Here is a 115050-nt window from a genome sequence, read left to right as displayed (position 1 = left end):
CCAGGTCTTCCAGAAGCCGAACATTACGAGTCAGCCTTGAGAAAGGCCTTGAACCGCACCAGCTCGGTCAGGCGGTAGCCGCGATAGCGACCCATCGCCAGCATGAAGCCCACCAGGATCAGCAGGATCGCCGGGAAGGTGAACACAAAGTAGATCAGCTCCGGCACGCTCATGATGATGTGTGCCAGGGACGCGGCGAACAGCGTACCAATCGCCACCTTGAGCGCATGGCTGGCGCCGCGCTCTTCCCAGGTGATCGACAGGCGTTCGATGGTCATGGTCAAAATCACCATCGGGAACAGCGCCACCGACAGCCCGCGCTCCAGCCCCAGCTTGTGGCTGAACAGGCTGATGGCCGCGATCAGCACCACCACGAAGGTCAGCACCACCGACAACCTCGGCAGCATCTGCAACTTCAAGTGTTCCAGGTACGACCTGAGGGACAGGCCCAGCGCCGTGATAATCGTAAACAGCACAATCCCGAAGCCCAGCTGCGTCTCGCGGAACGCCAGGGCAATCAGCACCGGGGTAAAGGTGCCCAGGGTCTGCAGGCCGATCAGGTTGCGCAGGATCAGGATCACCAGCACGCCAATCGGGATCATCACCATGATCATGAAGGTCTGCTGGGTTTGCAGCGGCAGGCCGTACAGCGAGTATTCGAGGAAGTTGGCGTCGGTGTTCTCGTCGGTCAGCTTGGCCAGGCGAATGGCGTTCATTTCGCTGTTGTTCAGGCTGAAGGTGACCATGGCTTTCTTGCCGCCATCGACGGTGATCAGGTTTTCATCGCCGGTCCACCACAGCAGGCGGTCGGCGGGCAGGCCCTGTTCGCCGGTCTCGGGGTTGAAGTACAGCCAGTCGTTGCCATTGAAGCTGCGCAGCCACAGTTCCGGGCTTTGCGGCTGGTCGGCCACCAGGCGGATGGTGTGGACCTTTTCCACCGGCACGTGGGCGATGGACAGCAGCAACTCGACGATCTTGGCCTTGTGCGGCGTGGACGGATCGCCCGCCAGCAACAGCTTCACATTGTCGTCGTTGAGGTTGTTGGTGCGCTTGATGGCTTCGGTGATGAAGGTCTCGACGTCGGCCGAATGCTGGCGGATCGGCGCCAGCAGGGCTTCGGCGGCGATTTTTTCCGGGCCTTCCACGGCAATACTGTCGCGGAACGTCGGGCCCTTGATCTTGGTTTTTTCGCCGCTGTAGCGCTTGGTCAGCACCAGGCGGTAATACAGGGTCTGGTTGCCTTTGGCGCGACGTGCCGACCAGGTGACCTTGCGGTTGCCGTCGATGCGGTTGACGCTCACCCCGTAGTTGTTCGAGATAAAGCTCTCATTAAGGCTGACAAAGTCGCGGCTCAAGGGCGGCACGAACATCTGGATCTTCACCGGGTCTTTCGGGTTGGCGACGAACTCGACCTTGGCGTCGATGTTCCACAAGTCGTCGGTGGCGTCCTCGGTGACAGGAATGCCCAGCACGAAGATCTGATAGGCGGTGACCGAAATACCCAACACCACCAGGATGGCGATCAGGATTCTCAGGTGCAGGGTTAGAGAGCGCATTCGGTTTACTCGGCGGTATGAGCGTCGGCGGCGCAGGCAGGTTTGCCTGCTGCGTATTTAAGACTGGGGTCGACCAGCGCATCAAAGCGTTTCAACGCTTCGGAGCCGATCAGCAGCGGGTATTGGAAAGCGCTGCGGTCAGTCAAGTTCACTTCGATGCTGCGTAAAGCGGTGCCCATGCAGATATCCAGGGCAATCACTGGACGGGCGGTGTAGTTCTTGTCCTCATCGGGATCGTAGTCACCGGCGCGACGCTTGATCTTGCTGACGCGGGCCAGGGGCCGTTCGATGGGATGGGAATGGGCGGTGTCGATGGCCAGGTAGAAGCGCACCCAGGATTCGCCGTTGCGCTTGAAGCGCTTGATGTCGCGAGCGCTGAGAGAGGCGGTCTTGGCGCCGGTGTCGAGTTTGGCTGCGACTTCAAGGTCGATGCCGGCCAATTGTGCGTATTCGTTGAGGCCATACACGGTCTTCTCGGCGGCAACGCCAAGGCCGGGGATGAACAGTAGGCAAAACAGGGGGAAGGGCTTGAGTCTCATAGATCCTGAGGCGGTGCAGTGCGATGTTCAATTCAAGGCGACTGGCATTGCTGCGCAAACTCCCTCGTGCGCCGTTTCATCAAGCGATGTCAGGCAAATGCGGCGGCATTCTAACATGATGCTTTTTTGGCGCCAGCGCTGGCAGGCGGCCATGCCCCGAGAGAGTGCAGTGAGGGTTATTAGACGATTGTCGACAATGTTGATTTATTCTTTGACTATTACGCCTTGATTGACTAGTTTTTGCCACATTGGTTTTTAAGGTGTCGACAATATGCTGGTTCAGCCAGATGCTCCGATAATCGCGTCGGACGAATCCCAAACGATGTCCGAGAACGTTTTCCGACGTATCCAGGCCGCCATCGTCAAGGGTGAGATCGCCCCCGGCAGCAAGATCTCCGAGCCAGAGCTGGCCCGCACCTACGGCATCAGCCGCGGCCCGTTGCGTGAGGCGATCCACCGCCTTGAAGGCCAGCGCCTGCTGGTGCGCGTGCCCCATGTGGGCGCCCGGGTCGTGTCCCTGAGCCACGCTGAGCTGATCGAGCTCTATGAAATCCGCGAGTCCCTGGAAGGCATGGCCTGTCGCCTGGCCGCCGAGCGCATGACCGATGTAGAAATCGAGGAGCTGCGCCAGGTGCTGCACACCCATGAGCGCGACGAAGCGTTCCAGGCGGGCCTCGGCTACTACCAGCAGGAAGGCGACTTCGATTTTCATTACCGGATAATTCAAGGCGCCGGCAACCGCACCCTGACCCAAATGCTCTGCGGCGAGCTGTACCAGCTGGTGCGCATGTACCGCATCCAGTTCTCCGCCACCCCCAATCGTCCACGCCAGGCCTTTGCCGAGCATCACCGCATTCTTGATGCGATTGCCGATCGCGACGGTGAACTGGCCGAGTTGTTGATGCGCCGGCATATCGGTGCTTCCAAACGCAACATTGCCCGTCATTTCCCCGGCGGCGCCCCTGATAGAGGTGAGTCATGAGTTCGAACAATAAAAGCACACCCGGCCAGCGTTTCCGTGATGCGGTCGCCAGCGAACACCCCTTGCAGGTGGTCGGTGCGATCAACGCCAACCACGCGCTGTTGGCCAAGCGCGCCGGCTTCAAGGCGATCTACCTGTCGGGCGGCGGCGTGGCGGCCGGTTCCCTCGGCGTGCCGGACCTGGGCATCACCGGCCTGGACGACGTACTCACTGACGTGCGCCGCATCACCGACGTCTGCGACCTGCCGCTGCTGGTGGACGTGGACACCGGTTTCGGTTCCTCGGCGTTCAACGTCGCGCGCACGGTCAAATCAATGATCAAGTTCGGCGCCGCCGCCATCCATATCGAAGACCAGGTCGGCGCCAAGCGCTGCGGCCATCGTCCGAACAAAGAGATCGTGTCCCAGCAGGAAATGGTCGACCGCATCAAGGCCGCCGTGGACGCGCGCACCGATGACAGCTTCGTGATCATGGCGCGCACCGATGCCCTGGCCGTCGAAGGCCTGGAGTCCGCCCTGGAACGTGCCGCCGCCTGCATCGAAGCCGGCGCCGACATGGTGTTCCCGGAAGCCATTACCGAGCTTGAGATGTACAAGCTGTTCGCCGCCCGTGTGAAAGCGCCGATCCTGGCCAATATCACCGAGTTCGGCGCGACGCCGCTGTACACCACCGAACAGTTGAAATCTGCCGATGTTTCCATCGTGCTGTACCCGCTCTCGGCCTTCCGCGCCATGAACAAGGCCGCCGAGAACGTCTACACCGCGATCCGTCGCGACGGCACCCAACAGAACGTGATCGACACCATGCAAACCCGCATGGAGCTCTACGATCGCATCGACTACCACACCTTCGAGCAGAAGCTTGACGCGCTGTTCGCCGCGAAAAAGTGACGAACACGCCTCCCTGAATAACGACAAAATTGGAGAAAAACCATGGCTGAAGCAAAAGTATTGAGTGGCGCCGGCCTGCGTGGCCAGGTAGCCGGGCAGACCGCACTGTCCACCGTGGGCCAGGCCGGTGCCGGCTTGACCTACCGTGGCTACGATGTGCGCGAACTGGCCGCCGACGCGCAGTTTGAAGAGGTCGCTTATCTGCTGCTGTACGGCGAACTGCCAACCCAGGCCGAACTGGCCGCCTACAGCGCCAAGCTGAGCAAATTGCGCGACCTGCCGCAGGCGCTGAAGGAAGTGCTCGAACGCATCCCCGCCGACGCCCACCCGATGGACGTGATGCGCACCGGTTGCTCGTTCCTCGGCAATATCGAGCCGGAAAAAGACTTCAGCGTGCAACGCGACGTGACCGACCGCCTGCTCGCCGCGTTCCCTGCGATCATGTGCTACTGGTACCGCTTCAGCCACGACGGCAAGCGCATTGACTGCGTGACCGACGAGCCGAGCATCGGCGGCCACTTCCTGCACCTGCTGCACGGCAAGAAGCCGAGCGAGCTGCATGAAAAAGTCATGAACGTGTCGTTGATCCTCTACGCCGAGCACGAGTTCAACGCCTCGACGTTCACCGCGCGGGTGTGTGCCTCGACCCTGTCCGACCTGTATTCCTGCGTCACCGCCGCCATCGGCTCCCTGCGCGGCCCGCTGCACGGCGGCGCCAACGAAGCGGCGATGGAAATGATCGAGCGTTTCGGCTCGGCGGAGGAAGCCGTCGAAGGCACCCTCGGCATGCTGGCGCGCAAGGACAAGATCATGGGCTTCGGCCACGCGATCTACAAAGACAACGACCCGCGTAATGAAGTGATCAAGGGTTGGTCGAAAAAACTCGCTGACGAAGTGGGCGACACCGTGTTGTTCCCGGTCTCCGAAGCCATCGACAAGACCATGTGGGAACAGAAAAAACTGTTCCCCAACGCCGACTTCTACCATGCCTCGGCGTACCACTTCATGGGCATCCCGACCAAGCTGTTCACGCCGATCTTCGTCTGCTCGCGGCTTACCGGCTGGGCCGCGCATGTGTTCGAGCAGCGCGCCAACAACCGCATCATCCGTCCAAGCGCCGAGTACACCGGCGTCGAACAGCGCAAGTTCGTGCCAATCGAACGTCGCTGAAGACCGACGATCCCTGGACTGGAATGAGGTCAAAGTGTGGGAGGGGGCTTGCCCCCGATGGTGGTGTGTCATTCAAACCTATAGCAACTGATACACCGCCATCGGGAGCAAGTCGAATCGTCGCACCGCCCCTCCCACATTTGAATCGCATTTCAATTCTGGATCGGCCCAGGTCTTCCTTTTGCAATCACCGTGACCGAGTCCTGACGATGAACACTGAATTTCGCAAACCGCTCCCCGGCAGCCGCCTGGATTACTTCGACGCCCGCGCGGCTGTCGATGCAATCAGCCCCGGCGCCTACGCCACATTGCCCTATACCTCTCGTGTGCTCGCCGAGAACCTGGTGCGCCGCTGCGACCCGGCCACCCTCAATGCTTCCCTGAGCCAACTGATCGAACGCAAACGCGACCTTGACTTCCCGTGGTTCCCGGCCCGTGTGGTGTGCCACGACATCCTCGGCCAGACCGCGCTGGTCGACCTCGCCGGCCTGCGTGACGCCATCGCCCTGCAAGGCGGCGACCCGGCCCAGGTCAACCCAGTGGTCCCGACCCAGTTGATCGTCGACCACTCCTTGGCCGTTGAAGCCGGTGGTTTCGACCCGGACGCATTCGAGAAAAACCGCGCCATCGAAGACCGTCGCAACGAAGACCGCTTCCACTTTATCGAGTGGACCAAAAAGGCCTTCAAGAACGTCGACGTGATCCCGCCGGGCAACGGCATCATGCACCAGATCAACCTGGAGAAAATGTCCCCGGTGATCCAGGTGCGTGACGGCGTGGCCTTCCCCGATACCTGTGTCGGCACCGACAGCCACACCCCCCATGTCGATGCCCTGGGCGTGATCGCCATTGGCGTCGGTGGCCTGGAAGCCGAGAGCGTCATGCTTGGCCGCGCCTCGTGGATGCGCCTGCCGGAAAGCGTCGGCGTCGAACTGACCGGTAAGCTGCTGCCAGGCATCACCGCCACCGACATGGTGCTGGCCCTGACCGAGTTCCTGCGGCAACAGAAAGTCGTTGGTGCGTGGCTGGAGTTCTTCGGTGAGGGCGCCTCCAAACTGACCCTCGGCGACCGCGCGACCATCTCCAACATGGCCCCGGAATACGGCGCCACGGCGGCCATGTTTTATATCGACCAGCAGACCATCGCCTACCTGAAACTCACCGGCCGCGAAGACGAACAAGTCACCCTGGTCGAGCAATACGCCCGTCATACCGGCCTGTGGGCAGACGACCTTAAAGGTGCGCAATACGAGCGTGGCCTCACCTTCGACCTGTCCAGCGTCGTGCGCAACATGGCTGGCCCGAGCAACCCGCACGCCCGCGTCGCCACCCGCGACCTGGCTGCCAAGGGCATCTCCGGCCAGTGGGATGACGTGCCGGGGCAAATGCCCGACGGCGCGGTGATCATCGCCGCCATCACCAGTTGCACCAACACCAGTAACCCGCGCAACGTGATCGCCGCCGGGCTGCTGGCGCGCAACGCCAACAAGCTTGGGTTGACGCGCAAGCCGTGGGTCAAGTCGTCCCTGGCACCGGGTTCGAAAACCGTGGCCATGTACCTGGAAGAAGCCGGCCTGGGCCATGAGTTGGAAAAGCTCGGCTTTGGCGTGGTGGCGTTTGCCTGCACCACTTGCAACGGCATGTCCGGTGCCCTCGACCCGGTGATCCAGCAAGAGATCATCGACCGCGACCTGTACGCCACCGCCGTGCTCTCGGGTAACCGTAACTTCGACGGGCGTATCCACCCGTACGCCAAGCAGGCGTTCCTGGCTTCGCCGCCGCTGGTGGTGGCCTATGCGATTGCCGGCACCATCCGTTTCGACATCGAGAAGGACGTGCTCGGCCTCGACGCCGACGGCAAGGAAATCCGCCTGCAGGACATCTGGCCGAGCGACGAAGAAATCGACGCGGTGGTCAAGGCCTCGGTCAAGCCGGAGCAGTTCCGCGCGGTGTATATCCCGATGTTCGCGATCCACGAAGACACCGGCCCGAAAGTCGCGCCGTTGTACGACTGGCGCCCGCAGAGCACCTATATCCGTCGCCCACCGTACTGGGAAGGTGCGCTGGCCGGTGCGCGGCCGCTCAAGGGCATGCGCCCGCTGGCGGTGCTGCCAGACAACATCACCACCGATCACCTGTCGCCGTCCAACGCGATCATGCTCGACAGCGCCGCCGGCGAATACCTGGCGAAAATGGGCCTGCCGGAAGTCGACTTCAACTCCTACGCCACCCACCGTGGTGACCACCTGACCGCGCAGCGCGCGACGTTCGCCAACCCGAAACTGTTCAACGAAATGGTGCAGGAGAACGGCAAGGTCAAGCAGGGCTCCCTGGCGCGGATCGAGCCGGAAGGCCAGGTCACGCGGATGTGGGAAGCCATCGAAACCTACATGGAGCGCAAGCAGCCGCTGATCATCATTGCCGGCGCCGACTACGGCCAGGGCTCGTCCCGCGACTGGGCCGCCAAGGGCGTGCGCCTGGCGGGTGTGGAAGCGATTGCCGCCGAAGGTTTCGAGCGCATCCACCGCACCAACCTGGTAGGCATGGGCGTGTTGCCGCTGGAGTTCCTGCCGGGCACCGACCGTCACACCTTGCAGATTGATGGCAGCGAAACCTACGACGTGATCGGCCAACGCACCCCGCGTGCGCAGTTGACGCTGGTGATCAACCGCAAGGATGGCGAACGTGTCGAGGTGCCGGTGACGTGCCGCCTGGACACCGCCGAAGAAGTGTCGATCTACGAGGCCGGCGGCGTATTGCAACGGTTTGCCCAGGATTTCCTGGAATCGGCCACCACCGCCTGAAGGGGATGACCATGGCACACGCAGCGCAAATCAAGATCCCCGCCACCTATATGCGTGGCGGCACCAGCAAGGGCGTATTTTTCCGCCTCCAGGACCTGCCCGAGTCGGCGCAGGTGCCGGGCGCGGCGCGGGATGCCTTGCTGCTACGGGTGATCGGCAGCCCCGATCCCTACGACAAGCAAATCGACGGCATGGGCGGCGCCACGTCGAGCACCAGCAAAACCGTAATTCTCGCCAAAAGCACCCGTCCCGATCACGACGTGGACTACCTGTTTGGCCAGGTCTCCATCGACAAACCCTTTGTCGACTGGAGTGGCAACTGCGGCAACCTGTCGGCGGCGGTGGGTTCGTTCGCCATCAGCGCGGGGCTGGTCGATCCGGCCCGCGTGCCCCAAAACGGCGTGGCGGTGGTGCGGGTCTGGCAGGCGAATATCGGCAAGACCATCATCGCCCACGTGCCGATCACCGATGGGGCGGTACAGGAAACCGGCGACTTTGAACTGGATGGCGTGACCTTCCCGGCTGCCGAAGTGCAGCTGGAATTCATGGACCCGGCGGCAGAAGAAGAGGGCGGCGGCGGCTCGATGTTCCCCACCGGCAACCTGGTCGACGACCTGGAAGTGCCGGGTGTCGGCACCTTCAAGGCCACGCTGATCAACGCCGGTATCCCGACGATTTTCATCAACGCCGAAGACCTCGGTTATACCGGCACCGAACTGCAAGGCGCGATCAACAGCGACCCCAAGGCCCTGGCAATGTTCGAGACCGTACGGGCCTATGGCGCGTTGCGCATGGGGCTGATCAAACACCTCGACGAAGCCGCCCAGCGCCAGCACACGCCGAAGGTGGCGTTTGTGGCCAAGCCTGCGGATTACGTAGCGTCCAGTGGCAAGGCAATCAAGGCCGGCGATGTGGATTTGCTGGTGCGCGCCCTGTCCATGGGCAAGCTGCACCACGCGATGATGGGCACGGCGGCGGTGGCGATCGGCACGGCGGCGGCGATTTCGGGGACCTTGGTCAACCTCGCTGCGGGCGGTATTGAACGCAATGCCGTGCGCTTCGGGCATCCCTCCGGCACCTTGCGCGTGGGGGCTGAAGCCACCCAGGTGGACGGTGAGTGGGTGGTGAAGAAAGCCATCATGAGCCGCAGTGCGCGGGTGTTGATGGAAGGTTTCGTCCGCGTACCCGGCGACTCTTTCTAAAACCCTGCACAGATCCAATGTGGGAGGAGGCTTTTTGTAGGAGCGAGCAAGCTCGCTCCTACAGGAGGCGATGTGAACTGGCATTAGGGTAAGCCCCTCCCACAGAGGATCTCTATTCCAAAAGGCAGGCATCCAAGATCTGCTTCCCGTAACCGTTAGCCCGAGGATTGACCCCACCCCTTTTTGGAGATCTGCCATGAGCACCAACGTCGACCAGAACAACCGCCCCGACTACGACCAGGTCCTGCAGGACATTGCCGACTACGTCCTCAGCTACCGCATCGACTCCCAAGCCGCCCTCGACACCGCCCGCAACTGTTTGATGGACACGTTGGGTTGCGGCCTGCTGGCCCTGCGCTTCCCCGAGTGCACCAAGCACCTGGGGCCGATTGTCGAGGGCACGGTGGTGCCGTTCGGTGCGCGGGTGCCGGGCACGTCGTTTCGCCTGGACCCGGTCAAGGCGGCCTGGGACATCGGTTGCATCGTGCGCTGGCTCGACTACAACGACACCTGGCTCGCCGCCGAATGGGGGCATCCCTCGGATAACCTCGGCGGGATCCTTGCCGTGGCGGATCACCTGTCGCAAAAGCGCGTGGCCAATGGCGACGCACCGCTGACGGTGCGCGCGGTGCTGGACGCGATGATCATGGCCCACGAAATCCAGGGGGTGATTGCCCTGGAAAACTCCTTCAACCGCGTCGGCCTCGACCATGTGCTGTTGGTGAAAGTCGCCTCCACGGCGGTTACCGCCAAACTGATGGGCGCCAACCGCGAACAGTTGCTGTCGGCGTTGTCTCACGCCTTCGTCGATGGCCAGGCCTTGCGCACTTACCGGCATGCGCCGAATGCCGGCTCGCGCAAGTCATGGGCGGCGGGGGATGCGTCGAGTCGCGGCGTACGCCTGGCGGACATCGCCCTGCGCGGCGAAATGGGCATCCCCGGTGTGCTGAGCGCGCCGCAATGGGGCTTCTACGATGTGCTGTTCAGCCACACCAACAACGACCTGGCGCTCAAGCCCGAGGACAAGCGCGGGTTCAGCCTGTCCCAGCCGTACGGCACCTACGTGATGGAAAACGTGCTGTTCAAGATCAGCTTCCCCGCCGAGTTCCACGCGCAAACCGCCTGTGAAGCCGCGGTGACCTTGCATCCGTTGGTCAAGGAGCGCCTGCACGACATCGAGCGCATCGTGATCACCACCCATGAGTCGGCGATTCGCATCATCTCCAAGGTCGGGCCACTGGCCAACGCGGCCGACCGCGACCATTGCCTGCAATACATGACCGCCGTGGCCCTGGCATTCGGCAACCTGGTGGCCGAGCAGTACGAGGATGATTTTCACGCTGCTCACCCGATCATCGATGAACTGCGCGACAAGATGGTCATCGTCGAGGACCCGCGCTACAGCCGTGAATACCTGGAGGCCGACAAGCGTTCCATCGCCAACGCGGTGCAGGTGTTCTTCAAGGATGGCTCCAGCACCGGGCAAGTGGCGGTGGAATACCCCATCGGTCATCGCCGTCGTCGAGTGGAGGGTATTCCAATGCTGGAAGACAAGTTCAAGGCCAACCTGGCCACGCGTTTTACCGCGCAGCGCAGTGCCGAGATTTTTGCCTTGTGCAAGGATCAGGCGAAGCTGGAGGCGACGCCGGTCAATCGTTTCGTGGACCTGTTCGTGATCTGAGACACCTTGCAAACCCCATGTGGGAGGGGGCGCTATGGGCTACATACTGCCCTCGACATCATCCAGGCTGAACGTCTCGGTATGGTCGTCATAGGAGAAAATTTCCGCATAGCGCCCCCACGCGATCACGCTTTCCAGGGTTTTCTCGACAAAGGCTTCCGTCATCGAGTCTTCCAGTTCCTGCTCGAAACGCACCCGTGGCGCGCGGTGTCCGCTGCGCTCCAGCAACACCTGGTGAATGCGCGCGGCCAAGGGCACGTGGCGGATCAAATGCTCAGCGAACAGGGTTTTACGCTCCTGCGTGCCGTAGTCGGCGAACAGTTTGCCGGCATCGGTCAGGGTGATGTCGGCGCCCTTGAGTTCGGCAAAACCCAGATGCTCAAGCATCTCCGCCACCGGGAACAGGTCGTCCACTTCAAGCAGGCGCCGTTCGGCCACGGTCGGCAGGCCGGCGTGGCCGTTGTAGGGCTCGGCGGCCAGGGTTTCGATCAGGCCGGCCATCAGGTTGGTGGACACTTCCGGCAGCAGACTGCCTATTTTCAGCTCCGGTAACCCTCGGCTGGCATCGGCGCTGCGGCGGTCGGTCATCAGTGCGTAGATGTCGTCGACCATTTGCCGAAAGGTCGGGTCCAGTCGGTTGCGCGGGTGCGCAAACGGCACCTTGATTTCGGCCACGACCCGACCGGGATTGGACGACAGCACGAGGATGCGGTCGCACATCAGCACCGCTTCTTCGATGTTGTGGGTCACGATCAGGATCGACTTGATCGGCAACTGCTTGCCGCTCCACAAATCCAGCAAGTCAGTGCGCAAGGTTTCGGCGGTGAGGACGTCCAGCGCCGAGAAGGGTTCGTCCATCAGCAGCAAGGTCGGGTTGACCACCAGGCCACGGGCAAACCCCACGCGTTGGCGCATGCCTCCGGACAATTCGCGCGGGTAGGCGTTTTCAAAACCGTCCAGGCCAATCAGGTCGATGGCCGCCAGGGCGCGCCTGCGGGTTTCCTTGCGTTCGATTTGCAAGGCTTGCAGACCGGCTTCGACGTTTTCCAGTACGGTCAGCCAGGGGAACAGCGCAAAGGTCTGGAACACCATGGCCACGCCTTCGGCCGGGCCGTTCAGCGGCGCGCCGTGATAAAGCACTTCGCCCGACGACGGCTGGATCAGCCCGGCGATGATGCGCAACAGCGTCGACTTGCCCGAGCCGGAGCGGCCCAGCATGCCGACGATCTCGCCTTCGTGCAGGCTCAGGTCGACGCCGCTGAGGACTTGCAGTTCATCCTTGCCTTTGCCGAACACCCGGTTGACGTTTTTCAGCGAGTAGATTTCCGGGGTCTCGGTGGCGCGCTCGGTGTAGGTAGTCATCACTGCGAATCCCATCAATTCAGACGAAGTTTGTTTTCAGCCATGGCGTACATCGGCCGCCAGACGGCACGGTTGAACGCCACCACGAAGATCGACATCACCACCACGCCCAGGGCGATTTTCGGGAAGTCGCCTGCTGCGGTGGTCTGCGCGATATACGCGCCCAGCCCGTGGGCGACCACGTTGTCCTGGCCCCAGGACACATATTCGGAAACGATGCTGGCGTTCCACGCGCCCCCCGAGGCTGTGATCGCGCCGGTGACGTAGTACGGAAAAATGCCCGGCAACATGACCTTGCGCCACCACAACCAGCCGCGAATGCGGAAGTTGGCGGCGGCTTCCTTGTAGTCATTGGGAAAGGCGCTGGCGCCGGCGATGACGTTGAACAGGATGTACCACTGGGTGCCCAGCACGATCAGCGGGCTCAGCCAGATATCCGGGTTGAGGTGGTAGTGCAGGATCACAATGACAAACACCGGAAACAGCAGGTTCGCCGGGAAGGCTGCGAGGAATTGCGCCAGTGGCTGGATCTTCTCCGCCAGCCTCGGGCGCAGGCCGATCATCACACCCAGGGGCACCCAGATCAGCGAGGCAATCAGGATCAACCCCACGACGCGCAGCAGCGTGATCAGGCCCATCACCAACACATGGCCGACTTCGCCGAGGGTCACTTCGGTGCCGACATAGCGCACGATGTGGTACAGCGCATAGGCGGTCAGCACGGCTATCAGCGCGGCCCACACCCAGTCGATCAGCTTGGAGCGCGCGGCGCTGGCTGCCGGCAATGCCTTGCGCGCGCGGCGCGACAGGCTGAAGCGTTGGTTACCCAGGCGGCTGAACGTGCGGGTAATCGGGCGCAGGATGCGTTGGACCACACGGGTGCGCTGGATCAGGTTCAGTAGCCAGGATTGCGGGGCGGCGCCTTGGGAGGCGGTGGTTTCCATGCGGAACTTGTCGGCCCAGGCCACCAATGGACGGAACAGAAACTGGTCGTAGATCAGGATCACCGCGATCATCGCCAGGATCACGTAACCCACGGCGTGCAGGTCTTTCTGGGCGATGGCCAAGGCCAGATACGACCCCACGCCCGGCAGGGTGATGGTCTTGTCACCGACGGTGATCGCCTCGGAGGCCACCACGAAAAACCAGCCGCCGGACATGCTCATCATCATGTTCCAGACCATGCCGGGCATGGCGAAGGGCACGTCGAGCTTCCAGAACTTCTGCCAGCCGGAGAGCCGCAGGTTGGTGGAGACCTCCACCAAGTCATGGGGGAGCATGCGCAGCGACTGATAGAAGCTGAAGGTCATGTTCCATGCCTGGCTGGTGAAGATCGCAAAGATCGCGGCAAGCTCGGCGCCGAGCACGCGCCCAGGGAACAGCAGCAGGAAAAACGTCACCGTAAACGAGATGTACCCGAGCACCGGCACCGATTGCAGGATGTCGAGCACCGGCACCAAGAGTTTCTCGGCGCGCCGGCTTTTGGCCGCCAGGGTGCCGTAGAGCAGGGTGAAGATCAGCGCCGCGACCATCGCCGCCAGCATGCGCAAGGTCGTGCGCATGGCATATTCCGGCAGGTTGGCCGGGTCCAGGGAGATGACTTCACTTTGCAGGGTGGCGATGGGGGCCCAGGTCTCGCGGGCGGTGATCGAGAAAAACAGCAGGAAACCGATGACGAGTGGCAGGGCAACCAGGTCCCAGCGGTTGGGTAGCAAGCGCAGCGTGGACGCAGGGAGGTAGTGACGGAACACTTTGTTCATAGGCGGTCAGTCCTGCAGCGTTCAGGTTCAAATAGTGTGATGGGCGTGAGCTTAGCTGCTGCACGAATGTCCCACCGAGAAGGGCGGGCGCTACGTTCGTGAGTCAGGGGCATCTAGACGATGCTGGCGGAATTGTACGTTTCTGAATGTTACAAGCGGGTAAATTTGCTGTCAGTTTGCTGTACGAAACGCGACTGGGACACGGGCGTCCCAGCCGCCGATCCGGGGTTATTCAAAGCGCAAAATCACCCTGCGGTTGTGCTTGCTCTTCTTCTCGATTTTCTCGCAGAACACCCGGCCGATTTCCTCGGTGTTGATCACATGTGTCCCACCGCACGGCTGGATATCGATCCCGCCGATTTCAATCACCCGTACCGAGCCTTGGATCACCGGCGGCGCAACCGCCTGCGTGCGGGTGATCTGCAGCAGGGTGGTGTACTCCGAAGCCGGCATCGACAGGGTTTTGACCTGGTGGGCCTGTTCGATCAGCGCGTTGAGGTCACGGGTGATGGTGTCTTTGTCGAGGGTCATTTCCGGCAGGTCGAAATCCAGGCGACCTTTGTCGGCACTGATGCTGCAACCGGTCACCGGTGCGTCGATGAGCGAGCACAGCAGGTGCAGGCAGGTGTGCATTTTCATGTGCTGGTAGCGCCGCTCCCAATCCAGGCCGGCGTCCACCAATACCCCGGCGACCAACTGCGCGGGGCAGTGTTCCACCTGGTGCCAGATGATCGAACGCTGTACCGGGTCGCGCACCGTGCCGGTCACTTCGACCCGTGTGCCGTCCGCCAGGCTCAAGTGGCCGGTATCGCCTGGTTGGCCGCCACCCGTGGGGTAGAACAGGGTGTGTTCCAGGGCAATGCCGTGTTCGCTGACGGCAATCACCCGGGCGCTGAATGCGTTCTGGTAGGGCGCGCTGTCAAACAGCGCCAGGGTTTCCATGGTGTGCACGGACATGTTCAACCTCCGACGATCAGTGGGCTGGCTTGCAGCAGGTGGCGCACCATTGCGCTCAAGCCAGGGGGAGAGAGCAGGGTGATTTCGAATTCCGGCCCGCAGACTTTCAGGTTCAGCGGCAGGCGCGGCAGGTGGTTGCCGGATTCGAGGCGGTGCAGCCTGAATTGCAGGTGGTGACGCTCCTTTACCGTCGGCTCCAGCATCAAGCCTTGCAACGGGTGAAAGTCGGCGTCCAGCACCGTGACCTTATGGCTGGTATTGACCTCGCCGACCACGTGCAGGCGCTCATCCAGGGCGAAGGCACCGAGGTAATTACTGTGCTCCGATTCATCGTTTTTTTGCAGTTGGATCTGGTTCACCACCTTCACCTTGGTGCCGGCGGGTACGTCCTGGGTGATCACACAGGCGGGGCTGATAAACACGTTGTCGCCGATCAGCACATAGCCCAGCACGCGGGCGCCCGAGCCGACCTCGACGTTGTTGCCCAGGCGCGGATGACGTTTGCCATCGGGGTTGTTGGCAATGCCACGGGCCCCCAGGGTCACGCCGCAGAGGATGTAGCAGTCGTTGCCGATTTCGCAGGTTTCGCCGATCACCGTGCCGTAGCCGTGGTCGAGCACAAAGCGCCGGCCGATACGCGCTGCCGGGTGGATTTCGGCCCCGGAGAGGACCTTGCCCTGGTTGCTGAGCTTGAGGGCGATGCGTGAAAACACCCCGTTGGTCTGGTCGGGAAAATTCCATATCTGGTGCGCAAGCCGGTAATAAAGCACCGCCTTGAACGAGGCGTAGGACTCCAGGATCAGCTCGCCGCGTCCGCGGGACGCCGGGTCGCGATAGGCATAGGCGATCAGGTCTTCGGCCACCGCCTGGGCGGCATTCTGGATCAGCGGCGCCAGGTGCGGCTCAAGCGCCTTGATCTGCGCGGGTGTGAGGGTCTTGATGAGGTGGGTGAGCAACTCATCGTGCAACTGTCGCATGTCGATAAAGCCGCCCATGGAGGCTCCCCCGCATTCTGGATGGTTGAAAAACCGGTTATTCGAAACTGGGCAGGTAGCTGTCGGCATTGTCGTAGACCATGGTCAACACCACCGTTTCGGGCGGCAATTCGGGGGCGAGCCTGGCGATGGCCACCATGTTGGCCGCAGAGGACAGGCCCAGGCTGATGGCGTCGGTGCGCATGATGCGTTTGATCATGTCGATGCACTCCTGGCGCGAGACCTTGAGCATGCCGTCGATCACCTCCAGGTTGAGGATGCTCGGGATCAGCCCGATCGACAGGCCCTGGATATGGTGCGGCGCGTGCTGGTTTTTCAGCAGGTCGCATTCTTCCGGCTCCACGCCCATGACGCGCACGCCAGGCCAGCTGGCCTTCAGGGTTTCGCCGATGCCGGTGATATGCCCACCGGTGCCGATGCCGCAGACGAAGTAGTCCGCGCGCTTATCGCCAAAGGCGCGAAGGATTTCCGGTGCGGTGGTGTCACGGTGGGTCTGCGGGTTGGCGCCGTTGCGTTGCTGGTTGAGCATCACGTAGCTGGGTTTTTCCAGCTGCAGCTCCATGCATTTTTCGCCGTGGGAGTTGTTGCCCAGGCGGCTGTCCGAGAGCACCACCTTGGCGCCGTACAGGCGCAGCAGCTTCTGTTTTTCGGGGCTGTAGTTGTCGGGGATCACCAGCACCACCTTGTAGCCCAGCACGTTGCCGGCCATCACCAGGCCGATGCCGGTATTGCCGCCACTGGGTTCGATGATGGTTTGCCCGGAGTCGCGGATGAGTACGCCGCGCCGCTCGGCGTCGAGAATCATGCCCAGGGCGATGCGGGCCTTGTGGCTGCCGCCAGGGTTGAGGGATTCGAGCTTGGCGTAGACCTCAATGCCGAGGTCTTCGGAAAACTGCGCCAGGCGCACGATCGGTGTGTGGCCAATGGCGTCGAGGATAGAGTTATGCAACATCATTCAGTCCTCGGCTCAATACAACGGCATATCGGGTTCGACGTCGCGAACCCAGTGCTTCATGCCGCCTTGCAGGACTTTGGTGTTGGCGAAGCCAGCCGCCAACAGCGTACTGGCCGCTTGCTCGGCGCGGGTGCCGGCGTAGCAGATCAGGTAGTGAGTGTTGTCGCGGCTGAGGCGGCCGAGTTGCCCATCCAGTTCGGCCAGGGGGATATGCACCACGCCCGGTAGTTTGCACACCTCCAGTTCGCTGGCGTCGCGCACATCCAGCAGCACGTCGGCGCTGTTGGGGTGTTCGAGCACCTGCTTGAGTACACGGGGCTTGATGTAGCGCTCCTCGGCCAGGGACGGTTGGCTGGGCACGGCATCTGCGCACACGGTGGGCGCCAGGGTTTCGCTGTGGCGCAGCTCGGAGCAGCACGGGCAGTCGGCGCGGCGCTTGAAGCGTATTTCGCTGAACTTCATGGCCAGTGCATCGAAGCGCATCAGTCGGCCGGAAAGGGGCTCGCCAATGCCGATCAGCAATTTGATGGCCTCGGTGGCCTGGATCATCCCGACCACCCCAGGCAGCACGCCGATCACCCCGCCGGCGCTGCAATTGGGCGCCAGCTCTGCGGGCGGTGCGCTGGGGAACAGGCAGCGGTAGCACGGCCCGCCTTGGTAGTTGAGCACGCTGATCTGCCCGTCGAAGCGGTAGATGGCGCCGTACACCAGGGGTTTGCCCAATTGCACGCAAGCGTCGTTGACCCGGTAGCGGGTGTCGAAATTATCGGTGCCGTCGATCACCAGGTCGTAGGCGCCTACCAGTTCCAGGGCGTTATCGGCGTTCAGGGCGGTGTTGTGGGCGTTGATCTGGATATGGCGGTTGAGGTCCTGCAGGCGCTGTTTGGCCGACTCGACCTTGGGCATGCCCAGGGTGCTGTTGCCATGGACGACCTGGCGTTGCAGGTTGCTGCTTTCCACCACATCGAAATCCACCAGCCCCAGGGTGCCGACACCGGCCGCTGCCAGGTACAGGCTGATGGGCGAACCCAGGCCGCCGGTGCCGATGATCAACACCTTGGCTTTCTTGAGGTTCAGCTGGCCTTCGCGGCCAACGCCGGGCAGGGTGATATGGCGCACATAACGTTGCACTTCCTCGTTGCTGAGGCCGTCGATGTCCATACCGCCTGACGTGGCGAGCAACACTTCGATCCTGGCTTTTTCCGGCAGCCGGTCGTCGGCGCTGATCAGCTCTTCCTCGGCAGTGAACAGGAAGTGTTCCTTGAGCTGGTTGTTCTTTTCGTGAAACAGATGGGGGCGCAACTGCGGGTGGCTGCTGCAGAGGTTTTCAATGACTTCGCGCAATGTCGATCCGGCGCCCTCAAGGGTCGATTCCGGCAGCTTGGCCACGCGAACCAGAATGTCGGGGAAAGAGACAGCGTTCATGGACAACTCCGTGTGCAGGTCGTTGAAGGGGTTTAGGGCGAAATGCTTGCCATCCCAGGCAAACAGCTTGGAACCCAGGGCCTGGCCCTGGCGAACGTCGACCACCAGGTAACTGACGGGGTAGATCGGCTCGCCCATGAACAGCGCCTTGTCCTGGTCTTCATCGCTGAAATAGGCGCCGACGTCCGGGTGGGAGTGGTAGATCACCACCACCGGGTTGTCGCTGCGAAACGCCTTGTTCATCAGCAGCGTGTCGGCCACCGAGAAGGTGTAGCCATTGGCCGCGCTGCGCGGGTACATCTCGGGGTTCTTGCGGTGCAGTTCGTTCTGGATGTTGTTGCCCAGGTACACGCTGCCGTCGGCGAAGACAAAACCGCAGCATTCCTCGGGGTAGCTGCGGCTGGCGTGGGTGTAGATCTGTTCCAGGGCTTCGGGGCGGAGGACGTCCATGTTTCTCTCGCGTCGGTTGATGATCAATTTTTCTTGGCCAGGAGTTTTTCAACGGGCAACTTGGTGATCGCAAAGCCGGCCAGCAGGATGGCCGAATACAGCATCAGGTCGCGGGAAATCGCCACGCCTTCGTACCAGGCACCGATGATCACCGCGAACACCGGGAAAATGATGAATACGAACGACAGGATGATCGGGCTCAAGCGCTTGAGCAGCATGAAATACACGATGAACCCACCCACCGATGCCACCAGCCCCAGGTAGAACAGCGCGCTCCAGGAGCGCAGGGTGATGTCTTCGAAGGTCGGCGTCTCAAACCACAACCCGGCCACGAACAGCATCAGCCCGGCAATGCCGATGGGCAGTGTGTTGTAGGTGATCACGCTGATGGCGCTGCCTTTTTGCTTGGTGATGACGTAGCACAGGGCATGCATGATCGCGGCGGTCAGGATCGCCAGTACCCCGAAGAACTCGGCGTGGTCCAGGTGCAGGCCCTGGCTCCTGATGATCATGTAGAGGCTGCCGAAGCCGATACCGATGCCGACCACCTGGGAAAAGTAGATACGCTCGCGCAGGAACAGCGCGGAGAAAATCAGGATAAACACCGGCATGCAACTGAACAGCAGGGCGGTGAGGCCGGATGAGACATGCATCTCGCCGTAGTTGAGCAGGTAATAGGGCACGCTGAAGTAGGACAGGGTCACGAATACGAAGAACCAGCGGCTCTCGCGAGGAAACAGGATGGGCTCGCGGCGCACCATGGCAAAACACAGGAACAGCGGGAAGGCTATCAGGAAGCGCAGGCCGGCGGACGTCAACGGCGGCACGCTCTCGACGGCAATCTTGATCCCCAGCCAGGTGGTGCCCCAGCTCAGGCACACGATCAGGAACATCACGCTGGTGACCAGGCCGGCCAACCACTGTTTCTGGTTTTTTGTTTTGGTGGTGTTTTCGAGAACGGCTGACATTGGCATCGTTTATTGCTTCCCTGAGCCGGAATTGAACTCTATATTGAGCTGGTAATGAGTGATAAATTTCGGCGATTGAACCCGTAAAAGCACACTATTAGGGCAAAAGATGGCTGTCAAAACAAATATTGACATGGTGTCAATTATGCGTGAGGGGTTGTCCAACGGGCAGGGCGTGAAGTACAAGCGCCTGTCCGATGTCATGGAACGGGGCATCCTCGAAGGCTTGATTGAGCCGGGACGAAAACTTCCGCCTCATCGGGTGCTTTCCGACAATCTGGGGGTGACCATCGGCACCATCAGCCGGGCCTACGGTGAGCTGGAGCGTCTGGGGTTGGTGGTCGCGCGAGTGGGTGACGGCACTTTCGTACGCAAGCGAGGGATGGAGCGCCAGCGTGATGAAGGCTTTCGTAACTTCAGCGAGGAGCCGCGCCAGTACTTCGACATGAGCCGCAACATGCACATCCCGGGTCAGGAAACCACCTTCCTGGCCCAGAGCTTCCAAACCCTGTCGACCAACGCCAAGTTCCTTCAGGACATCAGCGCCTACACCCCGGATGCCGGCCTGCCGCGTTATCGCGACGCGGGCGCGCAGTGGCTGGTGCAGCGTGATTTTCATCCGATCCCCGAGCAGGTGATCTGCGTCAACGGCGGCCAGCACGGCCTGCTGTGCGCGATGATGGCTTTGCTGCGCGCTGGCGATACGGTGGTCACCGAACAACTGACTTACCCTGGGCTGATCACCGCCGCGCGTATGCTGGGTATCCGCCTGATCGGCCTGGAGATGGACGAAGAAGGCGTGCTGCCAAGCGCGCTGGATGAAGTCTGTCGTAATCACCGGGTTTCAGCGTTGTATTGCACGCCGACCATCCAGAACCCGACCACGGCGGTGTTATCCGTGGCGCGGCGCGAAGCGCTGGTGAAGGTGTGCCGGGAACATAATCTGCTGATTCTTGAGGACGAAGCCCACGGTGTATTGGTCGAAGACCGTCCGCCGCCCCTCAGCCATTTCGCCCCCGAGCGTACGATTTTGATCAGCAGCCTGAGCAAGGCCGTGTCTGCCGGGTTGCGTGTGGGCTATGTGCATGCGCCCCCGGCGCTGGTCAGCCGTATCTCGGCGGCTTTGCGCTCCACCTGCTGGATGGCCACGCCGGTGACCCTGGAACTGGCGACCCAGTGGATCGAAAACGGTACGGCGGAATACCTGCTGCGCCAGCAGATCAACGAGATCAGCCGGCGCAAAGCCCTGGTGCAGGATTTGTTGGCGGGCCTGGCCTATCGGACCCATCTGAACAGTCCGCACTTCTGGATCGAAGTGCCGGAGCCCTGGCGCGCGTCGGAAATCGAGGCGGAGCTCAAGCAGAATAATTACCTGATCGCCACCGCCGAGGCGTTTGCCGTTGGTCAGACGGCGGTGCCGCAGTTTATTCGGGCGAGTATCTGCAATACGTCGGGGGATGATCAGTTGTTGCGGGCGGGGTTTGATGCGTTGGCGACGGCGTTGGGGCTGGGGGGTGGGCGGTTTCACCTGTAGCGAGTGGACGTCCAGGCGCGTTGTGGCGAGCGGGCTTGCCCCGCGTTGGGCTGCGAAGCAGCCCCAATCAAGATAAATGCGGTGTGTCAGCCAGTTCTCGGTGACTGGTTCAGGGCTGCTGCGCAGCCCAACGCGGGGCAAGCCCGCTCGCCACAGTAAAGCTAGAGTCTCAAGGCGTTATTTGAAGCGCCGCTCCACACCTTTCTCCACCAAAATCTTCGCCGAAATCTCTTCCACCGAAAAATGCGTGGAATTGATGTGCGCAATATTCTCGCGACGGAACAGATTTTCTACTTCGCGTACTTCGAATTCGCACTGGGCGTAGCTGGAGTAGCGGCTGTTGGGCTTGCGCTCGTTGCGGATGGCGGTGAGGCGGTCCGGGTCGATGGTCAGGCCGAACAGCTTGTGCGAATGGGCGCGCAGGGCCGCGGGCAGCGTCAGGTGCTCCATGTCGTCTTCGGTCAGCGGGTAGTTGGCCGCACGGATGCCGAATTGCATGGCCATGTACAAACAGGTGGGCGTTTTGCCGCAGCGCGATACGCCGACCAGGATCAGGTCGGCCTTGTCGTAGTAGTGGGTGCGGGCGCCGTCGTCGTTGTCGAGGGCGAAGTTCACTGCCTCGATACGCTCCATATAATTGGAGTTATGCCCAATGGAATGGGACTTTCCGACCGAATAGGAGGAGTGTTCGCTCAACTCCTGTTCCAGCGGCGCGAGGAACGTCGAGAAAATGTCGATCATGAAACCATTCGACGTTGCCAGAATCTCACGGATGTCTTGATTGACAATGGTGTCGAAAATGATCGGCCGAAAGCCGTCTTTTTCAGCGGCCAGATTGATTTGTTGTACCATGGCCCGCGCTTTATCCACGCTGTCGATATAAGGCCGCGTGAATTTGGCAAAGGTAATATTTTCGAACTGCGCGAGCAGGCTCTGACCCAGGGTTTCGGCAGTGATGCCGGTGCCATCGGAGATAAAGAAAGCAGATCGTTTCATTTGAGCCCTGGGCCTTAAGCTGATGACGAATCTTGGATATGATAGGCGCGATTTTGCCGTCCCATAGTGGGCCGCATTCTCACTTATTTTCCAGGTCCAGGCCACAAACGCGGGTAATCGCTCCTACGAGCAGCCGGCGTCCTGAGCTTTTCCAACACAGTTAGTGGAGAGATCACCTTGGTAGAGTACGTAGTTTCCCTCGATAAGCTCGGCGTCCATGATGTAGAGCACGTAGGGGGCAAGAACGCATCCCTCGGCGAGATGATCAGTAATCTTGCAGGCGCAGGTGTGTCGGTGCCGGGTGGTTTCGCCACCACGGCCCAGGCCTACCGCGATTTCCTCGAACTGAGCGGCCTCAACGCTCAGATCCACGCCGCGCTGGATGCCCTGGACGTCGATGACGTCAATGCCCTGGCCAAGACCGGCGCCCAGATCCGCCAATGGATCATGGAAGCCGAGTTCCCCGAGAAGCTCAACGAAGAAATCCGCACCGCCTTCGCCACCCTGTCGGCCGGCAACCCGGATATGGCCGTCGCCGTGCGTTCCTCGGCCACCGCCGAAGACTTGCCCGACGCCTCCTTCGCCGGCCAGCAAGAGACCTTCCTTAACATCCGCGGCGTGGAAAACGTGATCCGCGCAGCCAAGGAAGTGTTCGCTTCGCTGTTCAATGACCGCGCCATTTCCTACCGTGTGCACCAGGGTTTCGACCACAAGCTGGTGGCCCTGTCTGCCGGTGTGCAGCGCATGGTACGTTCGGAAACCGGCACCGCCGGCGTGATGTTCACCCTCGACACCGAGTCGGGCTTCCGTGACGTGGTGTTTATCACCGGCGCCTACGGCCTGGGCGAAACCGTTGTCCAGGGCGCGGTCAACCCGGACGAATTCTACGTACACAAGCACACCCTTGAAGCCGGCCGCCCGGCCATTCTGCGCCGCAACCTGGGCAGCAAGGCGATCAAGATGATCTACGGCGACGAGGCCAAGGCCGGTCGTTCGGTGAAAACCGTGGACGTCGACAAGGCCGAGCGCGCGCGCTTCTGCCTGAGCGATGCGGAAGTCAGCGAATTGGCCAAGCAAGCGATGATCATCGAAAAGCACTACAAGTGCCCGATGGACATCGAATGGGCCAAGGACGGTGACGACGGCAAGCTGTACATCGTGCAGGCCCGCCCGGAAACCGTGAAGAGCCGTACCTCGGCCAACGTCATGGAGCGCTACCTGCTGAAAGAAACCGGCACCGTGCTGGTGGAAGGCCGTGCCATTGGCCAGCGCATCGGCGCCGGCAAGGTGCGGATCATCAAGGATGTGTCCGAGATGGACAAAGTCCAGCCCGGTGACGTTCTGGTTTCCGACATGACCGACCCGGACTGGGAACCGGTGATGAAGCGTGCCAGCGCCATCGTTACCAACCGTGGCGGGCGTACCTGTCACGCGGCGATCATCGCCCGCGAGCTGGGGATCCCAGCGGTGGTGGGTTGCGGCAACGCCACCCAACTGCTCAAGGACGGCCAGGGCGTGACCGTCTCCTGCGCCGAAGGCGACACCGGCTTCATCTTTGAAGGCGAGCTGGGCTTCGACATCAAGCAAAACTCCATCGACGCCATGCCCGACCTGCCGTTCAAGATCATGATGAACGTCGGCAACCCGGACCGCGCTTTCGACTTCGCGCAGTTGCCGAACGCCGGTGTGGGCCTGGCCCGCCTGGAGTTCATCATCAACCGCATGATCGGCGTGCACCCCAAAGCCCTGTTGAACTACGACGGCTTGCCGCTGGACATCAAGGAAAGTGTGGACAAGCGCATCGCCGGCTACAACGATCCGGTGGGCTTCTACGTCGAGAAGCTGGTGGAAGGCATCAGCACCCTGGCGGCGGCGTTCTACCCGAAAAAGGTCATCGTGCGCCTGTCGGACTTCAAGTCCAACGAATACGCCAACCTGATCGGCGGCAAGCTCTACGAGCCGGAAGAAGAAAACCCGATGCTGGGCTTCCGTGGCGCTTCGCGTTACATCAGCGAAGCGTTCCGTGATTGCTTCGAGCTTGAATGCCGCGCCCTCAAGCGTGTGCGCAACGAGATGGGCCTGACCAACGTCGAGATCATGGTGCCGTTCGTGCGCACCCTGGGCGAGGCGAGCCAGGTCGTGGACCTGCTGGCAGAAAACGGCTTGTCCCGTGGCGAAAACGGCCTGCGCGTCATCATGATGTGCGAACTGCCGTCCAACGCCATCCTCGCCGAAGAGTTCCTGGAGTTCTTCGACGGTTTCTCCATCGGTTCCAACGACCTGACCCAGCTGACCCTGGGCCTGGACCGCGACTCCGGGATCATCGCTCACCTGTTCGACGAGCGTAATCCTGCGGTCAAGAAGCTGCTGGCCAACGCCATCCAGGCGTGCAACAAGGCTGGCAAGTACATCGGTATCTGCGGCCAAGGCCCTTCCGATCATCCGGACCTGGCCAAATGGCTGATGGAGCAGGGTATCGAAAGCGTCTCGCTGAACCCCGATTCCGTGCTGGAAACCTGGTTCTTCCTGGCGGAAGGCCAAGCGTCCGCTTAAGGTCGTCATGTCAAAAGTGCCGGTCCCCTGTCGAAGGTGACCGGCATTCTTATCTGTGCAGGGCGGAACTCCTTCCGGACGCCGCCCTTTTTTGTGCAAGAGCATTATGCAAAGCAGCAGCAACCTGTTTCCCGTCGCCCTGATCAGCGCTGAACGTCGTGGCGACCTGAGTGAAGATGTGTACCGCCTCAAACCCGGTAACAGCCCTGACGGTACCGTCGAGCTGGCCGTTACCCGTTTGGGCCTGGCCGATGTCCCGGAAAGCCGGGGCATCCCGGTTATTTTGTTGCACGGCAGTTTTTCCAATCGGCGCTTTTGGTACTCGCCCAAAGGTATCGGCCTGGGCGCTTACCTGGCGCGCCAGGGGTTCGATGTGTGGATCCCGGAGATGCGTGGTCATGGGCTGTCGCGGCGCAATCAGGGCTACGCCCGGAACCGCGTCGCCGACTACGCGCGCTACGATTTGCCGGCCATCGGCGCGTTTGTGCGTGAGCAAAGTGCGCAGATTTCCCATTGGATTGGCCACTCCCTTGGCGGCACAACCCTGGCTGCGGCCCTGGGTGGGCAGCACCTGGGTGCACCGGCGGTGGCCTCGGTGGCCTTGTTTGGTTGCCAGGTCAGTCGCAGCCACTGGCCGTTGAAACTGCCCCCGGTGGAGTGGACCGGCCGTCTGCTTTTGAAACGTTTCGGCGAAGTCTCCGGTTCGCGGCTCAAACGGGGGCCGGAGGACGAGCCAGCGGGTGTGCTGATCGAAGCCATGCGCTGGAATGGCCTGTTCGGGCGCTTCGGCGAAGGCAAGCAGGATTGGTGGAAAGGCCTGGCAGACGTCGATGTGCCGCTGTTGGCCGTCAGCGCGGCGGGCGATCAGCAAGATCCGGACTGGGCGTGCCGCAAGCTGTTCGAGCAGATTGGCTCCGAGCACCGTCAATACCTGTGTCTGGGGCGCCGGCAAGGGTTTACCGGTGATTTCGGGCATGTGGAAATGCTGGTCAGCAAAGCTGCGCAGTCCGAAGTGTGGCCCCTGGTGGCCCAATGGCTGAAAGATCCGCTCACACCGTTGTTCGGGGTGTCGGCCGAGGTGTTGGCGACGGTTTGATGCAGCGCTCTGCCAAGGGCGTTTCACTCGTGTGTGGTTGCGGCTAAGATATGACGCGTTAAACGCTTCTGGTCATATTCAGTCGCTTACTGGTTATTGCGTTGCGACGAAGCGGATGGGATGTTGCGCACCGGCTCCGGCTGGCGCTTCTTTCGAAAGACACTTCTTTGACGGAAAGGAATTTTTCAATGAACCATTACGTGACCCCCGACCTGTGCGACGCCTACCCGGACCTGGTGCAGGTGGTCGAGCCGATGTTCAGCAACTTCGGTGGCCGAGATTCCTTTGGCGGCGAGATTGTCACCATCAAATGCTTCGAAGATAACTCCCTCGTCAAGGAACAGGCCGACCAGCCGGGCGCCGGCAAGGTGCTGGTGGTCGACGGTGGTGGTTCCCTGCGCCGCGCGTTGCTGGGCGACATGATCGCCGAGAAAGCCGCGAAAAACGGTTGGGAAGGCTTGGTGATCTACGGCTGTATCCGTGACGTCGATGTCATTGCCCAGACCGATCTGGGCGTGCAGGCGCTGGCCAGCCACCCGATGAAAACCGACAAGCGCGGCATCGGTGATCTGAACGTGGTGGTCACGTTTGCCGGTGTGACCTTTCGCCCGGGTGAGTACATCTACGCCGACAATAATGGCGTGATTGTCTCGCCAAGCCCGCTGCAAATGCCTGAATAAACTGCAATAACCAACAGGGGTGAGGATGTTCGAGGAAGAAAACGCGCAGTGGGGGCTGGTGCATGCCCTGGTGCTGGACGGTAAAGGCGGTGCGCGTTCGATTGCCCGGACTGAGCTCGACGACTTGCAACTGCAGCCTCAGGAAAGCCTGTGGCTGCATTGGGATCGCAGCCATCCCCAGACCCAGACCTGGCTGCGCAAATCCAGCGGTTTGAGCGAATTCGCCTGTGACCTGCTGCTGGAGGAGAACACCCGCCCGCGTTTGTTGCCGTTGCCTGATTCGGAACTGCTGTTGTTCCTGCGCGGGATCAACCTCAATCCGGGAGCCGAGCCGGAAGACATGGTCTCGGTACGCATCTTCGCTGCCGCCAGCCGCGTGATTTCCCTGCGTTTGCGCCCGCTGCGCGCCACTGACGAACTGCTGGTGCAGTTGGCGGATGGCAAGGGGCCGAAAACCGCGTCGGAACTCATCCTTTATATGGCGCAGTACCTGACAAACAAGGTCCAGGATCTGGTCACGGACTTGTCGGAAATCGTCGATGCCGAGGAAGAAAAACTCGATACCGACGAACGGTATACCCCTGAACATGGCAGCATTTTGCAGATCCGTCGCCGAGCGGCCGGGCTCAAGCGTTTCCTCGCGCCACAGCGGGATATTTTTGCCCAGCTCACGCGGATAAAATTGCCGTGGTTCTGTGACGACGATGCCGACTACTGGAACGAATTGAACAACAGCCTGACCCGCTACCTGGAAGAGCTCGAATTGACCCGGGAGCGCGTGGGGCTTGTGCTTGAGGCTGAAGACCGGCGCTTGAACGTGCGCATGAACCGCACCATGTATCGGTTCGGGATCATCACCGGGATCTTTCTGCCGATGAGTTTCCTCACTGGCCTGCTGGGTATAAATGTGGGTGGCATACCGTTCTCTGCCAGCCCCTACGGATTCGTGATTGCATGCCTGTTGATGGTGTCGGTGGCGCTCGGACAGTGGTGGTTGTTTCGACGATTGCGCTGGGTTTGAGCTGAATATGACCTGAACGTAGGAAGGGTCCTATGTGACCTCAAGAATTTTACCCTCGTCTTTTAAAACACTTGCGAGAGGTCTTTATGCACGATCCGTTCGAACAGTCTTTACGTGACATGCTCAATGCCTCGCCGTCCAACCGTGACGACGATGCCTGCCTGGGCCGCGTGTTGAAAACCGCTAACCGTCAGGTGGGCGCGGGTGACCTGTTCGGTCTGCTCGGCCGCTGGGTGCCAGCGTTGATGATGGCCCTGAACAATGGTTCTGCGCACGTATCGCCTGTTTCCCGTCGTAAACCCCTTGCTCGCACTGCTGATAAGGCTGATTGAATATGGAACTTGATCTCTGGACCCAGAGCCTGGTCACCGCGATGACCGCATTGTGGACCAAGGTGGCGAATTTCATTCCCAACCTGTTTGGTGCCCTGGTACTGGTGTTGCTGGGCTTTGTCGTGGCCAAGCTGCTCGACACCCTGCTGTCCAAATTGCTCGCAAAACTGGGTCTTGACCGCCTGATGGCCGGCACTGGCCTGACCAAGCTGCTGGGGCGCGCCGGGCTGCAAGTGCCGATCTCCACGTTGATCGGCAAGATCGTCTACTGGTTTGTTTTGCTGATATTTCTGGTTTCTGCGGCGCAATCCCTTGGACTTGAGCGAGTTTCAGCTACGCTCGACATGCTGGCGCTGTATTTGCCGAAGGTTTTCGGTGGCGCGCTGGTGCTTCTCGTAGGCGTTTTGCTTGCACAATTGGCCAATGGGCTGGTGCGCGGCGCCGCCGAAGGTGTGGGATTGGACTATGCCGCTGGCCTGGGGCGAATTGCCCAGGGGCTGGTGATCATCATCAGTATTTCGGTCGCGATCAGCCAGTTGGAGGTCAAGACTGACCTGCTCAACCACGTGATTGTGATCGTTTTGATTACCGTTGGTCTGGCCGTTGCGCTGGCCATGGGCTTGGGAAGCCGGGAAATTGCCGGCCAGATTCTTGCGGGAATCTATGTGCGTGAGTTGTATCAGGTTGGGCAACAGGTGCGTGTGGGCGAGGTCGAAGGGCAAATCGAGGAGATTGGCACAGTCAAGACAACGGTGCTGACCGATGACGGCGACCTGGTGTCGTTGTCCAATCGGATTCTCCTGGAGCAGCAGGTCAGTAGCCGCTAACCCGGCAAATCCTGCTAATGTACGCCGCCGCAAACCCGGCTGACCGGGCTGTAGCGGACATTGACCTGACTGTCGGCACGACTTGTTTTGAATAAAGCCCAAACGCTGTCCACGCGCTATGACCCCCGTGAGCTCTCTGATGAGGAGTTGGTCGCGCGCTCGCACACGGAGCTGTTTCACGTAACTCGCGCGTACGAAGAATTGATGCGCAGATATCAACGCACTCTGTTCAACGTTTGTTCAAGGTATTTAGGGAACGATAGAGATGCGGACGATGTCTGTCAGGAAGTGATGCTCAAGGTGTTGTACGGCCTGAAGAACTTCGAGGGCAAATCGAAGTTCAAGACCTGGCTCTACAGCATCACCTACAACGAGTGCATCACGCAGTATCGGAAGGAACGGCGAAAGCGTCGCTTGATGGACGCTTTGAGTCTGGACCCCCTTGAGGAAGCGTCTGAAGAAAAGGCGCCGACACCCGAGGATAAGGGCGGACTCGATCGCTGGCTGGTGTATGTGAACCCGATTGACCGAGAAATTCTGGTGCTACGATTTGTCGCAGAGCTGGAATTCCAGGAAATCGCTGACATCATGCACATGGGTTTGAGTGCTACAAAAATGCGTTACAAACGTGCTCTTGATAAATTACGTGAGAAATTTGCGGACGAGACTGAAACTTAGTGCGTGGCAAATATCTCTTACGTGTAGGCAAGTTCTGTTAGACTTGTCGCCGAGTTGTCCCCCGGTTTGTGGGACTGCTTTACAATCACCAGATGGGGATTTAACGGATGAAACTGAAAAACACCTTGGGCTTGGCCATTGGTACTCTTATTGCCGCTACTTCTTTCGGCGCGCTGGCACAAGGCCAAGGCGCAGTTGAAGGCGAGCTGTTCTACAAAAAGCAGTTCAACGATAGCGTTAAGCACATCGAAGACGGCTACAATCCTGGCGCTCGCATCGGTTACTTCCTGACCGACGACCTGTCCTTGAACCTGTCGTATGACAAGACTAACCACACCCGTTCGAACGACGGTACTGGTAACCAGAAGATCAAAGGCGATACCGGCAGCCTGGTTGCCCAGTATCACTTCGGTCAAGCTGGCGTTGACAGCCTGCGTCCATACGTAGAAGGCGGTTTCGGTCACCAGAGCCGTACCAACGTACTGGCTGACGGCCACAGCGGTCGCGACCAGACTACTTTCGCTACCGTTGGTACTGGCGTGAAGTACTACTTCACCAACAACCTGTACGCTCGTGCCGGTGTTGAAGCTGACTACGGTCTGGACAACGGCAAGTGGGATTACTCCGCACTGGTCGGCCTGGGCGTGAACTTCGGCGGTAACGCTGGCGCAGTTGCTCCAGCTCCTACCCCAGCACCAGCTCCAGAGCCAACTCCAGAGCCAGAAGCTCCAGTTGCTCAGGTTGTTCGTGTTGAGCTGGACGTTAAGTTCGACTTCGACAAGGCCGTTGTTAAGCCTAACAGCTACGGCGACGTGAAAAACCTGGCCGACTTCATGGCTCAGTACCCAGCTACCAACGTAGAAGTTGCTGGTCACACTGACTCCGTAGGTCCAGACGCTTACAACCAGAAGCTGTCCCAGCGTCGTGCTGACGCTGTTAAGCAAGTCCTGGTTAAAGACGGCGTGGCTCCTAGCCGTGTAACTGCTGTAGGTTACGGCGAATCCCGCCCAGTTGCTGACAACGCAACTGAAGCTGGTCGTGCTGTTAACCGTCGCGTAGAAGCGTCGGTTGAAGCTACCGCTCAGTAATTACTGAGATGTAGAAAAAACCCGGCTTCGGCCGGGTTTTTTTTCGCCTGGAATTTGTATCAGGCACTGACTGCGGTAGCGACACACGCCGTCTGTTCGGCGTCCGCCACATGGCCGATCACCAGAATCGCCGGGCTCTTCAAGGCAAATGCCTGTGCGTCTTCATGCATCCGCGACAGCTCACTGCGGCATTCGCGCTGCTGGGGCAGTGATGCGTTTTCGATCATCGCCACCGGCATATTTGCTGCCATCCCACCTTCCAGCAATTGCTGGCGAATTTCCTCTAGCTTGGCCACTCCCATATACACCACCAATGTCGTCCCGCCTTCCGCCAGCGCGCGCCAATTAAGGCTGCTGTCATCCTGGGTGTGGGCCGTGACCAGGGTCACACCGCGGCTGACACCGCGCAACGTCAGTGGAATTGCGCAATTCGTTGCGCCCGCCAGCCCGGCGGTAATCCCGTTGACCAACTCCACCTCGACACCGCGCTCACGCAGCCACATCGCCTCTTCGCCGCCGCGCCCGAAAATGCACGGGTCGCCACCCTTTAGCCGCACCACGCACTTGCCTTGGCGGGCGTAACGCAACATCAGGCGGTGGATAAACGCCTGCGGGGTCGAGCGGCAGCCGCCGCGTTTGCCGACCGTGATCACTCGCGCCTTGGCGCAATGCTCCAGCACCGCCGGGTTGACCAAATCATCGATCAGCACCACGTCGGCTTCGTGCATGGCCCGTACAGCCTTGAGCGTCAACAACTCCGGGTCGCCAGGGCCCGCGCCCACCAGCCAGACTTTTGCGTTCATGGGTTTTTCCTCGTCGAGAGCTGACGTCAGCTGTGAAAGAGTGAATACAGAAGAATCAGATTGATCAGCATCGAGACCAGCCCCAAGGTGCGCCAGACCTTCAACGGTTCGCGCTCCAGCAGGGGCCTGGGGCGGATGCTCAGTTCCTGGCGGTCAGCCTGTTCAAGCACCCGCAGCCATTCCTCGGCGGTTTCGTAGCGATGCGCCGGCTGTGCGGCCACGGCCCGTTCCAGGCTCAGGGGCAGCCAATCCGGGAGATCCGGGCGATAGCGGCTGGCGCTGACCGCTTGGGCAAAGCGAGGCCGTTGGAAGGCTTCGATTTCCCCGTAGGGGTAATGCCCGGTCAACAGGTAATACAAGGTGACACCCACGCTGTACAAATCCTGTTGGGCTGTGGGACGGTCGCCATTGAACGCTTCGGGTGCGATAAAGCTCGGGGTGCCGGGCAGTACATGGGCACGGTCCTCTGAAAGACCGGGGCAGTAGGCCAGACCGAAATCCAGCACGCGCAATTCACCGTCATCCCCCAGCAGCAGGTTTTCTGGCTTGATGTCGCGGTGCAGGATCTGCCGTCGATGCAGCATGCCCACTGCGCGCAGCAAACGCTCGGCCACGGACTGCCATTGCGCCAGCGGCAATGGGCCCTGGTGCTGGAACAGATCGGCCAGGGTTTGCCCTGGGTATTCACGCATCACGTAGTACAAGTGCTGGCGCCCGCTGGCGGCATGCACTTCAGGAAATGCGCGCCCGGCTACCCGCCGCAGAAACCACTCTTCCGACAGTAATGCCTGGCCGGCGTCGCTGTCGTCGTCGCGGCTCAGTGGCAGGGTTTTCAGCAGCCAGGGTTGCTGTTGGGCATCGCGCACCCGGTACAGCAATGACTGCCTGCTTTGCGCCACCACGGCGTCCACCTGCCAGCCTTCAAAGCGTTGCCCGGATTTCAGCAGCGGTGGCAAGGGCCATTGCTGCAATTGCACCAGGGCGTCGCCGAGCGTGGCGGCGCCGAGTGTGTCGACGCGCACCAGCAAGGCGCTGGCATTGTCCTGGCTGCCCGCCAGGTGTGCGGCGCTGACCAGTGTGGTTACCGCCAAGTCCAGGTCGGTTTGTTCGCGCAGGATCGCGCTGATGCTGTGATCGCCCAGCGTGGCCCAGACGCCATCGCTGAGCAGCAGGAAGCACTCACCTTGGCGCAATTGGCCGTCGAGAAAATCCAGCACCAGGTGCTGATCCAGGCCGAGGGCACGTTTGAGCACATGCTGCATGCCTGGCTGTTCCCACACGTGATCTTCACTGATGCGCTGCAACTCACCGTCCAGCCAGCGATACACCCGGCAATCACCGACATGGGCCAGGGTGAAGCGCTGGCCGCGAAATACCAAGGCACTGAGGGTGGTCAGCAACGGCTGGCCGCCGCCATTGGCCTGCAACCAGCGATTTTGCGCCAGCAGCAAACGCTCCAATGCCTGTGCCACCCCCCAGGTTTGCGGCGTGGCGTAGTAATCCAGGGCCAGGGCCTGCAAGGTCGAGCGTGCGGCCAGGCCGCCGTCGGCGCACTGGCTCACACCGTCGGCCATGGCGCACAGGTAGCCTTTGCTCGCCGCCAGTTCCGCTGCGGGGGTGACGACCCGCAGTGCATCCTGGTTTTCCGCCCGTGGGCCGATGGCGCTGGCATGGGCGACGCTCAGTTGCAGACTCATCAGACGCGTGCGGCGGTCACTGCCGCCGAACCCCAGGTGGTTCTCCAGCGACGTTTGACGCCGTGCAGGCCGAACCAGGCCAGTACGCCCAGGCTGGCGAACAACCACAAGGCCAACTGATAGCTACCGGTGCTTTGCTTGATCGCGCCCATGCCTGCCGCCAGGGCAAAACCGCCGATACCGCCGGCCATGCCGATCAAGCCGGTCATCACGCCGATCTCACGCCGAAAACGCTGTGGCACCAACTGGAACACCGCACCATTGCCCGCGCCCAGGCCGAGCATGGTGCAGACGAAGAGGGCCAGTGCGGCATAGGAACTGGGCAGGTTGAACCCCACCGCCGCAATGCAGATCGCTGCCACGCTGTACATGCCGAGCAGGGTGCGGATCCCGCCGAAACGGTCGGCCAATGCTCCGCCCAATGGGCGCATCAGGCTGCCACCGAACACGCAGGCGGCGGTGTAGTAGCCGGCAGTCATGGGGCTCAGGCCGTATTGGTCGTTGAAATAGCCGGGCAGGGCGCTGGCCAGGCCGATAAAACCGCCGAAGGTCACGCTGTAGAAAAACATGAACCACCAGCTGTCGCGGTCGCCCAGGGCCTTGAAGTAATCGGCCATGGACTTGGCTTTAGGCCGCTCGGGCGCGTTGCGCGCCAGCCAGGCGAAGACGATCAGGGTCAGGATCAACGGAATCAGTGCGAAGCCGAACACGTTGCTCCAGCCAAACGCCGCCGCCAACACGGGGGCCAGCAGGGCCGCGAACACCGTGCCCGAGTTACCGGCCCCGGCGATGCCCATGGCCTTGCCCTGGTGTTCGGCCGGGTACCATTGGGATGCCAGCGGCAGCGCCACCGCGAAGGATGCGCCGGCCATGCCGAGGAACAGTCCCAGCAACAAGGCTTGTTCGTAGCTGTGAATCCCCAGTTTCCAGGCGCCGAATAATGCGACGATCACAATCACCTGGCCGATCAGCCCGGCGGTCTTGGGCGACAGCTTGTCCGCCAGCATGCCCATCAGGAAGCGCAATACCGCACCGGCCAGGATCGGTGTCGCCACCATCAGGCCGCGTTGCTGGGTGGTCAGGTGCAGGTCGGCGGCGATCTGCACCGCCAGGGGGCCCAACAAATACCAGACCATGAAGCTCAGGTCGAAATACAGGAACGCGGCAAACAGGGTCGGGGTGTGCCCGGATTTCCAGAAGCTTGATTTCATCACGCACCTCAACGGTTGGGAGTCTTGTAAGAAGGCCTGGTGATGGAGCCGCCGGCTGGGGCCGCCCCACCGGCCCCGTGCTACGGGGGCCAAAACAAAAAAACGCCGCCACCGGGTTCGCGAGGGCAAACCGGGTGTGCGACGTCTTTGTCGTGGAAGGGGCAACCGCCGTTGGTTACCTGTAATGATTACTTAGCAAGTCCTGCGCCAACACGCTGACCGTAGTGGTGTTGGATAAGACCGCATCTACCGGGTTCATCCGAGCAATTCACTCATGGCGATAATCTGCTCTGCCACCTGGATCAGTTTCTGCTGGCGGCTCATGGCCTGGCGGCGCATCAGGGTGTAGGCCTCTTCCTCATTGCAGGCCTTCATTTTCATCAGCATGCCCTTGGCCAGCTCGATGCGCTTGCGCTCGGCCAACTGCTGGTCCCGCGCTTGCAGCTGGGCGCGCAAGGCCTGGTCGCTCTCGAAGCGGGCCATGGCCACGTCGAGGATCGGTTGCAGGCGCTGGGCTTGAATGCCTTCAACGATATAGGCGCTGACGCCGGACTTGATCGCCTGGCGCATCACATTCGGGTCGTGCTCGTCGGTAAACATCACGATGGGCCGGGGCTGGTCGCGGCTGACCAGCACCACTTGTTCCATCACATCGCGGCCGGGTGACTCGGTATCGATCAGGATGACGTCCGGGCGCACCGTTTCGACGCGCGCCGGCAGGTCGATGGTCAGGCCGGACTCATCGATCACCTCGAAGCCGGCCTCGATCAGCGCTGCGCGCAAACGCCCGACTTTGCGCGGTGTGTCGTTGATCAACAGGATTCGCAGCATACATGTGCTCCTGTCAGCGCAAGGCTTGGCGATGAGTGTGATCGGCCAGGGCATGCAGGCGGAAGCTGCGGGCGTAGCCGATGGGGTCCGAGCCGTCCCAGACCTTGCCGTCGATCAGTTGGCTGCTGCGCATGTCCTGGCGTTGCGCAGCAATGCCCAAGGCATCGGCCGCCTGACGATACAGTGCCAGTTGCTGGACCTGGCGGGCCACACCCAAATAGTCAGGGTCGTCGCGCAGCAGGCCCCAGCGCCGGAACTGGGTCATGAACCACATGCCATCGGAGAGGTACGGCAGGTTCACTTCGCCGTCGGCAAAAAAACGCAAGGCATGGGGATCCTGCCAGTGATTGCCCAGGCCGTCGTCATAGGCGCCCAGCAGGCGGGGTTCAATGCAGTCGAGCGGCGCGTCGAGGTATTCGCGGCCGCTGAGCAATTGCGCGGTAGAACGGCGATTTTCGGTACTTTCTTCAATAAACCGGCTGGCTTCCAGGATGGCCATTACCAATACGCGGGCGGTGTTGGGGTATTGGTCGACGAAGGCCTGGGTGCAGCCGAGTACCTTTTCCGGATGATTCGGCCAGATCGCCTGAGTGGTTGCCAGGGTAAAGCCCTGGTTTTGCGCTACCGCGCTGGCACTCCAGGGTTCACCGACGCAAAAACCGTCGATACGCCCGGCTTGCAGGTGAGCAACCATTTGTGGCGGCGGTACCACGACGCTGTCGACATCCTGTAGCGGATGAATGCCCTGGCTCGCCAGCCAGTAATACAACCACAGGGCATGGGTGCCGGTGGGAAAGGTCTGGGCGAAGGTCAGTTTTGTTCGGCTTTGGTGCACGTGGCGGTCCAGCGCCTCAGGAGTGACCACTCCCTGCTGTTGCAGGCTGTGGGACAGGTTGATGCTTTGACCGTTCTGGTTCAGCCCCATCAAGACTGCCATGTCGGTAGGCACGACCCCGCCGATGCCCAGGTGCACGGCATAGATCAACCCGTACAGACTGTGGGCGGCGTCCAGTTCGCCGCTGACCAGTTTGTCCCGTAGGTTGGCCCATGAGGATTGGCGCTTGAGGTTCAGGGTCAGTCCATAGGGTTGAGCGAAACCCTGGGTCGCCGCCACCACCAAGGAGGCGCAGTCGCTTAAGGCCATGAACCCCAGGTCAAGGCTGCTTTTCTCCGGGGCATCACTGCCGTTGACCCACGCCAGCGGGTCGTTCACCGGGCTGTTGCCAACCGAATCGTTCATCAACACCTACCTTTTCTTTCAAAAAAAAGCGTCGTTCCCTCAGATGGCGATGCAAGGCCATTGCGGGTAACGACGCCTTTGTCCGTAAGCTCGCTCCGCCGTTGGTGCGCGCTTTATAGAAAGTGCAAAGCAAGGCACATGCCACGGTCCGGCAGGCGCAGTCAGCCGTCAACTTTCCATCAAGATTGAAAAAGGGCTGCCTCTCAGTATGGCCGCCTCTTACTGCCAGACCGCCCAGGATATCCACGGTGTACGCTCACTTTTCCGTAACCACTGCCTGCTTCTGGCTGCTGCTTGTCACGCTGATGCCAGGAAGTGCCGGTGCCCAGGGCGAGACCTACCAGGCGCAGGACGAGCGCCTGCAGACCGTCTTCACCGCCTTGTCCGTGCCGATGGGCCTGCCCATCGTTGTGAGCGGTGAAGTGGCGCGCATCCGCGTCAGTGAGGTCATTGACCTCGCTACGCCGCAACACGCCCTGGAGACGCTGGCATTGCAATACGGCTTGATCTGGTACAGCGATCGGCAGGCGCTCTACCTTTACAGCGTCAGCGAGGCAAAAAGTTCGCAGGTGGCGCTGCGGCATATTTCCGTCGAGCGGTTTCGTGAGCTCATGCGCCGCTCGGGCCTTGATGAAACGCGCTACCCCCTGAGCGTCATCGGGCCCCGGACATTTGATGTGTCCGGGCCACCTCATTATGTCGATCAGGTTTTGCGCCTGGCCGAATTAATGGACCGCGAGCGTGCTGAGTTGCACTTAGGCAGCCAGGCGTTTGCTGTCGTTCAGGTACTCAACACCCATGTGGCAGACCGCGGGTACACCATAGGCGACGAAAAGGTCACGGTGCCGGGAATCGCGTCGATGATCGAAACCGTGCTGGCGTCTGAACAGAATGGGCCGCTGGCTGACAAGAACCTGGTGGTGATCGCCTACCCGGACACCAACAGCCTGTTGCTTAAGGGGGAGCCTGAGCAACTGAGTTTCATCGAGCGCCTGGTGGCTGAGTTGGACACGCCCAAGCGGTCTATCGAAGTCTCGCTATGGATGGTGGACCTGGAGCGTGACGAACTGAAAAAACTCGACCCTGCCTGGGACACGGAAGCGAAGGTGCAAGCCACACGAATTCTGGAACCGGTGGACGATAACCGTCTGATGGCGAAGATTGCCATGCTGGAGCGGCGGCGGCGGGCGAGGGTGATGACATTGCCGGTGATTCTCAGTCAGGAGAATGTGCCGGCAGTGTTTCAGGATAACCACACCTTCTATCTGCCGGCGCCCGGCGATGAGTCAGCGGATTGGAAGCCCGTGCAGTACGGCTCCCAGGTCAGTGTGCTGCCACGTTTTGCCGAAGCGAATCAGATCGAGATGCTTCTCCACGTCGAGGATGGTCGCCAACTGAGCCAGGCAGGGCAGCACGGCAAACCATCAGCGGTCGGGCGCGTGAGTGTCAGCAGCGTGGTGCGAGTGCCGCAGGGCAAGCGCCTGTGGCTGGGGGCGTTTAGCCGTGAGTCACATGAGCCGGTACGCGGTATCGGCTCAGTTGGCCCGAGCAAGGTTCGCCTGTTTGTGTTCCAGGCCCGGGCAGTGGGTAGCGAATCGAAGGATTTGGCCACAGGGGTTGGCGCACCGCCGTTGAGTGCGGCGCAATACGAGCGTGTGCAACGTGCGTTTGTAAACCCGGATCGCTCTCCGTGAATAAGGTGTCAGCCCAGGCGGTTGGGGGTGAGTGGCATGAGGTTTATCTAAATGGGGACGTCTGACGGATGATCGTGAAGTGTCTTACAGGGTGTTGCTAAAAAGCGCTGGCTGTATGGGGTTTTTCCTAGCGTGGGCTGCACGACGGTTTTTTATAGTCATGACGTGGGCGCAAGAGCCAGTACTGGAAATAGGGACTTCAATGTCAGTAGTCGGATGCCGAGGTAGATATGGCCGTCTTGAATGATGGGGTGACTGCGACTTCCCTGCTTTTTTCCCAGTGGACACTTCATGGTGATGGTCGCCTGACCGGCAAAGGCAGCGATGTTCAGTTGCCGCCCAAGGAGTTGCATGTTTTGCGGCTGCTGCTGGTTTCTGGCGGCGTACTGATGACTAAGGATCGTTTGTTGGAGCAGGCCTGGCCCCAGGGAGAGGTCGCCGAGGAATCGCTGACCCGTTGCATTTACTCACTGCGCAAGCAGCTTGGAGCTGACAAGGGGTTTATCAAGACTATCTACGGTCGGGGGTATCGCTTTACATGCCCGGTGAAGATTGAGCGGCATCTGCCCGCGCCTTTGGATGCCGTGCAGCATGTGTGTTCGGCCTGTGGCCAGGTCAGTCATGGCTAGTTTCTGAGGCAGGCTGAGATTAATCGTATTCATTAACTGGACGGCGGTAAGTTCCTGGGACGCTGGCCCCGGCGCTCAGCGCGACGCATGCGCTATGCAGGAAAATTCGGGGCACGTTATGAGGCCTTGGTACAGCGGCGCTGCTGACGTTTGGGCGGCACGCCTCGCGTGCACCCCGTCACCCCGGCTATAATCGCCGCCACCTTTCGCCGCCATCCGAGTCTAGCCCGCCCATGTATACCCTGGCCCGCCAGCTGTTGTTCAAACTTTCCCCGGAAACCTCCCACGATCTGTCCCTGGACCTGATCGGCGCCGGTGGCCGCCTGGGGCTCAATGGCCTGGTATGCAAGGCACCGGCAAAAATGCCGGTGTCAGTGATGGGGCTCGACTTTCCCAACCCGGTCGGATTGGCCGCCGGCCTGGACAAGAACGGCGCGGCCATTGATGGCTTCGCGCAACTGGGTTTCGGTTTTGTGGAGATCGGCACCGTGACGCCGCGACCGCAGCCGGGTAACCCCAAGCCGCGAATCTTCCGCCTGCCGGAAGCCGAGGCGATCATCAATCGCATGGGGTTCAACAACCTCGGCGTCGATCACCTGCTGTCGCGTGTCGAGGCGGCGAAGTACAGGGGCATCCTGGGCATCAATATCGGCAAGAATTTCGACACCCCGGTCGAACGCGCGGTGGATGACTACCTGATCTGCCTGGACAAGGTCTACGCCCACGCCAGCTATATCACCGTCAACGTCAGCTCGCCCAACACCCCAGGCCTGCGCAGCCTGCAGTTCGGCGATTCGCTCAAGCAACTGCTCGAAGCCCTGCGCCAGCGCCAGGAAGACCTGGCCGTGCGCCATGGCAAGCGTGTGCCGCTGGCAATCAAGATTGCCCCGGACATGAGTGACGAAGAAACCGTGTTGGTGGCCCAGGCCCTGGTGGATTCGGGCATGGATGCGGTCATCGCGACCAACACCACCCTCAGCCGTGTCGGCGTCGAAGGCTTGGCCCATGGCGATGAAGCGGGTGGCCTGTCGGGCGCGCCGGTGCGTGACAAGAGCACCCACATCGTCAAGGTGCTGGCCGCTGAGCTGGCCGGGCGTTTGCCGATCATCGCGGTCGGCGGCATCACCGAGGGCAAGCATGCAGCCGAGAAGATTGCTGCGGGTGCCAGCCTGGTGCAGTTGTACTCGGGGTTTATTTACAAAGGCCCGGCGTTGATCCGCCAGTCAGTGGATGCGATTGCTGCCTTACGCGTGTAGGCGCGAGCAAGCTCGCTCCTACGGTAGTCTTCATTGTTCTCAGGCCAATAAAAAGGGCTCCTCAAGAGGAGCCCCTGGGCCGAAGCCCGCCGCCTGGATAGGGCGTGCGTGGTTAAGTCGTTACATATTCGTGGTGGTGTCGGAATTAAATGCCCTTGATTAGCCGACGGCGTGAAGTTCGTTGAGTCTGTGGATTCCCGCAGTGCCAGTCATACCGTCCCAGTTGTCGCCGCGTCCTTCTCGCCAGCCGTTGATCCAGGCTTGGCGTACCGACGGTAGAGTAAATGGGCAAAGCTCACGGGATTTGCCATGAACGCCATATTGATATCCGCGTAAAAATGCTCTTTCCAACGGATCACGCTTAAGTCTTCTCATAGGGTGTTTCCCTCACTTGTTGACTGTCTTGATATCCTTCGGCCTCGTCTGAGGCCGGGCAGAGTTTTTCTGCCGTTGGTGGGCTCGCTGCCGGCGTGGCGAGCCTGGGTGTCGGCGTCGTTACGGCGCCAACCTGTGTTGAGTTCTAACCAATAGGTCACATGGATTCAATGATCGTTTTGTCATAAGCACGTAACGATAACGATGCTATAGCCATAAGCTGGGATGGCTTTTCGCCCCATTTGTTGGGCAAAGCCAGCTATGATGCACCCTGCAAAGAGGATGGGTTTAATCCTTTAGTGAGAATGTCCTTCTGTTGCTGTCGGTTATTATTCGACGAAGGGTCGGAATATTTCTTTTTGTTGCATCAAATTATTGATCTGCCCCGTCAATCAAGGCCCAAAGGCCCGGCAGACGGGGTGGGACGGCACATTCGTGCCACGCGAGCACTCTTCAAGAAAAGTGCTTGATTGAAAACCGAGCCGGCGATGCGTCGCCCGTTCATTTATTGCTGAAAAGCCTGGAATGCCCCATGTCGGACCGTTTTGAACTCTTCCTCACCTGCCCCAAGGGCCTCGAAGGCCTGCTGATCGAGGAAGCCGTCGGGCTTGGCCTTGAGGAAGCCCGCGAGCACACCTCGGCCGTGCGCGGCATGGCCGACATGGAAACCGCCTATCGCCTGTGCCTCTGGTCGCGCCTGGCCAACCGCGTGTTGCTGGTGCTCAAGCGCTTCCCGATGAAGGACGCCGAAGACCTCTACCATGGCGTGCTGGATATTGAATGGGCCGATCACATGGTCTCTGACGGTACCCTGGCGGTGGAATTCAGCGGTCACGGCTCAGGCATCGACAACACCCACTTCGGCGCGCTGAAGGTCAAGGATGCGATCGTCGACAAGCTGCGCACCCCGACCGGCGAACGCCCGTCCATCGACAAGATCAACCCGGACCTGCGCATCCACCTGCGCCTGGACCGTGGCGAAGCCATCCTGTCCCTTGACCTGTCCGGCCACAGCCTGCACCAGCGCGGCTACCGCCTGCAGCAGGGCGCCGCGCCGTTGAAGGAAAACCTCGCGGCTGCGATCCTGATTCGTGCCGGCTGGCCGCGCATTGCTGCCGAAGGCGGCGCACTGACTGACCCGATGTGCGGTGTGGGCACCTTCCTGGTCGAAGGCGCGATGATCGCCGCCGACATGGCGCCGAACCTGAATCGTGAACTCTGGGGCTTTACCACCTGGCTCGGCCACGTCCCGGCACTGTGGAAAAAACTCCACGCCGAAGCCACTGAGCGCGCGGCGATCGGCATGAATAAACCGCCGTTGTGGGTGCGTGGCTACGAAGCCGACCCGCGCCTGATCCAGCCTGCACGCAACAACATCGAGCGCGCCGGTCTCAGCCATTGGATCAAGGTGTACCAGGGCGAAGTCGGCACCTTCGAGCCGCGCCCGGACCAGAACCAGAAAGGCTTGGTCATCTGCAACCCGCCCTACGGCGAGCGTTTGGGTGACGAAGCCAGCCTGTTGTACCTCTACCAGAACCTCGGCGAGCGTCTGCGCCAGGCGTGCATGGGCTGGGAAGCGGCGGTGTTCACCGGTGCGCCGGACCTGGGCAAGCGCATGGGCATCCGCAGCCACAAGCAGTATTCGTTCTGGAACGGCGCGTTGCCGTGCAAATTGCTGCTGATCAAGGTCAACCCGGATCAATTCGTCACCGGCGAGCGCCGTACCCCGGAACAGCGCCAGGCCGAACGTGAGCAAGCCGTATACGACCAGGCCCCGGCCGAGCCGCAAGAACGCCAGTACAACAAGAATGGCAACCCGATCAAGCCCGCCCCGGCCCCCGTGGTCGAGCAGGCGCGCTTGAGTGAAGGCGGGCAGATGTTCGCCAACCGCCTGCAAAAGAACCTCAAGCTGCTGGGCAAGTGGGCCAAGCGTGAAGGCGTGGATTGCTACCGCGTGTACGACGCCGATATGCCGGAATACTCCATGGCCATCGACCTGTACCACGATTGGGTTCACGTTCAGGAATACGCCGCGCCGAAATCCATCGACCCGGAAAAAGCCTCGGCGCGCATGTTCGATGCGCTGGCGGCCATTCCCCAGGCGCTGAACATCGACAAGAGCCGCGTAGTGGTCAAGCGCCGCGAGCGCCAGAGCGGTACCAAGCAGTATGAGCGCCAGAGCGCCCAGGGTAAGTTCACCGAGGTCAGCGAAGGCGGCGTGAAGCTGCTGGTCAACCTCACCGACTACCTGGACACCGGTCTGTTCCTCGACCATCGTCCGATGCGCATGCGTATCCAGAAAGAAGCCGCCGGCAAGCGTTTCCTCAACCTGTATTGCTACACCGCCACGGCCAGTGTGCACGCTGCCAAGGGCGGCGCGCGCAGCACCACCAGTGTCGACCTGTCCAAGACCTACCTGGACTGGGCCCGTCGCAACTTCTCCCTCAATGGTTTCTCCGACAAGAACCGCCTGGAGCAGGGTGATGTGATGGCCTGGCTGGACGCCAGCCGCGATGAGTTCGACATGATCTTCATCGACCCGCCGACCTTCTCCAACTCCAAGCGCATGGAAGGCATCTTCGACGTGCAGCGCGATCACGTGCAGTTGCTCGACCTGGCCATGGCCCGCCTGGCACCGGGTGGCGTGTTGTACTTCTCGAACAACTTCCGCAAGTTCCAGCTGGAGGACAACCTCAGCGAACGCTATGCGGTCGAAGAGATCAGCGACAAGACCATCGACCCGGATTTTGCGCGTAACGCGAAGATCCACCGGGCGTGGAAAATCACTGCTCGCTGATAGTCTCCCCCTGTAGGGTCGAGCAAGCTCGCCCCTACAGTTTTTTACGCTGGTCAAACCCTGGGCCTATCGCTATAACTTAACACCTAGCCAAAGTGACACCCCCGGCACACTGGCGTTCTGAGTGTTGCTTATGCCGTTGAACGCCGTCCGCCCGAAAATCCTAGGCTTCATCAGTGAGCAGGCGTCGGCTTGGCTGGTGGCATTGGTGGTGTTATTGGCAGGGTTTGCGCTGACGGCAATCGTCGCCTGGGCCGCCTCCGATCTCTATCAGCAGCAGGTGCGCCAACGCTTTCAGTTGCTGGTCAACGAGCGGTATACCCGCCTGCAGGAGCGTTTCGAGGACCAGGAGCAACGCCTGAGCAGCCTGCGGCGATTCTTCGTCAATTCCGATGAGGTCTCCCGTGAAGAGTTCGACGGGTTTGCCCAGCCGTTGTTGCTGCGCGCCCAGGCTTACTCTTGGGCGCCCCGGGTGTTTCGCGAGCAGCGCAGTCAATTTGAGCAAGAGGTGACCCGCCAGCGCGGAGCGCCTTTTTTCATCCGGGAATTGAATGCATCCGGCGAGTTGGCCCCTGCGCCTGAGCGTGATGAGTACGCGCCGGTGCTCTACAGCCAGACCCAAAGCCTGCTGGGTGCACCGCTGGGCTTTGACCTGCTGGCCCAGCCCCCGCGGCGCTCGGCCCTTGAACGTGCGCACAAGAGCGGCAAGCTGGCGGTGTCCCAACCGATCCAGTTGGTGGGGGTCGAGCCGGCTTATGCCACTGGCGTATTACTGGTCGCGCCGGTGAGCCGCGCGCCTACTTCCGAGCTGTCCCAAAATGAGCCCTACGGTTACGTGATGGCGGTGATCAGCATGCGCCAGCTGGTCGCCGATGGCTTGCCCAAAGCCGAGCGGGACAACCTGGTGATGCAGATCGTCGACACCTCCGACCTGCAACCGCAAGTGCTCTTCGAGTCCAGCAATGCCGTCGCCAGCAGTGACCTTGTGGGCGCACGGCGTCTGAGCCTGGGCGACCATGTCTACGCCTTGACCCTGCGCCCGAGCCAGGTATTCGAGCAGGCCAACCATTCCTCGCTGGCCGTGATCCTGGTCATGGGCGGCTTGCTCAGCGTACTGCTCAGCGCTTTGCTCTATGTGCTGGTGAGCCAGCGCCAACGGGCGTTGAAGCTGGTGGAGCAGCGTACTGTGCAGTTACGCCTGCGCGAGCTGGAACTGCGCGGTGCCCACGGCCAATTGCGCAGCGTGCTGAATGCTGCGACCCAAGTGGCGATCATCGCCACCGACCTGCGTGGTGTCATTAACACCTTTAATGCGGGTGCCGAGCAGATGCTGGGGTTCAAGGCCGAGCAGGTGGTGGGCAAGCTGACCCTGGAGAGCCTGCATTTGGCGTTGGAGCTGGAGGCGTGCTCCGCCGGCCTGAGCGTGACCTTGGGCAAGCGCATCCCGGCGAGCCAGGCCATGCTGGTGGAAAGCCCTGACAACCTGCACGAAGCCCGGGAATGGACCTTGGTCCGCCAGGATGGCACCCAGTTGATCGTGAACATGCTGGCCACCGTGCTGCTGGATGACCATGGCCTGTGGATCGGTCACTTGGCCATTTACCTGGATGTCACCGAGCAAAAACGCGCCTACGAGGCCCTGGCTGCGCGGGATCGCCTGCTGAAGAAGCTCAGCGCCCACGTGCCCGGCGGCATCTTCCAATTCACCTTGGAGCCTCAGGATAAGTGGCGCTTTATCTACGCCAGCGATGGCATGCGCGACATCTATGAAATCGAGGTCAGCGCGTTGCAACAGAATGCGACGAAGGTCTTTGAGCGCATCCACCCGCTGGATGTGGAGCGGGTGCGGGCGTCGATTCGTTTGTCCGCGTTGCAGTTGAGCCATTGGCGCGAAGAGTATCGGGTGCTGTTGCCGCAACGGGGCCTGCGCTGGATTCGCGGCGAGGCCACTCCGGAAGAGTTACCGGGCGGTGGTACGTTGTGGCATGGCTATGTGTCGGACATTTCCGATCTCAAGCGGGTAGAAGAGGAACTGCGCGCGCTGTCCATCACAGATTCCCTGACCGGGATCCATAACCGCCGCTATTTCCAGGATCGCCTCAGGGCCGAGATGCTCAGGCTCAACCGTACCTCGGGGGCGCTGTCGGTGATCATGCTCGATATCGATCACTTCAAGCGCATCAACGACCAGCATGGGCATGCGGTCGGCGACGGGGTGTTGCAGGAGCTGTGCAAGCGCATCGGTCAGCGTCTGCGCCGTACCGATGTGTTCTGCCGCCTGGGGGGCGAGGAATTCATGGTGCTGTGCCCCAACACGGATGGCGAGCGGGCCTACAGCCTGGCGCTGGAGTTGTGGCAGTCGCTGCGCAGCGTGCCGATGGAACTGGTGGGCATCGTCACTGCCAGCTTTGGTGTGGCCAGTTGGCGCGCGGATGAAGGCATCGATGGGCTGCTGTTGCGCGCCGACTCGGCCGTTTATCTGGCCAAGCAGGCAGGCAGGGACCGGGTGGAGGCCGAGAGGGTGCGGGCTTGAGGGGCATGTGAGCGGAGGTCTGCCGATGGCGGAGTGTCAGTCAACAGGGCTGTGACTGTTCCATCGCCATCGGGGGCAAGCCCCCTTCCACAATGTCCTAGAGCACCGGTGATGGCGCGGCCAGTTTTGGCTGGCGGTACAGATCCAGCAGCACCTGATCCAGCACCGACGAAGCGCCCCACGGCTTCGAATCGTTGAGGATCGCGACCACCGCCCAGGTGTTGCCGTTATTGTCGCGGCTGAACCCGGCAATGGCGCGCACGGTGTTCAACGTACCGGTCTTGACGTGGGCTTCGCCGCGCATGGCGGTGGTTTTCAAGCGCTTGCGCATGGTGCCGTCGGTGCCAGCAATCGGCATGGAACTGATGTACTCCGCAGCGTAGGGGCTTTTCCAGGCGGCTTGCAGCATGGCGGCCATCTCGCGGGCGCTGACCCGTTCGGCGCGGGACAGGCCCGAACCGTTCTCCATCACCAGGTGTGGCGCGGTGATGCCTTTCTTCGCCAGCCACTGGCGCACCACACGTTGCGCGGCCTTGGCATCGTCGCCGTCGGCATCGTTGCGGAACTGGGCGCCCAGGCTCAGGAACAATTGCTGGGCCATGGTGTTGTTACTGTATTTATTGATGTCGCGGATGATTTCCGCCAGGTCCGGCGAAAACGCGCGGGCCAGTACCTTGGCATCCTTGGGCACCGGCGCCTGGATATCACGGCCCTGGATGGTGCCGCCCAGTTCCTGCCAGATCGCCCGCACAGCGCCAGCGGTGTAAGTGGCATGGTCCAGCAATGACAGGTAAGTCTGCGAGCTGCAGCCATCGGCCAATTGGCCGCTGACGGTGACCGTCACACTGCCATCGGCGGCTGTGACCGGGTTGTAGCGCACGTCGCCGGTGCACTGCTTGGCGTTGGAAACCTTGACCTGATTGTCGATGCGGATGCTGGCAATCGGCGGCTCGACCGAGACGATTACGCGGCCCGAATCGTTGCGGGTCACAAAGCGCAGGGCCTTGAGGTTGACCAGCAGCGCGTCCGGCTTGACCAGGAACGGCTTGTTCTCGTCGTTGCCGTCATCATTGAATTCCGGCAACTGCGGCTGGTTGAAGAAACTGCGATCCAGCACCAGGTCGCCGGTGACTTGCTGCACGCCATTGGCACGCAGGTCGCGCATCAGCAGCCAGAGTTTTTCCATGTTCAGCTTGGGGTCACCGCCGCCCTTGAGGTACAGGTTGCCGTGCAACACGCCACCGCTGAGGGTGCCGTCGGTATAGAACTCGGTTTTCCACTGGTGGTTGGGACCGAGCATTTCCAGGGCCGCATAGGTGGTGACCAGCTTCATGGTAGAGGCCGGGTTCACCGAGACGTCGGCGTTGAATACCGTGGGGGTGCCGGGGCCGTTCAGGGGAATCATCACCAGGGACAGCGCAGTGTTTTGCAGCTTGGCTTTGGCCAGCGCCTGCTGGACGTTCGGGGGCAGGGTGTTATTGATCGGGGCGGCGGAGGTGGAGAAGGCCAGTGGCAGAAGAAAACTGGCGAGTAGCAATGGACGCAAAGATTTGATCATAAGAAGTAAAACCCTACTGCTGAGGAGGGTGAAAAAGGCGAGGGGTAAATAAGAAAATTCCCTCAATGGTCATGAAAGTGTCGGCATTATGCCCCAAGGTGAAGGCACTTGTAGCTGAACGATAGCTGGTAATCGGCGTTTTTTTAACAGCAAACTGCCGCCTGTCCCAGAGAGTCGGGCAATCGTCGCCTTAAACTGCTAAAGTGCCGCCCGTTATTACTTATGAGGATTGTTCCAATGGCGACTAACCGTTCCCAGCGTCTGCGCAAAAAACTGTGCGTTGATGAATTTCAAGAGCTGGGTTTCGAACTGAACCTGGACTTCAAAGAAGGCCTGAGTGAAGAAGCTATCGACGCTTTCCTCGAAGCATTCATCAAAGAAGCCATGGAAGCCAACGGTCTGGGCTATGTCGGCGGCGATGACTACGGTCTGGTTTGCCTGCAGAAGCGTGGCTCGGTCTCCGAAGAGCAGCGCGCTGCTGTCGAAGCCTGGCTGAAAACCCGTTCCGAGCTGACCAAGGCTGAAGTCAGCCCGTTGCTGGACGTGTGGTATCCGGAAAAGCCGATCAACGCGGCTAAGTGATACTGAAAAAAACGGCGACCTGAGGGTCGCCGTTTTTTTATGCCTTGCGCCAGTTCAGAATCAGCAGCGTCAACACCCCCGCGACAATTCCCCAGAACGCCGACCCGATGGAAAACAACGTCAAGCCTGACGCGGTGACCATAAAGGTGATCAGCGCCGCTTCCCGTTCCTTCGGCTCATTCATGGCGATACTCAAGCCATTGATGATCGAGCCAAACAAGGCCAAGGCCGCGATCGACAGCACCAGCTCCTTGGGCAGCGCTGCAAACAGTGCCGCCAGTGTGGCCCCGAACACCCCGGCAATGCCGTAGAACACTCCGCACCACACCGCCGCCGTGTAGCGTTTGTTGCGGTCTTCATGGGCATGGGGCCCAGTGCAGATCGCTGCGCTGATCGCGGCCAGGTTGATACCGTGGGAACCGAACGGTGCCAGCACCAGCGAGGCCAGGCCGGTGGCGGTGATCAGCGGCGAGGCCGGCACGTTGTAGCCGTCGGCCCGCAGTACCGCGACGCCGGGCATGTTCTGCGAGGTCATGGCTACCACGAACAGCGGAATCCCGATGCTGATGGTCGCCGCCAGCGAGAAGTGTGGCGTGGTCCACACCGGCGTCGCCACTTCCAGGTGGAAGCCGCTGAAATCCAGCAAGCCCATCAGCCCCGACAGCAGGGTGCCGATCACCAATGCCGCCAGCACCGCATAGCGTGGCGACAGGCGCTTGATCACCAGGTAGGTGAAAAACATCCCCAGTACCAGGCCGGTGCGATGCTGCGCGGCGACGAAAATCTCGCTGCCGATCTTGAACAGGATCCCTGCCAGCAACGCCGCCGCCAACGATGCAGGGATGCGCTTGACCAGTTTTTCAAAACTGCCGGTGAGCCCGCAGAGTGTCACCAGTACCGCGCAGGTAATGTAGGCGCCGATGGCCTCGCCGTAACTCACACCGCCCAGGCTGGTGATCAACAGCGCCGCGCCGGGGGTGGACCAGGCAATGGTGATCGGCGTGCGATAGCGCAGGGACAGGCCGATGCTGCACACCGCCATGCCAATGGAAATCGCCCAGATCCATGACGAAATCTGCGCAGTGGTCAAGCCGGCCGCCTGACCGGCCTGGAACATCAGGACCAGGGAACTGGTGTAGCCGGTCATCATGGCGATAAAGCCGGCGACGACGGCCGATGCAGAAGTGTCGGCCAGCGGGCGCAAGGGCGCTTGGGTGGCGTCGGTCATGGAGAGGTGTTCCTTTTACCTGGGTTTTGCCGGTGACGGCGCAGATTCAAGCCTAAACTCAAACGTAACGACTCATTGCAATACAGACGGCACCGCAAACAGCCGTACAGTGTGTTGGCGCAGTGGGTTGTGTACAATGTGCCGTGTTTTTAGGTGATACTTGCCAGCGACCCCATGTTGCCGTATTACCTTGAATTTGCCGTATTACCGTTAATTCGCCGCCGTTCTCCCTACCCGAGTGCCCATGAACGAACAGTTGCAACCTCTCAAGAAACAACCGCGAGCCGGTAAGTCCGGTCGCAGCGGAACCCAGGACGATATCGTCTACGCGCATATCTTCGAGGCGATCCTCGAACAGCGCCTAGCACCCGGTACCAAATTGAGCGAAGAGGCACTGGGCGAAATCTTCGGCGTGAGCCGCACCATTATTCGCCGCGCGCTGTCGCGCCTGGCCCATGAAGGCGTGGTGTTACTGCGGCCCAATCGTGGCGCGGTGGTGGCGAGCCCTAGCGTGGAAGAAGCGCGCCAGGTGTTCCTGGCCCGGCGCCTGGTAGAGCGAGCGATCACCGAGTTGGCGGTGCAGCACGCCACCGCTGAGCAACTGGCCGAACTGCGCCAGATGGTCAACGACGAGCGCGACAGTTTCTCCCGTGGCGATCGCGGTGCGGGTATCCGTCTTTCCGGCGAGTTCCACCTCAAGCTGGCCGAAGCCGCGAAAAACGCGCCGCTGATCAGCTTCCAGCGCAGCCTGGTGTCCCAGACTTCGTTGATCATCGCGCAGTACGAAAGCGGCAACCGCTCGCACTGCTCCTACGATGAGCACACGCAACTGATCGACGCGATCGAAGCGAGGGACGCGGCGCTGGCGGTGAATTTGATGATGCATCACATGGATCACATCGACAGCAAGCTCAACCTCGACGAGGAAAGTGCGTCGGATGATTTGCATGCGGTGTTCTCGCATCTGTTGCAGACCAAGAAGCCGGGGCGTTCTTCAGTCAAGCTGTAAACCCGATTAAAAAATGTGGGAGGGGGCTTGCCCCCGATGGCAGAGTGTCAGTCACTGAATGAAGTGCCTGATCCACCGCTATCGGGAGTAAGCCCCCTCCCACATTTGTTTTGTGTTGTGGCGCAGATCAGCGTTGGTGCACGAGTTGGCCGGCAGCGTAGGTCTGCAACACCGTCCGATCATCCCCCAGTGTCATCAGCACAAACAACGTCTCGGCAATGTTATTGGCCTGCTTCAAGCGATAGCTCAGCAGTGGCGTGGCGTTGTAGTCCAGCACCAAAAAGTCTGCATCGGTGCCCGGCTGCAACGTGCCGATCTTGTCTTCCAGGCGCAGCGCCCGAGCGCCGCCGAGGGTGGCCAGGTACAACGACTTGAACGGGCTCAACCGCGCGCCCTGCAGTTGCATGACCTTGTAGGCTTCGTTGAGGGTTTGCAGCAGTGAGAAGCTGGTGCCGCCGCCCACATCCGTGCCCAGGCCAACGTTGAGTTTGTGTTTCTCGGCCATCGGCAGGTTAAACAGACCGCTGCCGAGGAACAGGTTCGAGGTCGGACAGAACGCCACCGCCGATCCCGTCTGCGCCAACCGCGCGCATTCGTCATCACACAGGTGCACGCCGTGGGCAAACACCGAGCGCTCACCCAGCAGCTTGTAGTGGTCATACACGTCCAGGTAGCCGTTGCGCTCTGGGAACAGCTCCTTTACCCAATCGACTTCCTGCTTGTTCTCACTGATGTGCGTCTGCATGTACAGGTCCGGGTACTCGCCCAGCAGTTGCCCGGCCAACGCCAATTGCTCCGGCGTGCTGGTCGGCGCAAAACGCGGCGTGACCGCATAGTGCAGGCGACCCTTGCCATGCCAGCGTTCGATCAGCGCCTTGCTTTCCTGGTAGCCGGATTCAGCGGTGTCAGTGAGGTAGTCCGGGGCGTTGCGGTCCATCATCACTTTGCCGGCGATCATGCGCAGGTCGAGTTTTTCCGCCGCTTCGAAAAATGCGTTCACCGACTGCGGATGCACGCTGCCGAACACCAGCGCGGTGGTGGTGCCGTTGCGCAGCAGTTCCTTGATGAAAATATCTGCGACTTCCTCGGCGTGGGCCTTGTCGGCGAACTGGCTTTCGCACGGGAAGGTGTAGGTGTTGAGCCAGTCCAGCAACTGCTCGCCATAGGCGCCGACCATGCCGGTTTGCGGCAGGTGGATATGGGTGTCAATCAGGCCGGGAGTGATCAGCGCATCCTGGTAATGGGTGATGTCGATGTCGGCAGGCAGGGTCGGTAGCAGGTCGCCGGCATGGCCAATGGCGCTGATCCGGCCGTTTTCGATCACCAGCAAGCCGTCTTCGAAATACTCGTAGGAGGCTTCGATCCCAACTTCAGCGGGGTCGGCGATGCTGTGCAGGAGGGCGGCACGGTAGGCTTTGCGAGTCAAAGGCATGGTCGTCTCAATTGATAGCTTGGCTGCGGCGCGAGGCCGGCAGCAATTTGGCAATGGGTTCGGCGCTCGCGGTGTGCTGGCCGAAATTGGCGTTATACGTGGCGATGATTTCGCCGGCGATGGAGATGGCGATCTCCACCGGCAACTTGCCCTTCACCTCGGTTAGGCCCATGGGGCAGCGCATGCGTAGCAACTGCGCGGCGTCGAAGCCGCGATCGCGCAGGCGGTGTTCGAACTTGACGCGTTTGGTTTTCGAGCCGATCAGGCCGAAGTAGGTAAAGTCACTGCGCTTGAGCAGGGCGGCAGACAGTTCCAGATCCAGTGCGTGATTGTGGGTCATGACGATGCAGTAACTGCCCACTGGCAGGTCGGCAATTTCGTCCACCGGCTCTTCGCTGACGATTTTACGCACGCCCTGGGGGATATGTTCCGGAAACTCCTGCTCGCGCGAATCGATCCAGCGCACCCGACACGGCAGGCTCGCCAGCAACGGCACCAACGCGCGGCCGACATGGCCGGCGCCGAACACCGCAATCTGCGCCTGCACCTGAACCATGGGTTCGAACAGCAGCACGGTGACGCCACCGCAGCACTGGCCCAGGCTAGCGCCGAGGCTGAAGCGCTCCAGATGGGTGTTCTGCTGGCCGCGCACAAGCATGTCGCGGGCGAGCTGCATGGCCTTGTATTCCAGATGTCCGCCACCGATGGTGTCGAAGGTCTGCGCGGCACTGATCACCATCTTCGAACCGGCATTGCGCGGCGTGGAGCCGAGCTCTTCGATGATGGTCACCAGTACACAGGGTTCGCCTTGGTTTTGCAGGTCGGCGAGGGCGCTGATCCAGTTGTTCATAGTCACCTCTTGTGGTGTCTGTCAGGCCGTCATCGGGGGCTTGCTCCCGATGGCAGCGCCTCGGTCTAGAGCGAAGCCATTTCAGTTTCAGTCTCGACAGCTGTCGCCGCCTGCACCTTGCGCATCTGCTCACACCCCCACAACACCCGCTCCGGTGTCGCCGGCGCATCGATCTTCGGCTGATGGCGATAATCAGCCAGGCTCGCCACCGCATCCTTGATCGCGCACCACGAGGCAATCCCGAGCATGAACGGCGGCTCACCCACGGCCTTGGAGTGGAACACCGTGTCTTCCGGGTTCTTGCGGTTTTCCACCAGCTTCACGCGCAGGTCCAGCGGCATGTCGGCCACCGCCGGGATCTTGTAGCTGGCCGGGCCGTTGGTCATCAGCTTGCCCTTGTTGTTCCACACCAACTCTTCCATGGTCAGCCAGCCCATGCCCTGGATAAAGCCGCCTTCCACCTGGCCGATGTCGATGGCCGGGTTCAGTGAGGCGCCCACGTCGTGGAGGATGTCGGTGCGCAGCATCTTGTATTCGCCGGTCAGGGTGTCGACGATCACTTCGCAGCACGCCGCGCCGAAGGCGAAGTAGTAGAACGGCCGACCGCGTGCCTGGCTGCGGTCGTAGAAGATTTTCGGGGTCTTGTAGAAACCGGTGCTCGACAGCGAGACCTGGGCGAAATACGCCTGTTGGATCAACGCCTCGAAGGTCAGGATCTGCTCGCGCACGCGCACATGACCGTTGTGGAATTCCACATCCGCTTCGCTCACGTCGTACTTGCGCGCGGCGAATTCCACCAGGCGTTGCTTGATGGTTTCGGCGGCGTTCTGGGCGGCCTTACCGTTCAGGTCTGCACCGCTGGAAGCAGCAGTCGGCGAGGTGTTGGGCACCTTGTCGGTATTGGTGGCGGTGATCTGCACGCGGTCGATGTCCACCTGGAACACTTCGGCCACCACTTGCGCGACCTTGGTGTTCAAGCCCTGGCCCATCTCGGTGCCGCCGTGGTTCAGGTGGATGCTGCCGTCGGTGTAGATGTGGATCAGCGCACCGGCCTGGTTCAGGAAGCTGGCAGTGAACGAGATCCCGAACTTCACCGGGGTCAGCGCCAGGCCTTTTTTCAGAATCGGGCTGTGGGCGTTGTACAGGCGGATCGCTTCGCGGCGCTCGGCGTATTGGCTGCTGGCTTCAAGTTCGGCGGTCATCTCTTCGAGCATGTTGTGCTCGACGGTCTGGTAGTAGTGGGTGACGTTGCGCTCGGTCTTGCCGTAGTAGTTGGCCTTGCGCACCGCCAGCGGGTCCAGTGCCAGATGGCGGGCGATGGCGTCCATCACTTCCTCGATGGCAACCATGCCTTGCGGGCCACCGAAGCCGCGATAGGCGGTGTTGGACGCGGTGTTGGTCTTGCAGCGATGGCCGTTCACCGTGGCGTCGCCCAGGTAGTACGAGTTGTCGGCATGGAACATCGCGCGGTCGACGATCGAGTTGGACAGGTCCGGCGAGCAGCCGCAGTTACCGGCCAGCTCCAGGTTGATGCCGTGCAGGCGACCGCTGTCGTCAAAGCCGACGTCGTATTCGACGTAGAAGGGGTGGCGCTTGCCGGTCATCAGCATGTCTTCGACGCGCGGCAGGCGCATCTTGGTCGGCTGGCCGGTGAGACGTGCCACCACCGCGCACAGGCACGCCGGGCTGGCGGCCTGGGTTTCCTTGCCGCCGAAACCGCCGCCCATCCGGCGCATATCGACGACGATCTTGTTCATCGACACGTCCAGCACTTCGGCCACCAGCTTCTGCACTTCGGTGGGGTTTTGTGTGGAGCAGTAGACGATCATGCCGCCGTCTTCGGTGGGCATCACCGAGGAAATCTGGGTTTCCAGGTAGAAGTGTTCCTGGCCGCCGATATGCAGCGTGCCCTGGATGCGGTGCTTGGCGGTCGCCAGTGCGCCGGCCGAATCACCGCGTTGGTGGGTGTGGCTGTCAAGCACGAAATGCTTGTTGCGAAAGGCCTCGACCACATCCAGCACGGGCTCCAGGTCTTCGTATTCGATCACGGCGGCCATCGCGGCCTTGCGTGCGGTGTCCAGGTCGCGGGCAGCCACGGCCAAAACGACCTGGCCGACAAACTGCACCATGTCGATGGCCAGCAAGGGATCGCCGGGCAGCAGCGGGCCGATGTCTTTCAGGCCCGGCACGTCTTCGTGGGTGATGACGATACGCACACCGTCGAAGGCGTAGCAGGGCGCGGTGTCGATGCTGATGATCCGGGCATGGGCGCGGTCGGACATGCGCGCATACAGGTGCAATTGGTTGGGGAATTCCAGGCGGTCATCGATGTACTGCGCTTCACCGGATACGTGCTTGGCGGCGCTGTCATGCTTGACGCTGCGGCCGACCCCGGAGGTCAGGTCCTGGGCAAACAGCGCGGCCAGTTCGGCCTGGGTTTTTTCCACGGCGTGATGGTTAGACATAAGCGGTCACCCGAGTCTCGATGTGCGGCGTTTGCAGTTCGATGAAGTATTTGCGCAGCAGGTTTTGCGCGCTGAGCAGGCGGTATTCCTTGCTGGCTCGGAAGTCCGAGAGCGGGGTGAAATCCTCGGCGAGGGCGGCGCAGGCTTTCTCGACGGTGGCAGAGTTCCAGGTGGCGCCGACCAACACGGCTTCGCAGCTTTTCGCACGTTTTGGCGTGGCGGCCATGCCGCCGAAGGCGACGCGGGCCTGGCTGATCACACCGTTGTCGATCTTCAGATTGAAGGCCGCACACACGGCGGAAATATCATCGTCCAGGCGCTTGGAAACCTTGTAGGCGCGGAACAGCGCGTGGCCCTTGGGCACGATGATTTTCTCGATGAACTCGCTGTCCTGGCGCGCCGTCACGCGGTAGTCGATGAAGTAGTCTTCCAGTGCCAAGGTGCGGCGTACGTCGCCCTTGCACAGCACGATCTGCGCGCCGAGGGCGATCAGCAGTGGCGGCGAGTCACCGATGGGCGAGGCGTTGCCGATATTGCCGCCCAGGGTGCCCTGGTTGCGGATCTGCAGGGAGGCGAAGCGGTGCAGCAGCTCGCCGAAGTCCGGGTATTCGTGGTGCAGCGCGGTGTAGCAATCGGAGAGGGCAGTGGCCGCACCGATTTCCAGGCGGTCGTCGAAGGATTCGATGCGCTTCATCTCTTCAATGTTGCCGACATAGATCATCACCGGCAGGGTGCGGTGGAACTGGGTGACTTCCAGCGCCAGGTCGGTGCCGCCGGCCAGTAGGCGAGCTTGGGGGTAAGCATCGTAGAGGTCGGCGAGGTCGGCAACGGTGAGGGGCACCAGGCAGCGTTTGTCGCCGCTGTTGAGTTCACCGGTTTGCGTCGGCGCGATGGCTTTGAGGCGGGCGATGGTCTCGGCCTGGCGGCTGTCGAACTGGTCCGCTGGCTTGTTGCAGCAGGCCTGTTCGGCGGCGGCGAGGATCGGGCGATAGCCGGTGCAGCGGCACAGGTTGCCGGCCAGGGCTTCGTGGGCCTTTTGGCTGTCGGGAGCGTCACTGTTCTTTTGCAGGGCGAACAACGACATCACAAAACCGGGGGTGCAAAAGCCGCATTGTGAGCCGTGGCACTCGACCATGGCTTTTTGAACGCTGTGCAGTTGGCCCTGGTGCTTGAGGTCTTCGACACTGATCAGTTGCTTGCCGTGCAACGACGACACAAACGTCAGGCAGGAATTGAGGCTGCGATAACGAATCTGCTCGGCGCCCTGCGGATCGGTGTGCAGCTCGCCCACCACCACCGTGCACGCACCGCAGTCGCCGCTGGCGCAGCCTTCCTTGGTGCCGGATTTGCCCACATGCTCGCGCAGATAGTTGAGCACGGTCAGATTGGGGTCCAGGGCGTGCTCGCTACGGAGTTCCTGGTTAAGTAAAAACTGGATCACGGAAGGCCTCGCAGACTCATTATTGTTGTTAACCGCTTTGCGCCGAATCTAGTCATGTCTGACTTTTCGGTCAACGATTTTCTGACCAGAAGGTCAAGAAATTGCGATCGCAACACTTTCAATTATGGTTCAGTCTTCTGAAACCGGCGTTTTTGGGGGCGTGTGGGTTTTCAGTGCTGCTTATTTCATGCCAAATTCGCCACCGTGGGCGTAGCGCCATCAGCGGGCCAATGCGCTACACTGCCGCGCTTGTACCGATAGAAGATTTTGAAGGGAAAACATGACGTTCAAGGCGCCGGACAGTCTCGCCGAGCAAATCGCTCACCACCTCGCCGAACGTATCATTCGCGGCGATCTCAAGCCTGGGGAGCGGATCCAGGAACAGAAAGTCACACTGGCGCTCAATGTCAGCCGTGGTTCCGTGCGCGAAGCCTTGCTGATCCTCGAACGCCGGCACCTGATCGCGATCCTGCCGCGCCGTGGTGCCCACGTCACCGAGCTGACTGCGCACAAGGTGCAGAGCCTGTGCACGCTGATGAGCGAGCTGTATATCCTGCTCGGCAATGCGGTCGCCCAGGGCTGGCAGACCCAGGCGGACATGGCGCCGTTCGTGCAGATCCAGCAGCGCCTGGTGAGCAATTTCGAGCGCCAGGACATCCGTGCCTTTGTCGAAGAATGCTTCAATGTGATGCGCGCCGCGTACCCCTTTGCCAACAACCCGTATTTGCAGGAAACCGTCGAGAACCTGCAGCCGGCGATGAACCGCGCCTATTACCTGGCCCTGGATCAGCGCAAGGCGTCCATGAGCGAGTACCTGGCGCTGTTCGAGCAACTGCTCGCCGCCGTGCTCGCCCGTGACCTGCTGCAGATTCGCCAGGTGTTGTCGGCCTACTGCGAGCGCAGCAGCTCGCTGGTCATCGCAGCGTTGGCGGACGCCTAAACGTGCGGCTCAAGTGCATCAAACTGGCGGGGTTCAAATCCTTCGTCGACCCGACCACGGTGAACTTCCCCAGTAACATGGCGGCAGTGGTCGGGCCCAATGGCTGCGGCAAGTCGAACATCATCGACGCCGTACGCTGGGTGATGGGCGAGAGCTCGGCAAAAAACCTGCGTGGCGAGTCGATGACCGATGTCATCTTCAACGGCTCCACCAGCCGCAAGCCAGTGAGCCAGGCCAGCATCGAACTGGTGTTCGACAACTCCGACGGCACCCTGATCGGCGAATACGCGGCCTACGCGGAAATCTCCATCCGCCGCAAGGTGACGCGCGACAGCCAGAACAGTTACTTCCTCAACGGCACCAAATGCCGACGCCGGGACATTACCGACATCTTCCTCGGTACCGGCCTGGGCCCGCGCAGCTATTCGATCATCGAACAGGGCATGATCTCCAAGCTGATCGAAGCCAAGCCCGAAGACCTGCGCAACTTTATCGAGGAAGCGGCCGGCATCTCCAAGTACAAGGAGCGCCGCCGCGAGACCGAAAACCGTATCCGCCGCACCCATGAAAACCTCGCCCGCCTCACCGACCTGCGCGAAGAGCTGGAGCGCCAGTTGGAGCGCTTGCACCGCCAGGCCCAGGCCGCCGAGAAGTATCAGGAATACAAGGGCGAAGAGCGCCAGTTGAAGGCGCAACTGTCGGCCCTGCGTTGGCAGGCGCTGAATGAACAGGTGGGCCAGCGCGAAGCGATTATCGGCACCCAGGAAATCAGCTTTGAAGCGTTGGTGGCCGAGCAGCGCAATGCCGACGCCGCCATCGAGCGCCTGCGCGACGGGCACCATGACCTGTCCGAACGCTTCAATCTGGTGCAGGGCCGCTTCTACTCGGTGGGCGGCGATATTGCCCGGGTCGAGCAAAGCATCCAGCACGGCCAGCAGCGCTTGCGCCAGTTGCAGGACGATTTGAAGGAAGCCGAACGCGCGCGCCTGGAAACCGAATCGCACCTGGGCCACGACCGCACCTTGCTGCTGACATTGGGTGAAGAGCTGGACATGCTCACCCCCGAGCAGGAAATCACCAACGCCGCCGCCGAAGAGGCCGCCGCTGCGCTGGAAGAATCCGAAACCACCATGCACGGTTGGCAGGAGCAGTGGGACGCCTTCAACCTGCAATCCGCCGAACCGCGGCGCCAGGCCGAGGTGCAGCAGTCGCGCATCCAGCAACTGGAAACCAGCATGGAACGCCTGGCCGAGCGCCAGCGTCGTCTGCAGGAAGAGCGCGTGCTGCTCGCCGCCGACCCTGAAGACGCGGCGATCATGGAGCTGAGCGAGCAACTGGCCGAAAGCGAAATGACCCTGGAAGAGCTGGAAGCCAGCGAAGAACAACAAGTGGAGCGCCTGGAGCAACTGCGTCAGCAGCTGCAGCAGGCGACCCAGTCCCAGCAGCAGGCCCAGGGCGATTTGCAGCGGCTCAATGGCCGGCTGGCGTCCCTTGAAGCCTTGCAGCAAGCGGCGTTGGACCCAGGCACCGGCACTGCCGAATGGCTGCGTGATCAGCACCTGGCCGAGCGTCCGCGTTTGGCCGAAGGCTTGAAAGTTGAATTCGGTTGGGAGCTGGCGGTAGAGACCGTTTTAGGCGCCGACCTGCAAGCCGTACTGGTGGATGATTTTGGCGGCTTTGACCTGGCCGGTTTTGCCCAGGGTGATCTGCGTCTGCTCAGCCCCGCCGCTGATGGCACGCGAGTGCCGGGCAGCCTGTTGGACAAGGTCGAGGCGGCGATTGACCTGTCGCCGTGGCTGGGCCAGGTCAGGCCGGTGGATTCCCTGGAGCAGGCCCTGGCCCAGCGTGGTCAACTGGCTGGCGGCGAAAGCCTGATCAGCCGCGACGGTTACTGGGTCGGCCGCCACTTCCTGCGGGTGCGCCGCGCCAGCGAAGCGGAAAGCGGCGTTCTGGCCCGTGGCCAGGAAATCGTCAAGCTGATCGCCGAGCGTGAAGAGCGCGAAGCTACCCTGGAAAGCCTCGAAACCGAACTGCAAACCGTGCGCGCCACCCAGCGCCAGCAAGAGACCGGTCGTGAACACCTGCGCCGCCTGTTGCAGGACGAAGCGCGCCAGCAAGGCGAATTGAAAGCGCAGCTCTCTGCGAGCAAGGCCAAGGCCGAGCAACTGACCCTGCGTCGCACCCGCCTCGACGAGGAAGTGGCCGAGATGGGCGAGCAGCGCGCCCTGGAGCACGAACAGATCGGCGAAGCGCGCCTGCAATTGCAGGAAGCCCTCGACAGCATGGCCCTGGACACCGAGCAGCGCGAACTGCTGCTGGCTCAGCGCGACAGCCTGCGCGAGCGCCTCGACCGCGTGCGCCAGGAAGCGCGGCAGCACAAGGATCACGCCCATCAGTTGGCAGTGCGCCTGGGTTCGCTCAAGGCCCAGCACGCGTCCACGGCCCAGGCCCTTGAGCGCCTGGAGATGCAGTCCGAGCGCCTGACCGAAAAGCGCGAGCAACTGAGCCTCAACCTGGAGGAGGGCGAAGCACCGCTGGAAGAGTTGCGCCTCAAGCTTGAAGAATTGCTCGACAAGCGCATGACCGTCGACGAAGAACTCAAGACCGCACAGATCGCCCTCGAAGACGCCGACCGCGAACTGCGCGATGCAGAAAAACGCCGGACCCAGGCCGAGCAGCAATCCCAGCTGATTCGCGGCCAGCTCGAGCAACAGCGCATGGAATGGCAAGCCCTGACCGTGCGCCGCAAGACCCTGCAAGACCAGTTGCTCGAAGACGGCTACGACTTGCATGGCGTGCTCAACACCTTGACCGCCCAGGCCAACGAGAAAGAAGCCGAAGAAGAACTTGAACGGATTGCCGCACGTATCCAGCGACTTGGCGCGATCAACCTCGCCGCCATCGATGAATACCAGCAGCAGTCCGAGCGCAAACGTTATCTGGATGCCCAGGACGCCGATCTGGTGGAAGCCCTGGACACCCTGGAAAACGTGATCCGCAAGATCGACAAGGAAACCCGCAACCGCTTCAAAGATACCTTTGATCAGATTAATGGCGGTTTACAGGCGTTATTCCCGAAAGTTTTCGGTGGTGGCAGCGCTTACTTGGAACTGACTGGCGAAGATCTACTCGATACAGGGGTAACGATCATGGCGCGGCCTCCGGGTAAGAAGAACAGCACTATCCATTTGTTGTCCGGCGGCGAAAAAGCCCTGACCGCATTGGCCCTGGTATTTGCCATCTTCAAGTTGAATCCGGCGCCGTTCTGCATGCTCGATGAAGTTGACGCTCCGCTGGATGACGCTAACGTTGGACGCTATGCACGACTGGTCAAAGAGATGTCCCAGACGGTGCAATTCATCTATATCACCCACAACAAGATCGCCATGGAAATGGCTGATCAGTTGATGGGGGTGACAATGCATGAGCCGGGCTGTTCACGATTGGTTGCGGTGGATGTGGAAGAAGCGATGGCGATGGTGGAATCCTAAGCCCTGGCAGCACAGAAAAATCCTAGCGCGCTGTAGGGCGATTTACCGGTCTGACGAAAGTGGCAAATGGACATATTTGTTCAAGGCATTTTGACAGACGGTGTAAAGTTATCTTTGGTCGTGCTAGTTTAATGTCAATTTTTCGTATGCGTGGGCAAAACGTCAGTCAGAACATAGAGTTGGCGCCACGTTTTAAAGCGGTTTGCACGGTGCTAAACCCCTTATTTTTCAGCATTTTTTATTAGAGGCACGGGATTACATGGAAATCGGTCTGCGCGAGTGGCTGATCGTCATCGGCATAATTGTCATTGCCGGTATTCTTTTTGATGGCTGGCGCCGCATGCGCGGTGGCAAGGGCAAGCTCAAATTCCGTCTGGACCGCAACCTGTCCAACTTGCCCGACGACGACGGCAGCGCCGAATTGCTGGGGCCGCCCCGTGTGCTGGATACCCATAAAGAGCCGCAACTGGACGAGCATGACCTGCCATCCATGAGCGCGCCTTTGCGTGAAGCCCGTGAACCCTCTTCCAAGCGTGGCAAACGTGCCAGCGCCGGCGTTGCCGAACCCCATCAGGGTGACCTCAACCTCGATGTGGATGAAGGTCCGAGCTTCAGCAGCCGTGACGATGACTTCCCGGATGAAAACGCCGGTAAGAACGCGCCGCGCCAGTCGGTCAACGATCAGCCGGCCGCCGAAGAAGTGCTGGTGATCAGCGTGATCTGCCGCGACGCCGCCGGCTTCAAGGGCCCGGCCCTGCTGCAGAACATCCTCGAAAGCGGCCTGCGCTTTGGCGAGATGGATATTTTCCACCGCCACGAAAGCATGGCTGGCAACGGCGAAGTGCTGTTCTCCATGGCCAACGCGGTCAAGCCAGGCACCTTCGACTTGGACGACATCGACCTGTTCAGCACCCCGGCCGTAAGCTTCTTCCTCGGCCTGCCGGGCCCGCGTCACCCGAAACAAGCGTTCGACGTGATGGTGGCCGCCGCCCGCAAGCTGTCCCAGGAGCTCAACGGCGAGCTTAAGGACGACCAACGCAGCGTCCTGACCGCGCAGACCATCGAACACTACCGTCAGCGCATCGTCGAGTTCGAGCGTCGCGCCCTGACACAGAAACGCTGAGGATTGGTTTCCAGCGTTGTCATTAGAATAAGCGCACCAACATTTGAGCAGCTTCGGCTGCTCTTTTGCTTTATGAGAGAACACCCATGACCGCCGCCCACACCCGCATCCTCGAACTGCGCGCTGAACTGGATCAGCACAACTACCGTTACCACGTCCTCGACGAGCCGAGCATTCCGGACGCCGAGTACGACCGGCTGTTCCACGAGCTCAAGGCCCTGGAGGCCGAGCATCCGGACCTGGTGACGCGGGATTCGCCGACGCAGCGGGTCGGCAGTGCGGCGTTGTCCGCCTTCACCCAGGTACGCCACGAGATCCCGATGCTCAGCCTGGGCAACGCGTTTGATGAAACCACCATGCTGGAGTTTGATCGCCGGGTCACCGAAGGCCTCGACCTGCCGGTGGGCGATCTGTTTGGCGGTGGCGCGGCGGTGGAGTACAGCTGCGAGCCCAAGCTCGATGGCCTGGCGGTCAGTCTGCTTTATCAGGACGGCGAGTTGGTGCGCGGCGCTACCCGAGGCGACGGCACTACCGGCGAAGACATCAGCGTCAACGTGCGCACCGTGCGCAATATCCCGCTGAAACTGCAGGGCAGCGGCTGGCCGGCGTCCCTGGAAGTACGTGGCGAAGTGTTCATGTCCAAGGCCGGCTTCGAGCGGCTCAACGCCTCGCAACTGGAGGTCGGCGGCAAGACCTTCGCCAACCCGCGCAATGCTGCGGCCGGCAGCCTGCGCCAGTTGGATTCGAAGATCACCGCCAGCCGTCCGTTGGAATTCTGCTGCTATGGCGTGACCACCGACATCAGCGATACCCATATCGGCAACCTGCAGCAGTTGCAGAAATGGGGCATGCCCATCAGTCATGAGCTGAAGCTGGCCAAGGGTATTCAGGATTGCCTGGATTACTACCGCGATATCGGCGAGCGACGTAACAGCCTGCCGTATGAAATCGACGGCGTGGTGTTCAAGGTCAACAGCATTGCCTCGCAACGTGAACTGGGCTTCCGCGCCCGCGAACCGCGCTGGGCCATCGCGCATAAATTCCCGGCCATGGAAGAACTTACCGAACTGCTCGACGTGGAATTCCAGGTCGGCCGCACCGGCGCCGTAACCCCAGTGGCGCGCTTGAAACCGGTCAAGGTGGCGGGCGTCACCGTGTCCAACGCCACCCTGCACAACATGGATGAAGTGGCGCGCCTGGGCCTGATGATCGGCGACACCGTGATCATCCGGCGTGCCGGGGATGTCATCCCGCAGGTGGTCTCTGTGGTCACCGAGCGCCGCCCGGAACACGCCCGTGCGGTGCAGATCCCCGAAAGCTGCCCGGTGTGCGGCTCCCATGTGGAGCGCACGCAACTGGTCAAGCGCAGCAAGGGCAAGGAAACCGTCAGCGAAGGCGCGGTGTACCGCTGCGTCGGGCGCCTGGCGTGTGGTGCGCAACTCAAGCAGGCGATTATCCATTTCGTCTCGCGCCGGGCCATGGACATCGACGGGCTCGGTGACAAAACCATCGAGCAACTGGTGGATGAAAAACTCATCGGTTCGCCGGCCGACCTCTACAAACTCAAATACGAGCAGATCATCGACCTGGAAGGCTTTGCCGATATCTCCAGCAAGAAACTGATCACTGCCATCGAAAACAGCAGGACCCCGACCCTGGCGCGCTTTATCTACGCACTGGGCATTCCCGATGTGGGCGAAGAGACCGCCAAGGTGCTGGCGCGCTCCCTGGCGTCCCTTGAGCGCGTGCAGAAGGCCTTGCCGGAAGTGCTGACGTACTTGCCGGATGTGGGCCTGGAAGTGGCACACGAGATCCACAGCTTCTTTGAAGACCGCCACAACCAGGACGTGATCGGCGCGCTGTTGTCGCCGGATGAATGCGGCCTGCAATTGCAGGATCAGGGTGAGCTGAGCGCCGAGTTCGCCGCCAGTACCACTTTGGGCGGCTTCTTGGACAAGCTGCACGTACCCTCCGTGGGCCCTGGCGCTGCGCAGAAACTTGCGGATAAGTTCGGCAGCCTGGAGGGCGTGATCAAGGCGGACTGGCTCGACATGCGCCAGGCGCTGCCGGAGAAGCAGGCCAAGGCTGTGCGCGACTTCTTTGATAACCCGGACAACGCCAGCCGCGCCGTGGCGATTGAGCAGCAGCTCAAGGACTTCGGCATGCACTGGCAGAGCGAGAAGAAGGTGGTCGAAGGCCTGCCCGAAGCGGGGCATACCTGGGTGCTCACCGGCTCTCTGGAACTGATGAGCCGCGACGTGGCCAAGGACAAGCTCGAAAGCCTCGGCGCCAAGGTGGCCGGTTCCGTGTCGGCGAAGACCCATTGCGTGGTGGCTGGGCCGGGTGCCGGCTCCAAGTTGGCCAAGGCCAGCGAACTGGGCTTGAAAGTGCTGGACGAAGAGGCCTTTGTCGCGTTCCTTGCCAAACACAATATTTCGGTCTGACGCGGCGCCTGTGGTGAGCGGGCTTGGCCCCTCGCCGCGCTGGGACGCAGCCCCTGAAGAAAGTGGAACGATCCTGAGTCCGAAATGATCTAGTCTCAGTCACCCAGAGAGAGATCGCCATGTTCCGCTACTTCGAGCAACTCAGTTCGCGCATCGCCGCACCGTTCATGGCCGAAACCTCGCGCAACAGCAAGGTGTGGCAGTGTCGGTGCGGGCAGGCGCTGTTCTTTCGCAACAGCCAGTGCCTGGCTTGCCACGCGCTGCTGGGTCATCAGCCGCAGCAAAGCCGCTTGTCCTCCTTGCAGCCTGGGCCCGTGGAAGGCACCTGGCTGCAAGACGACAACCTCGACGCCGGCGCTTTTCGCCGTTGTGCCAACCTCGACACCGCGGCGGCCTGCAACTGGCTGATTCCCGCCCACAGCACTGCGCCGCTGTGTGTGGCGTGCAGCCTCAACCGCACCATTCCCGACCTGTCGATCCCGGAGAACCCCGAGCGCTGGCGCAAGGTGGAGACCGCCAAGCGTCGGCTGGTGGCGCAGTTGATCAGCCTGGGCCTGCAAGTGGTGCCCAAAAGCGTCGACGAGGACATTGGTCTGGCGTTCGACTTCGTCGGCATCGACCTGGAAGGCAACGCGCCCATGACCGGGCATGCCAACGGCCTGATCACCCTTGACATCAAGGAAGCCGACGACGCCCACCGCGAAAAAATCCGGGTGCAGATGCGCGAACCCTACCGCACCTTGCTGGGCCATTTTCGCCATGAGGTCGGCCACTATTACTGGGACCGCCTGATCGCCAACAGCCACTGGCTGGAGCCTTTTCGCCAGGTGTTCGGCGACGAACGCGCCAGTTACGCCGACGCCCTTGACCAGCACTACCAGAACGGCCCACGCCCCGACTGGCAGCAAACCTGCGTCAGTGCCTACGCCACCATGCACCCCTGGGAAGACTGGGCCGAAACCTGGGCCCACTACCTGCACATGATGGACGCCGTCGACACCGCCCTGGGCTTTGGCATGAGCGCCCGTGAGATGGACCTGGATTACCAGCCATTCCCCCTCACCACGCTCTACGACCCTGAACATCCCGGCGGCGTGGCATTCCTGTCCTTCGTCAACGCCTGGATCGAACTGGCCGGCATGCTCAATGAGCTGTCCCGCGCCATGGGCCAGCCCGATTTTTACCCGTTCGTGCTGCCACCGGCGGTGATTGCCAAGCTGCACTTTATTCACCTGGTCATCCAGGAAGAGGGTGGTCGGGCGGATGAGGTGTTGCAGGCACAATGATGAACCAATGTGCGAGGGGGGCTTGCCCCTGATAGCGGTGGGTCAGTCACTGATTTATTGGCTGGCAGACCGCTATCGGGGCAAGTCCCCTCCCAAAGGGGATGGCGTAGATGCTGACGGCCATGGCAAGTGCTTGAACCCCTTCATATTTTTAATCCGTCACCAACGGTTGTAACTTCCGATGAGATCGGTACAATGGCCCCGCTTGCCGAGAGGCCAGCGTCGTTATGGTGACCCCATCGGTCCCCCCGCAACGATTACCCGTGAACCTGGTCAGAGCCGGAAGGCAGCAGCCACAGCGGGAACATTGTGTGCCGGGGTGTGGCTGGTGGGGTTGCCTCCATAACGCTCTTCCTTGCAATACCCCCTTCGCTTCAAATCCAAATGACTTATTTCCAGTCAACTGCCGATTTTTTATTGCGCAGTCGATGACGGCTGTTTCACAACTTTCCAAGCCTTCTCTGGACAACCCCAAACCGCCTTGTTAGTTTCCGCCGGCCACTTGTTTCAGAATATGACAATGGCGCCGACTTGATATTGAAGTGCTATCACTTCTTTAACTAACAAGGATGTCTGTGATGAAAAGCCTGCAAGGTTTACCTCGTCTTATCAGTGCTTCGGTAGGCGCTCCGGGTAAAGCCCGCAACTTGCCCGCCGATGTGCAGTGCATCCAGTATTTATTCAATCTGATCATTCCCAAGATGGGTTTCCCGCTGGCCGAAAACGGTAAATGCGACGGCCAGTTGGTGCAGTGCATCAGCCAGTACCAGTTCCGCCATCTCAAATACGCCCACCCCGATGGCGTGATCGATCCCACCGGTCGCACCTTCAACAGCCTGATCGAGGAAGCGGTGAAAGTGCCGGTGAAGGCCTTTCCGGCAATGCGTATTCCCACTTTTCTCAACGCCTTTGGCAACAACCAGGGCGATGCGGTGCAGGCCACAGTCAATGTGTACCTGGAGCGCATGCGCGCGATGATCGAGGCCGAGCGGCGTAACCGGCAATTAATGCTCCAGGCCACGTGCGACGGGGGCATGACCCTCAGCGAAACGGACTTCCAGAACGCTGCCACGCAGTTAGGCAGCGGTATTTCGGTGAATATCATCAAGGCCTTCGCCACCGTCGAGTCCGGTGGGCGTTCGGGGTTCGGCCCGGCCAAGTTGCCGGTGATCGCGTTTGAAGGGCACTTGTTTCGCAAGTACACCAAGCACATCTACGACCAGGCGCATCCGCTGCTGTCCTACCCCTACAAGAAAAAGGCCGGGCCGCAGTGGCAGACCAACAACAAGGACCAGACCAAGGCGTGGGAAACCATGGCCACTGCGTTTGCTCTGGATCAGGAAGCGGCACTCATGTCGGCTTCGTGGGGCATGTTCCAGATCATGGGCTTCAACTTTGCCTCGTGCGGTTACAAGACGGTGTTTGAGTTTTCGGCAGCATTAAAAGTGAATGCCGGCAACCAACTAAAAGCGTTCCTGGGCTTTTGCAGCAAGAGCCCGGCATTGATGAAGGCCATGAAAGCCAAGGACTTTACCGGCATGGCGCGTAACTATAACGGCGAGGACTACGGCAACTACGACGTCCTTATGCAGAAAGCCTACGAAAAACTTGAAGGGAAAAAATAGGATGATCCGTTTTCTAGCAATCGGTGTGTTGTCGTTGTGCGCCGTGGGCTCTGCCTTGGCCGGTTCGGCTGGGTTGCATTCGGGCAAGTACGAAGGGCTGATGCTGGCAGTGACGCCGGAGCATCAGGTCGAAGGGTTCTATTCGGAAGCCATGGGCGAGGGCGTCACCCGCAGTTGCGCGTTTTATCTGCAAGGCAAGCCTGAGGCGCTCACCACTTGGCTCGATGAGGCTCATCCCGGCAGCGTGGCGCCTTCGTCCGATGGCGTCACCCTGACGGTGGAAGAGGGCCGCCAGCACCCAGGCTGCATGAATGTGCTGATGCCGGAGATTGCCACCGGCCTGGACCTGACCCAGACCGCCAGCAAAAAATGGATCGGCCTGGTGACGGTCTCTGCCGACAAGGCTTACCTGCTGAAAACCCCAGGCGCCAAGGCGGCCAAGCGTCCGTATATCGTCAAGCGCGATGTGGTCGGTGTGCTGGCCTTCAAGGACGGCTGGGCCCAGGTCGAATTCATCAATGCCGAGGACCGCTCGTTCAGTGGTTGGATCAGCCAGGATCAATACAGTCGCCTGGCCGCGCCTAACTGAGTCATCCGCCAAAACGCCGCAGTGTGCCGGGCACGCTGCGGCGTTTTGGTGTCTGGGGTTCAGGCCTTGTTGCGGTTGAACAGCTTGCGAATCAGGGCGAGCAGCGCCACCACACCGATCACCAGAAACTTCTTCGCGGCAAGCAGGAAGATACCGATCTTGGCAAATAGCCCGGCCTTGGCGGCAATCCCGCCGGCAACCAACGCGGCGAGGCCGTAAGTGGCGAGCTTGTCGGTTTTCGGGTTGAAGTCGGTATAGAGGTTGCCGTCGGTGAAGTTGGTAAAAGCCAGGACCTTGGGCAGTTCCTGTTTGATGGTGGCCAGGTCGGCCATGGCGGCGACGGCATTGAGTTCCAGCACCCCTTCACGGCCCAACACGCGGATGCTGTAGTTGAGGGTGGTCTGGTCGGCGTCGTCGGCCTTCAGTTCGCGGGCCCAGTACATCTTGTGGGTGGTGTCGTCGTAGTGTGGCGGCTCGGCCCAGCCCAGCAGATGCAGGCCGGCGTAGCCTTGTTTCTGGCGCTCCTGGTTCTCTGCTTCATCTTCTTCCTGCATCTGCTTGAGCAGGTCGGCGTAGTCGATTTTTGCCGCATCTTCGTCGGAAATATGCCCATCAGCCTTGTAGCTCACGATCACGCCCCAGCCGCGTTCCGACAACGGGCTGACGGCTTTGGGCACGATCATGCCCAGGGTCTTGAAGCCCGGCGGGTTACCCCAGCCGTCGGTCAGCAGACGCTCGGTATCGGCAGGGTCGAGGTAGTAGAACTCGTCGTTGAGCTTGAGGGTGGCAATGCCGCTGGGCAGGGTGACCGTGCCGGTCTTTTGCTTGAGTGACGTCAGAAAGTGTTCCGCCGTTTCGGCGGGTGCGCTGGCTTCAACGGGGGCAGGCGCGGCAGCAGCAACGGCGGGTGCAGCAGGCAGGCTCAGGGCGGCTGCCGCTAACAACAAGCGGAAGTAATTCATGGTAGTCCCTTACATTTTGAATTAATTTCGCGAGAGGATAACCGAAACAACATGTTGCGAGTTAGCCGAACGTCTCCCGCAACAGCCCGGCGAATGCATCCCTGGCCAGATGTCGCTGGGTGTCCTTGTGCCAGAACAGCAGGTTATCCACGGCCGCCAGCTCTTCAAATCGATAAGACGCCAGCTGAGTGGCCTGCTCATAGCGCGCCAGGATGCCTTCCGGCGCCAATGCCACGCCAATCCCGGCGCTGACGCAGCCGATGATCGTGCCCCAACTGGCATAGCTGGCGATGCTCGGCTTGAAGTCATGGGGCTTGACCCAGTTTTCCAGGGCTGCGCGATACGGGCAGCCGGGTGGCCAGACCAGCAAGGTGCGGCCGGCGAGGTCCTTGGCGCCATTGATGGGGGCACTCGACGCGCTGGCGATCAGCACCAGGCGCTCGCTGTAGACCACGCTGTGTTCGAGCTTGGGGCGCTTGTCGCCGACGGCTACCAGCGCCACGTCCAAGCGATGGTGTTGCAGGTCGTCGAGCAACGGGCCCCAGGCGCCCGTCACCAGTTCCAGGCTGACATTGGGATAGCGCCGGTGATACTCCGCCAGCAGTGGCGGCAAACGCCCGCTGGCGCTGGACTCCACCGCGCCGATCCGCAAGGTGCCACGGGGAATCGCGTTGGCGTCCACGGCGCGTTTGGACTCATCCACCAGCGCGAGAATGCGCTCGCAGTAATCCAGGAAAATCTCTCCGGCGGCACTGATGGCCAGCCCACGCCCGGCGCGGATGAATAGGGGGGTGCCCAGCTCGCCTTCCAGCTGCTTGATGCGCGTGGTGACGTTGGACGGCACGCAATGCAGCAGCACGGCTGCTTGGGCCACGCTGCCGGTTTGCGCCACGGCTCGCACCATTTTCAGTTGGGCCAGTTCCATTGCTCAGTTCCAGTGATTGCAGAAGTCAGAAACGGTTAATTGTCCTGCGCCTTACTCGGGCCAAGACTGACGGCACTCCTTCCCAGTTTCTGGACGCCGTCGATGAATAGCCCTTCACCCGTAAAGCTTACGCTAGTCATCGCCAGCGTCATCCTGTGTTGGGCCTATTCGCCGATTGGCGTGCACATGGGGCTGCACAGCTACAGCCCCGGCCAATTGGCGTTGTTAAGGTTTTTGATTGCATCGGTGTTCATGGGCGGTGTGGCGCTGGTGATGGGCATCGGCCGACCGCACCTGCGCGATGTGCCCTGGTTGCTGGTGTTGGGGTTCTTCGGCGTGTTCCTGCATCACACTGCGATCAATTACGGACAGCAATGGGTAACGGCGGCGGCGTCCAGCGTACTCGCGCAGTCGGCGCCGCTGTTCAGTGTGCTGATCGCGTTTTTCTGCCTGAAGGAGCGGGTCAGCGCTTGGCGCTGGGGCTGCGTATTGCTGGGGCTGCTCGGCGTGGTGGTGGTGATCTGGGGGGATCAGGGGCTGGGAGAGATCGACCCGCGTGGCTTGTTGATCCTGCTGGCGGCGGTGTCGTGGAGCGTGTATTTCGCTCTGCAGAAACACTATGCCCACCGTTACAGTCCGTTGACCATGGCGTGCTACATGGTGTGGGCCGGCACCCTGATGCTGTGTGTGAACCTGCCGGGCCTGCCTGCTGCGGTGGTGCAGGCGCCGTTGGCGGAGAACGGGGCGGTGCTGGTGCTCGGTATTTTTCCCAGCGCCTTGGCGTATCTGGCCTGGGGGTACGTGTTGAAACATGTGGAGGTCAGTCGCGCGTCGGTGGCGATGTACCTGATCCCGCCGGTGGCGATGCTGATGGCCGCGACATTGCTGGGCGAACACATCGCCTTGCAGGTGATGCTGGGCGCTGTGATCGTGCTGGCCAGCGTGGCGGCCATCAGCCTGGAGGGGCGCTGGCGGTCAGTCGCTCAGGCTAAACGCGCGCAAGCGGTGGCCATCGAGGTCCTGGGCGACAAAGGTGTAGCCGAAATCCAAAGCCGTCGGTGATTGGACAATCAGGGCGCCGCGCTCGACCCATAGGTCGTGCAGCGCGTCCACGGCCGCCGTGTCGGGCAGCGAGAAACCCACTTCACCGCCACCCCCCGTGAACTGCGCCGCCGGCTCCACGGTGTGACGTGACCACAGCCCCAGCTTTACGCCATTGTCGAGAATGAACAGGGCAAACGTCGGGTTGAGCTCCACCGGTGGCTTGTCCAGCAGACGACTATAGAAGTTGGCGCTGGTGGCCGGGCTGTCGACGTACAACAGGAAGTAATGGGCGACGGTATTCATGCGGGCTCCTTGAGAACGGGCGTTTGAGAGCGCTGAGTCTATAAGGCCGCACTGTCAGTTCTTGTCAGGAGTCTCGCCGGTGTACAGCTTGATGATTTCATCGATCTCGCCGGACATTTTCATTCGCAGCAGGGTGCGCAGGATCCGCTGCACTGGTACGTCGGGGTCATTGCGCACGGTGCAGCCGATCTTCTGCTCATCAATCACCGCGACCTTATGCAGCTTCTTGCCCACCGGCATGCGCTGGTTGAAACGGTCGAGTATCCATTCGTTGCTCACCGCAAACTTGAAACGCCCTGCCACCAGTTTTTGCAGCACCTGCTCTTCACTGCGCGCATCGTCACGGGCCAGTTGGCCGCTGGCAAACAGCGGGTCGAGGCTGGTGTAGCGATAGTTGAGCACGGTCCCGATCGATTGGGGCGCCAACTTGCTCGCCTGCACCGGCTGCACGGGCTCCTGGGTACTGACCAGCAGGTTGCGCTGCACCATCAGCGGGATGCTCCAGGTGTAATCGCCGGACATATTTTCGAACCAGGCCTGGGTGACGTAACAACGCACGTCGATATCGCCATTTTGCATGGCCGTCGAGATACGCGCCCGCGCCAGTACGTGGAACTGCGCTGGCCGACCCACCTGGGTGGCCAGGCTCAACATCAGGTCATATAAAATGCCTTGGGTGGGCCGGCCGTCCTCCAGTTGCACCATGGGCATTGCCCAGCTGTCGGAAACCGAGAAACGCAGCGGCGCAGGCGCCGCCAGGCAAGCCGTGGTCATCATCCATAAAGTGCCCAGGACTACGCGCATACACTCTCCGGGTTCAGGCCTTTTCGGGGCCAGTCAGCAGAGCTTAGTCAGATTAGACGAGCGTGCCGGATGCAATTTCCCCCTTGCTCCGCTAGCATTACCGGCTCCCGCTTCCCAGTTGCGACGGTTTTCGATGAGTTATCAGGTTCTTGCACGTAAATGGCGTCCGCGCTCGTTCCGCGAAATGGTCGGCCAGACCCATGTGCTCAAGGCTCTGATCAATGCCTTGGACAGCCAACGGCTGCACCACGCCTACCTGTTCACCGGTACTCGGGGGGTGGGCAAGACCACCATTGCGCGCATCATCGCCAAATGCCTGAACTGTGAAACCGGTATCACTTCGACGCCCTGCGGCACCTGCTCGGTGTGCCGCGAGATCGACGAAGGGCGTTTCGTCGACCTGATCGAGATCGACGCCGCGAGCCGCACCAAGGTCGAAGACACCCGCGAGCTGCTCGACAACGTGCAGTACGCGCCGAGCCGTGGACGCTTCAAGGTCTACCTGATCGACGAAGTGCACATGCTCTCCAGCCATTCCTTCAACGCCTTGTTGAAAACCCTGGAGGAGCCGCCGCCCTACGTCAAATTCATCCTGGCCACCACCGACCCGCAGAAACTTCCTGCAACGATCCTGTCGCGGTGCCTGCAGTTCTCCCTGAAAAACATGACCCCCGAGCGCGTGGTGGAGCATTTGACCCACGTGCTGGGCGTCGAGAACGTACCGTTCGAAGACGACGCACTGTGGCTGCTCGGCCGCGCCGCCGATGGTTCGATGCGCGATGCCATGAGCCTCACCGACCAGGCCATCGCCTTTGGTGAAGGCAAGGTCATGGCCGCCGATGTGCGCGCCATGCTCGGCACCCTGGACCACGGCCAGGTGTTCGACGTGCTGCACGCGCTGATCGAGGGCGATGCCAAGGCGTTGCTCGAAGCGGTGCGCCACCTGTCGGAGCAAGGTCCGGACTGGAACGGCGTGCTCTCGGAAATCCTCAATGTGTTGCACCGCGTCGCTATCGCCCAGGCGTTGCCGGAAGGTGTCGACAACGGCCATGGCGACCGCGACCGCGTGTTGGCCCTGGCCCAGGCGTTGCCGGCCGAAGACGTGCAGTTCTACTACCAGATGGGCCTGATCGGTCGTCGCGACTTGCCTTTGGCACCGGACCCGCGCGGAGGCTTCGAGATGGTCCTGCTGCGGATGCTGGCGTTCCGACCGGCGGATTCGGCCGAGGCGCCGAGACAGCCGCTAAAGCCAGTGGGGATCAGCCAGGCCACAGTTGATTCCGCCAAACCAGTGGCTGGCGTGGCGGTGGTCGCGCCAGTGGTTGCTGCCCCCGTTGAGCCGACGCCTGAGCCAGCCCCCGTGGTGGTTGCCCCCGTGGCTGCGCCTGAGCCGGTTGTCGAGCCCGAGCCGGTGGTCGACCTGCCCTGGAACGCCCCGGTAGAAGCCGAGGCCGAGGCTGAAGTTGAGCAGCAGCCTTACGTCGAGCCCGTACTGGAAACCACCGGCGAGCAGCCCGAGTTGACGCCGATGCCGGCACCGACGCCGGACAGCGTGGTGCCGGCCGCGCCTGAGTGGGTGTCGGCTCCGGTGCCCGAGCCGACCGTCGCCCAGGTCGAAGCCGCAATCCCGGGCATCGACCTCGACGACGAACCGCCGCTGGACGAAGATTACATTGAGCCGGATATGGATTCGGCCTACAGCTACCTGGACGACCTGGCCAGCGAGCACACCGCCGAACCGGCCCCGGAGCCCGAGGCAGAACCTGCTGCTGCGCCGGCCACCGGCCTGGCCCTGCAATGGCTGGAGCTGTTCCCGAAACTGCCGATTTCCGGCATGACCGGCAGCATCGCCGCCAACTGCACCCTGATCGCCATCGACGGCGACCACTGGCTGTTGCACCTGGACCCGGCCCACAGCGCGCTGTTCAACGCGACCCAGCAACGGCGCCTCAACGATGCCCTGAACCAGTACCATGAGCGTACGCTGACCATCGCTATCGAGTTGATCAAGCCCGAGCAGGAGACCCCGGCCCAGGCTGCCACCCGTCGGCGTATCAATCGCCAGCGTGAGGCTGAGGACTCGATCCACGGCGATCCACTTATCCAGCAAATGATGCAACAGTTCGGCGCGGTCGTGCGTCACGATACTATTGAACCTGTCGAAGCCCCGGTGCCCCAGGCGTCCTGACACCGGGCTACTCATTGATCCACGTACTTTTGAGGTAATTCCCATGATGAAAGGTGGCATGGCCGGCCTGATGAAGCAGGCACAGCAGATGCAGGAAAAGATGGCCAAGATGCAGGAAGAACTGGCCAACGCCGAAGTCACCGGTAAGGCCGGTGGCGATATGGTCAGCGTCGTGATGACCGGGCGTCACGACATCAAGCGCGTGAGCATCGACCCAAGCGTATTGCCAGGCGTGGGCGAAGATGACCTGGAAATGCTCGAAGCGCTGTTTGCTGCGGCGGTCAACGACGCGGTGCGCAAGATCGAAGCCAACAGCCAGGACAAAATGTCCGGCGTGACCGCTGGCATGCAACTGCCACCGGGCATGAAGCTGCCGTTCTGATCGGCAGGTTTTAGCTAGACTCCAATGCCAGGCCCCGTGCCTGGCATTTTTGTTTGTGCCAATCCGATCGAACCCTGGCACGGCACGCATGGTCTGCACCCTGTACCGATGTATTCGATAAAGGAGCCCCTTCATGCCTCAAGAACCGACATTGAACCAGCGCATTGTCCTGGTCTCACGCCCCCAAGGCGCCCCCACCCCGGAAAACTTCCGCCTGGAACGGGTGACCTTGCCGGAGTTGGCAGACGGCCAGGTCCTGCTGAAGACCCTGTACCTGTCCCTCGACCCCTACATGCGCGGTCGCATGAGCGACGCACCTTCCTACGCGGCGCCGGTGGAAATCGACGAGGTGATGACCGGTGGTGCTGTCAGCCGTATCGAGCAGTCGCGTAATCCTAAGTTCGAGGTGGGTGACCTGGTCGTGGGCGCCACCGGTTGGCAGAGCCACAGCATTTCCGACGGCCGCAACCTGGTCCCCGTGCCTAACGGCCTGGCCAGCCCTTCGATGGCGCTCGGTGTGCTGGGCATGCCAGGCATGACCGCGTACATGGGCCTGATGGACATCGGCCAGCCGAAGGCCGGTGAAACCCTGGTAGTGGCCGCAGCATCCGGCGCCGTGGGTTCGGTGGTCGGCCAGGTGGCCAAGCTCAAGGGCCTGCGTGTGGTCGGGATTGCGGGCGGTGCCGACAAGTGCCGCTACGTGGTGGACGAACTGGGCTTTGATGCCTGCATCGACCACAAGAGCTCGACGTTTGCCGATGACTTGGCCCAGGCGTGCTTCAAGGGGGTGGACATCTACTTTGAGAACGTCGGCGGCAAGGTCTTCGATGCGGTGGTGCCTTTGCTCAACCCCAGGGCCCGTATTCCGCTGTGCGGCCTGATCGCCGGCTATAACGCCCACGAAGCCCCCAGCGGGCCGGATCGTTTGCCGGCGCTGCAGCGTACCTTGCTGACCAAGCGCGTGCGGATCCAGGGCTTTATCGTGTTTGACGACTACGGTGATCGCCAGCCCGAGTTCCTTAGCGCCATGGCGCCGTGGGTGCGCGATGGCAAGATCAAGTTTCGCGAAGACGTGGTCGAGGGCCTGGAGCAGGCGCCCGAAGCCTTTATCGGTTTGCTGGAGGGGCGTAACTTTGGCAAGTTGGTGGTGCGGGTCGCGCAGGATTGAGCATTTGACGCTAATCCGGGGCGCGGGTATAAACCGCGTCTCGTTGTTTTGTCGGACCATTCGCCCATGAGCTTCAGCCCCCTGATTCGCCAACTGATCGACGCCCTGCGTACCCTGCCGGGTGTCGGCCAGAAAACCGCCCAACGCATGGCGCTGCAACTGCTGGAGCGTGATCGCAGTGGCGGTACACGGTTGGCCCAGGCCCTGAGCCAGGCCATGACTGGGGTGGGCCACTGCCGCCAGTGCCGTACCCTCACCGAAGAAGAGCTCTGCCCGCAATGCGCCGACCCGCGCCGCGACGACACGCTGCTGTGCGTGGTAGAAGGGCCGATGGACGTGTACGCGGTGGAGCAGACCGGTTATCGCGGGCGCTACTTTGTGCTCAAGGGCCACCTCTCGCCGCTCGATGGCCTGGGGCCGGAGGCCATCGGCATTCCGCAGTTAGTTGCGCGGATTGAAGAGCAGGGCACCTTTACCGAGGTGATCCTGGCCACCAACCCGACCGTGGAAGGTGAAGCCACCGCGCATTACATCGCCCAACTGCTGAGCAACAAAGGCCTGGTCACTTCGCGCATCGCCCATGGCGTGCCGCTGGGTGGCGAGTTGGAGCTGGTGGACGGCGGCACGTTGGCCCATTCCTTCGCCGGCCGAAAACCCATCGCCCTCTAACGATCAGCACACATCAAATGTGGGAGTGGGCTTGCCCCCTCCCACATTTGATTTGTGCATGGCTTGATAACCAAGCAAGCGCTTGGTAATTTCGCTCCACCTCACCGTGGAGCTTGCCGATGTCTGCCTATCAGGACTACTTCGACCCCAGCCACCAATTGGTCCGCGACAGCGTGCGTCGTTTTGTCGAGCGCGAGGTGTTGCCGGACGTCGAGCAGTGGGAGGAGGCGGAAAGCTTTCCCCGTGAGTTGTACCTCAAGGCGGGGGCGGCCGGGGTACTCGGTATTGGCTACCCCGAAGCGCTGGGCGGCAGTCACGAAGGTGATCTGTTCGCCAAGGTGGCCGCCAGCGAGGAGTTGATGCGCTGCGGTTCCGGCGGCGTGGTCGCAGGGTTGGGCTCGCTGGATATTGGCTTACCGCCTGTCGTCAAATGGGCGCGGCCTGAGGTGCGCGAGCGGGTGGCGCCCCTGGTGCTGTCGGGGGAGAAGATCATCGCCCTGGCGGTTACCGAGCCCAGCGGCGGCTCCGACGTGGCCAACCTGCACACCCGCGCCGTCCGCGACGGGGAGCATTACCGGGTCAGCGGCAGCAAGACCTTTATCACCAGCGGCATCCGTGCCGACTTCTATACCGTGGCTGTACGCACTGGCACACCGGGCTTTGGCGGCATCAGCCTGTTGCTGATCGAGAAGGGCACTGCGGGTTTCACCGTCGGCCAACCGCTGAAGAAAATGGGCTGGTGGGCGTCGGACACCGCTGAATTGTTCTTCGACGATTGCCGCGTGCCCGTCGGCAACCTGATCGGCGCCGAGAACATGGGCTTTGCCTGCATCATGGGTAACTTCCAGAGCGAGCGCCTGGCTTTGGCCCTTATGGCCAATATGACTGCGCAGATGGCCTTGGAGGAAAGTCTCAAATGGGCCACCCAGCGCGAAGCGTTCGGCAAGCCTATCGGCAAATTCCAGGTGCTCAAGCATCGCCTGGCGGAAATGGCCACCGCCGTCGAGGTCTCGCGGGAGTTCACCTACCGCCAGGCGGCGAAAATGGCCGCTGGCATCAGTGTGATCAAGGAGATCTCGATGGCCAAGAACCTCGCCACCGACACCGCCGACCGCGTCACCTATGACGCCGTGCAGATCCTGGGCGGCCAGGGCTACATGCGCGGCAGCCTGGTGGAGCGGCTGTATCGCGACAACCGCATCCTGTCCATCGGCGGCGGCACCCGCGAAGTGATGAATGAAATCATCAGCAAGCAGATGGGGTTGTGAGGGCGGGCTTGCCCCCGGCAGCGTCAGTCCGGGCAACCGTTACCGTTCGGTCAGCGCAAACTGCGTCAGGCAAAAAGTGGGAATCCCCATATCTTCCAGGCGCTGCGAGCCTCCCAGTTCCGGCAGATCAATGATCGCCGCCGCTTCAAAGATCTTCGCCCCCATGCGCCGTACCAGGTTCGCCGCCGCGATCAAGGTACCGCCCGTGGCGATCAGGTCATCGAACATCAGCACTGAATCACCCTCGCACAGGCTGTCGGCGTGCACTTCCAGGAATGCTTCGCCATATTCGGTCTGGTAACCCTCGGACAGCACGTCAGCCGGCAGCTTGCCCTGCTTGCGGAACAGGATCAGCGGTTTGTTCAGTTGATAGGCGATGATCGAGCCGATCAGGAAGCCTCGCGCATCCATCGCGCCGATATGGCTGAAGTCAGCCTCGACGTAGCGATGGGCAAAGGTGTCCGCCACCAGGCGCAGGGCCTTGGGCGATTGGAACAGGGGCGTGATGTCACGAAAGATCACCCCAGGCTTGGGGAAGTCGATGACGGGGCGGATCAGGGATTTGATGTCGAACGAATCGAAAGTCATCGTCGAAGAGTCCTGGGCGGAAAACGGACTCGAAGTATACCTGCGGCCTCGTCGATTGGCGCGGCCGCAAGTGTCTGCATCAGCCTTCCAAAGAACCACCGGCTAGTGCGCACAGTTGGATCGGGTCGAGGATGTGCACTTCCTTGCCCTCGGCGGCCAGCAGTTCGTTCTGCTGGAAGCGGGTAAATACGCGGGACACGGTTTCCACCGCCAGGCCCAGGTAATTGCCGATTTCGTTGCGCGACATGCTCAGGCGGAACTGGTTGGCCGAGAACCCACGGGCACGGAACCGCGCCGACAGGTTGACCAGGAAGGTCGCGATGCGCTCGTCGGCGGTTTTCTTCGACAGCAGCAACATCATCTGCTGGTCGTCACGAATCTCGCGGCTCATCACCCGCATCAGTTGGCGGCGCAGTTGTGGTAATTGCAGGGCCAGTTCGTCCAGGCGTTCGAAGGGGATTTCGCACACCGACGTGGTCTCCAGGGCCTGGGCCGACACCGGGTGAATCTCGGTGTCCATGCCCGATAACCCGACCAACTCGCTGGGCAGGTGGAAGCCGGTGATCTGCTCTTCGCCGCCGTCGCTCAGGCTGAAGGTCTTCAGCGCGCCCGAACGTACTGCATAGACGGAATCGAACTTGTCGCCCTGGCGAAACAGAAACTCGCCTTTCTTGAGCGGGCGACCACGTTTAACGATCTCGTCCAACGCTTCCATGTCTTCCAGATTCAGCGAAAGTGGCAGGCAGAGGGGGGCCAGGCTGCAATCCTTGCAGTGAGCCTGGCTGTGAGCGCGCAGTTTGACTGGCTCGGACATTTCTTAGATCCTTGTGGGAAAACACACATAAGACGTAAGGGTACCGCACTGGGGGGAGGGGAGGCCAGCGTGTACAAGAAACAGGCAGCGGTATAAAGCTTTTTGTATCGATGCCGATACAAGGGGCACATCTATCCGTCGGAGCTTGGACCATGTCTGTTATCGCGGCTTACAACCCTGCCATCCGTGTACCCAGCGTGCCGGACGCGAAGCCCACTGCCACGGCCAAGGAAACTCCGTCCGCGACCGCGCCTGAAACCAAAGTGGTTGAAGGGGTTACGGTGACTATTTCCGGTGAAGCGTTCAAGGCGGCCGGTGCGAGCAAAAGCGCGAATGCCGATATCGACGACAGCGGCCTGGACGATAGCGTCAAAGAAGTGCTGAAAATGATCCGTAAACTGAAACAGCAGATCGCCGAGAAAATGGCTGAGCTCCAGGCGATCGCGGCTGACAAAAGCTTGACCCCGGAACAGGCTCGGGCCAAGACCGCCAGTGTGCAGGGCGCCATCAGTTCCTTGCAGGCAGGCTTGATGACGGCCCAGACCTCCCTGGCCAAAGCGATGAAAACCATGAGTGCCGATGACGCGCTCAAAGCCGCTTCGTTGTCGATGTAACTAGATCACCCGCGAAAACCGCTGCCGGTTCTGATGCTCCAGGTACGCGTCGAACACCATGCATACCGAACGCACCAGCAGCCGTCCGGCGGGCAGCACGCGAATGCCTTGGGCATCCAACTCGATCAGGCCGTCCTCGGCCATCACCTCCAGTTGTGGCCAGACTTCGTCGAAATACCCGCGAAAATCTATCGTGAACGCCTGTTCTATCGGTTCGAAGTCCAGGCTGAAATTGCAGATCAACTGCTGAATCACTTCCCGCCGTAACCGATCGTCCGTGGTGCAGACCAAGCCACGGCTGGTCGCCAGCTGCGCGCTGGCCAGGGCGGTCTGATAGCCGTTCAGGTCACTGCTGTTCTGGCAATACAGGTCGCCAATCTGGCTGATGGCTGATACGCCAAGCCCGATCAGGTCGCAATGGCCATGGGTGGTGTAGCCCTGGAAATTGCGCTGCAGGGTGCCTTCCTCCTGGGCGATGGCCAGTTCGTCGTCCGGCAAGGCGAAGTGGTCCATGCCGATGTAGCGATAGCCCGCTTGGGTCAATTGTTCGATGGTGGTTTGCAGCATGAGCAGCTTGGATTCCGGCGACGGCAAATCCTCGCTGTTGATCCTTCGCTGGGGCATGAAGCGCTCCGGCAAATGCGCGTAGTTGAACACCGACAGACGGTCCGGCTGCAGCTTGATCACTTCCTCCACGGTGCGCGCGAAGTTGATCGGCGTCTGCTTGGGCAGGCCGTAGATCAGGTCGATATTGATCGAGCGAAATTGCAGGGTGCGCGCCGCGTCGATCACCGCACGGGTTTCTTCCAGGCTTTGCAGGCGATTGACTGCGCGCTGCACCTCGGGGTCGAGGTCTTGCAGGCCGATACTCACACGGTTGAAGCCCAGTTCCCGCAGCAGCCCCATGGTCGCCCAGTCGGCTTCGCGGGGGTCGATCTCGATGCTGTAGTCGCCGGAGTCATCGTCGAGCAGATTGAAGTGCTGGCGCAGGCTGCCCATGACCTGACGCAGTTCGTCGTGGCTGAGAAAGGTCGGGGTGCCACCGCCGAAGTGCAGTTGTTCAACCGACTGTTTCGGATCGAGGTGGCAGGCCACCAACTGAATCTCCTGCTCCAGGCGTTGCAGATAGGCCTGGGCGCGACCGCGGTCCTTGGTGATCACCTTGTTGCACGCGCAGTAGTAGCAAATGTTCGCGCAGAACGGCACATGCACATACAGCGACAACGGTCGCGTGGCCTTGCGGCTTTCGCGCAGGGCGTGGAGCAGGTCGAAGGTGCCGACCTGGCTGTCGAATTGTACGGCGGTGGGGTAGGACGTGTAGCGCGGTCCCGCCAGGTCGTAGCGGTGAATCAGATCGGTGTCCCAACGAATGGCGTCGAGCATGCGGGCATTCCCCGGATAGGCTGGTAGGCCGAGTCTAGGGGCGTGGCCGGTATGGCATGTTGATTTGCATCAACGGGGAGCGGCGCTATGCCACATAGCCTTTTAGTGGCCCATCAGCCAGTGCTGATGCGGACCTGGCAGGGTCCAGAGACCGAAAATAATCACCAGCAGGCCACCGGCCATACGCACGCTGCGCTTGCGCAATAACGCGGTCACGCGTTCGGCCGCCAACCCGGTCGCCAGCAGTACTGGCCACGTGCCTAAGCCAAAAGCCAGCATCAGCAACGCACTGTCCAGCGCATTGCCCTGGCTGGCGGCCCACAGCAGGGTGCTGTAGACCAGCCCGCACGGCAACCAGCCCCACAGCGCGCCCAGCAGCAATGCGCGCGGTAGGCTGGACACCGGCAGCAAACGGTTGGCGACGGGCTGTATATAGCGCCACAGGCCGCGTCCGAGGCTTTCGATGCGGGTCAGGCCGCTCCACCAGCCGGCCAGGTACAGGCCCATGCAGATCAGCAATAATCCGGCGAGCACGCGCATGAACAGGGCCGCCGGGCTGTTCGCCACGGCCCAGCCGGCCAGGCCAATCAATAACCCGGCGGTGGCATAGCTGAGGATGCGTCCCAGGTTGTACGCCAGCAGCAGGCGGAACCGGCGGCTACGTTGCTCCTTGGGAATCGCCAGGGTCAGTGCGCCCATCAGCCCGCCGCACATGCCCAGGCAATGGCCGCCGCCCAGCAGGCCGAGGATCAGCGCAGAAACCAGCAGCGGCGCCAGCTCAAGCATGGGGTGGGTCTTTGGGCGTGGGCGGTTGCTCGGGGCCGTTGGCTTCGTCGACGGCCGCGAGGTGGTTCGGGTCCTGGTCGTCGAACAGCACGCTGTGGGCCGGGCCGTCGAGGTCGTCGTACTGGCCGCTGTCCACCGCCCAGAAGAAGATGTAGATGGCCACGCCCACTAACAGCAGCGCCGCCGGAATCATCACGTATAGAGCTGGCATCTGCACTCCATGCCCGCGCGGCTCAAGCCGGCAGCGGACGGGTTACCAAAGGGGCGCTGGTGGCCTGCGCACTCGGCAGGCGAGTCAGGCGCAGGGCGTTGAGCACCACGGTCAACGAACTGAGGGACATGCCGATGGCCGCCCAGATCGGGGTGATCCAGCCAAGGGCCGCAAACGGCAGCATAAGGCCATTGTACAGCCCGGCCCACAGCAGGTTTTCAATGATTACCCGGCGGGTGCGTCGCGCCAGGCTAAAGGCCTGCACCAGCGCGTCGAGGCGATTGGACAGCAGCACCGCATCGGCGCTGGTCTTGGCCAGGTCGGTGGCCGAGCCCATGGCCACGCTGATGTCGGCGGCGGCCAGCACGGGTACATCGTTGACACCGTCGCCAAGCATCAGCACCTTGCGGCCTTCCCTGCGCAGTTGTTGCAGCGCCTGCAGCTTGTCGTCGGGGCGCAGGCCGCCGTGGGCTTCATCAATGCCCAGTTCAGCGGCGACGCTGGCGACCATCGGCGAACTGTCCCCCGACAGCAGCAGGGTGCGCCAACCGCGCGCCTTGCAGGCGGCCAACAACGCCGGGGCATCGCTGCGCAGACGGTCGTCAAGCACGAACCAGGCAAGGGCGCCGTCGCGGTCGCCCAGCAGCAGCCATTGGCCGGCCTCCTCCGGGGCGGCAGGGATCGGGCAACCGCTGAGTGCGCAGACAAACCCCGGCTGGCCGATGCGCAACTGGCGGCTGCCGACCCGCCCTTCCAGGCCGAGGCCGGGGGAGCTGAGCACCTCGTCAGCGGCCAGAGGCGCACGGCCGAAGGCACGGGCAATCGGGTGCTCGGAGCGGTTTTCCAGGGCGGCGGCGAGGCCCAGGCACTCGTCGCTGTTCAGGGCGGTCAGGGGGCGGATCGCTTTCAGCGCCAGGCGGCCTTCGGTGAGGGTGCCGGTTTTGTCGAAAATCACCGTGTCGATCTGGTTCAGGCCTTCGAGCACATGGCCACGGGTCAGCAATAGCCCGAGCTTGTGCAGGGTACCCGTCGCGGCGGTCAGGGCGGTCGGCGTGGCCAGGGACAGCGCACAGGGGCAGGTCGCGACCAGCATCGCCAGCACGATCCAGAATGCCCGCGATGAATCCAACTGCCACCACAGCAGGCCGATCACTGCCGCAGCAATCAGCGAGCCCAGCAGGAACCACTGCGCGGCGCGGTCGGCGATCTGCGCCAGGCGCGGCTTCTCGGCCTGGGCCCGTTCCAGCAGGCGCACGATGGCGGACAGGCGGGTCTCGTGGCCCAAGGCGCGTACTTCGACGGTCAGCGCACCTTCGACGTTCAGGGTGCCGGCGGTGACGGCGTCGCCGGTTTGGCGCGGTAGCGGCAGGTACTCACCGGTGAGCAGCGACTCATCGATGCTGGACCGGCCGTCGAGGATCACCCCATCTGCCGGCAGAACCGCGCCCGGATGCACCAGCACGCGGTCGCCGAGTGCCAGTTCGCTCAACAGAATACGTTCGCTCTGACCGTCACCTTTGAGGCGCAGGCATGAAGCGGGCAGCAGGTTGACCAACTGCGCGGTGGCGGCGGCCGTACGTTCCCTGGCGCGGCGCTCCAGGTACCGACCGGCCAGCAGGAACAGCGCAAACATGCCCACCGCATCGAAATACAACTCGCCCACGCCGGTGATCGCGGTCCAGATCCCGGCCAGGTAGGCCCCGCCAATCGCCAGGGATACCGACACGTCCATGGTCAGGTGGCGGGTGCGCAGATCGCGCATGGCACCCTTGAAGAAGGGCGCACAGCTGTAGAACACGATAGGCGTTGTCAGAAACATCGCCACCCAGCGCAGGATCACATGCAGTTCGGGACTCAGGTCGATATTGAATTCCGGCCAGGTGGCCATGGTTGCCATCATCGCCTGGAACCACAGCAATCCGGCGACCCCCAACTGGCGCAGGGCCAGGCGGTTTTCGCTGGCCAGTTGCTCGGCCGCGCGGTCGGCTTGATACGGGTGGGCGGCGTAGCCGATATGGCGCAGTTCACTGAGCACCTGGCTCAACGGCAATTGCCCGTCGGCCCAGCGCACCTGCAGGCGATGGTTGGACAGGTTCAGCCGCGCCTCGGCCACGGCGGGCAGGCTGCGTAGGTGTTTTTCGATCAACCAGCCACAGGCGGCGCAACTGATGCCTTCCATCAGCAGGGTGGTTTCGGCGAGGTCGCCCTCATGGTGCACGAAGGGTTTTTGCACGTCGGCGCGGTCATACAGCGCCAGTTCGTCCACCAGTTGCACCGGCAGCGTCTCGGGGTTGGCCGAGGCTTCGCTGCGGTGCTGGTAATAGCTTTCCAGCCCACCGGCCACAATCGCTTCGGCCACGGCCTGGCAGCCGGGGCAGCACAGCTCGCGGCGCTCGCCGAGGATCACGGCGGTGAACCGACTGCCGGACGGGACGGGCAGGGCGCAGTGGTAGCAGGGGGTTGGGCTGGTCATGGGCGCTGCTATTTTTTCAGGTCTTCAGCACCCAGCAACGGTTCATCACCCAGCAGCAAGTCCTTGTCGTGGCTGACTTCTTCTTCCTCGAACAGGCGCCAGGTCTTGTCGCCTTCCACACCCAGCAATTCCACGAAGCGGCGGCCTTCGACCTTGTCGGTGACCTGGCCGATGTAGCGCCCCGGTTCGCTGTCGCTGCGGATCAGGTTGATCTTGCGATCCTTCTCTGGCTGGGTCGGGGAGATCAGGTTCAGTTCCAGGGTGTGGGGGTTGCTGTAGCCGGTGAGTTGCAGCTCGACTTCGCCGGTCAGCTCATCCAGGTGCAGCTTGGCGCGCAGTTGCAGGGTCTGGGCCAGCCGCTCGCGGTCCAGGGAGCGGTTGATGCCTTTGCCGGCCTCGTAGTAGTTGTCGTTGACCAGGTTGTCCGGGTTGTTCACCGCGATGGTCACCATGGACAAGGTCAAGGTCACCGAGCAGGCCAGGATCCCAATGATGATCCAGGGCCAGAGGTGCTTGTACCAAGGGCTTGCGGCAGTGGCTACGGGCATTGTTCTGCTCTCTATTAACGAAGCTTTCTATTTAACGAACCTGGGGGCCGATGAATCGGCTCTTGGCTTCAATATGGACGCTGGCGTCATCGGCATCCTTGAGGATGAACGTCACCTCGTTGGTACTCGACGGCAGTTGCTCCGGTGCACTCGACAGCTCCACCGGCATGCTGACGATATCGCCCGCCGCCACTTTGATTTCACGTCGACCTTGCAGCTTGAGGTCCGGCAGGCCGGCGGCGTCGAGCACGTAGGTGTGATCGCGCTGGTCCTTGTTCATGATCTTCAGGCTGTAGACGTTTTCGATGCGGCCTTCGGCGTTTTCGCGGTACAGCACGCGGTCTTTGCTCACATCGAAGCCCACCAGCGAACGCATGAAAAACGCGGCGGCCAACAGGCTGATCATCGCCAGCAACACCAGGGCATAACCGATCAGGCGCGGACGCAACTTGTGGGTTTTCTGCCCGGACAGGTTGTGCTCGGTGGTGTAGCTGATCAGGCCCCGCGGGTACTCCATCTTGTCCATGATGTTGTCGCAGGCATCGATACAGGCGGCGCAACCGATGCACTCGATTTGCAGGCCGTCGCGGATGTCGATACCGGTGGGGCATACCTGTACGCACATCGTACAGTCGATGCAGTCGCCCAGGCCCTGGGCCTGGTAGTCGGTACCTTTTTTACGCGGGCCACGCACTTCGCCGCGACGTGGGTCGTAGGAGACGATCAGGGTGTCCTTGTCGAACATCACGCTCTGGAAGCGCGCGTACGGGCACATGTAGATGCACACCTGTTCACGCAGCCAACCGGCGTTGCCATAGGTGGCGAGGGTGAAGAAGCCAACCCAGAAATACGACCAACCATCGGCCTGGCCGGTGAAGAAGTCGAACACCAGTTCGCGGATCGGCGAGAAGTAGCCGACGAAGGTCATGCCGGTGACAAAACCGATCAACAGCCACAGGGTGTGCTTGCTGAATTTGCGCAGGAACTTGTTGGCGCCCATCGGCGCCTTGTCCAGCTTGATGCGCTGGTTGCGGTCGCCTTCGGTGACCTTTTCGCACCACATGAAGATCCACGTCCACACGCTTTGCGGGCAGGTATAACCACACCACACGCGGCCGGCGTACACCGTGATAAAGAACAGGCCAAATGCTGCGACGATCAGGATGCCCGAGAGCAGGATGAAATCCTGGGGCCAGAAGGTCGCGCCAAAAATAAAGAACTTACGCTCCGGCAGGTTCCACCACACTGCCTGGTGACCACCCCAGTTCAGCCACACCGTGCCGAAGTAGAGCAGGAACAGACCGGCGCCGCCGAGCATGCGCAGGTTGCGGAACAGGCCGGTGAAGGCGCGGGTGTAGATTTTCTCTCGCGACGCGTAGAGATCGACGGATGGATTCGAGTTTTTGGCAGGCGGGGTAACGTCATGTACCGGTATCTGGTTGCTCATCATTGCATCCCACGGCGGTGGAGATTTGCCTCGGCCAGTACGTGCCAACCGGGGTCAAATTAAGGGTGTTGCAGTGGCGTAATGATACGCCCCCGGTGGCGCTCAAAGGGTGCGACCTTTGGTCGCGTTGGGGGAAATCAATTGATGGTGTACGTGATCTGGATCAATTGACTTGGGAAGTATGGACGGTTTTTGTGGGGGAGGCGGTCATTCGTCCCAAGGATTGATCAGTGGAACGCCGCTGGATTTGAAGTCGCTGACGTTACGCGTGACAACCGTGAGCCCATGCACCAGCGCGGTCGCGGCAATTAATGCGTCACTTTCATTGGCGCGGTCCGGCACATGCAAGTGTGCGCAACGCAACGCGACTGCAGCATCGACGGGTAGGATTCTGGCATCAAAGGCCGGCATCACATGACGCTTGAGCCAGGTTCGCAACACCTTCCCCTGAGCCGGGTCTCGCCGCTCAATGCGCAAGACTCCGGTTTCCAATTCTTTCAGAGTGATTGCCGAAATAAACATACGCGGTGCGATGACACTTTTGGCCCAGGCGACCACGTTCGCGTCAGCCTGGGGTTTACGAAGTTCAGAGATTACGTTGGTGTCGAGTAGATACATCAAGAGAGGTCCACGGGTCGATGAGTGATCACGGCACGTTCGGTTTCGAAGTCGATATCGGCCGCTTCCGGCATCACCAGCAGGTCAACGATGTCCACATTGAGACCTGTCAGCTTTTGGTAGTCCTCAATGCTTAGCAGTACATGGGCGGGCTTGCCGCGATCGGTGATAAAAACCGGGCCTTGGCGAGCGGCTTTTTTGGCACCGCTTGTGTCTTGATTGAATTCGCGACTGGAAATGGTGGTGATAGTCATGGTGCGCCTCCCCGGAGCGGGCTGAATGTAGTTACGTTACTACGTGGTCTTGGCACGCCACAAGCTTAAAGCTACAAGCGGTCAAAGTGCTTTTCCCATGGGGGTATCGATGCCTCGGAAACGAAAAAGCCCCACCAGCTTGCGCTGGGCGGGGCTTTTTTTGTTTCCGGGAGCCTTACTGCTCCTCGGCCTTCTTATCCCCATGGGACAAGCTGTACACATACGCCGCGAGCAAGTGCACCTTGTCATTGCCTTGCAGTTGCTCCTGCGCAGGCATCTGGCCCTGACGGCCCCAACGGATGGTCTGCTGCAGTTGGGCGAAGCTCGAACCGTAGATGAACGCACCCGGGTGGGTCAGGTCCGGCGCGCCCATGGCGGGGGTGCCTTTGCCGGCCGGGCCGTGGCAGGCCACGCAGTTGGCGGCGAAGAGTTTCTCGCCGTTGGCTACATCAGCCTTGACGCCTTCCGGCAGCTTGCGGCCGTCGAGGTTGGTGACGACGAACGCGGCGACGTCGCTGACACCTTGTTCCTTGAGGATGTCCAGCCAGGCCGGCATGACGGCATGGCGACCTTTCATGATGGTTTCCTTGATGGTGGCCGGCTCGCCACCCCAGCGCCAATCGGCGTCGGTCAAGTTGGGGAAGCCATAGGCGCCCTTGGCGTCGGAGCCGTGGCACACCGAGCAGTTGGAGGCGAACAGGCGACCGCCCATCTTCAAGGCTTGCGGGTCCTTGGCGACTTCCTCGATTGGCATCGACGCGAACTTGGCGAAGATCGGCCCGAACTTGGCGTCCGACCTGGCCATTTCCTTTTCCCATTCGTGCACGCCGGTCCAACCGGTCTGGCCGTTGGCGAATGGGGTTTGCTTGTCGTTGTCGAGGTAGTTGTAGCCAGGCAGCAGGCCTTTCCAATTGCCCAGGCCGGGGTAGAGCACCAGGTAGCCGAGGGCAAAGATGATGGTGCCGACGAACAGCATGAACCACCACTTGGGCAGCGGGTTGTCGTACTCCTCGATGCCGTCGAACGAGTGGCCGACGGTCTCGTCGGTCTGCTCGGCGCGCTGGCCCTTGCGGGTCGACAGCAGCAGCCAGGTCAGGGCGAAGATGGTACCCAGGCTCAGGACTGTGACGTACAGACTCCAGAACGTAGTCATTCTTTGTTACTCCTAGAAGCTTGCTCGACGTGCTTGATGGCTTCGGGATCATCCGCAAAGGGCAGCAAGGTCGCGTCTTCAAACTCCGACTTGCGCTTGGGGCTGAACACCCACAACGCCAGGCCGATAAAGGCCACCATCACGACAACGGTGCCCAGGCCACGAATCATCCCGATATCCATGAAGAATCACCGTTTGCTTTTGATGATGGTGCCAAGGCCTTGCAGGTAGGCCACCAATGCGTCCATTTCGGTCTTGCCCTTCACGGCTGCGGCTGCACCGGCGATGTCTTCGTCGGTGTAGGGCACGCCCAGGGTGCGCAAGACTTCCATCTTCTTCGCGGTGTCCTTGCCGTCGAGCTTGTTTTCCACGAGGAACGGGTACGCCGGCATTTTCGACTCAGGCACCACGTTGCGCGGGTTGTACAGGTGCGCACGCTGCCAGTCATCGGAGTAACGCCCGCCGACACGGGCCAGGTCCGGGCCGGTACGCTTGGAACCCCACAGGAACGGGTGGTCCCACACGCTTTCACCGGCCACCGAGTAATGGCCATAGCGTTCGGTTTCGGCGCGGAACGGGCGGATCATCTGCGAGTGGCAGCCGACACAACCGTTGGCGATGTAGACGTCGCGGCCTTCCAGTTCAAGGGCGGTGCGCGGCTTCATGCCTTCGACCGGCTTGTTGGTCACGTCCTGGAAAAACAGCGGAACGATCTGGGTCAGGCCGCCAATACTCACGGCGATGACCATGAAGAAGGCCAGCAGGCCGATGTTCTTCTCGACTACTTCATGCTTCATCAGTGGGCTCCCACAACGGCGATCTTGGCGGCGGCTTCGGCTTCGGCCGGGTCGGAGGCACGCACGGTGCGCCAGACGTTATAGGCCATGAACAGCATGCCGGTGGCAAAGAACGCACCGCCCAGGGCGCGGACGATGTAGCCCGGGTGGCTGGCTTGCAGCGCTTCGACGAAGGAGTAGGTGAGGGTGCCGTCATCGTTGATCGCACGCCACATCAGGCCCTGGGTGATGCCGTTGACCCACATCGAGGCGATGTAGAGCACGGTGCCGATAGTCGCCAGCCAGAAGTGCGTGTTGATCAGCCCGACACTGTGCATCTGCGCACGGCCGAACAGTTTGGGGATCATGTGGTACAGCGCGCCGATGGAGATCATCGCCACCCAGCCGAGGGCGCCGGCGTGTACGTGGCCGATGGTCCAGTCGGTGTAGTGGGACAGTGAGTTGACGGTCTTGATCGCCATCATCGGCCCTTCGAAGGTCGACATGCCGTAGAACGCCAGGGACACCACCAAAAAGCGCAGGATCGGGTCGGTGCGCAGCTTATGCCAGGCGCCCGACAGGGTCATCATGCCGTTGATCATGCCGCCCCAGCTCGGGGCCAGCAGGATGATCGACATCGCCATGCCGAGGGACTGCGCCCAGTCCGGCAACGCGGTGTAGTGCAAGTGGTGCGGGCCGGCCCAGATGTACAGGGTGATCAGCGCCCAGAAATGCACGATGGACAGGCGATACGAGTAAATAGGCCGTTCGGCCTGTTTCGGCACGAAGTAGTACATCATCCCCAGGAAACCGGTGGTGAGGAAGAAACCTACGGCGTTGTGGCCGTACCACCACTGGATCATCGCATCCGTCGCACCGGCGTAGGCCGAGTAGGACTTGAACAGGCTGACCGGCAACGAGGCGTGGTTGACGATGTGCAGCATCGCCGTCACCAGGATGAAGGCACCGTAGAACCAGTTGCCCACATAGATGTGCTTGGTCTTGCGTTTGACGATGGTGCCGAAGAACACCACTGCGTAGGTCACCCAGACGATGGCGAGCAAAATCGCGATCGGCCATTCCAGCTCGGCGTATTCCTTGGTGGTGGTGTAGCCCAGTGGCAGGGTGACGATGGCGCCGACGATCACGGCTTGCCAACCCCAGAAGGTGAAGGCCGCGAGGCCGTCGGAGATGAGTCGCGTCTGGCAGGTGCGCTGCACGACATAGTAGGAGGTGGCAAACAATGCACATCCGCCGAAGGCGAAGATCACCAGGTTGGTGTGCAGCGGGCGCAGGCGGCCGAAGGTTGTCCATGGCAAGCCGAAATTCAATTCCGGCCAAACCAGTTGCGAGGCGATGAACACCCCGAGCCCCATGCCAAGGATCCCCCAGACCACCGTCATGATGGCGAACTGGCGGACTACCTTATAGTTATAAGCAGTCGGACTGATTGCTGTGCTCATTCTAAGGTTCCACGGTTTAGGTTTTTTTATAGGTAAAATTCGGCCGCAAGTATGTAGAAAGCGAGGGGCCAATGCAACGCAACGCTGACCTGTGTCAAGGCGTTCCAAGCCAGATTCTGCGCCCTTTCCATGTTTAGCGTAAGGACAAAATCCAAAATTGAAAGCTGATCGAGTGGACAGGAAATTTGCCAGGCCGCGACGATAGTCGTCGCGTACGCCGGAACCGGTCCGCTGTGCAGGGAAGCGTAGACCCGAATGGCAGGAGGGGAAAGGTGTGCTTTGGAAGGGTGCGACACTTGGTCGCGTAGCGGGGTAGAGCTGCCGCCCCAAATTGGGGCGGCAGTCAGGTGTTACTGAGCTGGGCTTTCTGGCGTTGCGCCATCAGCGTTATGGGACAAGCTGTAAACGTAGGCGGCCAGCAGGTGCACTTTGTCATTGCCCTGCAGCACTTCCTGCGCTGGCATCTGGCCTTGGCGGCCGTGGCGAATCGTCTGCTGCAACTGCGCAAGGCTGGTGCCGTAGATGTAACCGGCGGGCAGGGTCAGGTTCGGCGCGCCCATGGCTTCCATGCCATGGCCTTGCGGACCGTGGCAGGCCACGCAGGTGGTGTTGAACGCGGCCTGGCCAGCGGCCAGGTCAGCGGTGCTGTCCGCCGGCAATGGCAGCTTGGCCAGGTCGTGGCGCACATAGGCGGCGACGTTTTTAACGCCTTCGTCGCCCAGCATGTCACCCCAGGCCGGCATGGCCGCGTGGCGACCGTTCAGGATGGTGGTCTTGATCGCTTCGGCCGAACCGCCCCAACGCCAGATGTTATCGGCCAGGTTTGGAAAGCCGAATGCGCCCTTGGCATCCGAGCCGTGGCACACCGCGCAGTTGGAGGCGAACAGGCGGCCGCCCATTTTCAACGCTTGCGGGTCTTTCGCGACTTCTTCCACGGGCATGGCCGAGAATTTGGCGAAGATCGGCCCGAACTTGGTGTCAGCCTTGGCCATCTCCTTGTCCCACTCCTTGGACGAGGTCCAGCCGTCTTCATAGCCCGGCAGCACGCCTTTCCAGTTACCCAGGCCCGGGTAGAGGATCAGGTAGCCGACGGCAAACACCAGGGTGCCGGCGAACAGCATGAACCACCACTGGGGCAGGGGGTTGTCGTATTCCTCGATGCCGTCGAAGGCGTGGCCCATGGTCTGGTCGACGCTGCCCTTGGTCTCGCCCTTGCGGGTGCCGAACAACAGCCAGGTCAGGCCGATCAGGCTGCCGAGGGTCAGTACGCAGATCCATGTACTCCAAAAGGTAGTCATGGCCGGTTGCTCCTTGTTACAGGCTCTTCTTGAGCGTCGGTTGGAGAGGGTTCATCGGCGAAGGGCAGCAGGCGTGCCTGCTCGAATTCCGCATTGCGCCGGTTGTTGAACACCCACAGCGACAGGCCGATAAAGGCGATGGCGACCACCAGCGTGCCGAGGCCGCGGATGGTGCCCGCATCGAATTCAAATCCCATGGCTCACCTCTTGCTCTTGATGGCAGTGCCGAGTACTTGCAGGTACGAAACCAGCGCGTCCATTTCGGTCTTGCCTTTGAGGCTGGCCACGGCGCCACTGATGTCGTCGTCGGTGTACGGCACGCCGAGGGTGCGCATCACTTTCAACTTGGTCTCGGTGTGGCTGTTGTCGACCGCAGCCGTGACCAACCACGGGTAGGCCGGCATTTTTGACTCGGGCACGACGTTGCGCGGGTTGTACAAGTGCGCGCGGTGCCAGTCGTCCGAGTAGCGTGCGCCGACGCGCGCCAGGTCTGGCCCGGTACGCTTGGAGCCCCACAGGAACGGGTGATCCCACACGCTTTCACCGGCCACCGAGTAGTGGCCGTAGCGCTCGGTCTCGGCGCGGAATGGGCGGATCATCTGCGAGTGGCACTGTACGCAGCCTTCGCGGATGTAGATGTCGCGGCCTTCCAGTTGCAGCGCGGTGTAGGGCTTCATGCCTTCCACCGGCTTGTTGGTCACGTCCTGGAAGAACAGCGGGACGATCTGGGTCAGGCCGCCGATGCTCACGGCGAGCACCATGAGCAGCATCAGCAGGCCGACGTTTTTTTCAATCGTTTCGTGTTTCATCATCGACTCCTCAGGCCATCTGCGCTGCAGCGGTGACTTCGGCAGGTTGTGCCGAACGCACGGTGCGCCACGTGTTGTAAGCCATCAGGAACATGCCGCTGAGGAAGATGGCGCCGCCCACCAGCCGCACGATGAAGCCTGGGTGGCTGGCCACCAGGGTTTCGACGAAGGAGTAGGTCAAGGTGCCGTCTTCGTTGATCGCACGCCACATCAGGCCCTGGGCGATGCCGTTGACCCACATCGAGGCGATGTAGAGCACGGTGCCGATGGTCGCCAGCCAGAAGTGCGCGTTGATCAGGCCGATGCTGTACATCTGCTCGCGACCGAAGACTTTCGGGATCATGTGGTACAGCGCACCGATGGAGATCATCGCCACCCAACCGAGGGCGCCGGCGTGTACGTGGCCGATGGTCCAGTCGGTGTAGTGGGAGAGGGCGTTGACGGTCTTGATCGCCATCATCGGACCTTCGAAGGTCGACATGCCGTAGAACGCCAGGGACACCACCAAAAAGCGCAGGATCGGGTCGCTGCGCAACTTATGCCAGGCGCCCGACAGGGTCATCATGCCGTTGATCATGCCGCCCCAGCTCGGCGCCAGCAGTACCAGCGACATCACCATGCCCAGCGACTGTGCCCAGTCCGGCAGCGCCGTGTAGTGGAGGTGGTGAGGACCAGCCCAGATGTACAGGGTGATCAGTGCCCAGAAGTGCACGATGGACAGGCGATAGGAATACACCGGACGCTCGGCCTGTTTCGGCACGAAGTAGTACATCATCCCGAGGAAGCCGGCGGTGAGGAAAAAGCCTACCGCGTTATGCCCATACCACCACTGCACCATGGCATCCGTCGCACCGCCATACAGCGAGTAGGACTTGGTCAGGCTGACCGGGATTTCCAGGTTGTTGACGATATGCAGGATCGCCACGGTGATGATGAACGCACCGAAGAACCAGTTACCGACGTAGATGTGCTTGGTATTGCGCTTCATCACCGTGCCGAAAAACACGATGGCGTAGGCCACCCAGACAATGGTGATCAGGATGTCGATCGGCCATTCCAGCTCGGCGTATTCCTTGGAGCTGGTGTAGCCCAGCGGCAAGGTGATCGCGGCCAGGAGGATGACCAGTTGCCAGCCCCAGAAGCAGAACGCGGCGATTTTCGGCGCAAACAGCTGGGTCTGGCAGGTACGCTGCACCGAGTAGAAGGAGCTGGCGAACAGCGCACAGCCACCGAACGCGAAGATCACCGCGTTGGTGTGCAGTGGGCGCAGGCGGCCAAAGCTGGTCCAGGGCAAGTCGAAGTTGAGCGCGGGCCAAACCAATTGGGCGGCGAGAAAAACCCCGAGCCCCATGCCGACGATGCCCCACACCACCGTCATAATGGCGAATTGGCGGACCACCTTGTAGTTATAGGCGGTACTTAAAGTAGTGTTCATGGTTCCCCATCCACGGTTCAACCCAAGCAAATGCGGCACTTGGGCTGGAGTTATAGGCAGACTGAATAGCGAGGCAAGCATGGGCAAAGAGCACAAGGCCAGTATTGACGGGGATCAATGGGCGCAGTGTGTGCGGGAACATGGCTGGCTGTGGGATGCGGCGCCGGGCGCTGCTTCGGATGATTGCGTGACATTGATCCTGGCCCACGGCGCCGGTGCACCGATGGACTCATCCTTCATGAATGATATGGCTGCACGCCTTGCCGGGCATGGCGTCAACGTGTTGCGCTTCGAGTTTCCCTACATGGCCCAGCGCCGGCTGGATGGCGGCAAACGTCCGCCCAATCCGGCGCCAAAACTGCTGGAAGCGTGGCGCGGGGTGTATGCCGAAGTGCGACGTCATGTCGCTGGGAAACTGGCGATTGGGGGGAAGTCGATGGGCGGGCGGATGGCGAGTCTGTTGGCCGATGAATTGGGCGTCGATGGGCTGGTGTGCCTGGGTTATCCGTTTTATGCGGTGGGCAAGCCGGAGAAACCACGTGTAGCGCATTTGGCCGGATTGAAGACGCCGACGTTGATTGTGCAGGGCGAGCGCGATGCACTGGGCAATCGGGCGGCGGTGGAAGGGTATGACTTGTCGCCGAGCATCGAAGTGATGTGGCTGGTGGCGGGAGATCATGATTTGAAGCCGTTGAAGGCTTCGGGGTTTACGCATGAGCAGCATTTGGAGGCTGCGGCCGTGCAGGTGGCTGAGTTTCTCAGCGCCTGTTAGGGTCAATCGGGAGCAAGCCCCCTCCCACATTCGACCGCATTCCAAGGGATGTACGCGGTTAACTGTGGGAGGGGGCTTGCTCCCGATAGCGGTCTACCGGTTGAAACGCTCGACCAACGAATACTGGGTATTCGCCGTATGCGTCAGCTCTTCACTCAACTGCGCCGAGTTCATCGCCTGCTCCGAGGTCTGATCTGCCAACAGCGCAATGGTGCTGATGTTACGGCTGATCTCTTCGGCCACCGAGCTTTGTTCTTCGGTAGCGGCTGCGATCTGGGTGGTCATGTCGGTGATATGCGCCACGGCTTCACTGATGCCCACCAACGCCTGATCGGCTTCCATCACCCGCGCCACACCCTCTTCGGCCTGGCGATGCCCGGCGTCCATGGTCTGCACGGCGGCGGCAGCGGTTTGCTGCAGCTTGGCGATCAGGGCATGGATCTGCCCGGTCGACTCAGCGGTGCGCTGCGCCAGTTGGCGGACTTCATCGGCGACCACCGCAAACCCACGGCCCATCTCCCCGGCACGCGCCGCTTCAATGGCAGCGTTGAGCGCCAGCAGGTTGGTCTGGTCGGCAATGCCTTTGATCACGTCGACGACGCCGCCGATCTCGTCGCTGTCCTTGGCCAGTTGGGTGACGGTCACGCCGGTTTCGCCCACGGCCACCGACAGACGCTGAATTGCCTCGCGGGTTTCCCCGGCGATATCGCGACCGCGACCGGTCAGGCGATTGGCCTCCTGGGTAGCGTCGGCAGTGCGCTGCACATGGCTGGCCACTTCCTGGGTGGTCGCGGCCATCTGGTTGACCGCGGTGGCCACCTGCTCGGTTTCCACGCGCTGGCGTTCCAGGCCGCTGGAGCTGTTATGCGCCAGGGTATTGGACTGGGCCGCCTGGTCGTTGAGGTGCTCGGCAGTGTCCTGCAGGCGCGTCAGGCAGGTCTTCAGACGTGCCTCCTGGCTGAGGATCGACATCTCCAGGCGCGCCTGGGCGCCACGGCTGTCGGTGTACATCTGCGCGATCAACGGGTCGGACGTGGTCTGTTCGGCCAGACGCAGCAAGCGCTTGAGGCCGCGCTGTTGCCAGCTCAGGCCCAGCAGCCCCAATGGCACCGACAAACCCGCCGCCAGGGCAAAGCCCCAGTGGGAGTTGAGCGACACACCGATCATGAAACTCAACTGGCTGATCAGGATGAACGGCAGCCAGTCCTGCAACACCGGTAACCACTTGTCCCGCTGGGGAACGGCCGACTTGCCCTGGTTGATGCGTTGGTAGAGCGCTTCGGCACGGCGGATCTGCTCGGCGGTGGGCTTGATGCGCACCGATTCGTAGCCGACCACCTGATTGCCTTCGAAGACCGGCGTCACATAGGCGTTAACCCAGTAGTGATCGCCCGTCTTGCAGCGGTTCTTAACGATGCCCATCCATGGCAAGCCTTGTTTGAGCGTTGACCACATATGCCCGAACACGGCCGCTGGCACGTCCGGGTGACGGACCAGGTTGTGCGGGGCACGCACCAGTTCGTCGCGCGAGAACCCACTGATTTCGACGAACGCGTCGTTGCAGTAGGTGATCACGCCTTTGGCATCTGTGGTGGAGATCAACCGTTGCTGAGCGGGGAAGGTACGTTCGCGCTGGGTAACGGGTTGGTTATTACGCATGATTGTTCAATCCGCAAGGCTTTCATTGGGTATCGGCGGTAACGGGGGTTTATTTAACTTATTTTTGCAACAATCGGCGGGTTGCTCCTTCATCGAAGGGCTATCAACCCGCGAGCATCGGATAGGTAAACAACCCGAAGTGAAGCAGATTCAAACCAAAGTGCGTGGCAATCGCCGCACCCAACCCGCCAAACCGATAAGCCAGGCCATACCCGACCCCGGCGATGCTGGCCAGCAGGACCCAATGCCAGCCCGCGCCGAGATGCACCAGCCCGAACAACAATGACGCCAGCAGCAGCGCGAGGTTTTCGCCATAGGGCAGGTGTTTGAAGCGCAGGTGTAGGCCGCCTTGAATGTAGCCACGGAACAGGGCTTCTTCCACCAGGGTCACCAGCAACAGGTTGTTGAGCACCCACAGCCAGGCCGGGTCCGGCCATTTCGGTGCCCAACTGATCACGCCCAGCAGGACGGCACCGCCCAAGGCCGCGATGGCGGTGAGGGTCAAGGCCAGCGCGGTGACGCAGATCGACACACGCCACGAGCGCCGCGCCACGATCCAGGGGCAGGCCAGCAGCAACCAGAAGCCGATCAATGGCTTGTCCTGGTTCAGGTACATCGAGAAGGGCACGGCATCGGGGGTAAAGCGCTGCGGGTCAATGCCGCGTCCGTTATAGAACCCTGGCAACCAGTGCATCGCCAGGCTCAGGGCCAAGACGATAAACAGCCCGTGCCCGAGGTAACGCGCCCACGGCGTGCGTTGCTGGCGTACGGCGTACCCGGCGACCAGCAGCAGGGCGACGGACACTGCCGCCAGCACGCCCAGTTGTCCGTAGGCCAGGGCCATTGCATAGCCTATGGAAAGGAGCACCAGGTACAGCCAGGGCAATGAGATCATGGGGGAGTCCTTGGAAAAATCAGCCCGCGATTATAGCGACCGTCCCAGTGTGCTCGCATGAAACCTGTCTACAGCGCCTTGGCGAGTTTCCCCGGCCGCAGCACCAGCCACAATGCCCCCGCAATCAATACCCCGCCATACACATGCGCCATCGATAACGGTTCATCCAGCAGCAACGCCCCCCACAACACCCCAAACGGCGGTATCAAAAAAGTGGTGGTCATCGACCGCACCGGCCCGATGGCCGTGAGCAGGCGGAAGTACAGCACGTAGGCAAACGCCGTACACACCAACCCTAAGCCCAGCAGCGACAACCACACCGACCACCCACCCCAACTGGCCGGCGGATGGAGCGCGGCGTTGTAGGCGAAGAAGGGCAGCAGGAACAGCGTGGCACCGAGCATGCTGCCCAGGGCGGATAGGCGGCTGTCGAGGCCCCCCCGCTGGTCCAGCCAACGCCTGGCGAGGAAACCGGCAAAGCCATAACAGGTGGTGGCCAGCAGGCAGGCCAATGCTCCCATCAACAGTTCCAGGTCGAACGCGACCGGCCCGGCGCGGGTCAACACGCCCACGCCGAACAGGCCCAGGCACACCCCGGCGATTTTCGACGGGGTGAGGCGTTCGTGGAAAAACAGCCCGCCAATCAACACCCCCATCAACGGCGTGGTGGCGTTGAAAATCGCCGAGTAACCCGCCGGCAGCACCTGGGCCGCCACCGAATACATGGTCGCGGGGATCCCGGAGTTGATCACGCCCAGCAACAGCACGGTCTTGAACTTGCCCTGGAAATTCCAGCTCACCCGCATCACCGCCAGCATCACCAGCAAGCCGGCGGCGGCAATCGACACGCGGAAAAACGCGGTCGGCAGCGTGCCGATCTCCGGCGCGATGATGCGCATGAACAGGAAACTCGCGCCCCAAATGGCGGCGAGCCCCAGCAGGTAAAGGGTGTCGACAGGTCTCACGCAACGCTCCTACATCGATAAGGCGGCGAGTGTTGCATGACACTCTCAATGATTACACGACAAACCGCGTCACCAAACCGTTGAGGTCCACCGCCAGGCGCGACAACTCCTGGCTGGCGGCCGAGGTCTGGGTGGCGCCTGCGGCGGTCTGGGTGGACAGGTCACGGATATTCACCAGGCTGCGATCGACTTCCCGCGCCACCAATGCCTGCTGTTCGGCGGCGCTGGCGATCACCAGGTTGCGTTGGCTGATCTGCGAGATGGCGGCGGTGATTTTCTCCAGGGCAGTGCCGGCGCTGTTGGCCCGTTGCAGGGTCTGGCCGGCGTGCTCGGCGCTGCTGTTCAAGGCGGTGACCGTATCCAGGGTGCCTTGCTGGATGCCGGTGATCATTTGCTCGATTTCTTCGGTGGAGTCCTGGGTGCGTTGCGCGAGCGAACGCACCTCGTCGGCCACCACCGCAAAACCACGCCCGGCTTCACCGGCGCGGGCGGCTTCAATCGCCGCATTGAGCGCCAGCAGGTTGGTTTGCCCGGCAATGCCACGGATCACTTCCAGCACCTTGCTGATGTCCTGCGCTTGCACGGCCAAGCCTTCGGCCTTGTTCGAGGCGCCGAGCACTTCGTCCACCAGGTTCTGGATCGAGCTGATGGTTTCGCTGATCTGGTAGTGACCGTGCTTGCTGTCTTCATCGGAGGCCTGGGACGCCTCGGCGCTGGACACCGCATTGCCCGCCACTTCGTCCACCGCTGCGCTCATCTCGGTCACGGCGGTGGCAGCCTGTTCGATTTCATCGTTCTGCGCCTGCAGGCCACGGGTGCTCTGTTCCATCACCGAGCTCATCTCTTCGGCGGCGGAAGCCAGTTGCTGCGCCGATTCGCTGATACCCCGGATGGTGGTCTGCAACTGCGTCTGCATGGTGGCCAGGGCGCTGAGCAATTGGGCCGGCTCATCAGTGCCACTGACGACAATCGGCTGGCTCAAGTCGCCGCTGGCGATGGTGCGCGCTACACGCAGGGCCTGGCCGATGGGGGTGGTGATGCTGCGGGTCAGCAGCCAGGCCAGTAGCAAGGTGGCGATCAGTGCGACGGCGATAATCAGGCCGACAATCCACTGTGCGCTCGAATACATCTGTGCGGCCGAATCTGCCGCCGCTTCGACGCCGTTCTGGTTAAAGACGATCAGGTTTTCCAGGCTCTGACTCAGGATCGTGCCCTGGGGGGCGAGGCGGCTGACGAGCAGGTCGAGCGCGTCTTGCTGTTGATCCTTGTCCACCAACGCGACCATCTGCCCGACGATGGCCAGGTACGTCGCGACATTGGCCTTGAGCGTTTTCAGCAGTTCGCGCTCTTCGTCATTGCTCAGCAAGGTTTCATGACGATCGAGCAGGGCTTGCAGTTCGCTGCTGGTGCGGGTGATCAGGCCTCTGCTGGTGTCACGCACGCGAGATTCGTCGGTGCTCACCAGGCGCAGGGATTCCAGGCGGACAGTGGCCACCAAGGCCGCACTGTCGTGGATATTCTCGATGCTCGGCATCCATGACTGTTCAATGACCAACGCGCTTTCGCGCAGCTTGGCCATCTGGCCCAGGCCAAACATTCCCACAATCACCAGCAAGCTGGCCAAAACCCCAAAACTCAGACTGGCACGCAGACCGATCCCCATATTCCTCAATGACATCTCAATGCTCCTTGGGCGATTAGAACCTGCTCCCGGATCGGTCTTCGGACCTTGTTAGGGTGGGAGAGGGCGCGCTGTATATCAAAGTGCCATCAAGGTAGTAATCGGGGTTTCCCTTAGCTGGATGCAAAGCCCCGCGGAGCGTGCGTGTCCGTGCTGGCTGGCAGCTTTCGCGCTTCTATGTCCCAGGCCACGGTACTAAAGGCGTGTAGATCAAACACGGTGCGACTTTTTGGTGCGTTTATTGACCGTATGGTCGAATTAAAAAATTGAAAATAAATGTACGGAATGAACAAAGTTGTACAACGCAGTGCAAAAAATGACCCTTCTCCTGCCTTCGTACACTGGCTAAGCTCAGGGCTTCCAGATGCCCGTTCGAGGTTTCCCGCATGTCGCAATCCACGCCTGCCGTCGCTATTGCCCGCACGATCCTCGACGGCTTCGACGATTACCGAGAGCACTTCCGCCAGATCACCGATGGCGCTCGCGAGCGCTTCGAAAAGGCCCAGTGGCAGCAGGGCCAGGCGGCGTCGGCGGCGCGGATCAATCTGTATGAAGAGAAGGTCGTCGAGGTGATCAGGGGCCTGCGCTCCCGTTTCGATGAGGCTGATCTGCTGGATATCGACCTTTGGCCCTTGGTGAAAAGCGCCTACATCGGCCTGATCGACCTGCGTTTCGACGATGAGTTGTCCGAGACCTGGTACAACTCGATCTTCTGCGGCCTGTTCAGCCATGACCTGATCAGCGACGGCTGCATGTTTATCCACACCACTCGGCCAAGCCTGCGCCGGGCGCGGGCGGCACAAACCCGCACCTATGCGCCTGTCGGCCAGATTCCCGAGATGCTCACGCAGATTTTTGCAGACTATGGTTTCAGCGAGCCCTACGCCGACCTGCCTGCCGACCTGCGCCGCCTCGAAGTACAACTGCGCGAAAACCTGCCGGACTGGGTGTGCAAGGACCCGGACCTCAAGGTCGAGCTGTTTTCCTCGGTGCTCTACCGCAATAAAGGCGCCTATCTCGTAGGGCGCATCTTCACCCGCGACGAACAATGGCCCCTGGTGATCCCTTTGCTGCACCGCGAAGGGCAGGGCATCCAGGTCGATGCGCTGATCACCGATGAAGCCGAGGTGTCGATCATCTTTTCGTTCACCCGTTCCTACTTCATGGTCGACGTGCCGGTGCCGGCGGAATTCATCGGCTTTCTCAAACGCATCCTGCCAGGCAAGCATATTGCCGAGTTGTACACGTCCATCGGCTTTTACAAGCACGGCAAATCGGAGTTCTACCGTGCGCTGATCAACCACCTGGCCACCACTGACGATCAATTCATCATGGCCCCCGGCGTGCGTGGCATGGTCATGAGCGTGTTCACGCTGCCGGGTTTCAACACCGTGTTCAAGATCATCAAGGACCGGTTTTCACCGTCGAAAAACGTCAATCGCGCCACGGTGATCGAGAAGTATCGCCTGGTCAAAAGCGTCGACCGCGTGGGGCGCATGGCCGATACCCAGGAGTTCGCCGACTTCCGTTTCCCCCTGAGCAAGTTCGAGCCGGAGTGCCTGGCTGAATTGCTTGAAGTCGCGGCCGGCACGGTCGAAGTGGAAGGCGAAACCGTGCTGATTCGCCACTGCTGGACCGAACGGCGCATGACCCCGCTCAACCTCTACCTGGAAAACGCCAACCCCGCCCAGGTGCGCGAAGCCCTGGAAGACTACGGCCTGGCGATCAAGCAACTGGCGGCGGCGAATATCTTCCCAGGCGACATGCTGCTGAAGAACTTCGGCGTCACCCGCCATGGCCGTGTGGTGTTCTATGACTACGACGAAATCTGTTTTCTCACCGAGGCCAACTTTCGCCATATCCCCGCGCCGCGCACGCCCGAGGATGAAATGGCGTCCGAGCCCTGGTACTCCATCGGCCCACTGGATGTGTTCCCGGAAGAGTTTCCGCCGTTCCTGTTTGCCGATGCCGGCCAGCGCAAACTTTTCGCTGAGCTGCATGGCGAGTTGTACAACGCTGATTATTGGAAAGGCCTGCAGGAGGCGATTCGCGCCGGTAAGGTTATTGATGTCTTCCCGTATCGGCGCAAAACGCTGGATGACGCATAGTCGTGGGTCAGCCCTCGGGGGCGAGAGCAGCTTGGCTGGTGGCCGGGGACTTGAATGTAGGGTCCATTTTCTCGAAGGCGCAGGTCAGATCATAGTTGATGTCCTTGATTATCTTGCTCTTGTTGCAAAATTTGGCTCCTTCCAGCACCTCGTGGTTAGTCTTTAAGGCAGAGGGTCTGGGCAGTTTAACCTCAAGCAGGATCAGTGCTTTTAGTGTCACTTGTAGCTCAAGTTCCCTACGTCGTTCATCGGCTGAAGGGCGTTTTGGTTTGGCGCCTGGCGGGGCGTCAAAAAGCTCACCGTTGGCCCAGGCGTTGCGCAGTTTCATCACGGCTTCGCGGCCTTCAAAGGCGTTCCGTGACAGTCTCACGCCTTCTATCCCGGAGTGTTGAGCCTTATATAGGGCGCGATCGAATTCAGCGAGTGCTTCGTCGTATCGCTGCACGTTGCTTTGGGTCATCGCCAACGCTGAACCGTCGAGCGCAGGATTGATGGCTACCGGCTCAGTGGCCGTTGAGTCGAGCGCTTTTGCCAGGATGACTGCCTGTTCCAATTCCCTGCGCCGCAGGTCGTGGATGTTTCCGTTCAACACCTTCCCAATGCTGCTGCTGAGCGTCAGTTCGCCCGCCGCCCAGCTATTGCGCAATTGGCTGATGGCGTTCCTGATGAATTGCAGTTGTTCCGGTTGCAATGGATCTGGGCGGCCGTTGGCAAGACCTTCCAGTCGTCCATCGATCTGCGCGATCTCTTTTTCCAGCGCGGCCACATGGCGTTGAATACGCTCTGCCTGATTTTTGCTCACCTTGGTAGTGATGGGAGAGTGGGTGATGCTGAACTGTGCGCCTGTTGCGGCGGGAGGGGAGCTGCTATCCAATTTGTTGAAGGGGTCAGAACTCCAGGCATCCTGAGCGGCAGCGCTGTCGGCGGTAAACAGCGTTGGCTGATGATCGAACTTGAGCCTCTCATTCGTTACGTTCTGTTCAAGTTGCTTTCTGAATTGACTGGACTGCATGGCTGACGAGTTCGGTACAGGTATGCCACGTGACTTAAGGCGGTCAGTCAGTGCGAGGACTTTCAGGCTGGTTTTCGAGCTTTCATCCAGTTCGCCGGTGAGCCAGGCGTTGCGGTGTTCACCCAGTGCCTTGTGGGCGCCGAGGTAGCTGTTTTCCAGCTCGGCAGTGGGTACTCGTCCTGCGCTTTTCTGCAGGATGGAGGACATGGCGTCGTTGAGCGCTGACGCTGTGTCGTCGAGACGGTTTATGTGCTTTTGCGCGCGTTCGTTTGCGGGACCGTGAAGGTTGTGTGTTGGGTGGGGGACCTTTCCCTGTGCGTAGAGATTCCTGAAAGACGCATAGGTGTTGCGTTCCTTGATCCAGGTTTGAATCTCCTGTATCGAAGCGGCGTTTTCTTGTGTGTCATCAATGCTCTTCCCATAAAAAGCTGCGAGTTTGCGGTCGTATGTCGCAATCACGTGGTCAGTCCTCGCCATGCGCATGCTGGCGAGCTGACGGTCAATGCCCTGGATTGCGTCATCCAGTGGCAAGAGCGGTGTAGGTGAGGGCAGGATGATGGTCGGTGCAGGGCCCGCTTCGAGCGGCGCAGGTTGGGCATTGGCGAACAGAAAAGGGGCGATGGGTTCGCTGTGCTTCGGGTGTTTGAAGGCTTTTTTGATGTTGGCGAAGGCTTTTGAAAGTTTGTTTTTCCTGGGTATTTCATTGGGCTCTGGCAGGGGGGCGGTGTGGACAGGGATTGGCACGTAACGGTGACTTACAAGGCTTGTTTGCATAGGGTGGCCGCTCTCGTTTTGGCGTTAGTCATGTGCGTCGATAAAAAATCGTGCCGTGTGGGCCGGCTTTAAATCTCAGCTTTTTTCAAGCCTTCGACCATGAATAGAATCTCTACCAGGGTCTGATCTGCATTCCGGTCGGTTAGATATTCTTCTCGGTAATCCTTTTTCGCGACGGTCCACAGTTCTGCGATCGAGTCTTTCAAGTCGGTTTCCCGCTGTGCTCGATAAACGGGTACGAAGTTATTGGCCAAATGGCTGAGCCCTCGGGAACTGCCTGCAAACTTGCCACTGGCCCAGTCAGACCTGAGGCTATGTATTTTCTGGCCCAGTGAGGCGACTGTATCTACATCAATAGACGTTCCACCCTGCCCATCACGCGCGCGCAACAGCGTGCCCAGTTGTTCGGTGTTCTTGAGCAGGTCGTCGAGACGCCGCACATGCTTCAAGGCTTGCGCCAGTGCTCTGCCGGAAAGCGCTGGATCAAACATCAGCCCCTCCTCGTCAGGGTATTCATAGGCACCCACAGCCTGTTCGTTGATGGGTGGCAGCCCGCCGTCCTCGACATGCTCAGGCAGGGGGCTGTCTTTGCCCATGGCCTGCCAGTAGGTCGGAGGCAAGGAATGAGGCAGTCGTGCTTCAAGCAGCCTGACTGAGTCCGGATGCGTATCTTCGGCATATCGGTCTACCTCATTGAAGTAGTCCTCAGCAGCACGATAGCGGCGCTCCGGCGCGAGGTCCCGTTCGGTGTCAGACACCGGCGTTGCAGCACGCGGGATGTCGCCGTACGTGCTGGTGGTGTGGGCTTCCCAGGTGGTGATGGGCAGGGATGAAGTCGGTGAGATGGGCATGAGGGTTTTCCAGGATGAGTTGAGTGTTCAGTGGATACCAACAACGCGTATTGCACGCCGGCACAGTAGACTGCGGCGACTCATGGGCAGCCATTCAGTTGCTTCGGTGAGTCCCGTGTGAAAAGTGGAGGTGGCCTGTGAGGTGGGGGTATTCCAGGCGTCTTCCAACCGACCGTTGCACCGAGAGTCCAGGGGTTTTCCGGTGATCAAACGGGTTGCCTCGTTCGCAGGGACTGAAATCTGCGACAATTGCCGCCTACGATTTCGTCACCGCAGGCTTACCTGCCTCACTAAAAGACCTTTGCGTACCTGATGACTGACCAAGCGCCCGTTCTCGACCAACTGCTGAAAAACCTCGACCACGCCATGCTCGCCGACCGCCACCGCTTGCGGCGCCAGTTGCTTGAGCTGCGCAAGAAGCCCGACGAGGAAAAGTTGGCGCAGTGGGTCACGCGCATGCAGGCGTCCTGTGCCCAGGTCACGGCGCGGCGCGCCAGCCTGCCGGTGATTCGTTACGACGACAGCCTGCCGATCGCCGCCAAGCGCGATGAGATCAAGGAGGCGCTGCTCAAGCATCAGGTGCTGATCATTGCCGGTGAGACTGGCTCGGGTAAGACCACCCAGTTGCCGAAGATCTGCCTGGAAATCGGTCGCGGCCAATACGGCCTGATCGGTCATACCCAGCCGCGCCGGATTGCGGCGCGCAGTGTTGCCAGCCGCGTCGCCGAAGAGTTGGCCACGCCCCTGGGCGCGTTGGTCGGCTATCAGGTGCGCTTCGAGGACCAAAGCGATTCCAACACCCTGATCAAGCTGATGACTGACGGTATCCTGCTGGCGGAAACCCAGAATGACCGCTATCTGGAACGCTACGACACGATCATCGTCGACGAAGCCCACGAACGCAGCCTGAACATTGACTTCCTGCTCGGTTACCTGAAGACCTTGCTGCCGCGTCGCCCCGACCTGAAAGTCATCATCACCTCGGCGACCATCGACCTGGAGCGTTTTTCCAAGCACTTCGACGATGCACCGATTGTCGAAGTCTCGGGCCGCACGTTCCCGGTGGATACCTGGTATCGCCCGCTGACCCTGGAGCAGGACGAGGAGGGCAACCGCGTCGAGGACGACTTGACCGTCGACCAGGCGATCCTCGCCACCCTCGATGAAATCGCCGCTTATGAGCGCAGCGAACGGCGCAGCCCCGGCGATGTACTGGTGTTTCTGCCCGGTGAGCGCGAGATTCGCGACGCGGCCGAGATGCTGCGCAAGGCCCAGCTCAAGCACACCGAGATCCTGCCACTGTATGCACGCCTGTCGCCGGCCGAGCAGCAGCGGATTTTCCAATCTCACCCGGGCCGTCGCGTGGTACTGGCGACCAACGTCGCGGAAACCTCGCTGACTGTGCCGGGTATCCGCTATGTGATCGACAGCGGCACCGCACGCATCAGCCGCTACAGTTATCGCGCCAAGGTGCAGCGCCTGCCGATCGAAGCGATTTCCCAGGCCAGTGCCAACCAGCGTAAAGGCCGTTGTGGCCGGGTTGAGCCGGGGATCTGCATTCGCCTGTACAGCGAAGAAGACTTTATCGGGCGCCCGGAATTTACCGATCCGGAAATCCTGCGCACCAACCTCGCCGCCGTCATCCTGCAGATGCTGCACCTGCGCCTCGGCGAAATCACCGACTTCCCGTTTATCGAACCGCCTGATGGCAAGGCCATCAGCGACGGGTTCAACCTGCTGCAGGAACTCTCGGCGGTAGACCGCAACAGCCAACTGACTCCCCTGGGCCGCCAGTTGGCGCGTCTGCCGGTGGACCCGCGCATGGGGCGCATGTTGCTGGAAGCCGCCAAGCTCGGCAGCTTGCAGGAAGTGCTGATCGTTGCCAGCGCCATGTCGATCCAGGACCCGCGCGAGCGCCCACCGGAGCGCCAACAGGCCGCCGACCAGGCCCACGCACAGTGGAAGGACCCGGACTCGGATTTCGCCGGCTTGGTCAACCTGTGGCGCGGCTTTGAAGAACAGCGCCAGGAACTGACCGCCAGCCCGTTGCGTAACTGGTGCCGCAAGAACTTCCTCAACTACCTGCGCCTGCGCGAGTGGCGCGACTCCCATCGCCAGTTGAGCCTGATCTGTCGCGATATGCAGCTCACGATCAACAAAGAGCCGGCGGACTTCCCGAAATTGCACAAGGCCGTGCTATCGGGACTGCTCAGCCAGATCGGCCAGAAGACCGAGGACGGCGATTACCTCGGCGCGCGTCAGCGACGCTTCTGGATTCACCCGTCCTCGGGGATCGGCAAGAAACGCCCGCAATGGCTGATGACCGCCGAACTGGTGGAAACCACCAAGCTGTACGCGCGCATGGTGGCCAAGATCGACGCGGACTGGATCGAGCCGCTGGCCGGGCACCTGATCAAGAAAAACCACTTCGAACCGCATTGGGAGAAGAAGCGCGGCCAGGTGGTGGCGTTTGAGCAGATCACCCTGTTCGGGCTGATCGTGGTCGGGCGCCGGCCGGTGCATTACGGGCCGATTGACCCGGTGGTGTCGCGTGAGTTGTTTATTCGCGAAGGCCTGGTGCGTGGCGAGATCCAGTCCCGCGCCAAGTGCCTGACGGCCAACCAGCAACTGCTGGAGCAGCTCGACGAGCTGGAAGCCAAGGCGCGCCGCCGCGACATCCTGGCCGACGAGGAGACCCTGTACGCCTTCTACGACGCACGGTTACCGGCAGAGATCCACCAGACCGCCACCTTTGACAGCTGGTACAAGGTCAACAGCCAGAAAGATCCGCAGTTGCTGATCATGCGCGAGGAAGACGTACTGGCCCGCGAGGCCAGCGAGGTCACCGCCACGCACTACCCGGACACCCTGCACCTGGGCGATCTGGAGCTGGCCCTGAGTTACCACTTCGAACCCAACCACCCGCGCGATGGCGTGACCCTTCGTGTGCCCGCGCCGCTGTTGCCGGCCCTGCCGCCGGAGCGCCTGGAATGGCTGGTACCGGGGGTGATCGAAGCCAAATGCATCGCCCTGGTGCGCAACCTGCCCAAGGCCCTGCGCAAGAATTTCGTGCCGGTGCCGGACTTCGTCAAGGCCGCGCTGCAGCGTATCGAGTTTGCCCAGGGCTCGCTGCCCCAGGCATTGGGGCGCGAGTTGCTGCGCATGACCGGGGCGCGGGTCAGCGATGAGGCCTGGGCCGAAGCCGCGCAACAGGTGGAAAACCATCTGAAGATGAACCTGGAAGTGGTCGACGGCCAGGGCAAGTTCCTCGGCGAAGGCCGCGACCTGGCCGAGTTGACTGCGCGGTTTGCCGAAGCCAGCCAGGCCGCGTTGGCCGTGCCGCAAACTGCGAAAAGCCAGCAGCCGGTGGAGGCCAAGGTGTTCGCGGCGGTGGCTGAGAAAACCCAGCAGAAGATCGCCGGGCTGTCGATGACGGTTTACCCGGCGCTGGTGGAAGAAAACGGCACTGTAAAAGAGGGACGTTTTTCCACCGCTGCCGAGGCTGAGTTCCAGCACCGCCGTGCGTTGCAGCGCCTGCTGATGCAGCAATTGGCCGAACCGGCCAAATTCCTGCGCGGCAAATTACCCGGCCTCACTGAACTGGGCCTGATGTACCGCGAACTGGGGCGTATTGATGCGTTGGTGGAAGACATCCTGCTGGCCAGCCTCGACACCTGCGTGCTGGACGGCGAAACCAGTTTGCCGCGTGACGGTGCCGGTTTGGCGGCGCTGGCTGAACGCAAGCGTGGCAGCTGGACCGAACACGCCGAACGCCTGGCGCGCCAGACCCTGGAGGTGCTGAAACTCTGGCACGGCCTGCAAAAGCGCTTCAAAGGCAAGATCGACCTGGCCCAGGCCGTGGCCCTGAACGACATCAAGCAGCAACTGAGCAACCTGGTGTACCAAGGTTTTGTGCGCGAAACCCCAGCGCAGTGGTTCAAGGAATTGCCGCGCTTTCTCAAGGCCATCGAATTGCGCCTGGAGAAACTGCCAAGCCAGGTGCAAAAGGATCGAGTGTGGAGCAGCGAGCTGGGCGGGCTGTGGGCGCAGTATCAGAACCGCCTGAACAAGCACGCCCAGGAAGGCAAGCGCGATCCGCAGTTGGAGCTCTATCGCTGGTGGTTGGAGGAATATCGGGTGTCGTTGTTTGCCCAGCAGTTGGGCACCAAGGTGCCGATTTCCGACAAACGCTTGAGCAAGCAGTGGAGCCTGGTCGAGGCCTGATCCCTTTCTCGGTTATCCAGACCAGACAGGTCCAAATGTGGGAGGGGGCTTGCCCCCGATAGCGATGTGTCAGTGACAGAACCTGTGTCTGGTACACCGCTATCGGGGGCAAGCCCTCTCCCACATTAGTAATCAGTGAGCTTTGAACAGTGGCATATGGCGCCAAATCCCTGGGTTTGTGGCAAACTTCGCCGCTATAAATGCCGGGATCGTCGCAAAAGTCTGCGGCGCGATGGAATAAAGCGTTGCCAGTTTGATGTCCGCTGGGCGGAATAAAACTACTTACGGTTTGGTACGACGGTACCAATATCATCTGCCTGACAGATTTAGAGGAACGATCGTGCATAACGTCGTCATCAGCGGCACTGGCCTTTACACCCCTGCCAACAGCATCACCAACGAAGAACTGGTGCAGTCTTTCAACGCCTACGTGCAACAGTTCAACAGCGATAACGCCGCCGCCATCGAGCGCGGTGAGGTGCAGGCGCTGACGGAGTCGAGCGCCGCGTTCATCGAAAAGGCGTCGGGCATCAAGAGCCGCTTTGTGATGGACAAACAAGGCATCCTGGACCCGCAGCGCATGGCCCCACGCCTGCCGGAACGCAGCAACGACGAGTGGTCGGTACTCTGCCAGATGGCCATCGGCGCCGCCGAACAGGCCCTGCAGCGCGCCGGCAAGACCGCCGCCGACATCGACGGTGTGATCGTCGCCTGTTCCAACCTGCAACGTGCCTACCCGGCCATCGCCATCGAAGTCCAGGAAGCCCTGGGCATCGCAGGCTTCGGTTTCGACATGAACGTGGCGTGTTCCTCGGCGACCTTCGGCATCCAGAATGCCGCCAACAGCATCCAGCTGGGCCAGGCCCGGGCGATCCTGATGGTCAACCCGGAAGTCTGTACCGGCCACTTGAACTTCCGCGACCGCGACAGTCACTTTATCTTCGGCGACGCCGCCACTGCCGTGATCCTCGAACGCGCCGACCTGGCGACCTCCGAGCATCAGTTCGACGTGGTGAGCACCAAGCTGCTGACCAAGTTCTCCAATAACATCCGCAACAACTTCGGCTTCCTCAACCGCGCTGCGGAAGAGGGCATCGGTGCGCCCGACAAGCTGTTCGTGCAGGAAGGCCGCAAGGTCTTTCGCGACGTGTGCCCGATGGTCGCCGAGCTGATCGGCGTGCACCTGGAAGAGAACCAGTTGAACGTGGCCGATGTGAAGCGTTTCTGGCTGCACCAGGCCAACCTGAGCATGAACCACCTGATTGTGAAGAAGCTGCTGGGCCGCGAAGCCACGGTAGAAGAAGCACCGGTGATCCTCGATACTTACGCCAACACCAGCTCGGCAGGTTCGGTGATTGCGTTCCACACCTACCAGGACGATCTGCCCAAGGGCGCCGTCGCGGTACTCAGTTCGTTTGGCGCAGGCTATTCGATCGGTAGCGTGATCCTGCGCAAGCGTTAAGACAATCGAGGTCTTGAATGGCAGCAGCGGACGACGCGCACCTGCTTGAGCGACTGCTCAAGGGCGAGCAACGGGCCTACAAGGAACTGGTCACCACGTATCAAAGCGCAATGCGGGCGGTGGCGTATGCCATCGCTGGCCAGCGCCATGCCGACGAAGTGGTGCAGGACGCCTGGCTGTCGGTGGTGCGCAACCTGGCCAAATTCGAAGGGCGTTCCAGCCTCAAGACCTGGCTGCTGACCATCACTGCCAACGCCGCCAAGGGGCGCTACAAACAGAATCGTCGGGAAGTGCTGCTCGACGATTTGCCTTCGCCCCACGGCACCATCGGCGATGACCGTTTCACCCCCGATGATGGCCACTGGGCCGTCGCCCCGTATGCCTGGCATCAGGACACCCCGGAAGCCCTGCTGACCGAGGATGAGCTGCGCAACTGCCTGGAACATACGCTGCTGAGTCTGTCTGAACTGCAAAGCAGTGTGCTGGTGCTGCGTGAACGCCAGGGTCTGGAGCTGGAGGAGATCTGTAATCTTCTGGCGCTCTCTCTCTCCAATGTCCGAGTGCTGTTGCATCGAGCACGGCTTAAAGTCTTCGCCACGGTGGAGCATTTTGAGGAAACGGGCGAATGTTGACCTGTAAAGAACAAGTGGCACGTTCCAGTGACTATCTCGATGGGCAATTGACCTTTCGCGAGCGTCTGCTGGTGCGTCATCACTTGATGTTCTGCCCGAACTGCCGACGGTTTATCCGCCAGATGCGCCTGATGCAGGCGACGTTGCGGATTTTGCCGGACGACCCGGTAAAGGATGTGGATGCCTTGGCGCAGCGACTGGTTGCCGAGCGGCTCAAGGATCAGAACGGCGGGGAATAAGCAGGCTCGCGTGGATGAATCGGACGGATGATGGGGATCGATCCACCCAGGCGAGACTGTTGCAGCCACCTCGGGCGTCCTTGCCCGAGGTTTTGAACACGTCTCTTTAGAACTTGGCTTCTGCATCCAGCTGGAAGGTGTTGGCTTTGGCGCTACCGTCCACGAGCGTGCGGCTGTAGGTGTCGGTCTTGGTCAGGAAGTAGGTGGCGCCGACGGCGAAGTTCTTGTCGATGTCATAGCCAACCTTGAACTTGTGACCACGGGAACCGGTGAAGCCGCCACCGAAGTCCGAATCCGTGAAGGCACCCACCACGGCGTTTTTCTGCACGTCGCGATAGTTGTAATCCAGGTTGAAACCGAACACCTTGGATTTGGCACCCAACAACCAGGCAGTGTCCGCATCGTCGACAGCGTCGTTGTTTTTCACGTACTGGCCGTAGAACGACAGGGGAACCGCCAGGCCGCCGATATCGACTTGACCGAAGCCTTCATACAGGCGGAACTCGCCGTTAGGGGTGTTGCCGTTGGTGGCCAGCACGTTCGGGGTGCTGGTACCGGAGGCACGGCTGTCTTCATCGTTCTGGTAGGCGTAGACGCTGCCGCCCAGGGTCATTTTCAGGTTGTCGGTCAGCGAGAAACGGGTCCCCAACTGGCCGGTGGTCAGGCGCAGGTCGTGGCGGTACTGCACGCCGTCACCGTCCACGTTGTCCTTGAGGTTGTAGTTACCCAGGCTGCCGAACAGCTCGGCGCTGCCGCCCAGTGGGTACTTGTAGGTGACTGCCAGGCCTTCCGGGTTGATGTCGCTATCCCAGATCACATCGCCCATGTTGACCCATGGCTGCAGCATTTTACCGCCAATGATGTGCAGGTTTTTGATCTGGTCGGGGTGGTAGTCGATGTAGCCGAGGTCCAGCCAGATCGATTTTTTATCGAAGTAGCCGTCCAGGTCCTGGTTGGTGGAGCGCGCGTCGCTGCCGCCGCCGGTGGCGATACGAATACCGGTGTCCACCTGTGGGTTGATTTCGGTGTAGGCGCCGAGGCGCGCGCGGATGCGTTCGCGATCCTTGTCACGACCGGTGACGCCGGCGCGGGTAACGCCATTTTCGCCTTCGACCTTGATGGTCTCGTGGCGCATGCGCACATCACCCTTGAACTGAGTCTTGGCCGCCCAGGCCAGCTTCTGGTCGAAGCTGCTCAGCTCATTGGTTTTCTTCGCGGTGGCCGCGATCTGTTCGTTGGTCTCTTGTTGAGCTTGCCGTGCGATCTGCTGTTCTTTCTGGTCTTTGGCCAACTCGTTTTGCAGTTCGGTGTACTGCGAAGCGGTGATCTGGCCGTTGGCCTTGAGCATGTCGAGCAATTTAGCGTCGACTGCAGCGCTGGCCGGAACGCTCAGGGCCAGTAACAGGCCGCCGCAAAGGGCCGCCGCAGTTTTAGTGGAAGCAAGACGCATATCAATCTCCGAAAGTGAGGAGGGATGGCAAACCATCCAGGACACAACCGACCGATGACGGACGGAAAAATAACCACCTGCTAGAACCAGGCGCTCTAAAAACAGGCGTCAGTATCACGATCGTTTATGACGCCGCAGTGGCTAAGTGATGTCATCTACATGACAAATTATTTAAGAATGGAACTATTGATTTAGAGCCTTGTCGGGCGATTTGGGGGTGTGCCCGGACCGGCGATAAGCGATACTCGCGAGGCTTTCAAGCCCTGAAGTAGTGAGGATGCCGATGCCGCTGCAACGCCTGCTGAGCCTGTCCGAAATAGCCCCGCAGACCTGGGATGCCCTGGTGCCGCAGGCCCAACCGTTCGTGCGGCATGCCTTCCTGAGCGCGCTGGAAGACAGCGCGAGCGTCGGACCGCATTCGGGCTGGCAAGCGGAGCATTTATTGCACTGGGAGGGCGAGCGACTGGTGGCAGCACTGCCCAGTTATCGCAAATGGCATTCCTACGGCGAGTACGTGTTCGATCATGGTTGGGCCGATGCCTGTGAGCGCGCAGGTATCGACTACTACCCCAAGCTGCTGACAGCGGTGCCGTTCAGCCCGGTCAGCGGTCCGCGCCTGTTGGCGGCCAGCGCCGATGATGGTTTCGAACTGCTGAAGAGCCTGCCGGGCTACCTGGAAATCGAAGGGCTCTCCAGCGCGCATATCAACTTCACCGACGGCTTGGCCGATGAGGCGTTAGCCCAACAACCGGGTTGGTTGCAGCGCCTGGGTTGTCAGTTTCACTGGCAGAATCGCGGCTACCGTGACTTCCAGGATTTCCTCGACGCCCTCAGTTCCCGCAAACGCAAACAGATGCGCAAGGAGCGCGAACAAGTGGCGGGGCAGGGCATCGACTTCGAATGGTTGCAAGGCCACGAGCTGAGCGAGGCGCAGTGGGATTTTGTCTATGCCTGCTACGCCAATACCTACGCGGTCCGCCGCCAGACACCCTACCTGACCCGCGAATTTTTCAGCCTGCTCGCCGAACGCATGCCCGAGGCGATCCGTGTGGTGCTGGCCAAGCAAGGCACACGCCCGGTGGCCATGGCTTTCAGCCTGATCGGGGGCGACAGCTTCTACGGCCGTTACTGGGGTTGCCTGGCGGAGTTTGACCGGCTGCATTTCGAAACCTGCTTCTACCAGGGCATGGATTACGCCATCGCCCACGGCCTGCAACGCTTCGACGCCGGCGCCCAGGGTGAGCACAAATTGATTCGCGGGTTTGAACCGGTGATCACCCGGTCGTGGCACTACCTGCGCCATCCCGGGTTGAAGAATGCCGTGGAGGATTTCCTCGAGCGCGAGCGGGTGGGGATTGTGGCGTATGCCGAAGAGGCGAGGTCAGCCCTGCCTTACCGGCAGGGCTGACCCTTTGCCTCAGGCCGGCTCCTCCTTGCCCAGCCATCGATAGACAACACCGCCCGCCACCGCACCGAGGATCGGCGCGAGCCAGAACATCCACAATTGCTGGATCGCCCACCCGCCCACGATCAAGGCCGGGCCGGTACTGCGGGCCGGGTTGACCGAGGTGTTGGTCACGGGGATGGAGATCAGGTGGATCAACGTGAGGGCCAGGCCAATGGCGATGGGCGCGAGGCCCTTCGGGGCACGGTGGTCGGTGGCGCCGAGGATGATCAGCACGAACATGGCTGTCATCACCAGTTCACAGACAAACCCCGCTGCCATTGAATAGCCGCCCGGCGAATGCTCGCCATAGCCGTTGGAGGCCAGCCCGCCGGCCAGTTCAAAGCCCGGCTTGCCGCTCGCGATGAAGTACAACAATGCGGCGGCGACTACCCCGCCGATGACTTGGGCCACGATGTACGCCGGTAACTCCCTGGCCGGAAACCTTCCGCCCACTACCAGCCCCACCGATACCGCCGGGTTGAGGTGACAACCGCTGATATGTCCGATAGCCACCGCCATGGTCAGCACGGTGAGCCCGAACGCCAGGGCCACGCCCAACAATCCGATCCCGACAGCGGGAAACGCGGCGGCCAACACCGCACTCCCGCAACCGCCCAACACCAGCCAAAACGTACCTAACCCCTCTGTGACTGAACGCTTGAACAAAGACATGCAACACGTCCTTGATAGATCGCTCTACCCATCAGTAAATCAGTAATGCTCCCTGCAGATTTACTTCAGCGCCCGTCTGGGCACTGCACTGAGTACAGCACGGTTTTTACACAAATCCAGGCCACCAAATGTGGGAGGGGGCTTGCTCCCGATATCGGTGGGTCAGTCACCACATTTTGCGACTGACACTCCGC

Annotated in this window: 96 protein-coding genes and 1 other RNA gene (1 of these 97 only partly in view); 44 read left to right on the top strand and 53 right to left on the bottom strand. The window is 61.2% G+C overall.

Going from position 1 to position 115050, the window contains the following annotated elements; all coding sequences use genetic code 11:
* The 3 genes in view from J1G35_RS13360 to J1G35_RS13350 are tightly spaced (at most 5 nt apart) and all read right to left on the bottom strand, a layout consistent with a single transcriptional unit that may run on beyond the window.
* Positions 1–24: the 5' portion of an alpha-L-glutamate ligase-like protein gene (locus J1G35_RS13360; RefSeq protein ID WP_053132723.1), read on the bottom strand. Its footprint begins 963 nt before the window's first position; 24 of the gene's 987 nt are visible here — the first part of the coding sequence; its start codon is at positions 22–24; its stop codon lies beyond the left edge, outside the window.
* A complete protein-coding gene (locus J1G35_RS13355; protein WP_053132728.1) occupies positions 24–1556 on the bottom strand; it encodes an inactive transglutaminase family protein in 1533 nt (510 codons plus the stop codon). Before J1G35_RS13355 ends, J1G35_RS13360 begins: the two co-directional genes overlap by 1 nt.
* Before the next feature lie 5 nt (positions 1557–1561).
* Complete coding sequence (locus J1G35_RS13350; RefSeq protein WP_032887566.1) at positions 1562–2095, bottom strand: ATP-dependent zinc protease; 534 nt, start codon at positions 2093–2095, stop codon at positions 1562–1564.
* A gap of 271 nt (positions 2096–2366) precedes the next feature.
* Between J1G35_RS13350 and J1G35_RS13345 the strand changes: the two genes are divergently transcribed.
* From J1G35_RS13345 to prpD, 6 genes are all read left to right on the top strand, one after another.
* Positions 2367–3077, top strand: a complete 711-nt coding sequence (locus J1G35_RS13345) for a GntR family transcriptional regulator (RefSeq protein ID WP_053132732.1) — start codon at positions 2367–2369, stop codon at positions 3075–3077.
* Complete coding sequence (gene prpB, locus J1G35_RS13340) at positions 3074–3967, top strand: methylisocitrate lyase (RefSeq protein ID WP_027603670.1); 894 nt, start codon at positions 3074–3076, stop codon at positions 3965–3967. Before J1G35_RS13345 ends, prpB begins: the two co-directional genes overlap by 4 nt.
* A gap of 42 nt (positions 3968–4009) precedes the next feature.
* Entirely contained in the window at positions 4010–5137 is a 1128-nt protein-coding gene (prpC, locus tag J1G35_RS13335; protein ID WP_053132736.1) for a 2-methylcitrate synthase, read from the top strand.
* 209 nt (positions 5138–5346) lie between these two features.
* The gene (gene acnD / locus J1G35_RS13330; protein WP_223015182.1) at positions 5347–7941 is read left to right on the top strand and encodes a Fe/S-dependent 2-methylisocitrate dehydratase AcnD; all 2595 of its coding nucleotides are present in this window, start codon (positions 5347–5349) and stop codon (positions 7939–7941) included.
* A gap of 11 nt (positions 7942–7952) precedes the next feature.
* Positions 7953–9143, top strand: coding sequence for a 2-methylaconitate cis-trans isomerase PrpF (gene prpF, locus J1G35_RS13325; protein ID WP_223015181.1), 1191 nt, complete (start codon positions 7953–7955; stop codon positions 9141–9143).
* A 196-nt stretch (positions 9144–9339) separates the two neighbouring features.
* Positions 9340–10824, top strand: coding sequence for a 2-methylcitrate dehydratase (gene prpD, locus J1G35_RS13320; protein ID WP_223015180.1), 1485 nt, complete (start codon positions 9340–9342; stop codon positions 10822–10824).
* A 39-nt stretch (positions 10825–10863) separates the two neighbouring features.
* Here prpD and J1G35_RS13315 read toward each other — a convergent pair whose 3' ends face one another.
* The 7 genes from J1G35_RS13315 to J1G35_RS13285 form a co-directional block, all read right to left on the bottom strand.
* Entirely contained in the window at positions 10864–12186 is a 1323-nt protein-coding gene (locus J1G35_RS13315) for a nitrate/sulfonate/bicarbonate ABC transporter ATP-binding protein (RefSeq protein WP_053132742.1), read from the bottom strand.
* A gap of 14 nt (positions 12187–12200) precedes the next feature.
* The gene (locus J1G35_RS13310) at positions 12201–13946 is read right to left on the bottom strand and encodes an ABC transporter permease subunit (RefSeq protein ID WP_223015179.1); all 1746 of its coding nucleotides are present in this window, start codon (positions 13944–13946) and stop codon (positions 12201–12203) included.
* A 228-nt stretch (positions 13947–14174) separates the two neighbouring features.
* Complete coding sequence (locus tag J1G35_RS13305) at positions 14175–14903, bottom strand: alanyl-tRNA editing protein (RefSeq protein ID WP_053132747.1); 729 nt, start codon at positions 14901–14903, stop codon at positions 14175–14177.
* A gap of 2 nt (positions 14904–14905) precedes the next feature.
* Positions 14906–15898 carry a serine O-acetyltransferase gene (locus J1G35_RS13300; protein WP_223015178.1) on the bottom strand — a complete coding sequence of 331 codons (993 nt, stop codon included), beginning with the start codon at positions 15896–15898 and terminating at the stop codon, positions 14906–14908.
* Between the two features lie 37 nt (positions 15899–15935).
* Positions 15936–16850: a cysteine synthase family protein gene (locus J1G35_RS13295; RefSeq protein ID WP_223015177.1), complete on the bottom strand. Its 915-nt coding sequence runs from the start codon at positions 16848–16850 to the stop codon at positions 15936–15938.
* Between the two features lie 15 nt (positions 16851–16865).
* Positions 16866–18728, bottom strand: coding sequence for a molybdopterin-synthase adenylyltransferase MoeB (moeB, locus tag J1G35_RS13290; RefSeq protein WP_053132758.1), 1863 nt, complete (start codon positions 18726–18728; stop codon positions 16866–16868).
* 23 nt (positions 18729–18751) lie between these two features.
* Positions 18752–19645 carry an EamA family transporter gene (locus J1G35_RS13285; RefSeq protein ID WP_223015196.1) on the bottom strand — a complete coding sequence of 298 codons (894 nt, stop codon included), beginning with the start codon at positions 19643–19645 and terminating at the stop codon, positions 18752–18754.
* Positions 19646–19805: 160 nt separating this feature from the next.
* Here J1G35_RS13285 and J1G35_RS13280 point away from each other — a divergent pair, with 160 nt between their 5' ends.
* Entirely contained in the window at positions 19806–21230 is a 1425-nt protein-coding gene (locus J1G35_RS13280) for a PLP-dependent aminotransferase family protein (RefSeq protein ID WP_223015176.1), read from the top strand.
* Between the two features lie 177 nt (positions 21231–21407).
* Here J1G35_RS13280 and J1G35_RS13275 read toward each other — a convergent pair whose 3' ends face one another.
* The gene (locus tag J1G35_RS13275; protein WP_003193298.1) at positions 21408–22226 is read right to left on the bottom strand and encodes a pyruvate, water dikinase regulatory protein; all 819 of its coding nucleotides are present in this window, start codon (positions 22224–22226) and stop codon (positions 21408–21410) included.
* 177 nt (positions 22227–22403) lie between these two features.
* On the opposite strand from J1G35_RS13275, the gene ppsA reads away from it, so the two are divergent.
* From ppsA to J1G35_RS13235, 8 genes are all read left to right on the top strand, one after another.
* On the top strand, positions 22404–24779 hold the full coding sequence (ppsA, locus tag J1G35_RS13270) for a phosphoenolpyruvate synthase (RefSeq protein ID WP_131699689.1): 2376 nt from the start codon (positions 22404–22406) through the stop codon (positions 24777–24779).
* 106 nt (positions 24780–24885) lie between these two features.
* Complete coding sequence (locus J1G35_RS13265) at positions 24886–25875, top strand: alpha/beta fold hydrolase (protein ID WP_223015175.1); 990 nt, start codon at positions 24886–24888, stop codon at positions 25873–25875.
* Between the two features lie 188 nt (positions 25876–26063).
* Positions 26064–26555, top strand: a complete 492-nt coding sequence (gene rraA / locus J1G35_RS13260) for a ribonuclease E activity regulator RraA (protein ID WP_027603684.1) — start codon at positions 26064–26066, stop codon at positions 26553–26555.
* A 25-nt stretch (positions 26556–26580) separates the two neighbouring features.
* Positions 26581–27576, top strand: a complete 996-nt coding sequence (locus J1G35_RS13255) for a zinc transporter ZntB (RefSeq protein ID WP_223015174.1) — start codon at positions 26581–26583, stop codon at positions 27574–27576.
* Positions 27577–27662: 86 nt separating this feature from the next.
* Positions 27663–27908, top strand: coding sequence for a hypothetical protein (locus J1G35_RS13250; RefSeq protein WP_025854229.1), 246 nt, complete (start codon positions 27663–27665; stop codon positions 27906–27908).
* A gap of 2 nt (positions 27909–27910) precedes the next feature.
* Entirely contained in the window at positions 27911–28735 is an 825-nt protein-coding gene (locus tag J1G35_RS13245; RefSeq protein WP_003175519.1) for a mechanosensitive ion channel domain-containing protein, read from the top strand.
* A gap of 87 nt (positions 28736–28822) precedes the next feature.
* A complete protein-coding gene (gene sigX / locus J1G35_RS13240) occupies positions 28823–29413 on the top strand; it encodes an RNA polymerase sigma factor SigX (RefSeq protein WP_053132772.1) in 591 nt (196 codons plus the stop codon).
* A gap of 107 nt (positions 29414–29520) precedes the next feature.
* Positions 29521–30501, top strand: a complete 981-nt coding sequence (locus J1G35_RS13235) for an OmpA family protein (RefSeq protein WP_053132775.1) — start codon at positions 29521–29523, stop codon at positions 30499–30501.
* Between the two features lie 59 nt (positions 30502–30560).
* Here the strand turns inward: J1G35_RS13235 and cobA are convergent, their stop codons facing one another.
* The 5 genes from cobA to J1G35_RS13210 all read right to left on the bottom strand — a co-directional run bounded on the left by cobA (position 30561) and on the right by J1G35_RS13210 (position 36283).
* Positions 30561–31304, bottom strand: a complete 744-nt coding sequence (cobA, locus tag J1G35_RS13230) for a uroporphyrinogen-III C-methyltransferase (RefSeq protein WP_053132779.1) — start codon at positions 31302–31304, stop codon at positions 30561–30563.
* A 26-nt stretch (positions 31305–31330) separates the two neighbouring features.
* Positions 31331–33001 (bottom strand): bifunctional protein-serine/threonine kinase/phosphatase, encoded by a 1671-nt coding sequence (locus J1G35_RS13225; RefSeq protein ID WP_223015173.1) that lies wholly within the window; start codon positions 32999–33001, stop codon positions 31331–31333.
* On the bottom strand, positions 33001–34212 hold the full coding sequence (locus tag J1G35_RS13220) for a nitrate/nitrite transporter (protein ID WP_053132785.1): 1212 nt from the start codon (positions 34210–34212) through the stop codon (positions 33001–33003). Before J1G35_RS13220 ends, J1G35_RS13225 begins: the two co-directional genes overlap by 1 nt.
* A 255-nt stretch (positions 34213–34467) precedes the next feature.
* Complete coding sequence (locus J1G35_RS13215) at positions 34468–35043, bottom strand: ANTAR domain-containing protein (protein ID WP_053132788.1); 576 nt, start codon at positions 35041–35043, stop codon at positions 34468–34470.
* A gap of 13 nt (positions 35044–35056) precedes the next feature.
* Positions 35057–36283, bottom strand: coding sequence for a CmpA/NrtA family ABC transporter substrate-binding protein (locus tag J1G35_RS13210; RefSeq protein WP_053132791.1), 1227 nt, complete (start codon positions 36281–36283; stop codon positions 35057–35059).
* Between the two features lie 305 nt (positions 36284–36588).
* On the opposite strand from J1G35_RS13210, the gene sctC reads away from it, so the two are divergent.
* The 3 genes from sctC (at position 36589) to J1G35_RS13195 (ending at position 39862) form a co-directional block, all read left to right on the top strand.
* Positions 36589–37977, top strand: coding sequence for a type III secretion system outer membrane ring subunit SctC (sctC, locus tag J1G35_RS13205; RefSeq protein WP_223015195.1), 1389 nt, complete (start codon positions 36589–36591; stop codon positions 37975–37977).
* Between the two features lie 230 nt (positions 37978–38207).
* Positions 38208–38606: a winged helix-turn-helix domain-containing protein gene (locus J1G35_RS13200; RefSeq protein ID WP_053132798.1), complete on the top strand. Its 399-nt coding sequence runs from the start codon at positions 38208–38210 to the stop codon at positions 38604–38606.
* 233 nt (positions 38607–38839) lie between these two features.
* The gene (locus tag J1G35_RS13195; protein WP_223015172.1) at positions 38840–39862 is read left to right on the top strand and encodes a quinone-dependent dihydroorotate dehydrogenase; all 1023 of its coding nucleotides are present in this window, start codon (positions 38840–38842) and stop codon (positions 39860–39862) included.
* 159 nt (positions 39863–40021) lie between these two features.
* On the opposite strand, the gene J1G35_RS13190 is transcribed toward J1G35_RS13195, so the two are convergent.
* Positions 40022–40237 carry a ribosome modulation factor gene (locus J1G35_RS13190; RefSeq protein ID WP_002553055.1) on the bottom strand — a complete coding sequence of 72 codons (216 nt, stop codon included), beginning with the start codon at positions 40235–40237 and terminating at the stop codon, positions 40022–40024.
* Between the two features lie 532 nt (positions 40238–40769).
* Here J1G35_RS13190 and rlmKL point away from each other — a divergent pair.
* The gene (gene rlmKL, locus J1G35_RS13185) at positions 40770–43034 is read left to right on the top strand and encodes a bifunctional 23S rRNA (guanine(2069)-N(7))-methyltransferase RlmK/23S rRNA (guanine(2445)-N(2))-methyltransferase RlmL (RefSeq protein WP_141155776.1); all 2265 of its coding nucleotides are present in this window, start codon (positions 40770–40772) and stop codon (positions 43032–43034) included.
* Positions 43035–43167: 133 nt separating this feature from the next.
* The gene (locus tag J1G35_RS13180) at positions 43168–45567 is read left to right on the top strand and encodes a diguanylate cyclase (RefSeq protein ID WP_223015171.1); all 2400 of its coding nucleotides are present in this window, start codon (positions 43168–43170) and stop codon (positions 45565–45567) included.
* A 97-nt stretch (positions 45568–45664) separates the two neighbouring features.
* Here J1G35_RS13180 and dacB read toward each other — a convergent pair whose 3' ends face one another.
* Positions 45665–47125, bottom strand: a complete 1461-nt coding sequence (gene dacB, locus J1G35_RS13175; RefSeq protein WP_053132810.1) for a D-alanyl-D-alanine carboxypeptidase/D-alanyl-D-alanine-endopeptidase — start codon at positions 47123–47125, stop codon at positions 45665–45667.
* 237 nt (positions 47126–47362) lie between these two features.
* Here dacB and J1G35_RS13170 point away from each other — a divergent pair, with 237 nt between their 5' ends.
* Entirely contained in the window at positions 47363–47707 is a 345-nt protein-coding gene (locus J1G35_RS13170; protein WP_010208515.1) for a YggL family protein, read from the top strand.
* A 37-nt stretch (positions 47708–47744) separates the two neighbouring features.
* Here J1G35_RS13170 and J1G35_RS13165 read toward each other — a convergent pair whose 3' ends face one another.
* Entirely contained in the window at positions 47745–48935 is a 1191-nt protein-coding gene (locus tag J1G35_RS13165; RefSeq protein ID WP_053132814.1) for a benzoate/H(+) symporter BenE family transporter, read from the bottom strand.
* Between the two features lie 244 nt (positions 48936–49179).
* On the opposite strand from J1G35_RS13165, the gene J1G35_RS13160 reads away from it, so the two are divergent.
* Entirely contained in the window at positions 49180–49944 is a 765-nt protein-coding gene (locus J1G35_RS13160) for a GntR family transcriptional regulator (RefSeq protein WP_053132817.1), read from the top strand.
* Positions 49945–50071: 127 nt separating this feature from the next.
* Here the strand turns inward: J1G35_RS13160 and guaD are convergent, their stop codons facing one another.
* From guaD to xdhA, 4 genes are all read right to left on the bottom strand, one after another.
* Positions 50072–51376, bottom strand: coding sequence for a guanine deaminase (gene guaD, locus J1G35_RS13155; RefSeq protein WP_223015170.1), 1305 nt, complete (start codon positions 51374–51376; stop codon positions 50072–50074).
* Positions 51377–51383: 7 nt separating this feature from the next.
* A complete protein-coding gene (gene xdhC, locus J1G35_RS13150) occupies positions 51384–52226 on the bottom strand; it encodes a xanthine dehydrogenase accessory protein XdhC (RefSeq protein WP_223015169.1) in 843 nt (280 codons plus the stop codon).
* Positions 52227–52291: 65 nt separating this feature from the next.
* Complete coding sequence (gene xdhB / locus J1G35_RS13145; protein WP_223015168.1) at positions 52292–54691, bottom strand: xanthine dehydrogenase molybdopterin binding subunit; 2400 nt, start codon at positions 54689–54691, stop codon at positions 52292–52294.
* Positions 54684–56132 carry a xanthine dehydrogenase small subunit gene (xdhA, locus tag J1G35_RS13140; RefSeq protein WP_223015167.1) on the bottom strand — a complete coding sequence of 483 codons (1449 nt, stop codon included), beginning with the start codon at positions 56130–56132 and terminating at the stop codon, positions 54684–54686. The genes xdhB and xdhA overlap by 8 nt, the downstream gene beginning before the upstream one ends.
* 280 nt (positions 56133–56412) lie before the next feature.
* Here xdhA and J1G35_RS13135 point away from each other — a divergent pair, with 280 nt between their 5' ends.
* From J1G35_RS13135 to J1G35_RS13100, 8 genes are all read left to right on the top strand, one after another.
* A complete protein-coding gene (locus J1G35_RS13135; RefSeq protein ID WP_053132831.1) occupies positions 56413–57072 on the top strand; it encodes a GntR family transcriptional regulator in 660 nt (219 codons plus the stop codon).
* A 2-nt stretch (positions 57073–57074) separates the two neighbouring features.
* Positions 57075–60563: a chromosome segregation protein SMC gene (gene smc / locus J1G35_RS13130; protein WP_223015166.1), complete on the top strand. Its 3489-nt coding sequence runs from the start codon at positions 57075–57077 to the stop codon at positions 60561–60563.
* 259 nt (positions 60564–60822) lie between these two features.
* Entirely contained in the window at positions 60823–61686 is an 864-nt protein-coding gene (zipA, locus tag J1G35_RS13125; protein WP_053132838.1) for a cell division protein ZipA, read from the top strand.
* 86 nt (positions 61687–61772) lie between these two features.
* Positions 61773–64130, top strand: a complete 2358-nt coding sequence (gene ligA / locus J1G35_RS13120) for an NAD-dependent DNA ligase LigA (protein ID WP_223015165.1) — start codon at positions 61773–61775, stop codon at positions 64128–64130.
* 119 nt (positions 64131–64249) lie between these two features.
* Entirely contained in the window at positions 64250–65416 is a 1167-nt protein-coding gene (locus tag J1G35_RS13115) for a putative zinc-binding metallopeptidase (RefSeq protein WP_223015164.1), read from the top strand.
* A gap of 237 nt (positions 65417–65653) precedes the next feature.
* An RNA gene (ffs, locus tag J1G35_RS13110) (signal recognition particle sRNA small type) lies at positions 65654–65750 on the top strand.
* A gap of 244 nt (positions 65751–65994) precedes the next feature.
* Positions 65995–67041, top strand: coding sequence for an N-acetylmuramidase family protein (locus tag J1G35_RS13105; RefSeq protein ID WP_053132868.1), 1047 nt, complete (start codon positions 65995–65997; stop codon positions 67039–67041).
* Position 67042: 1 nt separating this feature from the next.
* Complete coding sequence (locus J1G35_RS13100; RefSeq protein WP_223015163.1) at positions 67043–67630, top strand: hypothetical protein; 588 nt, start codon at positions 67043–67045, stop codon at positions 67628–67630.
* Positions 67631–67689: 59 nt separating this feature from the next.
* Here the strand turns inward: J1G35_RS13100 and J1G35_RS13095 are convergent, their stop codons facing one another.
* Both J1G35_RS13095 and J1G35_RS13090 read right to left on the bottom strand, forming a co-directional pair.
* A complete protein-coding gene (locus tag J1G35_RS13095; RefSeq protein ID WP_223015162.1) occupies positions 67690–68592 on the bottom strand; it encodes a DUF2167 domain-containing protein in 903 nt (300 codons plus the stop codon).
* A 61-nt stretch (positions 68593–68653) separates the two neighbouring features.
* Complete coding sequence (locus J1G35_RS13090; RefSeq protein ID WP_223015161.1) at positions 68654–69517, bottom strand: LysR substrate-binding domain-containing protein; 864 nt, start codon at positions 69515–69517, stop codon at positions 68654–68656.
* 102 nt (positions 69518–69619) lie between these two features.
* Here J1G35_RS13090 and J1G35_RS13085 point away from each other — a divergent pair, with 102 nt between their 5' ends.
* Positions 69620–70579, top strand: a complete 960-nt coding sequence (locus tag J1G35_RS13085; RefSeq protein ID WP_223015160.1) for a DMT family transporter — start codon at positions 69620–69622, stop codon at positions 70577–70579.
* On the opposite strand, the gene J1G35_RS13080 is transcribed toward J1G35_RS13085, so the two are convergent.
* The gene (locus J1G35_RS13080) at positions 70493–70864 is read right to left on the bottom strand and encodes a VOC family protein (protein ID WP_223015159.1); all 372 of its coding nucleotides are present in this window, start codon (positions 70862–70864) and stop codon (positions 70493–70495) included. The two genes, J1G35_RS13085 and J1G35_RS13080, sit on opposite strands and share 87 nt — an antisense overlap.
* Positions 70865–70918: 54 nt before the next feature.
* Entirely contained in the window at positions 70919–71668 is a 750-nt protein-coding gene (locus J1G35_RS13075) for a transporter substrate-binding domain-containing protein (protein ID WP_053132886.1), read from the bottom strand.
* Positions 71669–71801: 133 nt separating this feature from the next.
* On the opposite strand from J1G35_RS13075, the gene dnaX reads away from it, so the two are divergent.
* The 5 genes from dnaX (at position 71802) to J1G35_RS13050 (ending at position 77343) form a co-directional block, all read left to right on the top strand.
* Positions 71802–73856: a DNA polymerase III subunit gamma/tau gene (gene dnaX, locus J1G35_RS13070; protein ID WP_223015158.1), complete on the top strand. Its 2055-nt coding sequence runs from the start codon at positions 71802–71804 to the stop codon at positions 73854–73856.
* A gap of 43 nt (positions 73857–73899) precedes the next feature.
* Complete coding sequence (locus tag J1G35_RS13065) at positions 73900–74238, top strand: YbaB/EbfC family nucleoid-associated protein (protein WP_003193199.1); 339 nt, start codon at positions 73900–73902, stop codon at positions 74236–74238.
* A 133-nt stretch (positions 74239–74371) separates the two neighbouring features.
* Positions 74372–75406, top strand: coding sequence for an NADP-dependent oxidoreductase (locus J1G35_RS13060; protein ID WP_053132892.1), 1035 nt, complete (start codon positions 74372–74374; stop codon positions 75404–75406).
* Between the two features lie 66 nt (positions 75407–75472).
* Entirely contained in the window at positions 75473–76075 is a 603-nt protein-coding gene (gene recR / locus J1G35_RS13055) for a recombination mediator RecR (RefSeq protein ID WP_027603720.1), read from the top strand.
* A gap of 119 nt (positions 76076–76194) precedes the next feature.
* On the top strand, positions 76195–77343 hold the full coding sequence (locus J1G35_RS13050; protein ID WP_223015157.1) for an acyl-CoA dehydrogenase family protein: 1149 nt from the start codon (positions 76195–76197) through the stop codon (positions 77341–77343).
* Between the two features lie 39 nt (positions 77344–77382).
* On the opposite strand, the gene J1G35_RS13045 is transcribed toward J1G35_RS13050, so the two are convergent.
* Both J1G35_RS13045 and fnr read right to left on the bottom strand, forming a co-directional pair.
* Positions 77383–77931: an adenine phosphoribosyltransferase gene (locus tag J1G35_RS13045; RefSeq protein ID WP_053132898.1), complete on the bottom strand. Its 549-nt coding sequence runs from the start codon at positions 77929–77931 to the stop codon at positions 77383–77385.
* Positions 77932–78010: 79 nt separating this feature from the next.
* Positions 78011–78745 carry a fumarate/nitrate reduction transcriptional regulator Fnr gene (gene fnr / locus J1G35_RS13040; RefSeq protein WP_223015156.1) on the bottom strand — a complete coding sequence of 245 codons (735 nt, stop codon included), beginning with the start codon at positions 78743–78745 and terminating at the stop codon, positions 78011–78013.
* Between the two features lie 152 nt (positions 78746–78897).
* Here fnr and J1G35_RS13035 point away from each other — a divergent pair, with 152 nt between their 5' ends.
* Positions 78898–79359 carry a hypothetical protein gene (locus J1G35_RS13035; RefSeq protein ID WP_053132904.1) on the top strand — a complete coding sequence of 154 codons (462 nt, stop codon included), beginning with the start codon at positions 78898–78900 and terminating at the stop codon, positions 79357–79359.
* Here J1G35_RS13035 and hemN read toward each other — a convergent pair whose 3' ends face one another.
* The 16 genes from hemN to ccoN (J1G35_RS12955) form a co-directional block, all read right to left on the bottom strand.
* The gene (gene hemN, locus J1G35_RS13030) at positions 79360–80742 is read right to left on the bottom strand and encodes an oxygen-independent coproporphyrinogen III oxidase (protein ID WP_223015155.1); all 1383 of its coding nucleotides are present in this window, start codon (positions 80740–80742) and stop codon (positions 79360–79362) included.
* 102 nt (positions 80743–80844) lie between these two features.
* Entirely contained in the window at positions 80845–81528 is a 684-nt protein-coding gene (locus tag J1G35_RS13025) for a sulfite exporter TauE/SafE family protein (RefSeq protein WP_053132911.1), read from the bottom strand.
* Entirely contained in the window at positions 81521–81739 is a 219-nt protein-coding gene (gene ccoS, locus J1G35_RS13020; protein WP_053132914.1) for a cbb3-type cytochrome oxidase assembly protein CcoS, read from the bottom strand. Before ccoS ends, J1G35_RS13025 begins: the two co-directional genes overlap by 8 nt.
* 22 nt (positions 81740–81761) lie before the next feature.
* Positions 81762–84212, bottom strand: coding sequence for a heavy metal translocating P-type ATPase (locus J1G35_RS13015; RefSeq protein WP_223015154.1), 2451 nt, complete (start codon positions 84210–84212; stop codon positions 81762–81764).
* Positions 84213–84220: 8 nt separating this feature from the next.
* Positions 84221–84760: a FixH family protein gene (locus J1G35_RS13010; protein ID WP_223015153.1), complete on the bottom strand. Its 540-nt coding sequence runs from the start codon at positions 84758–84760 to the stop codon at positions 84221–84223.
* A 31-nt stretch (positions 84761–84791) separates the two neighbouring features.
* A complete protein-coding gene (ccoG, locus tag J1G35_RS13005) occupies positions 84792–86207 on the bottom strand; it encodes a cytochrome c oxidase accessory protein CcoG (RefSeq protein ID WP_053132922.1) in 1416 nt (471 codons plus the stop codon).
* Between the two features lie 207 nt (positions 86208–86414).
* Entirely contained in the window at positions 86415–86825 is a 411-nt protein-coding gene (locus J1G35_RS13000) for a type II toxin-antitoxin system VapC family toxin (protein WP_053132925.1), read from the bottom strand.
* Complete coding sequence (locus tag J1G35_RS12995; protein ID WP_053132928.1) at positions 86825–87079, bottom strand: type II toxin-antitoxin system Phd/YefM family antitoxin; 255 nt, start codon at positions 87077–87079, stop codon at positions 86825–86827. The genes J1G35_RS13000 and J1G35_RS12995 overlap by 1 nt, the downstream gene beginning before the upstream one ends.
* A 175-nt stretch (positions 87080–87254) precedes the next feature.
* A complete protein-coding gene (ccoP, locus tag J1G35_RS12990) occupies positions 87255–88232 on the bottom strand; it encodes a cytochrome-c oxidase, cbb3-type subunit III (protein ID WP_053132931.1) in 978 nt (325 codons plus the stop codon).
* The gene (locus J1G35_RS12985) at positions 88229–88414 is read right to left on the bottom strand and encodes a CcoQ/FixQ family Cbb3-type cytochrome c oxidase assembly chaperone (RefSeq protein WP_003175465.1); all 186 of its coding nucleotides are present in this window, start codon (positions 88412–88414) and stop codon (positions 88229–88231) included. Before J1G35_RS12985 ends, ccoP (J1G35_RS12990) begins: the two co-directional genes overlap by 4 nt.
* Before the next feature lie 6 nt (positions 88415–88420).
* Positions 88421–89029, bottom strand: coding sequence for a cytochrome-c oxidase, cbb3-type subunit II (ccoO, locus tag J1G35_RS12980; protein ID WP_003193167.1), 609 nt, complete (start codon positions 89027–89029; stop codon positions 88421–88423).
* Positions 89029–90471 carry a cytochrome-c oxidase, cbb3-type subunit I gene (gene ccoN / locus J1G35_RS12975; protein ID WP_053132934.1) on the bottom strand — a complete coding sequence of 481 codons (1443 nt, stop codon included), beginning with the start codon at positions 90469–90471 and terminating at the stop codon, positions 89029–89031. Before ccoN (J1G35_RS12975) ends, ccoO (J1G35_RS12980) begins: the two co-directional genes overlap by 1 nt.
* 350 nt (positions 90472–90821) lie before the next feature.
* On the bottom strand, positions 90822–91769 hold the full coding sequence (ccoP, locus tag J1G35_RS12970; RefSeq protein ID WP_053132938.1) for a cytochrome-c oxidase, cbb3-type subunit III: 948 nt from the start codon (positions 91767–91769) through the stop codon (positions 90822–90824).
* Entirely contained in the window at positions 91766–91966 is a 201-nt protein-coding gene (locus J1G35_RS12965; RefSeq protein WP_027603735.1) for a cbb3-type cytochrome c oxidase subunit 3, read from the bottom strand. The genes ccoP (J1G35_RS12970) and J1G35_RS12965 overlap by 4 nt, the downstream gene beginning before the upstream one ends.
* Before the next feature lie 3 nt (positions 91967–91969).
* Positions 91970–92578, bottom strand: coding sequence for a cytochrome-c oxidase, cbb3-type subunit II (ccoO, locus tag J1G35_RS12960; protein ID WP_053132942.1), 609 nt, complete (start codon positions 92576–92578; stop codon positions 91970–91972).
* 10 nt (positions 92579–92588) lie between these two features.
* Positions 92589–94013: a cytochrome-c oxidase, cbb3-type subunit I gene (ccoN, locus tag J1G35_RS12955; RefSeq protein WP_053132945.1), complete on the bottom strand. Its 1425-nt coding sequence runs from the start codon at positions 94011–94013 to the stop codon at positions 92589–92591.
* Positions 94014–94092: 79 nt separating this feature from the next.
* Between ccoN (J1G35_RS12955) and J1G35_RS12950 the strand changes: the two genes are divergently transcribed.
* On the top strand, positions 94093–94785 hold the full coding sequence (locus J1G35_RS12950) for an alpha/beta family hydrolase (RefSeq protein WP_053132948.1): 693 nt from the start codon (positions 94093–94095) through the stop codon (positions 94783–94785).
* Between the two features lie 93 nt (positions 94786–94878).
* Here the strand turns inward: J1G35_RS12950 and J1G35_RS12945 are convergent, their stop codons facing one another.
* The 4 genes from J1G35_RS12945 to J1G35_RS12930 form a co-directional block, all read right to left on the bottom strand.
* Entirely contained in the window at positions 94879–96444 is a 1566-nt protein-coding gene (locus tag J1G35_RS12945) for a PAS domain-containing methyl-accepting chemotaxis protein (RefSeq protein WP_223015152.1), read from the bottom strand.
* Positions 96445–96547: 103 nt separating this feature from the next.
* Positions 96548–97339, bottom strand: a complete 792-nt coding sequence (locus J1G35_RS12940; RefSeq protein ID WP_223015151.1) for a CPBP family intramembrane glutamic endopeptidase — start codon at positions 97337–97339, stop codon at positions 96548–96550.
* 68 nt (positions 97340–97407) lie between these two features.
* Positions 97408–98304, bottom strand: a complete 897-nt coding sequence (locus J1G35_RS12935; protein WP_053132957.1) for a DMT family transporter — start codon at positions 98302–98304, stop codon at positions 97408–97410.
* A 52-nt stretch (positions 98305–98356) separates the two neighbouring features.
* Positions 98357–99982, bottom strand: a complete 1626-nt coding sequence (locus tag J1G35_RS12930) for a methyl-accepting chemotaxis protein (RefSeq protein WP_223015150.1) — start codon at positions 99980–99982, stop codon at positions 98357–98359.
* A gap of 389 nt (positions 99983–100371) precedes the next feature.
* Between J1G35_RS12930 and aceK the strand changes: the two genes are divergently transcribed.
* A complete protein-coding gene (gene aceK, locus J1G35_RS12925) occupies positions 100372–102093 on the top strand; it encodes a bifunctional isocitrate dehydrogenase kinase/phosphatase (RefSeq protein WP_223015149.1) in 1722 nt (573 codons plus the stop codon).
* Between the two features lie 7 nt (positions 102094–102100).
* On the opposite strand, the gene J1G35_RS12920 is transcribed toward aceK, so the two are convergent.
* The gene (locus J1G35_RS12920; RefSeq protein WP_223015148.1) at positions 102101–103879 is read right to left on the bottom strand and encodes a hypothetical protein; all 1779 of its coding nucleotides are present in this window, start codon (positions 103877–103879) and stop codon (positions 102101–102103) included.
* 68 nt (positions 103880–103947) lie between these two features.
* Positions 103948–104730, bottom strand: a complete 783-nt coding sequence (locus J1G35_RS12915; RefSeq protein ID WP_223015147.1) for a hypothetical protein — start codon at positions 104728–104730, stop codon at positions 103948–103950.
* 312 nt (positions 104731–105042) lie between these two features.
* On the opposite strand from J1G35_RS12915, the gene hrpA reads away from it, so the two are divergent.
* The 4 genes from hrpA to J1G35_RS12895 all read left to right on the top strand — a co-directional run bounded on the left by hrpA (position 105043) and on the right by J1G35_RS12895 (position 111287).
* Positions 105043–108954: an ATP-dependent RNA helicase HrpA gene (gene hrpA / locus J1G35_RS12910; protein WP_223015146.1), complete on the top strand. Its 3912-nt coding sequence runs from the start codon at positions 105043–105045 to the stop codon at positions 108952–108954.
* Between the two features lie 340 nt (positions 108955–109294).
* Positions 109295–110416: a beta-ketoacyl-ACP synthase III gene (locus tag J1G35_RS12905; protein ID WP_053132974.1), complete on the top strand. Its 1122-nt coding sequence runs from the start codon at positions 109295–109297 to the stop codon at positions 110414–110416.
* A gap of 17 nt (positions 110417–110433) precedes the next feature.
* A complete protein-coding gene (locus J1G35_RS12900; protein ID WP_223015145.1) occupies positions 110434–111048 on the top strand; it encodes an RNA polymerase sigma factor in 615 nt (204 codons plus the stop codon).
* Entirely contained in the window at positions 111042–111287 is a 246-nt protein-coding gene (locus tag J1G35_RS12895; RefSeq protein WP_223015144.1) for a zf-HC2 domain-containing protein, read from the top strand. The genes J1G35_RS12900 and J1G35_RS12895 overlap by 7 nt, the downstream gene beginning before the upstream one ends.
* Before the next feature lie 106 nt (positions 111288–111393).
* Here the strand turns inward: J1G35_RS12895 and J1G35_RS12890 are convergent, their stop codons facing one another.
* Positions 111394–112737 carry a putative porin gene (locus J1G35_RS12890; RefSeq protein ID WP_053132983.1) on the bottom strand — a complete coding sequence of 448 codons (1344 nt, stop codon included), beginning with the start codon at positions 112735–112737 and terminating at the stop codon, positions 111394–111396.
* 283 nt (positions 112738–113020) lie between these two features.
* Between J1G35_RS12890 and J1G35_RS12885 the strand changes: the two genes are divergently transcribed.
* A complete protein-coding gene (locus J1G35_RS12885) occupies positions 113021–114145 on the top strand; it encodes a GNAT family N-acetyltransferase (RefSeq protein WP_223015143.1) in 1125 nt (374 codons plus the stop codon).
* Positions 114146–114154: 9 nt separating this feature from the next.
* Here J1G35_RS12885 and aqpZ read toward each other — a convergent pair whose 3' ends face one another.
* A complete protein-coding gene (gene aqpZ / locus J1G35_RS12880) occupies positions 114155–114856 on the bottom strand; it encodes an aquaporin Z (protein WP_053132989.1) in 702 nt (233 codons plus the stop codon).
* Positions 114857–115050 lie beyond the last annotated feature (194 nt).

Source organism: Pseudomonas sp. SH10-3B (genome assembly GCF_019891415.1).
Lineage (GTDB): Bacteria > Pseudomonadota > Gammaproteobacteria > Pseudomonadales > Pseudomonadaceae > Aquipseudomonas.
Note: the sequence above shows the minus strand (reverse complement) of the source record. Positions and strands in the feature narration are given on the sequence as shown.

What these genes read in the sequence shown, in the direction of transcription:
- ccoP (WP_053132931.1), bottom strand. Translation starts at nt 88,232, where the DNA reads ATGACTACGTTCTGGAGTCTGTACGTCACAGTCCTGAGCCTGGGTACC.
- prpF (WP_223015181.1), top strand. Translation starts at nt 7,953, where the DNA reads ATGGCACACGCAGCGCAAATCAAGATCCCCGCCACCTATATGCGTGGC.
- J1G35_RS13250 (WP_025854229.1), top strand. Translation starts at nt 27,663, where the DNA reads ATGCACGATCCGTTCGAACAGTCTTTACGTGACATGCTCAATGCCTCG.
- J1G35_RS13245 (WP_003175519.1), top strand. Translation starts at nt 27,911, where the DNA reads ATGGAACTTGATCTCTGGACCCAGAGCCTGGTCACCGCGATGACCGCA.
- J1G35_RS13180 (WP_223015171.1), top strand. Translation starts at nt 43,168, where the DNA reads ATGCCGTTGAACGCCGTCCGCCCGAAAATCCTAGGCTTCATCAGTGAG.
- J1G35_RS13355 (WP_053132728.1), bottom strand. Translation starts at nt 1,556, where the DNA reads ATGCGCTCTCTAACCCTGCACCTGAGAATCCTGATCGCCATCCTGGTG.
- J1G35_RS13045 (WP_053132898.1), bottom strand. Translation starts at nt 77,931, where the DNA reads ATGACTTTCGATTCGTTCGACATCAAATCCCTGATCCGCCCCGTCATC.
- J1G35_RS12895 (WP_223015144.1), top strand. Translation starts at nt 111,042, where the DNA reads ATGTTGACCTGTAAAGAACAAGTGGCACGTTCCAGTGACTATCTCGAT.
- J1G35_RS13315 (WP_053132742.1), bottom strand. Translation starts at nt 12,186, where the DNA reads ATGACTACCTACACCGAGCGCGCCACCGAGACCCCGGAAATCTACTCG.
- hrpA (WP_223015146.1), top strand. Translation starts at nt 105,043, where the DNA reads ATGACTGACCAAGCGCCCGTTCTCGACCAACTGCTGAAAAACCTCGAC.
- J1G35_RS13350 (WP_032887566.1), bottom strand. Translation starts at nt 2,095, where the DNA reads ATGAGACTCAAGCCCTTCCCCCTGTTTTGCCTACTGTTCATCCCCGGC.
- ccoO (WP_053132942.1), bottom strand. Translation starts at nt 92,578, where the DNA reads ATGAAACACGAAACGATTGAAAAAAACGTCGGCCTGCTGATGCTGCTC.
- J1G35_RS13225 (WP_223015173.1), bottom strand. Translation starts at nt 33,001, where the DNA reads ATGAGTCTGCAACTGAGCGTCGCCCATGCCAGCGCCATCGGCCCACGG.
- J1G35_RS13215 (WP_053132788.1), bottom strand. Translation starts at nt 35,043, where the DNA reads ATGCTGCGAATCCTGTTGATCAACGACACACCGCGCAAAGTCGGGCGT.
- J1G35_RS13035 (WP_053132904.1), top strand. Translation starts at nt 78,898, where the DNA reads ATGTCTGTTATCGCGGCTTACAACCCTGCCATCCGTGTACCCAGCGTG.
- J1G35_RS13000 (WP_053132925.1), bottom strand. Translation starts at nt 86,825, where the DNA reads ATGTATCTACTCGACACCAACGTAATCTCTGAACTTCGTAAACCCCAG.
- ccoG (WP_053132922.1), bottom strand. Translation starts at nt 86,207, where the DNA reads ATGAGCAACCAGATACCGGTACATGACGTTACCCCGCCTGCCAAAAAC.
- J1G35_RS13050 (WP_223015157.1), top strand. Translation starts at nt 76,195, where the DNA reads ATGTCTGCCTATCAGGACTACTTCGACCCCAGCCACCAATTGGTCCGC.
- J1G35_RS13255 (WP_223015174.1), top strand. Translation starts at nt 26,581, where the DNA reads ATGTTCGAGGAAGAAAACGCGCAGTGGGGGCTGGTGCATGCCCTGGTG.
- J1G35_RS12920 (WP_223015148.1), bottom strand. Translation starts at nt 103,879, where the DNA reads ATGCAAACAAGCCTTGTAAGTCACCGTTACGTGCCAATCCCTGTCCAC.
- J1G35_RS12950 (WP_053132948.1), top strand. Translation starts at nt 94,093, where the DNA reads ATGGGCAAAGAGCACAAGGCCAGTATTGACGGGGATCAATGGGCGCAG.
- J1G35_RS12940 (WP_223015151.1), bottom strand. Translation starts at nt 97,339, where the DNA reads ATGATCTCATTGCCCTGGCTGTACCTGGTGCTCCTTTCCATAGGCTAT.
- J1G35_RS13265 (WP_223015175.1), top strand. Translation starts at nt 24,886, where the DNA reads ATGCAAAGCAGCAGCAACCTGTTTCCCGTCGCCCTGATCAGCGCTGAA.
- J1G35_RS12900 (WP_223015145.1), top strand. Translation starts at nt 110,434, where the DNA reads ATGGCAGCAGCGGACGACGCGCACCTGCTTGAGCGACTGCTCAAGGGC.
- J1G35_RS13075 (WP_053132886.1), bottom strand. Translation starts at nt 71,668, where the DNA reads ATGCGCGTAGTCCTGGGCACTTTATGGATGATGACCACGGCTTGCCTG.
- prpD (WP_223015180.1), top strand. Translation starts at nt 9,340, where the DNA reads ATGAGCACCAACGTCGACCAGAACAACCGCCCCGACTACGACCAGGTC.
- hemN (WP_223015155.1), bottom strand. Translation starts at nt 80,742, where the DNA reads ATGCTCGACGCCATTCGTTGGGACACCGATCTGATTCACCGCTACGAC.
- J1G35_RS13275 (WP_003193298.1), bottom strand. Translation starts at nt 22,226, where the DNA reads ATGAAACGATCTGCTTTCTTTATCTCCGATGGCACCGGCATCACTGCC.
- ligA (WP_223015165.1), top strand. Translation starts at nt 61,773, where the DNA reads ATGACCGCCGCCCACACCCGCATCCTCGAACTGCGCGCTGAACTGGAT.
- aqpZ (WP_053132989.1), bottom strand. Translation starts at nt 114,856, where the DNA reads ATGTCTTTGTTCAAGCGTTCAGTCACAGAGGGGTTAGGTACGTTTTGG.
- J1G35_RS13195 (WP_223015172.1), top strand. Translation starts at nt 38,840, where the DNA reads ATGTATACCCTGGCCCGCCAGCTGTTGTTCAAACTTTCCCCGGAAACC.
- J1G35_RS12885 (WP_223015143.1), top strand. Translation starts at nt 113,021, where the DNA reads ATGCCGCTGCAACGCCTGCTGAGCCTGTCCGAAATAGCCCCGCAGACC.
- J1G35_RS13345 (WP_053132732.1), top strand. Translation starts at nt 2,367, where the DNA reads ATGCTGGTTCAGCCAGATGCTCCGATAATCGCGTCGGACGAATCCCAA.
- J1G35_RS13200 (WP_053132798.1), top strand. Translation starts at nt 38,208, where the DNA reads ATGGCCGTCTTGAATGATGGGGTGACTGCGACTTCCCTGCTTTTTTCC.
- J1G35_RS13160 (WP_053132817.1), top strand. Translation starts at nt 49,180, where the DNA reads ATGAACGAACAGTTGCAACCTCTCAAGAAACAACCGCGAGCCGGTAAG.
- J1G35_RS13060 (WP_053132892.1), top strand. Translation starts at nt 74,372, where the DNA reads ATGCCTCAAGAACCGACATTGAACCAGCGCATTGTCCTGGTCTCACGC.
- J1G35_RS13080 (WP_223015159.1), bottom strand. Translation starts at nt 70,864, where the DNA reads ATGAATACCGTCGCCCATTACTTCCTGTTGTACGTCGACAGCCCGGCC.
- J1G35_RS13095 (WP_223015162.1), bottom strand. Translation starts at nt 68,592, where the DNA reads ATGAATTACTTCCGCTTGTTGTTAGCGGCAGCCGCCCTGAGCCTGCCT.
- J1G35_RS12985 (WP_003175465.1), bottom strand. Translation starts at nt 88,414, where the DNA reads ATGGATATCGGGATGATTCGTGGCCTGGGCACCGTTGTCGTGATGGTG.
- dacB (WP_053132810.1), bottom strand. Translation starts at nt 47,125, where the DNA reads ATGATCAAATCTTTGCGTCCATTGCTACTCGCCAGTTTTCTTCTGCCA.
- dnaX (WP_223015158.1), top strand. Translation starts at nt 71,802, where the DNA reads ATGAGTTATCAGGTTCTTGCACGTAAATGGCGTCCGCGCTCGTTCCGC.
- rraA (WP_027603684.1), top strand. Translation starts at nt 26,064, where the DNA reads ATGAACCATTACGTGACCCCCGACCTGTGCGACGCCTACCCGGACCTG.
- guaD (WP_223015170.1), bottom strand. Translation starts at nt 51,376, where the DNA reads ATGCCTTTGACTCGCAAAGCCTACCGTGCCGCCCTCCTGCACAGCATC.
- prpB (WP_027603670.1), top strand. Translation starts at nt 3,074, where the DNA reads ATGAGTTCGAACAATAAAAGCACACCCGGCCAGCGTTTCCGTGATGCG.
- J1G35_RS13190 (WP_002553055.1), bottom strand. Translation starts at nt 40,237, where the DNA reads ATGAGAAGACTTAAGCGTGATCCGTTGGAAAGAGCATTTTTACGCGGA.
- J1G35_RS13015 (WP_223015154.1), bottom strand. Translation starts at nt 84,212, where the DNA reads ATGACCAGCCCAACCCCCTGCTACCACTGCGCCCTGCCCGTCCCGTCC.
- J1G35_RS13310 (WP_223015179.1), bottom strand. Translation starts at nt 13,946, where the DNA reads ATGAACAAAGTGTTCCGTCACTACCTCCCTGCGTCCACGCTGCGCTTG.
- J1G35_RS13300 (WP_223015178.1), bottom strand. Translation starts at nt 15,898, where the DNA reads ATGGGCGGCTTTATCGACATGCGACAGTTGCACGATGAGTTGCTCACC.
- ccoN (WP_053132945.1), bottom strand. Translation starts at nt 94,013, where the DNA reads ATGAACACTACTTTAAGTACCGCCTATAACTACAAGGTGGTCCGCCAA.
- J1G35_RS12995 (WP_053132928.1), bottom strand. Translation starts at nt 87,079, where the DNA reads ATGACTATCACCACCATTTCCAGTCGCGAATTCAATCAAGACACAAGC.
- J1G35_RS13065 (WP_003193199.1), top strand. Translation starts at nt 73,900, where the DNA reads ATGATGAAAGGTGGCATGGCCGGCCTGATGAAGCAGGCACAGCAGATG.
- ccoN (WP_053132934.1), bottom strand. Translation starts at nt 90,471, where the DNA reads ATGAGCACAGCAATCAGTCCGACTGCTTATAACTATAAGGTAGTCCGC.
- J1G35_RS13090 (WP_223015161.1), bottom strand. Translation starts at nt 69,517, where the DNA reads ATGGAACTGGCCCAACTGAAAATGGTGCGAGCCGTGGCGCAAACCGGC.
- J1G35_RS12965 (WP_027603735.1), bottom strand. Translation starts at nt 91,966, where the DNA reads ATGGGATTTGAATTCGATGCGGGCACCATCCGCGGCCTCGGCACGCTG.
- J1G35_RS13220 (WP_053132785.1), bottom strand. Translation starts at nt 34,212, where the DNA reads ATGAAATCAAGCTTCTGGAAATCCGGGCACACCCCGACCCTGTTTGCC.
- aceK (WP_223015149.1), top strand. Translation starts at nt 100,372, where the DNA reads ATGTCGCAATCCACGCCTGCCGTCGCTATTGCCCGCACGATCCTCGAC.
- fnr (WP_223015156.1), bottom strand. Translation starts at nt 78,745, where the DNA reads ATGTCCGAGCCAGTCAAACTGCGCGCTCACAGCCAGGCTCACTGCAAG.
- J1G35_RS13165 (WP_053132814.1), bottom strand. Translation starts at nt 48,935, where the DNA reads ATGACCGACGCCACCCAAGCGCCCTTGCGCCCGCTGGCCGACACTTCT.
- sctC (WP_223015195.1), top strand. Translation starts at nt 36,589, where the DNA reads ATGCCAGGAAGTGCCGGTGCCCAGGGCGAGACCTACCAGGCGCAGGAC.
- J1G35_RS13115 (WP_223015164.1), top strand. Translation starts at nt 64,250, where the DNA reads ATGTTCCGCTACTTCGAGCAACTCAGTTCGCGCATCGCCGCACCGTTC.
- J1G35_RS13295 (WP_223015177.1), bottom strand. Translation starts at nt 16,850, where the DNA reads ATGTTGCATAACTCTATCCTCGACGCCATTGGCCACACACCGATCGTG.
- xdhB (WP_223015168.1), bottom strand. Translation starts at nt 54,691, where the DNA reads ATGTCTAACCATCACGCCGTGGAAAAAACCCAGGCCGAACTGGCCGCG.
- J1G35_RS12915 (WP_223015147.1), bottom strand. Translation starts at nt 104,730, where the DNA reads ATGCCCATCTCACCGACTTCATCCCTGCCCATCACCACCTGGGAAGCC.
- J1G35_RS13280 (WP_223015176.1), top strand. Translation starts at nt 19,806, where the DNA reads ATGGCTGTCAAAACAAATATTGACATGGTGTCAATTATGCGTGAGGGG.
- rlmKL (WP_141155776.1), top strand. Translation starts at nt 40,770, where the DNA reads ATGTCGGACCGTTTTGAACTCTTCCTCACCTGCCCCAAGGGCCTCGAA.
- acnD (WP_223015182.1), top strand. Translation starts at nt 5,347, where the DNA reads ATGAACACTGAATTTCGCAAACCGCTCCCCGGCAGCCGCCTGGATTAC.
- J1G35_RS12945 (WP_223015152.1), bottom strand. Translation starts at nt 96,444, where the DNA reads ATGCGTAATAACCAACCCGTTACCCAGCGCGAACGTACCTTCCCCGCT.
- J1G35_RS13235 (WP_053132775.1), top strand. Translation starts at nt 29,521, where the DNA reads ATGAAACTGAAAAACACCTTGGGCTTGGCCATTGGTACTCTTATTGCC.
- prpC (WP_053132736.1), top strand. Translation starts at nt 4,010, where the DNA reads ATGGCTGAAGCAAAAGTATTGAGTGGCGCCGGCCTGCGTGGCCAGGTA.
- J1G35_RS13170 (WP_010208515.1), top strand. Translation starts at nt 47,363, where the DNA reads ATGGCGACTAACCGTTCCCAGCGTCTGCGCAAAAAACTGTGCGTTGAT.
- ccoO (WP_003193167.1), bottom strand. Translation starts at nt 89,029, where the DNA reads ATGAAGCATGAAGTAGTCGAGAAGAACATCGGCCTGCTGGCCTTCTTC.
- xdhC (WP_223015169.1), bottom strand. Translation starts at nt 52,226, where the DNA reads ATGAACAACTGGATCAGCGCCCTCGCCGACCTGCAAAACCAAGGCGAA.
- cobA (WP_053132779.1), bottom strand. Translation starts at nt 31,304, where the DNA reads ATGAACGCAAAAGTCTGGCTGGTGGGCGCGGGCCCTGGCGACCCGGAG.
- J1G35_RS13135 (WP_053132831.1), top strand. Translation starts at nt 56,413, where the DNA reads ATGACGTTCAAGGCGCCGGACAGTCTCGCCGAGCAAATCGCTCACCAC.
- J1G35_RS13100 (WP_223015163.1), top strand. Translation starts at nt 67,043, where the DNA reads ATGATCCGTTTTCTAGCAATCGGTGTGTTGTCGTTGTGCGCCGTGGGC.
- J1G35_RS12890 (WP_053132983.1), bottom strand. Translation starts at nt 112,737, where the DNA reads ATGCGTCTTGCTTCCACTAAAACTGCGGCGGCCCTTTGCGGCGGCCTG.
- recR (WP_027603720.1), top strand. Translation starts at nt 75,473, where the DNA reads ATGAGCTTCAGCCCCCTGATTCGCCAACTGATCGACGCCCTGCGTACC.
- J1G35_RS13210 (WP_053132791.1), bottom strand. Translation starts at nt 36,283, where the DNA reads ATGAACGATTCGGTTGGCAACAGCCCGGTGAACGACCCGCTGGCGTGG.
- J1G35_RS13025 (WP_053132911.1), bottom strand. Translation starts at nt 81,528, where the DNA reads ATGCTTGAGCTGGCGCCGCTGCTGGTTTCTGCGCTGATCCTCGGCCTG.
- zipA (WP_053132838.1), top strand. Translation starts at nt 60,823, where the DNA reads ATGGAAATCGGTCTGCGCGAGTGGCTGATCGTCATCGGCATAATTGTC.
- J1G35_RS13010 (WP_223015153.1), bottom strand. Translation starts at nt 84,760, where the DNA reads ATGCCCGTAGCCACTGCCGCAAGCCCTTGGTACAAGCACCTCTGGCCC.
- J1G35_RS13305 (WP_053132747.1), bottom strand. Translation starts at nt 14,903, where the DNA reads ATGTCCGTGCACACCATGGAAACCCTGGCGCTGTTTGACAGCGCGCCC.
- J1G35_RS12930 (WP_223015150.1), bottom strand. Translation starts at nt 99,982, where the DNA reads ATGTCATTGAGGAATATGGGGATCGGTCTGCGTGCCAGTCTGAGTTTT.
- ccoS (WP_053132914.1), bottom strand. Translation starts at nt 81,739, where the DNA reads ATGCCAGCTCTATACGTGATGATTCCGGCGGCGCTGCTGTTAGTGGGC.
- J1G35_RS13085 (WP_223015160.1), top strand. Translation starts at nt 69,620, where the DNA reads ATGAATAGCCCTTCACCCGTAAAGCTTACGCTAGTCATCGCCAGCGTC.
- ccoP (WP_053132938.1), bottom strand. Translation starts at nt 91,769, where the DNA reads ATGACTACCTTTTGGAGTACATGGATCTGCGTACTGACCCTCGGCAGC.
- J1G35_RS13105 (WP_053132868.1), top strand. Translation starts at nt 65,995, where the DNA reads ATGAAAAGCCTGCAAGGTTTACCTCGTCTTATCAGTGCTTCGGTAGGC.
- moeB (WP_053132758.1), bottom strand. Translation starts at nt 18,728, where the DNA reads ATGGACGTCCTCCGCCCCGAAGCCCTGGAACAGATCTACACCCACGCC.